This is a genomic window from Mycobacterium neglectum (genome assembly GCF_002591975.1).
Taxonomy (GTDB): Bacteria; Actinomycetota; Actinomycetes; order Mycobacteriales; family Mycobacteriaceae; genus Mycobacterium; species Mycobacterium neglectum.
The window spans coordinates 55,048-167,824 of the sequence record NZ_NVQE01000009.1 but is presented as its reverse complement, the minus strand read 5'-3'; the positions used below and the strand labels follow the sequence as shown (position 1 = coordinate 167,824).

98 protein-coding genes, 1 tRNA gene and 1 pseudogene (1 of these 100 cut by a window edge) are annotated in these 112,777 nt (G+C 65.0%); 42 read left to right on the top strand and 58 right to left on the bottom strand.

Translation table 11 applies throughout. The annotated features are described in order from the left end of the window. Positions 1-1,258: 1,258 nt before the first annotated feature. From CSQ99_RS10305 to CSQ99_RS31305, 5 genes and pseudogenes are all read left to right on the top strand, one after another. Positions 1,259-2,236 carry a sulfotransferase family protein gene (locus CSQ99_RS10305; protein WP_425437804.1) on the top strand — a complete coding sequence of 326 codons (978 nt, stop codon included), beginning with the start codon at positions 1,259-1,261 and terminating at the stop codon, positions 2,234-2,236. A 127-nt stretch (positions 2,237-2,363) separates the two neighbouring features. Next, the gene (locus tag CSQ99_RS10300) at positions 2,364-3,440 is read left to right on the top strand and encodes an NAD-dependent epimerase/dehydratase family protein (protein WP_099038937.1); all 1,077 of its coding nucleotides are present in this window, start codon (positions 2,364-2,366) and stop codon (positions 3,438-3,440) included. 214 nt (positions 3,441-3,654) lie between these two features. Continuing rightward, a complete protein-coding gene (locus tag CSQ99_RS10295) occupies positions 3,655-4,923 on the top strand; it encodes a glycosyltransferase (protein ID WP_099038936.1) in 1,269 nt (422 codons plus the stop codon). A gap of 247 nt (positions 4,924-5,170) precedes the next feature. Further along, a complete protein-coding gene (locus CSQ99_RS10290; protein WP_245908843.1) occupies positions 5,171-7,360 on the top strand; it encodes an acyltransferase family protein in 2,190 nt (729 codons plus the stop codon). Between the two features lie 131 nt (positions 7,361-7,491). Beyond that, positions 7,492-7,703: pseudogene (locus tag CSQ99_RS31305) on the top strand (daunorubicin/doxorubicin resistance ABC transporter ATP-binding protein DrrA); the annotation flags it as partial. A 481-nt stretch (positions 7,704-8,184) separates the two neighbouring features. On the opposite strand, the gene CSQ99_RS10275 reads toward CSQ99_RS31305, so the two are convergent. Genes CSQ99_RS10275 through CSQ99_RS10265 form a run of 3 tightly spaced genes read right to left on the bottom strand, consistent with a single transcriptional unit; the run spans position 8,185 to position 14,433 of the window. After that, entirely contained in the window at positions 8,185-11,130 is a 2,946-nt protein-coding gene (locus CSQ99_RS10275) for an MMPL/RND family transporter (protein ID WP_099038933.1), read from the bottom strand. Between the two features lie 10 nt (positions 11,131-11,140). After that, positions 11,141-14,026 (bottom strand): MMPL/RND family transporter, encoded by a 2,886-nt coding sequence (locus tag CSQ99_RS10270; RefSeq protein ID WP_099038932.1) that lies wholly within the window; start codon positions 14,024-14,026, stop codon positions 11,141-11,143. Next, complete coding sequence (locus CSQ99_RS10265) at positions 14,023-14,433, bottom strand: MmpS family transport accessory protein (protein WP_099038931.1); 411 nt, start codon at positions 14,431-14,433, stop codon at positions 14,023-14,025. The genes CSQ99_RS10270 and CSQ99_RS10265 overlap by 4 nt, the downstream gene beginning before the upstream one ends. Before the next feature lie 661 nt (positions 14,434-15,094). Here CSQ99_RS10265 and CSQ99_RS10260 point away from each other — a divergent pair. Further along, positions 15,095-15,433 (top strand): hemophore-related protein, encoded by a 339-nt coding sequence (locus CSQ99_RS10260; RefSeq protein ID WP_099038930.1) that lies wholly within the window; start codon positions 15,095-15,097, stop codon positions 15,431-15,433. A gap of 115 nt (positions 15,434-15,548) precedes the next feature. Here the strand turns inward: CSQ99_RS10260 and CSQ99_RS10255 are convergent, their stop codons facing one another. Further along, the gene (locus CSQ99_RS10255) at positions 15,549-16,343 is read right to left on the bottom strand and encodes an alpha/beta fold hydrolase (protein ID WP_099038957.1); all 795 of its coding nucleotides are present in this window, start codon (positions 16,341-16,343) and stop codon (positions 15,549-15,551) included. Positions 16,344-16,468: 125 nt separating this feature from the next. On the opposite strand from CSQ99_RS10255, the gene CSQ99_RS10250 reads away from it, so the two are divergent. The 7 genes from CSQ99_RS10250 (at position 16,469) to CSQ99_RS10220 (ending at position 30,422) form a co-directional block, all read left to right on the top strand. Then, on the top strand, positions 16,469-17,515 hold the full coding sequence (locus tag CSQ99_RS10250; RefSeq protein WP_099038929.1) for an acyltransferase family protein: 1,047 nt from the start codon (positions 16,469-16,471) through the stop codon (positions 17,513-17,515). 63 nt (positions 17,516-17,578) lie between these two features. Then, positions 17,579-18,874, top strand: a complete 1,296-nt coding sequence (locus CSQ99_RS10245) for a sensor histidine kinase (protein WP_099038928.1) — start codon at positions 17,579-17,581, stop codon at positions 18,872-18,874. Further along, positions 18,865-19,509, top strand: a complete 645-nt coding sequence (locus CSQ99_RS10240; protein ID WP_099038927.1) for a response regulator transcription factor — start codon at positions 18,865-18,867, stop codon at positions 19,507-19,509. The genes CSQ99_RS10245 and CSQ99_RS10240 overlap by 10 nt, the downstream gene beginning before the upstream one ends. Positions 19,510-19,527: 18 nt before the next feature. Continuing rightward, positions 19,528-19,983 (top strand): DUF6197 family protein, encoded by a 456-nt coding sequence (locus tag CSQ99_RS10235; protein WP_099038956.1) that lies wholly within the window; start codon positions 19,528-19,530, stop codon positions 19,981-19,983. Positions 19,984-20,039: 56 nt separating this feature from the next. Then, positions 20,040-20,321 (top strand): hypothetical protein, encoded by a 282-nt coding sequence (locus CSQ99_RS10230; protein WP_141562657.1) that lies wholly within the window; start codon positions 20,040-20,042, stop codon positions 20,319-20,321. Next, complete coding sequence (locus tag CSQ99_RS10225; protein WP_245908840.1) at positions 20,318-22,567, top strand: carbamoyltransferase C-terminal domain-containing protein; 2,250 nt, start codon at positions 20,318-20,320, stop codon at positions 22,565-22,567. The genes CSQ99_RS10230 and CSQ99_RS10225 overlap by 4 nt, the downstream gene beginning before the upstream one ends. 58 nt (positions 22,568-22,625) lie before the next feature. Next, positions 22,626-30,422 (top strand): type I polyketide synthase, encoded by a 7,797-nt coding sequence (locus CSQ99_RS10220; protein ID WP_099038924.1) that lies wholly within the window; start codon positions 22,626-22,628, stop codon positions 30,420-30,422. Positions 30,423-30,584: 162 nt separating this feature from the next. Here CSQ99_RS10220 and CSQ99_RS10215 read toward each other — a convergent pair. From CSQ99_RS10215 to CSQ99_RS10205, 3 genes are all read right to left on the bottom strand, one after another. Then, positions 30,585-30,658, bottom strand: a tRNA-Met gene (locus CSQ99_RS10215). A 62-nt stretch (positions 30,659-30,720) separates the two neighbouring features. After that, positions 30,721-33,732 carry a UPF0182 family protein gene (locus CSQ99_RS10210; protein WP_099038923.1) on the bottom strand — a complete coding sequence of 1,004 codons (3,012 nt, stop codon included), beginning with the start codon at positions 33,730-33,732 and terminating at the stop codon, positions 30,721-30,723. Positions 33,733-33,813: 81 nt separating this feature from the next. Continuing rightward, positions 33,814-34,836, bottom strand: a complete 1,023-nt coding sequence (locus CSQ99_RS10205; RefSeq protein ID WP_176560958.1) for a YlbL family protein — start codon at positions 34,834-34,836, stop codon at positions 33,814-33,816. Between the two features lie 81 nt (positions 34,837-34,917). On the opposite strand from CSQ99_RS10205, the gene CSQ99_RS10200 reads away from it, so the two are divergent. The 3 genes from CSQ99_RS10200 to CSQ99_RS10190 are packed head-to-tail and all read left to right on the top strand — an operon-like array spanning position 34,918 to position 38,578. Next, on the top strand, positions 34,918-36,309 hold the full coding sequence (locus CSQ99_RS10200) for a zinc-dependent metalloprotease (protein WP_176560957.1): 1,392 nt from the start codon (positions 34,918-34,920) through the stop codon (positions 36,307-36,309). 58 nt (positions 36,310-36,367) lie between these two features. Beyond that, complete coding sequence (locus CSQ99_RS10195; protein ID WP_099038920.1) at positions 36,368-37,195, top strand: cyclodehydratase; 828 nt, start codon at positions 36,368-36,370, stop codon at positions 37,193-37,195. Between the two features lie 42 nt (positions 37,196-37,237). Then, a complete protein-coding gene (locus CSQ99_RS10190; RefSeq protein ID WP_027331710.1) occupies positions 37,238-38,578 on the top strand; it encodes a macrolide-binding ATPase MABP-1 in 1,341 nt (446 codons plus the stop codon). 23 nt (positions 38,579-38,601) lie between these two features. On the opposite strand, the gene CSQ99_RS10185 is transcribed toward CSQ99_RS10190, so the two are convergent. From CSQ99_RS10185 to CSQ99_RS10180, 3 genes are all read right to left on the bottom strand, one after another. Then, entirely contained in the window at positions 38,602-38,916 is a 315-nt protein-coding gene (locus tag CSQ99_RS10185) for a WhiB family transcriptional regulator (protein ID WP_176560956.1), read from the bottom strand. A 157-nt stretch (positions 38,917-39,073) separates the two neighbouring features. Next, a complete protein-coding gene (locus tag CSQ99_RS30685) occupies positions 39,074-39,259 on the bottom strand; it encodes a hypothetical protein (protein WP_141562656.1) in 186 nt (61 codons plus the stop codon). Between the two features lie 127 nt (positions 39,260-39,386). Continuing rightward, positions 39,387-41,528 carry an ATP-dependent DNA helicase UvrD2 gene (locus CSQ99_RS10180; protein WP_176560955.1) on the bottom strand — a complete coding sequence of 714 codons (2,142 nt, stop codon included), beginning with the start codon at positions 41,526-41,528 and terminating at the stop codon, positions 39,387-39,389. An 82-nt stretch (positions 41,529-41,610) separates the two neighbouring features. Here CSQ99_RS10180 and CSQ99_RS10175 point away from each other — a divergent pair, with 82 nt between their 5' ends. After that, positions 41,611-41,853: a mycoredoxin gene (locus CSQ99_RS10175; RefSeq protein WP_027331712.1), complete on the top strand. Its 243-nt coding sequence runs from the start codon at positions 41,611-41,613 to the stop codon at positions 41,851-41,853. On the opposite strand, the gene CSQ99_RS10170 is transcribed toward CSQ99_RS10175, so the two are convergent. The 3 genes from CSQ99_RS10170 to CSQ99_RS10160 all read right to left on the bottom strand — a co-directional run bounded on the left by CSQ99_RS10170 (position 41,850) and on the right by CSQ99_RS10160 (position 46,115). Continuing rightward, positions 41,850-43,892, bottom strand: a complete 2,043-nt coding sequence (locus CSQ99_RS10170; RefSeq protein WP_099038917.1) for an endonuclease/exonuclease/phosphatase family protein — start codon at positions 43,890-43,892, stop codon at positions 41,850-41,852. The genes CSQ99_RS10175 and CSQ99_RS10170 overlap by 4 nt on opposite strands. Positions 43,893-44,062: 170 nt before the next feature. Beyond that, positions 44,063-44,992, bottom strand: coding sequence for an NAD(+) diphosphatase (nudC, locus tag CSQ99_RS10165; protein ID WP_006245890.1), 930 nt, complete (start codon positions 44,990-44,992; stop codon positions 44,063-44,065). A gap of 28 nt (positions 44,993-45,020) precedes the next feature. Further along, on the bottom strand, positions 45,021-46,115 hold the full coding sequence (locus tag CSQ99_RS10160) for a potassium channel family protein (protein WP_006245888.1): 1,095 nt from the start codon (positions 46,113-46,115) through the stop codon (positions 45,021-45,023). 45 nt (positions 46,116-46,160) lie between these two features. Between CSQ99_RS10160 and CSQ99_RS10155 the strand changes: the two genes are divergently transcribed. The 4 genes from CSQ99_RS10155 (at position 46,161) to CSQ99_RS10140 (ending at position 49,510) form a co-directional block, all read left to right on the top strand. Continuing rightward, positions 46,161-46,592 carry a DoxX family protein gene (locus CSQ99_RS10155; protein ID WP_176560954.1) on the top strand — a complete coding sequence of 144 codons (432 nt, stop codon included), beginning with the start codon at positions 46,161-46,163 and terminating at the stop codon, positions 46,590-46,592. 174 nt (positions 46,593-46,766) lie between these two features. Next, positions 46,767-47,930 carry an RNA-guided endonuclease TnpB family protein gene (locus CSQ99_RS10150; RefSeq protein WP_099038916.1) on the top strand — a complete coding sequence of 388 codons (1,164 nt, stop codon included), beginning with the start codon at positions 46,767-46,769 and terminating at the stop codon, positions 47,928-47,930. Between the two features lie 82 nt (positions 47,931-48,012). Continuing rightward, complete coding sequence (locus CSQ99_RS10145) at positions 48,013-49,077, top strand: IS110 family RNA-guided transposase (protein ID WP_006240913.1); 1,065 nt, start codon at positions 48,013-48,015, stop codon at positions 49,075-49,077. A gap of 19 nt (positions 49,078-49,096) precedes the next feature. Next, the gene (locus tag CSQ99_RS10140) at positions 49,097-49,510 is read left to right on the top strand and encodes an RNA-guided endonuclease InsQ/TnpB family protein (protein WP_099038915.1); all 414 of its coding nucleotides are present in this window, start codon (positions 49,097-49,099) and stop codon (positions 49,508-49,510) included. A gap of 49 nt (positions 49,511-49,559) precedes the next feature. Here CSQ99_RS10140 and CSQ99_RS10135 read toward each other — a convergent pair whose 3' ends face one another. Next, positions 49,560-52,817 carry an ATP-dependent helicase gene (locus tag CSQ99_RS10135; RefSeq protein ID WP_099038914.1) on the bottom strand — a complete coding sequence of 1,086 codons (3,258 nt, stop codon included), beginning with the start codon at positions 52,815-52,817 and terminating at the stop codon, positions 49,560-49,562. Beyond that, positions 52,814-55,942 carry an ATP-dependent helicase gene (locus CSQ99_RS10130; protein ID WP_099038913.1) on the bottom strand — a complete coding sequence of 1,043 codons (3,129 nt, stop codon included), beginning with the start codon at positions 55,940-55,942 and terminating at the stop codon, positions 52,814-52,816. Before CSQ99_RS10130 ends, CSQ99_RS10135 begins: the two co-directional genes overlap by 4 nt. 194 nt (positions 55,943-56,136) lie before the next feature. On the opposite strand from CSQ99_RS10130, the gene CSQ99_RS10125 reads away from it, so the two are divergent. Together CSQ99_RS10125 and CSQ99_RS10120 are read left to right on the top strand one after the other, a co-directional pair. Continuing rightward, positions 56,137-56,901 carry an alpha/beta fold hydrolase gene (locus CSQ99_RS10125; protein WP_099038912.1) on the top strand — a complete coding sequence of 255 codons (765 nt, stop codon included), beginning with the start codon at positions 56,137-56,139 and terminating at the stop codon, positions 56,899-56,901. Further along, a complete protein-coding gene (locus CSQ99_RS10120; protein ID WP_006245882.1) occupies positions 56,898-57,194 on the top strand; it encodes an MGMT family protein in 297 nt (98 codons plus the stop codon). Before CSQ99_RS10125 ends, CSQ99_RS10120 begins: the two co-directional genes overlap by 4 nt. 71 nt (positions 57,195-57,265) lie before the next feature. Here CSQ99_RS10120 and CSQ99_RS10115 read toward each other — a convergent pair whose 3' ends face one another. The 3 genes from CSQ99_RS10115 to CSQ99_RS10105 form a co-directional block, all read right to left on the bottom strand. Further along, positions 57,266-58,120 (bottom strand): TIGR02569 family protein, encoded by an 855-nt coding sequence (locus tag CSQ99_RS10115; RefSeq protein WP_006245881.1) that lies wholly within the window; start codon positions 58,118-58,120, stop codon positions 57,266-57,268. A 36-nt stretch (positions 58,121-58,156) separates the two neighbouring features. Next, a complete protein-coding gene (moeZ, locus tag CSQ99_RS10110; RefSeq protein ID WP_099038911.1) occupies positions 58,157-59,335 on the bottom strand; it encodes an adenylyltransferase/sulfurtransferase MoeZ in 1,179 nt (392 codons plus the stop codon). A 99-nt stretch (positions 59,336-59,434) separates the two neighbouring features. Continuing rightward, positions 59,435-60,466 carry a DUF3152 domain-containing protein gene (locus tag CSQ99_RS10105; protein WP_218014585.1) on the bottom strand — a complete coding sequence of 344 codons (1,032 nt, stop codon included), beginning with the start codon at positions 60,464-60,466 and terminating at the stop codon, positions 59,435-59,437. A gap of 163 nt (positions 60,467-60,629) precedes the next feature. On the opposite strand from CSQ99_RS10105, the gene fasR reads away from it, so the two are divergent. Further along, complete coding sequence (gene fasR / locus CSQ99_RS10100; protein ID WP_006245878.1) at positions 60,630-61,292, top strand: HTH-type transcriptional activator FasR; 663 nt, start codon at positions 60,630-60,632, stop codon at positions 61,290-61,292. On the opposite strand, the gene CSQ99_RS10095 is transcribed toward fasR, so the two are convergent. Continuing rightward, positions 61,279-61,530, bottom strand: a complete 252-nt coding sequence (locus CSQ99_RS10095; RefSeq protein WP_006245877.1) for a DUF3107 domain-containing protein — start codon at positions 61,528-61,530, stop codon at positions 61,279-61,281. The genes fasR and CSQ99_RS10095 overlap by 14 nt on opposite strands. 236 nt (positions 61,531-61,766) lie before the next feature. On the opposite strand from CSQ99_RS10095, the gene CSQ99_RS10090 reads away from it, so the two are divergent. Beyond that, positions 61,767-62,519, top strand: coding sequence for a hypothetical protein (locus CSQ99_RS10090; protein WP_099038910.1), 753 nt, complete (start codon positions 61,767-61,769; stop codon positions 62,517-62,519). A gap of 8 nt (positions 62,520-62,527) precedes the next feature. On the opposite strand, the gene CSQ99_RS10085 is transcribed toward CSQ99_RS10090, so the two are convergent. Then, positions 62,528-63,196 (bottom strand): ferritin-like fold-containing protein, encoded by a 669-nt coding sequence (locus CSQ99_RS10085; RefSeq protein WP_099038953.1) that lies wholly within the window; start codon positions 63,194-63,196, stop codon positions 62,528-62,530. 275 nt (positions 63,197-63,471) lie between these two features. Here CSQ99_RS10085 and CSQ99_RS10080 point away from each other — a divergent pair, with 275 nt between their 5' ends. Further along, a complete protein-coding gene (locus tag CSQ99_RS10080; protein WP_099038909.1) occupies positions 63,472-64,923 on the top strand; it encodes a DEAD/DEAH box helicase in 1,452 nt (483 codons plus the stop codon). A 20-nt stretch (positions 64,924-64,943) separates the two neighbouring features. Next, positions 64,944-66,158 carry an Rv3212 family protein gene (locus CSQ99_RS10075; protein WP_006245873.1) on the top strand — a complete coding sequence of 405 codons (1,215 nt, stop codon included), beginning with the start codon at positions 64,944-64,946 and terminating at the stop codon, positions 66,156-66,158. Here CSQ99_RS10075 and CSQ99_RS10070 read toward each other — a convergent pair. Beyond that, on the bottom strand, positions 66,155-66,949 hold the full coding sequence (locus tag CSQ99_RS10070; protein ID WP_099038908.1) for a ParA family protein: 795 nt from the start codon (positions 66,947-66,949) through the stop codon (positions 66,155-66,157). The two genes, CSQ99_RS10075 and CSQ99_RS10070, sit on opposite strands and share 4 nt — an antisense overlap. A gap of 58 nt (positions 66,950-67,007) precedes the next feature. On the opposite strand from CSQ99_RS10070, the gene CSQ99_RS10065 reads away from it, so the two are divergent. From CSQ99_RS10065 to CSQ99_RS10055, 3 genes are read left to right on the top strand one after another with little or no spacing between them, the layout of a single operon-like run. Next, positions 67,008-67,619 (top strand): acid phosphatase, encoded by a 612-nt coding sequence (locus CSQ99_RS10065; RefSeq protein WP_099038907.1) that lies wholly within the window; start codon positions 67,008-67,010, stop codon positions 67,617-67,619. Then, on the top strand, positions 67,616-68,713 hold the full coding sequence (locus CSQ99_RS10060) for an isochorismate synthase (protein WP_099038952.1): 1,098 nt from the start codon (positions 67,616-67,618) through the stop codon (positions 68,711-68,713). Before CSQ99_RS10065 ends, CSQ99_RS10060 begins: the two co-directional genes overlap by 4 nt. Next, positions 68,710-69,189 carry a GNAT family N-acetyltransferase gene (locus tag CSQ99_RS10055; protein WP_099038906.1) on the top strand — a complete coding sequence of 160 codons (480 nt, stop codon included), beginning with the start codon at positions 68,710-68,712 and terminating at the stop codon, positions 69,187-69,189. Before CSQ99_RS10060 ends, CSQ99_RS10055 begins: the two co-directional genes overlap by 4 nt. Here the strand turns inward: CSQ99_RS10055 and CSQ99_RS10050 are convergent. Then, positions 69,144-69,566: a hypothetical protein gene (locus tag CSQ99_RS10050; RefSeq protein WP_099038905.1), complete on the bottom strand. Its 423-nt coding sequence runs from the start codon at positions 69,564-69,566 to the stop codon at positions 69,144-69,146. The genes CSQ99_RS10055 and CSQ99_RS10050 overlap by 46 nt on opposite strands. 50 nt (positions 69,567-69,616) lie before the next feature. Here CSQ99_RS10050 and CSQ99_RS10045 point away from each other — a divergent pair, with 50 nt between their 5' ends. Then, complete coding sequence (locus CSQ99_RS10045) at positions 69,617-70,582, top strand: diacylglycerol/lipid kinase family protein (protein ID WP_006245867.1); 966 nt, start codon at positions 69,617-69,619, stop codon at positions 70,580-70,582. A gap of 247 nt (positions 70,583-70,829) precedes the next feature. Then, complete coding sequence (locus CSQ99_RS10040; protein WP_006245866.1) at positions 70,830-71,084, top strand: WhiB family transcriptional regulator; 255 nt, start codon at positions 70,830-70,832, stop codon at positions 71,082-71,084. 118 nt (positions 71,085-71,202) lie between these two features. Here CSQ99_RS10040 and CSQ99_RS10035 read toward each other — a convergent pair whose 3' ends face one another. Both CSQ99_RS10035 and CSQ99_RS10030 read right to left on the bottom strand, forming a co-directional pair. Next, a complete protein-coding gene (locus CSQ99_RS10035; RefSeq protein WP_006245865.1) occupies positions 71,203-72,708 on the bottom strand; it encodes a sensor histidine kinase in 1,506 nt (501 codons plus the stop codon). Between the two features lie 32 nt (positions 72,709-72,740). Then, complete coding sequence (locus CSQ99_RS10030; RefSeq protein ID WP_006245864.1) at positions 72,741-72,956, bottom strand: biotin/lipoyl-binding carrier protein; 216 nt, start codon at positions 72,954-72,956, stop codon at positions 72,741-72,743. A gap of 168 nt (positions 72,957-73,124) precedes the next feature. Here CSQ99_RS10030 and CSQ99_RS31855 point away from each other — a divergent pair, with 168 nt between their 5' ends. After that, entirely contained in the window at positions 73,125-73,220 is a 96-nt protein-coding gene (locus CSQ99_RS31855) for a 50S ribosomal protein bL37 (RefSeq protein ID WP_006245863.1), read from the top strand. A 16-nt stretch (positions 73,221-73,236) separates the two neighbouring features. Here the strand turns inward: CSQ99_RS31855 and rsrA are convergent, their stop codons facing one another. Both rsrA and CSQ99_RS10015 read right to left on the bottom strand, forming a co-directional pair. Beyond that, positions 73,237-73,542 (bottom strand): mycothiol system anti-sigma-R factor, encoded by a 306-nt coding sequence (gene rsrA, locus CSQ99_RS10020; RefSeq protein ID WP_006245862.1) that lies wholly within the window; start codon positions 73,540-73,542, stop codon positions 73,237-73,239. Further along, positions 73,539-74,201 (bottom strand): sigma-70 family RNA polymerase sigma factor, encoded by a 663-nt coding sequence (locus CSQ99_RS10015; protein WP_176560965.1) that lies wholly within the window; start codon positions 74,199-74,201, stop codon positions 73,539-73,541. Before CSQ99_RS10015 ends, rsrA begins: the two co-directional genes overlap by 4 nt. 209 nt (positions 74,202-74,410) lie before the next feature. On the opposite strand from CSQ99_RS10015, the gene CSQ99_RS10010 reads away from it, so the two are divergent. Beyond that, complete coding sequence (locus CSQ99_RS10010) at positions 74,411-74,929, top strand: aminoacyl-tRNA deacylase (RefSeq protein ID WP_027331716.1); 519 nt, start codon at positions 74,411-74,413, stop codon at positions 74,927-74,929. Between the two features lie 104 nt (positions 74,930-75,033). Next, positions 75,034-75,882: an SDR family oxidoreductase gene (locus CSQ99_RS10005; protein WP_099038904.1), complete on the top strand. Its 849-nt coding sequence runs from the start codon at positions 75,034-75,036 to the stop codon at positions 75,880-75,882. 4 nt (positions 75,883-75,886) lie between these two features. Here the strand turns inward: CSQ99_RS10005 and CSQ99_RS10000 are convergent, their stop codons facing one another. The 8 genes from CSQ99_RS10000 to CSQ99_RS09965 form a co-directional block, all read right to left on the bottom strand. Continuing rightward, on the bottom strand, positions 75,887-77,062 hold the full coding sequence (locus CSQ99_RS10000; protein ID WP_099038903.1) for an NDMA-dependent alcohol dehydrogenase: 1,176 nt from the start codon (positions 77,060-77,062) through the stop codon (positions 75,887-75,889). A gap of 58 nt (positions 77,063-77,120) precedes the next feature. Further along, the gene (locus CSQ99_RS09995; RefSeq protein ID WP_245908839.1) at positions 77,121-77,840 is read right to left on the bottom strand and encodes a YqjF family protein; all 720 of its coding nucleotides are present in this window, start codon (positions 77,838-77,840) and stop codon (positions 77,121-77,123) included. A 53-nt stretch (positions 77,841-77,893) separates the two neighbouring features. Beyond that, positions 77,894-78,736, bottom strand: a complete 843-nt coding sequence (locus CSQ99_RS09990; protein ID WP_099038902.1) for an enoyl-CoA hydratase/isomerase family protein — start codon at positions 78,734-78,736, stop codon at positions 77,894-77,896. Beyond that, the gene (locus CSQ99_RS09985; RefSeq protein ID WP_245908838.1) at positions 78,733-79,332 is read right to left on the bottom strand and encodes a TetR/AcrR family transcriptional regulator; all 600 of its coding nucleotides are present in this window, start codon (positions 79,330-79,332) and stop codon (positions 78,733-78,735) included. The genes CSQ99_RS09990 and CSQ99_RS09985 overlap by 4 nt, the downstream gene beginning before the upstream one ends. 47 nt (positions 79,333-79,379) lie before the next feature. Continuing rightward, positions 79,380-79,622, bottom strand: a complete 243-nt coding sequence (locus CSQ99_RS09980) for a hypothetical protein (RefSeq protein WP_099038900.1) — start codon at positions 79,620-79,622, stop codon at positions 79,380-79,382. Positions 79,623-79,624: 2 nt separating this feature from the next. Continuing rightward, entirely contained in the window at positions 79,625-80,488 is an 864-nt protein-coding gene (locus tag CSQ99_RS09975) for an oxygenase MpaB family protein (protein ID WP_099038899.1), read from the bottom strand. Beyond that, a complete protein-coding gene (locus tag CSQ99_RS09970) occupies positions 80,485-80,748 on the bottom strand; it encodes a hypothetical protein (protein ID WP_099038898.1) in 264 nt (87 codons plus the stop codon). The genes CSQ99_RS09975 and CSQ99_RS09970 overlap by 4 nt, the downstream gene beginning before the upstream one ends. Positions 80,749-80,821: 73 nt before the next feature. Next, positions 80,822-81,604 carry an SOS response-associated peptidase gene (locus tag CSQ99_RS09965; protein ID WP_218014584.1) on the bottom strand — a complete coding sequence of 261 codons (783 nt, stop codon included), beginning with the start codon at positions 81,602-81,604 and terminating at the stop codon, positions 80,822-80,824. Positions 81,605-81,814: 210 nt separating this feature from the next. Here CSQ99_RS09965 and CSQ99_RS31300 point away from each other — a divergent pair, with 210 nt between their 5' ends. Genes CSQ99_RS31300 through rsgA form a run of 4 tightly spaced genes read left to right on the top strand, consistent with a single transcriptional unit; the run spans position 81,815 to position 85,324 of the window. Further along, entirely contained in the window at positions 81,815-82,156 is a 342-nt protein-coding gene (locus tag CSQ99_RS31300; RefSeq protein ID WP_245908842.1) for a helix-turn-helix domain-containing protein, read from the top strand. Continuing rightward, positions 82,074-83,009 carry an RNA-guided endonuclease InsQ/TnpB family protein gene (locus CSQ99_RS09960; RefSeq protein WP_342746689.1) on the top strand — a complete coding sequence of 312 codons (936 nt, stop codon included), beginning with the start codon at positions 82,074-82,076 and terminating at the stop codon, positions 83,007-83,009. The genes CSQ99_RS31300 and CSQ99_RS09960 overlap by 83 nt, the downstream gene beginning before the upstream one ends. A gap of 60 nt (positions 83,010-83,069) precedes the next feature. Then, positions 83,070-84,347 carry a 3-phosphoshikimate 1-carboxyvinyltransferase gene (gene aroA, locus CSQ99_RS09955; RefSeq protein ID WP_425437803.1) on the top strand — a complete coding sequence of 426 codons (1,278 nt, stop codon included), beginning with the start codon at positions 83,070-83,072 and terminating at the stop codon, positions 84,345-84,347. After that, positions 84,344-85,324, top strand: a complete 981-nt coding sequence (gene rsgA, locus CSQ99_RS09950) for a ribosome small subunit-dependent GTPase A (protein ID WP_027331721.1) — start codon at positions 84,344-84,346, stop codon at positions 85,322-85,324. The genes aroA and rsgA overlap by 4 nt, the downstream gene beginning before the upstream one ends. 57 nt (positions 85,325-85,381) lie before the next feature. On the opposite strand, the gene CSQ99_RS09945 is transcribed toward rsgA, so the two are convergent. From CSQ99_RS09945 to CSQ99_RS09925, 5 genes are all read right to left on the bottom strand, one after another. Beyond that, on the bottom strand, positions 85,382-86,632 hold the full coding sequence (locus CSQ99_RS09945; RefSeq protein ID WP_099038896.1) for a fatty acid desaturase family protein: 1,251 nt from the start codon (positions 86,630-86,632) through the stop codon (positions 85,382-85,384). Between the two features lie 69 nt (positions 86,633-86,701). Continuing rightward, positions 86,702-87,865, bottom strand: a complete 1,164-nt coding sequence (locus tag CSQ99_RS09940; protein WP_099038895.1) for a ferredoxin reductase — start codon at positions 87,863-87,865, stop codon at positions 86,702-86,704. Positions 87,866-87,937: 72 nt separating this feature from the next. Beyond that, positions 87,938-88,435, bottom strand: a complete 498-nt coding sequence (locus CSQ99_RS09935) for a DUF6912 family protein (protein WP_099038894.1) — start codon at positions 88,433-88,435, stop codon at positions 87,938-87,940. Between the two features lie 35 nt (positions 88,436-88,470). After that, positions 88,471-90,204 carry a BCCT family transporter gene (locus CSQ99_RS09930; RefSeq protein WP_099038893.1) on the bottom strand — a complete coding sequence of 578 codons (1,734 nt, stop codon included), beginning with the start codon at positions 90,202-90,204 and terminating at the stop codon, positions 88,471-88,473. 58 nt (positions 90,205-90,262) lie between these two features. Next, a complete protein-coding gene (locus CSQ99_RS09925; protein ID WP_099038892.1) occupies positions 90,263-91,672 on the bottom strand; it encodes a WS/DGAT/MGAT family O-acyltransferase in 1,410 nt (469 codons plus the stop codon). Positions 91,673-91,865: 193 nt separating this feature from the next. Here CSQ99_RS09925 and CSQ99_RS09920 point away from each other — a divergent pair, with 193 nt between their 5' ends. Beyond that, positions 91,866-92,405, top strand: coding sequence for an Rv3235 family protein (locus CSQ99_RS09920; protein WP_099038891.1), 540 nt, complete (start codon positions 91,866-91,868; stop codon positions 92,403-92,405). A gap of 75 nt (positions 92,406-92,480) precedes the next feature. Here CSQ99_RS09920 and secA read toward each other — a convergent pair whose 3' ends face one another. From secA to CSQ99_RS09890, 6 genes are all read right to left on the bottom strand, one after another. After that, positions 92,481-95,300 (bottom strand): preprotein translocase subunit SecA, encoded by a 2,820-nt coding sequence (secA, locus tag CSQ99_RS09915; protein ID WP_099038890.1) that lies wholly within the window; start codon positions 95,298-95,300, stop codon positions 92,481-92,483. A gap of 79 nt (positions 95,301-95,379) precedes the next feature. Next, a complete protein-coding gene (hpf, locus tag CSQ99_RS09910; protein ID WP_099038889.1) occupies positions 95,380-96,057 on the bottom strand; it encodes a ribosome hibernation-promoting factor, HPF/YfiA family in 678 nt (225 codons plus the stop codon). Positions 96,058-96,381: 324 nt separating this feature from the next. Continuing rightward, entirely contained in the window at positions 96,382-97,020 is a 639-nt protein-coding gene (locus CSQ99_RS09905) for a ComF family protein (RefSeq protein WP_099038888.1), read from the bottom strand. Positions 97,021-97,213: 193 nt separating this feature from the next. Continuing rightward, complete coding sequence (locus CSQ99_RS09900; RefSeq protein WP_176560953.1) at positions 97,214-98,179, bottom strand: ornithine cyclodeaminase family protein; 966 nt, start codon at positions 98,177-98,179, stop codon at positions 97,214-97,216. Next, positions 98,176-99,057 carry a PhzF family phenazine biosynthesis protein gene (locus CSQ99_RS09895; protein ID WP_245908836.1) on the bottom strand — a complete coding sequence of 294 codons (882 nt, stop codon included), beginning with the start codon at positions 99,055-99,057 and terminating at the stop codon, positions 98,176-98,178. The genes CSQ99_RS09900 and CSQ99_RS09895 overlap by 4 nt, the downstream gene beginning before the upstream one ends. Further along, on the bottom strand, positions 99,054-99,380 hold the full coding sequence (locus tag CSQ99_RS09890) for an ArsR/SmtB family transcription factor (RefSeq protein WP_099038886.1): 327 nt from the start codon (positions 99,378-99,380) through the stop codon (positions 99,054-99,056). The genes CSQ99_RS09895 and CSQ99_RS09890 overlap by 4 nt, the downstream gene beginning before the upstream one ends. A gap of 127 nt (positions 99,381-99,507) precedes the next feature. Between CSQ99_RS09890 and CSQ99_RS09885 the strand changes: the two genes are divergently transcribed. Beyond that, positions 99,508-100,815 (top strand): DUF2252 domain-containing protein, encoded by a 1,308-nt coding sequence (locus tag CSQ99_RS09885; protein ID WP_099038885.1) that lies wholly within the window; start codon positions 99,508-99,510, stop codon positions 100,813-100,815. Positions 100,816-100,829: 14 nt separating this feature from the next. On the opposite strand, the gene CSQ99_RS09880 is transcribed toward CSQ99_RS09885, so the two are convergent. The 7 genes from CSQ99_RS09880 to CSQ99_RS09850 all read right to left on the bottom strand — a co-directional run bounded on the left by CSQ99_RS09880 (position 100,830) and on the right by CSQ99_RS09850 (position 107,565). After that, positions 100,830-101,273 carry a QcrA and Rieske domain-containing protein gene (locus CSQ99_RS09880; RefSeq protein WP_099038884.1) on the bottom strand — a complete coding sequence of 148 codons (444 nt, stop codon included), beginning with the start codon at positions 101,271-101,273 and terminating at the stop codon, positions 100,830-100,832. 14 nt (positions 101,274-101,287) lie between these two features. Then, positions 101,288-101,857 (bottom strand): DUF6529 family protein, encoded by a 570-nt coding sequence (locus CSQ99_RS09875; RefSeq protein ID WP_099038948.1) that lies wholly within the window; start codon positions 101,855-101,857, stop codon positions 101,288-101,290. Beyond that, positions 101,850-102,485, bottom strand: coding sequence for a hypothetical protein (locus tag CSQ99_RS09870; protein WP_099038883.1), 636 nt, complete (start codon positions 102,483-102,485; stop codon positions 101,850-101,852). The genes CSQ99_RS09875 and CSQ99_RS09870 overlap by 8 nt, the downstream gene beginning before the upstream one ends. A 109-nt stretch (positions 102,486-102,594) precedes the next feature. Continuing rightward, positions 102,595-104,340 carry an MtrAB system accessory lipoprotein LpqB gene (gene lpqB, locus CSQ99_RS09865; RefSeq protein ID WP_176560961.1) on the bottom strand — a complete coding sequence of 582 codons (1,746 nt, stop codon included), beginning with the start codon at positions 104,338-104,340 and terminating at the stop codon, positions 102,595-102,597. A 32-nt stretch (positions 104,341-104,372) separates the two neighbouring features. Beyond that, positions 104,373-106,019: an MtrAB system histidine kinase MtrB gene (gene mtrB / locus CSQ99_RS09860; RefSeq protein ID WP_099038882.1), complete on the bottom strand. Its 1,647-nt coding sequence runs from the start codon at positions 106,017-106,019 to the stop codon at positions 104,373-104,375. A gap of 76 nt (positions 106,020-106,095) precedes the next feature. After that, positions 106,096-106,782, bottom strand: coding sequence for a two-component system response regulator MtrA (gene mtrA, locus CSQ99_RS09855; protein WP_099038881.1), 687 nt, complete (start codon positions 106,780-106,782; stop codon positions 106,096-106,098). Positions 106,783-106,929: 147 nt separating this feature from the next. Continuing rightward, the gene (locus CSQ99_RS09850; protein ID WP_099038880.1) at positions 106,930-107,565 is read right to left on the bottom strand and encodes a dTMP kinase; all 636 of its coding nucleotides are present in this window, start codon (positions 107,563-107,565) and stop codon (positions 106,930-106,932) included. Positions 107,566-107,654: 89 nt separating this feature from the next. Between CSQ99_RS09850 and CSQ99_RS09845 the strand changes: the two genes are divergently transcribed. Further along, positions 107,655-108,341: a DUF899 domain-containing protein gene (locus tag CSQ99_RS09845; RefSeq protein WP_099038879.1), complete on the top strand. Its 687-nt coding sequence runs from the start codon at positions 107,655-107,657 to the stop codon at positions 108,339-108,341. A gap of 9 nt (positions 108,342-108,350) precedes the next feature. Here the strand turns inward: CSQ99_RS09845 and CSQ99_RS09840 are convergent, their stop codons facing one another. The 6 genes from CSQ99_RS09840 to CSQ99_RS09815 all read right to left on the bottom strand — a co-directional run. After that, the gene (locus CSQ99_RS09840) at positions 108,351-109,667 is read right to left on the bottom strand and encodes a lipase family protein (RefSeq protein WP_099038878.1); all 1,317 of its coding nucleotides are present in this window, start codon (positions 109,665-109,667) and stop codon (positions 108,351-108,353) included. 93 nt (positions 109,668-109,760) lie between these two features. Further along, the gene (gene ahcY, locus CSQ99_RS09835; protein ID WP_099038877.1) at positions 109,761-111,221 is read right to left on the bottom strand and encodes an adenosylhomocysteinase; all 1,461 of its coding nucleotides are present in this window, start codon (positions 111,219-111,221) and stop codon (positions 109,761-109,763) included. A gap of 126 nt (positions 111,222-111,347) precedes the next feature. Next, positions 111,348-111,995: a TetR family transcriptional regulator AlkX gene (alkX, locus tag CSQ99_RS09830; protein WP_176560952.1), complete on the bottom strand. Its 648-nt coding sequence runs from the start codon at positions 111,993-111,995 to the stop codon at positions 111,348-111,350. Between the two features lie 53 nt (positions 111,996-112,048). Then, complete coding sequence (locus CSQ99_RS09825; protein ID WP_099038876.1) at positions 112,049-112,228, bottom strand: rubredoxin; 180 nt, start codon at positions 112,226-112,228, stop codon at positions 112,049-112,051. 27 nt (positions 112,229-112,255) lie between these two features. Continuing rightward, positions 112,256-112,417, bottom strand: a complete 162-nt coding sequence (locus CSQ99_RS09820; RefSeq protein WP_099038875.1) for a rubredoxin — start codon at positions 112,415-112,417, stop codon at positions 112,256-112,258. Further along, positions 112,414-112,777, bottom strand: partial view of an alkane 1-monooxygenase gene (locus tag CSQ99_RS09815; protein ID WP_099038874.1) — the final stretch only. It continues 860 nt past the right edge of the window; only the last 364 of its 1,224 coding nucleotides appear in the window; the start codon falls outside the window, past its right edge; the stop codon is at positions 112,414-112,416. The genes CSQ99_RS09820 and CSQ99_RS09815 overlap by 4 nt, the downstream gene beginning before the upstream one ends.

Genomic DNA, 112,777 nt, shown 5'->3' with positions numbered 1-112,777 from the left:
CCCTTGGTTCCCTTCGTCAGCCTGAATGCTTCGCAACTTTCAGACTTCGGAAGACCAAGGGCCTCCCCATGCAGCGACACGCCCTACGAGAGCGAAATCACAACTGCCCCATTAAAATCGAAGAGCCGTCATAGGTGGCGCCCTTGATGAATTGCACGTCGCGGTTAGGCCGCTGGTACAGCGTCGTGGATCGGAACGGCGGTGTCACGAATGGGAAACGAATGAGAAGTTGTGCAAAGGGATTCTGACAATGAAGATTTTCCTTGTTTGAAAACCGCGTCCTCGATTTGCCAGTCATCAACGAGGCCTTCGAAAGTATCGAAGCCATATACCTTGCGTTCGCAGGCTTCAGAACCAAACCTGGTCGACCATCCGTTCCAGACACCCCGGCCTAGGACGAGCTCGCCTGGCTTCTCGTCGCGCTGCCGAGGCATGCGCGATGCTACACACAAGGTGTGTGGCCTGGAATTTTGCACCGCCGGAGATCCGAAAGCGTACGGCCAATGAATGCTCGATACTGGTCGTCATAATTTCTGATATCTCTGGACATACATATGAGTGCGGAATGAGGCAGTCCCGATCCCGATAAGCAAAGCGGCCGTAAAGGAGGAAAAGCATAAGTAGAACGACCGCGACAAACGCCTGGAACAGGGTAACATGCCGCAGCCAAGGCCAGCGCTATGCCCATGAGAAATGCTTTCCACAGACGATGGAAGTTCGTCCGCTCTACATCCGCCGCGCGACGCCTACGCTTACATTCCCCGCGTTCTCGGCTACACCAGACGCGATCGCCGACCCCGTATACATCTTCTGGCGTCGCCGGCGACGTTGGTTGAGCGGCGCCCCAAAAGGTCATGGGCCTTTGGTGAATTCACATGCAGCACCAGTAACTCGCCAGCAGGGAAAACGGGAATCCGTTCACCGTATATGCCGGAGCCGATGGGTGAGCCAAGGCCGGCTTTCGGTGGCAGACACATGCGACAACGTGAACCCGCGGACTGAGCGTTGACGCGGGGATCTGAGGGTGCAGCGAGCGCCGGTGAAAGTAGCGCCCAAAGCTCAGGCCATTCGGACTGACAGTCTCAGGGGCCGCAATCTAGTATTCGATTATGAACATGAAAGGGTTAAATGCGGCCCCTCGACCCCTTGAGGTACATCAAGAACTACTGGACGGAGGGCGCATCCTGCGGTCGACGCGTCGCCAGACTATTGCGCTCGTGCGCAGTAAGTACGCTGAGCCTACCGCCGAGTTGCGCGCATGACCGGCGAGGGCGGGCAGTCGTACGCCGCGTCGCGGCCGGTGATTCTTTTCGTGCTTGGGATGGGTCGGTCCGGCACATCGGCGCTAACCCGGGTCCTGTCCCTTTGCGGCGTCACCCTTCCGACAGGGATGATGGGCGCCGACGGGCACAATCCGCGCGGCTATTGGGAGCCGCGCACAGCTGTCTTGCTCAACGAAACAATTTTGCGGCGCCATCGCAGCAACTGGTTCGACCCGACGCTCCGCTTGGAGGAGGAAGGTGCGTGGGACGCCGCCGAGAAGGCCGCTTGCATCGCTGACGTCAGAGCCTATCTAGAAAAGCTGCCGCCCGCGCCGATTCTGTTGGTCAAGGACATGAGGATGACAGTCATGACCGACGTGTGGTTCGAGGCGGCACGGTTGGCCGGATTTGACGTTGGGACACTGATTGCGGTGCGCAACCCGCAGGAGGTTATCCCCTCGTGCGCGAAGTACGTTCGAATCTCGCCGGAGCTGTCAAGCGCCCTGTGGCTCAAATATAATTTGCTAGCGGAGAAGCATACACGCCGTGTGCCACGCGTGTTCGTCGAGTACAGCAACCTCCTCAAGGACTGGCGTCAAGAGGTAAACCGAGTTTCTAAAGCCCTCAACATCGACCTCAGCAACCAGGATGTCAGCGCTATCGATGAGTTCCTAACGCCAGACCTTCAGAACAACAGAGACTGCGGCCCCATAAGGGAACGGTTCGGCACAAAGTGGATGTCTGCAGTCTACGACGAGTTGCACGCGGCCGCGCGGGACGAGCCGTGGGACGCCGCTGAGTTGGACGCCGTTCTCGAAGCCTACCGAGCGATGGAGCATGACTTCCGAACAGCTCAGGAAGAGTTCCGCACCATAACCAACAGCCTGGCGCGGTGGGTGTTGAGGCCTTCTATCAGCAAGCCGATACATGCTGTCGTCGCGTTGGCTCATCGGCGCAAGGGGCCGTGGGCCTAAAGTATATGGAATTCGGACGCCCTTGGGTCCGCCTATATCCTCGATGTGGATCCCATTCGCGGCGAGATGTGCCACCCTTCAGCATTCGCTGTAGACGAACCGGAGGCATTGGCTCTTGTCAACATCCGTGCTCATCACTGGTGGGGCAGGATTTATCGGATCTGCGCTCTCCCGCCGTCTCGTAGAGGCAGGCTATGACGTCGCCGTAATGGACGTCCTGCACCCGCAGGTGCACGCACCGGGCCGGGCGGTCGAGTTGCCGCCATCCGTTCGCTTGTTCACCGGAGACGTCACTCATGCGCCCGACTGCGATGCGGTGCTTCGGTTGGTCCAACCTTCCCAGATCGTTCACTTGGCGGCCGAAACGGGTACGGCACAGTCGCTTTCGCAGGCGACTCGCCATGGCTCGGTCAACGTGGTGGGCACCACTCAGCTTCTTGACGCCCTGGGTCGCTCAGAGATCGTGCCCGACCAGCTTGTCGTGGCGTCGTCGAGGGCGGTCTACGGCGAGGGCGCGTGGCAATGCGGCACCGACATCTTTTATCCGCGGCCCCGCAGCCATGCGCAACTCGCGGCTGGCATCTGGGATCCCCAGGGGCCCACCGATAAGGAAGCGGTGCCGCTCCCAAGCTGCGCAAGCCGGACGGAACCCCGGCCGACAAACGTCTACGCCGCGACCAAGCTGGCCCAGGAGCACATTCTGGCCGCTTGGACGACCGCGCATGACACCAATCTCAGTGTGCTGCGTCTCCAGAATGTCTACGGTCCGGGCCAGTCGCTGACAAATTCGTACACAGGAATAGTCGCTCTCTTCGCCCGCTTAGCGCGCGAACGACAGCCGTTACAAGTCTATGAAGACGGTCGAATCGTCCGCGATTTCGTCTACATCAATGATGTCGTCGGCGCCCTGTTCGCGACAGTACAGCAGCCCGCGACTGGGCTGCGCTGTCTCGACGTCGGGTCAGGGAGCGCCACGACGATTCATGAGCTGGCTACGAGGATCGCCACGATCTGTGACGCCCCCGAACCGGTCGTCGTGCCGAAATTCCGCGACGGTGACGTCCGCGCCGCGAGTTGCCTCATCGAGCCGGCCGAGGACGAGCTTGGCTGGCGGCCGAGACATGCGCTCGATGAGGGTCTGCTTGCACTTCTTGAATGGATTGGCGAGCAGCAGCCCGCGTTGCCTTCGCCGCAAGCCCAATAAACGTGCTCGGCCACGCAGCAGAGCATGCTGGGCGAGGCGAGCACACGACATCGCGGCGGCCGCAGAGATCGCTGAAGTTAAGATACATCGGTGCGCTGGGGCCAAAGAATGACGATCGCTCACCATCCTCCCTCGCATTGCCGTCCCGAACTGGGTGACGGGTGCCACCCAGGCCCCTTATGCGCCACGACATCGTGAGAGGCTGATCTTCGAGATGAAATTCGTGCTGGCCTGCTACGGAACGCGCGGCGACATAGAGCCTTCCGTCGTTGTCGGGCGCGAATTGCTTCGCAGGGGGCACGAGGTGCGGATGGCGGTTCCACCCGACCTGGTTGGCTTCGCCGAGGAGGCCGGCCTGGCGGCGGTCCCTTACGGGCTGGATACGCAGGCGTGGCTCGACGTGTACCGCAATTTCTGGACGACTTTCTTCAGCTCTTTCTGGAGGGTTCAGCATCTGCGCCGTTTGTGGCGTGAGATGTGGGCGAGCAGTGATGAGTGCTGGGTGCAGATGAACACGACGCTGACATCGTTGGCGGAAGGCGCCGACTTGGTGTTCGCCGGACAGAGTTATCAAGAGCCTGCTGCAAACGTCGCGGAGTTCTACGGCATTCCGTTGGCCACGCTGCATCACGTCCCGATGCGGCCCAACGGCCAACTCGTGCCGATCCTCCCGCCGCGGTTGGCCCGCTCCGCCATGACCGCCTTCGACTGGCTGTCCTGGCGTCTAAACAAGAAGGCAGAGGACGTTCAGCGCCGCGAACTAGGACTACCGAAGGCAACTGTTCCATCGCCACGCCGGATCGCCGACCGTGGATCTCTGGAGATCCAGGCGTATGACGAGGCCGCCTTCCCCGGCTTGGCGGCCGAATGGGCGAAATGGAACGGTGAGCGGCCTTTTGTCGGCGCGCTCACAATGGAGTTGACGACGGATGCCGATGACGACGTCATGTCCTGGGCTGCCTCGGGCTCATCGCCGATTTGCTTCGGCTTTGGCAGCATGCCGGTGGAATCACCGGTCGACACCGTCGAAATGATCAGCACGGCCTGCACCGAACTAGGCGAACGCGGATTAGTGTGCGCCGGTTGGAGCGACTTCAGCGACGTGCCATGTCCCGACCACATCAAGGTGGTTGGCGCAGTGAACTACGCATCGGTCTTTTCGGCTTGCCGCGCGGTGGTCCACCACGGCGGATCGGGCACAACGGCGGCAAGCCTGCGTGCCGGAGTTCCGACACTGATTCTCTCGATGGACGTCAATCAGACGATGTGGGGAGCTCAAATCAAACGTCTGAAGGTCGGCACTGCCCGGCGCTTTTCGTCCACCACGCAGAAATCGCTGGTCGCAGACCTGCGCCGGATCCTCACCCCGGACTACGCATGCCGCGCCCGCCAGATCGCCACTCAGATGACCACGCCCGCTGAAAGCGCCGGCAAAGCCGCAGATCTCGCAGAGCAATTTGTCAGCTCGAGGCGTGTTGCCTGATCTACCGGGGCGGCCGGCGGCAAGCCCGGCTCGATCGGCTTGGCACATTTGCCTCGGCGTGTGTTGATTCAGCTGACGAAGCGAACCGCGTCGCTGTCGAGCCGCCGAACGATGTCTTGTTCGCCGACCAGACGGTATTCTCCGAACGCCGCGGCATGCGACGTCGCCCCCAATCGACGGCCTCGCGAAGACGACCAGGCTGCGGGATCACGAAAGAGACGAACCGGAATTGACTGAGCAAACTAAATTGCCGAAGGAAAGCGGCGGCTCCTCCGGCGTGGCTCGCTCAGCGACAAAGGCGGGATTCCGTGAGGATATCGAGGGCCTGCGTGCCGTCGCGGTGTTGGCCGTTGTCCTCTTTCATGCTGGTGTGCCCGGCATTGGTGGCGGGTACGTCGGGGTGGACGTGTTCTTCGTCATCTCAGGCTTCCTCATCACCGGATTGCTCTGGCGCGAGGTGAGTACTTCCGGCACCGTTCGGTTGCGCCGGTTCTACGGGGCGCGGGCCCGGCGGCTGCTGCCGGCGTCGGCCGCGGTAGGTGTGGTTACGGCGATCGCCTCATTTGTGCTATTGCCCCCGTTGCAAGTCAAAAACGTCCTCATTGACGGCATTGCCAACGCGCTGTACGTCGGCAACTACCTTTTCGCTCTACAAGGCGTGGACTATCACCTTGCCTACACGCCGCCGTCGCCGTTCCTGCACTACTGGTCACTAGGCGTCGAGGAGCAGTTTTACCTGGTGTGGCCGGCCATGATCATCGTGACAGCTTGGCTCATCCGGCGGGTCCGTCGGCAGCGCACCGAGGCCAACGCCACGGCGTCGGTGCGCCCGTACCTCGTAGTCCTCGTTCTGGTCGGGGTCGTATCGTTTGCGCTGTCGCTGGCGGCCACTGCCCTGTTGCCTTCGGTGGCGTTTTTTTCGCTGCCCACCCGGGCCTGGGAGTTGGCTGTCGGGGGCCTGGTGGGGCTCACGGCCGCCCATTGGCGCCGACTACCGGCACCGATTGTCGCAATTGCGGCATGGGGAGGTCTGGCCCTGATCCTCGTGGCCTGCACCGTGTTGAGCGCGACCACACCCTTCCCCGGTACCGCCGCACTGCTTCCCGTGCTTGGCACGGTGCTGGTGATAGGCGCGGGTTGTGCTGCACCTGCGGGGGGCGTCGGGCGCATTCTGTCGCTGCCGCCGATGCGCGCGATCGGCCGAGCGTCGTACTCGTGGTATCTCTGGCACTGGCCGGTGCTGGTGCTCGCTGCACCGTTGCTGGGCCACTCCCTTGGTTTGGTGGAAAGGCTGGTGACAGTCGTCATCTCCGGCGTTCTAGCCGTGGTCACGCTGCGCCTGATAGAGAACCCAATCCGGCTCGCTGATTCCCTGCGACGCTCGCCCGCCCGCAGTCTCGCGGTCGGCGGCGCCGCCACCGCTGTCGCGGTCTGTGTGAGCGTGGTGTGCCTGTTGTTGGTGCCCATCCCGTTGGGCCGCGGCCCGGCTGCCCCACCGCTGGCGGTCGCTGCGACGCCTCCACCCACGGGTCCGAACCCTGGCCCGTACGACGCGGCGGTACAGCAAGCGTTTGCGCAGGTGCAGGCCGCGGTTTCAGCTTCTGCCGATCGGACGGCCGTACCGTCGAACCTCAACCCATCCCTTACCGACGCGGACAATGAAAGCCCACTCACTTACTTCAAGGGCTGCCTGCGCAACTTCTTCGACGTCGACCAGCCCGAGTGCGTGACTGGCGACACGGCCTCGCCGACCGAGGTCGCCTTGGTCGGCGACTCGAATGCCGCGATGTGGATCCCGACGTTTCAGCAGCTGACGGAGGATCGGCCCTGGCGGGTCGAGACGCTGACCAAGGGTGGCTGCCCGATGCTCGACCTGGCGATCATCAACCCCTTCCTTCGCCGGGAGTACACCGAGTGCAAGCAGTGGCGTGATCTGATCATCGACCGGTTGCGCGCCGAACGCCCACAGCTCATCGTCCTCGGCCTGTGGCGAAAATACGGCGAGCGCTACGACTTTCCAGCGGGTGTCACGTCATACGACCCGACCTGGAACGACAGCCTGACTGACCTCGTACATGAGCTGCGTGGTCTTGGTTCAGAGGTGCTCGTGCTCGGGCCGGTTCCTGATCCGCACACCGAGGTGCCGGTGTGCCTGTCCGGCCACCTCGATGACACACTGGCATGCTCGCCGACGAGGGCAAAGGCGGTCAACGAAGCCGGCATCGCGGCTGAGGCGGCCGCCGTCACTCGAGGCGGCGGGGAGTACGTCGATGTCACCGACCTGTTCTGCACAGCCGACCGCTGCCCAGCCATAGTGGGCAACACGGTCGTGTTCCAGGACGCCAACCATCTGTCGTTCCAATACGCTCGGCTCCTGGCACCGGTAATCGGTGCGCTGGCCGACCGCGCGTTGGCCCGAAGCTCGCCTGCCAGCTAGTACAGACTGCTCGACAGACAGCCGGAACCAACGCTTAGTCGCTCACCACAGCAAAGAATGACCCGTGGCATCCTCAACAGCGTCATCTACTGCCCTCCCGCCTGCGGGAACCCGCCTGAAAGACCCCCATTGTGAGCCAACTTGCGATCGAGGTTGTGGGCGTCACTAAGACGTTCGGGCGAAACACGCCCGCGCTGTCCGGCGCGAGCTTTTCGGTTCCGGCCGGGATATTATGCGGCCTGCTCGCCACAACGGCGCCAGCAAGACGACCAACATCAACATCCTATCTACGCTGATCAGGCCGAGTTCGGGCAGAGCCACAGCGTCGCCGGCGGAATGCCGGAATATTCACCGACATTGGCAATGAGCTCCTGTTAGAGCTGGCCGGTGAATAGCAAACAGGCACCGTCGGCCAGCACTGGCACGGTCGAGCTCATCTGGCCCCTAATGATTGACGGGCGCCCAGGCTCCGCGCATCAATTTGATCGACTCTCCGATCGTCCAAAAGTTCCGGTACCAATCCGAGTACTTGCCGAGGACGGCGTGGTCCCAGAACTCACGCAGAGGCGGCCCACAGGGCACTGCCGTGATCCCGACCGACTCGGCGAGGTAACCAAGTCGGAGGGATGGCCATGCGCACGTCGTGCCCAAGGGGCCCTGCACCTCGCGGCCGACAGCGAGAACAGGCTCAACGTCGCCGTTCCATAGAATGCCAGCACAAATCTCATCCGGTACCCCTGTACTGGCCATCTGGCTGATAGCTTGCCGGAATTATTCTCGTTGCAATCTAGCTACAACATCGTTCCTGCACCCAGCAGTGCGGCCTACCCGGACTGCTTCGGGATCTCGGTTGTGATCGCGTCGTCGTAGGGTGGTTCGTCCTTTAGCAGCAACGACCGGACCATCGCGCGGGTCCCGTACGGCTCAAGTAGGGCACTGGCGGGGCGCGGCCGCACTCGTTGCGGCCACCAGAACCAACGTCCGAGCAACGCCGCTATCGACGGCGTCATGAAGGCACGCACGACTAAGGTATCGAACATCAGCCCCAGAGCGATGGTCGTGCCAATTTGACCTATAATCAGCAGATCGCTGACCACCATCGAGGCCATTGTGAACGCGAACACCAAACCCGCGGTCGTGACGATCTTGCCGGTGCCCCCCATTGCGCGGATGATGCCGGTGTTGATGCCAGCGCCGACCTCCTCTTTCATCCGTGAAACTAGCAACAAATTGTAATCAGACCCCACCGCCAACAGGATGATCACCGACATCGCGAGGACCATCCAGTGCAGGTGCATGCCGAGGATGTACTGCCAGACCAGCACGGAAACCCCAAACGACGCACCCAGCGAGAGCACCACCGTGCCGACGATAACTAGGGCGGCAATGAAGCTCCGCGTGATGATCAGCATGATGATGAAAACGAGACAGATCGCAGCGACACCCGCGAGCCATAGATCGTTCGTGGAACCGTCTTTCCAGTCCTTGGCGGTCGACGCTGCACCAGCCATATAGACGCTGGAGTGTTCGAGAGGTGTGCCTTTCAATGCCTCCTCGGCCACCGTCCTTATCTGCTCGACCCGGGCAATGCCCTCTGGCGTCGCGGGAGCGCCCCGATGCGAGATGATGAATCGAGCCGCTTTCCCGTCGGGAGACAGAAAAGAGTCCATCGCCTTCTTGAAGTCCTCGTTTTCAAAGACTTCCGGTGGCAGGAAAAAGGAATCGTCGTTGTTGCTTTCGTCATACGCCGATCCCATTACGGAAAGGTACTCATTCGAGAAATCCATCGAATCAAAAAAGCCGGTCATCGTGGAGTGCATGGTGAGGGTCATGGTCCGCTGGATCTTCATGATGGCGATGGTCTTCGGGAGCTCGGCGGCAATCTGCGGCAGGAGCACATCCATTCTATCTAGATGGACAAGAAGTTCATCCATTTTGCCGCTAATTGTATCAATACCGTCGAGCGTGTCGAATATCCCTCTGATCGCCCAGCAAAGAGGAATATTGAAACAGTGCGGTTCCCAGTACAAGTAATTTCGAAGAGGCCGAATGAAATCATCGAAATCGGCCATACTATCCCGCAGCTCATCCAGAACCAACTTCAGCTCATGTGTCTGTACCACCGAATTATGCGTAATTTCGTTCATTCGCACCATCAAAGCATGCTGCACTTCCAATAATGTAATCATCTTCGCCATGTCTTCGGCCTGCGTCAACAGGTCATCCATACGGTCGCTCTGGTACTTCATAACTTGTGACTGGCTAGCATTTTGCAAGCTGAGCATAAACGGTATCGACGTATTACCCATCGGAGTTCCCTCGGGCCGTGTGATGCCCTGAACACGAGAAATCCCGGGAACCCTGAAAACTGCCTTGGCTATTCTGTTGAGTACCAAAAAATCTGCCGGGTTGCGCATATCTCGATCGGACTCAATCAGCAGAATATCTGGCATCAGGCGCGCTTGCGAGAAATGACGTTCAGCGGCGGTAAAACCCTGATTTGCTGGGATATCTCCGGGGATATACTCGCGATCGTTAAAGCTTGTTTTGTAGCCAGGCAGCGTCAGAAGACCGAGCATCGCAAGCGCCAATGAGGCAGCCAGGATGGGCGCAGGCCAACGGACCAACGCCGTGCCAATTCCCCGCCATCTACGAACCGCCAACTTGCGCTTGGGGTCCAATAATCCGAATCGGCTGGCCAGGGCCACGCCGGCCGGAACCACCGTCACTGCAACCGCTACCGCTACCAGCATGCCGATTGCGCATGGAATGCCCATGGTCTGGAAGTAGGGCAAGCGAGTAAAGCTCAGACAGAAGAGCGCCCCCGCGATCGTCAAACCGGATGCCAAAACGACGGGAGTAATACTCCGATACATGGTGTGGTAAGCCGTTTCAGGGTCCTCGCCAACCTGGCGCGCCTCCTGATATCGACCGAAGAAGAAGATCCCGTAATCGGTTCCTGCCGCGATGGCGAGGAAAACCAGCATATTGACGGCGAACGTCGAGAGAACAAAAGCTTCGTTGTGGCCGAGGAATGCAACGACTGCGCGGGCTCCCGCTAATTCCACGAAAACCATGAGCAACAGCAGAATCACTGTGACGATCGAACGATAAACAAAGAGCAACATGGCGAAGATGATCACCACGGTTACCGCAGTGATCTTCAGAATCGAATCATCACCGCTGCGTTGCATATCTGAAGCTAATGGCGCGGCACCGGTAACATAGACATCGACGCCGGGCGGTGGTGACGTCCGATTCACGATCTCGCGGACCGCGGTCACCGACTCTTCCCCCAAAGCTGTCCCTTGGTCGCCGACCAGATTCAATTGAACATATGTGGCCCTGCGATCCGGGCTTTCCACGCTCGAGGCCGTGAGCCGGTCACCCCATAAATCCTGCACATGCTCCACATGCTCCGGATCGTTTCGCAACTCACGAACCAATCCGGCGTAATACCGATGCGCATCATCACCGAGCGGCTGTTCACCCTCCAGCACGACCATCGCGGAACTGTCCGAATTGGATTCTTTGAAGACCTGCCCCATGCGTGTCATACCCTGGACCGACGGCGCATCCTCGGGCATCACGGAAACGGAATGCTCTCGCCCGACCTTCTCCAGCGCTGGGATTGCCGATGCCCAGCTTCCACTAACGGCTGCCAGAGTCAGGGCGAGAATCAGCACCACCCATGCCAGGATGATGAAGAGCGAAAATCTGCGCGTGGTCCGCGCGATGAAAGGCTGCCGCCGAGGGGGTTCGTCGCTCATTAGGCCTTCGCTAGTCCCTCAGCAATAAGGAACGTACCAGAGGGCGCGGCCCCACAGACCGAAGTAATCTGCTGGCGGGGCGCGGACGAACTCGTTGCGGCCACCAGAACCAGCGTCCCAGCAGCGCGGCGACCGAGGGGGTCATGAACGCGCGCACGACCATTGTGTCGAACAATAGACCGAACGCGATAGTAGTGCCCACCTGACCAAGGGTCAGCAGGTCGCTTACGAGCATTGAGGCCATGGTGGCTGCGAATACCAGACCAGCAGCAGTTACGACTCTGCCGGTACCGCCCATTGCCCGAATAATTCCCGTGTTCAGGCCCGCGCCAATTTCCTCTTTCATTCGCGATACCAACATCAAGTTGTAATCAGATCCGACTGCCAGAAGGACAATCACTGACATTGCCACCACAACCCAGTGTATTTGGATGCCGAGAAGATGTTGCCAGACGAGGATGGACAATCCGAACGACGCGCCCAACGAAATCACCACCGTGCCGACGATAACCAGGGCGGCAATGAAACTTCGCGTCATGATCAGCATGATAATAAAGATTAGGCAAAGTGCGGCTATGCCCGCAATCAAGAGATCGTATCTGGATCCGTCCACGAGGTCTTTTACCGTCGCCGCAGTGCCGGCAAGGTAGATATTACTGTTCTCCAGAGGCGTGCCCTTGAGTGCCTCCTCGGCCGCAACCTTTATGGGTTCAACCTTCTCCATACCCTCAGGCGTCGCGGGATCACCCTTCTGCGAAATCAGCATACGCGCAGACTTCCCGTCCGCTGACAGAAAGATATCCATGACACGCTTGAAGTCCGCGTTGTCAAATATCTCCGGTGGCAGGTAAAAGGAGTCGTCGTTATTGGAGGCGTTGAACGCCTTGGCCATGGCCGTGGCGTTCTCTTGCCCTTCCTCAAACGCACCAATGGTGCCGGACATGGTGCTATGCATGGTGTACATCATCGTCTGCATATTTCCCATGATTGCGATCATCTGCGGGAATTGGACAAGAATCTGCGGCAAAAGCAGGTCCAATTGATCCAGATTCTTAACTAACGCATCCATTTTAACGGTAACCTGATCGACGCCGTCGAGCGCAACAAAAATCTGCCGAAATGCCCAGCAGAGGGGAATATTGAAGCAGTGCGGTTCCCAGTGGAAATAATTGCGTATCGGCCGAAAGAAATCGTCGAAATTGGAGATAGAATCCCTTAAGTCCTCCGTGACATCCTGCAGCTCGTGTGTGACCTCGACCATGCTGTGGGTCGTGGCTACCATCTGCTGCATCAATCCATACATACGCTGCATGATGGTGATCGTTTCGCCCATTTGATTGGCCTGCACGAGCATGTCATCCATGCGTTGTCTCTGGAATGGCATGTTTAGCAGCTGGCTAGCGTTGGCAACACTGATCATAAAAGGAAGGGTCGTCCGGTCGATCTGGGTTCCCTCGGGGCGGGTTACGGACTGTACGGTGGCAATGCCTGGAACGGCGAACACCGCCTTGGCCAGCTTGTTCAAGATCAGCATATCGGTAGGATTACGCATGTCATGATCGGCCTGGACGACCAACAGATCGGGCACCGCCAATTTCGATTCCGGGAAATGACGCGCTGCGGCCGAGTAGCCCTCATTGGCGGGAATGTCGCCTGGGATATACTTTTGGTCGTTATAGCTCGGATTGTAGCCGGGCAAGGTCAATAGACCGATAAGTGAAATCGCCAGTGTCGCCGCAAGTATGGGCGCAGGCCACCTGACGGTGGCCGTTCCTACGCGCTGCCAGCCGTGGGATTTAATCCGTCGTCGCTTCGGGTCGAACATACCGAAACGGCTGCCAGCGGCCATAATTGCGGGAACCAGCGTAAGGGCAACTGCGACAGCGACCAATATCCCTATTGCGCCTGGGATGCCCAAAGGCTGAAAGAAAGGCAATCGGGTAAAGCTGAGACATGCGATGGCCCCTGCGATCGTGACGCCGGACGCCAGAACGACCTTGGCGACGCCTCGGTAGGTGGTGTAGTAAGCCTTTTCACGGTCCTCGCCGGCTTGGCGAGCCTCTTGATACCGCCCAATGAAGAATATCCCGTAATCAGTTCCAGCCGCGATACCTACAGACACCAAGAGATTAACGACGAAGGTGGTGAGTCCGACGATTCCGTGAATACCGAGAAACGCCACAATTCCCCGGGCGACCTGCAATTCTATCAGGACGGTCAGCAAAATTACGATCGTGGTGATAAAGGAACGAAAGACTAGCAGCAACATAAAGAAGATCACTGCGAAAGTGACCACCGTGATCAGGATGATTGTTCTGTTCCCACTCGCGGCCATATCCGCAACGATCGCCGCAGGTCCGGTGACAAACGCCGTTACACCGGGGGGAGCGGGTGTGCTGTCGACGATGCTTTGGAGGGCCCGCACCGAAGCGTTCCCCTCAGCCGAGCCTGTGGCGCCGACGAGGGATACTTGCACGTAGACTGCTTTTCCGTCGGTGCTTTGAGCAGCGCCGGCGGTGAGTGGATCGCCCCAAAAATCCTCGACGTGCTTCACATGCGCCGGATCGGCTTCCATCTTGCGAATAAGTTCGGCGTAGTAGTCGTGACTATCATCGCCAAGAGGTTGCTGACCCTCCAAAATGAGCACTGCCAACGTGCCGGTACTTGACTCCGCGAATGCCTCACCCATCCGCGCTGCGGCCTTGGTGGAGGGCGCGTCTGCGGCAATGAGCGGCACCGAATGCTCTCTCTCGACCTGCTCCAGGGAAGGGACGAAGAGAGTCAGAATGACGGTGAGCGCCACCCACAGCACGATGATCGGGAGCGACAATCGATGGATCCACCGCGCGGCAAACGGCTGCCCGGTGCGTTCTTCGACCGTGTGCTTGTTGGTCATGCGGCCGTCAGACGGCAAGAGGTAAAGGCTCTGAACTGCTCTTTGGTCTCCTCAGTTTTAACCTCTTTGTCCACAAGGATGCGACAGCCAATGCTGTCGCTATCGCCTTGCGCCATTACGCTTCCCATGGCCGTCGCGTCAGTGAGGGGAAAGTCCAGCGACCAGGGCAGGGTCGCATTTTCGATGAATGTCGGGACGGAATTGGCGTCGAAATAGCTGATGCTGGCCACGGTCCCTGGCGGTCCGAAGACCTCGTATGTCATGTGCTTGGGGTTGTACGGCGTGGTGTCCTCGAGTTGGGTGTCCGAATACGCAGGACGGTCGTCGGATCCGAACATGCCGTGCAGTCGCGACACAGTAAATGCTCCGGCACCGGCGACCGCCAGGACGACGAGCGGAATCCACATCCGCTTCAGAACCCTGAGAATCACAGATCCCCTCCAGCTAGCTCCACGCCCGGCGCCGTGCCGGCGCCCATACAACTACACATCGGCCGCGTCGCGCCACACGGCCGCCCCCGAAAGCGGTGACGTAGCCAGATAGCCGCGACGTCGCCGCAAACGCGGACACCATGGCGAAGCGTCAACCGATCTCGAAGAGTAAATCATGCCCGCGGCCTCCATATCGGCTCGTTCCCAACGTGATATAGGATCGCAACGCACATCGCGTGCCTAGAGGCACCGCACGGATATTCTGCACGCCCCCGCAAATTTTGTCAGTGCGTTACCACTGAGCAGCGGTGAAGCTTACCTTTCACCGCACGCACAGGTATAGAACACCTTCAGACCTGGTAACGAACAACATTCGCAACCTGGCACCGGCGGTACCGCGGCCGCCAATCCGAAACACGCTCGCCCTGCTCACCGGACAAAATTACAGAATCATGACAAACCGAGGGATGCGGATGTAACACGGCGGAAACTCCGGCCGATACGGATAGTGCGCATCGGCGCAAGGTTTGACCATGCCGAGATGATGGTAGTCGGACCGGTGTTGGAATTTCGGCGCAGTTTTGAGCAGAGCAACTAGAGTTTGTTAGAAATCGGCTTACAGGGAGGACTTCCACACATGATGAGATTGTCGTTAACCAAAGTGGCTGTTGCGGTTGGAGGTCTGGCATTGTCGTTGACCGCCGGAGCGGGGGTTGCGTCCGCCCAGCCGAACACTGATGCGATGGTCAACTCACCGTGCACATACGATCAGGCGATCGCTGCGGTTAACGCGGAGAATCCGACAGCTGCTCGGTATCTCGCCCAATCGCCGCCGAACCAGCAGTTCGTCCGAATGTTCCTGAGTTCCTCGAAGGATGAGCGCGTGTCACTACTCAACCAGATCAAGAACAACCCGGGGATCGACCAGGCCATTCCGGTGTTCACACAGATGATGACCAGCTGCGTCAACTACTGAGCGCAAGCGCCGCACCTAGGCTGTGAGGCGTCACCCTACGTAAATCCGGTTTCACTAGTTTTCCTCAGGTTGCCGGAGAGCGATTGAGTTGTGCGCGTTGGGGTTTCGATCCGGCCTACAGCTCGTACTTGGGCCCATGAGCGAAGAACTCAAGGACCGCCGCGTTCACCGCCTGCGGCCGTTCGAGAAACCCCAGATGGCCGGTGTCGGCGATCTCCAGGTAGCGCCCATTCGGAAGGGCGTCTGCCACCTCGGCTCCCAGGTGCGGGGGCATCACCAGGTCATCGGCGAATCCGATCACCAACACGGGTGTGGTGATCGCCGTATAGGCGGGCAGCCGGTCTTTTACCGGCGCAACGTCATGCTGGGCGCGAATTCCAGCACTAGGCTTCATGGGCCACATCATGAAAGTGTCGATCCAGTCCTGAACCGCACCGTCATCGTTCAAGGTCTTTGGTGAAAACCCTTCAAGCAAGCGCATTTTCGCTTCGTAACTGGGTGGTAGTTGGACGTCGGCATCGGCGAAATCTCGTTCGGCAGCGCGAAAAAACTCGCGCGCGCGGTCGTGGCGTCCACGTGTGGCAATCAATGCGGCCTGGCTCACCAGGTCAGGCCGAGCCAGCATCAATTCTTGTGCGATGTACGACCCCATCGAAGTACCCACGAGTCGGGCGGGAGCAGCGTCGAGCTTCTCGATCAATTCCGCCGTGTCGGCCACCATCGTTGCAGTTGTGAAGCCGTCTGCGTTCGCGGATGCGCCGACTCCCCTGTTGTCGAACGTGATGACGCGGTAACCAGCTGCGCGAAATGCAGGCACCTGGTGGAGATCCCAGGTGCGTCCAACACCGCCCTGGCCCGCAATGAACAGCACCGGCTCTCCGCGGCCACGGTCGACGAAGGCCAAATTCACCACGGTGCGACCGTACTACGGCCAGTAAAACTACGGCCAGCAAACTCGCGCGGCGCGTGCCCGGGGGGTTAACCCCCGCCAACTTTTATGGCAAACCTCGGGGGTCGGGACTACACTCCTGGCGCATGCGGGGTGCGCTCAGTGAGGTCTTCGATCCGCGCCAGAACGCACTGAATGCCTGGCGGCTCGTCCTAGCCGCAGGCGTCATCCTTCAGCATTCCTGGCCGTTGACCGGTCGAGAATTCGCGACGCCCTTCACAGGCCTGCTCACGCAGGTATGGGTAGACGGGTTTTTCGTCGTGTCAGGGTTCCTGATCACGGGGTCATGGATGAACAATCCGCGGTTGCGGGAGTACGCAGCGGCGCGGTTGTTGCGAATCTTTCCGGGCCTGTGGGTGTGCCTGCTCATCGTCGCCTTCGTGCTGGCGCCGATCGGGGCGGCCCTCTCCGGCGGGTCGCTGCGGCTGTCATCGCAGATCACCTACGTGCTCAACAATGCAGTGCTCAACATCTTCTACACGGGCATTGACGGCACGCCGAAGGGAGTGCCGTGGCCGGGGGTGTGGGACGGACCGCTGTGGACGTTGATCTTCGAACTGCTGTGCTACATCGGAGTCGCGGTGCTGGGGGTGATGGGGCTTTTGCGACGGAAGTGGACGATCCCGATCGTGTTCGTCTTGGCTGTCGCGGCATCAGCAGTAGTCGGGTATCCAGTGATGACGGTCGAGACCATTCCCCAGATGGTGTTGCGCTTCATCGTCGTGTTCTCGGCGGGGGCGCTGGTGTACCAGTTCAGGGACCGGATTCCGGCTCGCTGGTGGCTGGTGGCGGTGTGCGCGGGCCTGGTCGTTGCGTTGGGATTGCTGCCCAACTACCGGGTGTTCGCCGCGTTGCCGTTGGCTTACGCAGTGATCGTGTCCGGCGCCCTGTTGAAGCGGCCCCGGCTGCGAAACGACCTGTCGTATGGCATGTACATTTACGCCTGGCCGGTGCAGCAGATCCTCGCGGCGGCCGGGTTGATTTGGCTGGACCCCAGACTGTTCTTCGTGGTGGCCACGGTGTGCACGGTGCCATTGGCTGCTGCCTCGTGGTTTGTGGTCGAGCGCCAGGCAATGAAGTTGAAACGACGGGTGCGGAAGAAGGAGTTCGCGGAGTCCGCGCCCGGGGGTTAACCCCCCTGGACTCGTCCGGTAAACGCAGTGTTGCCTGGCCGCGGCGGTCCGTACCTTCGGGGTATGGTCTCAATCGCGGATCAAACAGCTGAGCCGATCACGGCTGAAACTTCCCCCTCGCCAACGCTCCGGCGCATAGGCTTCGCGCCCAGTGCGTCGATGATCGCCGGCGCGGCGATCGGCGTGGTTTGGCTGTGGGTGCCGTTCATGCTCGTGATCTTCGGAATCTCCGCGCTCCCAACGGTGATCGGGACTGCGACCGCCATCGTCGTGTTCGTATATCTGATGCGCGGGGTGGAGTGGCTCGAGCGTGTGCGTAGCGAGGCCGTTTTCGGCATGGGTCTGGCGGTACCGCCCCGCAAGATATCCGACCACACCGGCTTTGGGCGCTGGCTTCACCAGACATGGCTGGACCTCAACAGCACCCGGTTCTGGAAGGGCTGCACCCATCATTTCGCTCGGCTGGCCTACGACATGGCAGCCGGCGGTCTCGCGTTGGCTCTGCTCGCATTCGCATTCCTGGCACCGGCCGGGGCGATCTCCATCAGCCGCAGCGGCCCCGATGCCGGAGTGACTCTCATTCCGCCCATGCTGGCATGGCCGCTGGCAGTGATCTCGTTCGCCGTCGCCGTCGCGATCGTGGTGTTCGCGCCTGTTCTCGACGCCAAGATCGACGGCTGGCTGCTCCCGCCGTCGCAGACCGCGATGCTGAAACACGAGATGGACGTTCTCGCCGACGCCAGGTTGGGCGCAGTGACTTCGGCGCAAGCCGAGCGGCACCGCATCGAACGCGACCTGCACGACAGCGTGCAGCCGCGGCTCGTATCGCTGGCGATGACGATCGGCCTCGCCCAAACGAAACTCGACAACGACCCGGCCGCCGCCAAGACGCTGATCGCAGAGGCCCATGAAGACGCCAAATCCGCTCTGGTCGAACTGCGCAACGTGGTTCGCGGTATCGCGCCGTCGATCCTGTCCGACCGGGGGTTGGATGCCGCACTCTCATCGGTGGTGCAGCGTGCCGCCGTGCCGACGCTGTTGAACATCGACCTGCCCCGGCGGATCGCTGAGGAGACCGAATCGGTTGCGTATTTCGTCGTGGCCGAGGCACTCACCAACGTCGCCAAGCACGCACAGGCGTCACGGGCTGTCGTCACGGTGCGCCTCGACCAGGCCGAAAACATGCTTCACGTCTCGGTCTGGGACGACGGCCGCGGCGGAGCGGAGATCACCGACGCCGAAAACGCAACCGGCCTGCGTGGTCTCGCCGAGCGAGTGCGCGCCGCCCGCGGCACGTTCACAGTTTCAAGTCTCTTCACCGGGTCCACGACTGTCACCGCGGTTCTGCCATGCGAATAGTGATCGCCGAGGACTCGGCACTGCTGCGGGCGGGCATCGAACGCATCCTGACCGATGCCGGCCACGATGTGGTGGGCAGCGTGCCGGACGCCTCAAACCTGCTGCAGCTGGTCAAGGAGACCCGACCTGACCTCGTCATCGTCGATGTCAGAATGCCGCCGACCTTCACAGATGAGGGAATCCGCTGCGCCGCACTGCTGCGCAGCCAGAATCCAGACTCGCCTGTCCTGGTGCTCTCGCACTACGTCGAAGAGCGCTACGCGTCCGACCTGATCACCTCAGACACCCGCGGCTTCGGCTACCTGCTCAAGGACCGCGTCGCCGATGTGCCGGCGTTCCTGGAGGCAATTGCGGTCGTCGGCGGCGGCGGGACCATGCTCGACCCCGAGGTCGTGTCCCAGATCCTCGCGCGATCGCATCGTCGAAGCTCGCTCGATCAGCTCACCCCCCGCGAAACCGAGGTGCTGCAGCTGATGGCCGAAGGCAGGACCAACTCGGCGATCGCCTCAACCCTGTTCATGTCGACCGGTTCGGCCGAGAAACATATCGCTTCCATCTTCGCGAAATTGGCCCTGGTCCAAGACGACACCGAAAACCGCCGTGTCCTCGCCGTTCTTCGCTACCTCGAGTCCTAGTCGAAAGGAATGCAACTCATGAATATGAAGACTGACCAAGAAATCATCGAGGGCGCCTTGGCGCTCATCGAGCTCGAGAACGGATGGACCCAGGGCACCTACTGCCGCGACGCCGACGGTTACGAGGTCCTGCCCGCCGTCGACGCCCCGGGCGAATGGGTGCGGTTGCGCACCGAGCACGTCGGTGCGGGAGGCTACCGGGCGCACACCGAAGCCGGGGCGAAGCCGTGCAGCTTCTGCCCGCAGGGAGCGCTGCGCGCTGCGGCCGGCTGCTGGCTCTTCGGGCAGCCCAACGCGGCACAAGAGCAGCAGATCGATTTGCTGGAGCATTTGTTGCTGGATCTGGCGAATCGCGCGGCGATGCCGGGCTGGCCGAGCTTGCCCGCCTTCAACGACGACGCGCGTACCACCCAAGCCGACGTGGTGCTGGTGCTCAAACGCGCCGCCGCACACCTCGAATCACAAGAACGTTAATGGCCGGGAGCAGGAACGGCGTTTCTGCAGGTGGTGCCCCGACGCCAGCTCCCGTGATGGCGGCCGGGCTGGGCAGCGTTCGCGTCGTCACCGAGACGCAGGCGCTGCCGGCCAACATGCGATCGCTGGCGATCGCCAAAGAGAACGCCGGTAGCCGAATCACGCTCAGCGACAGCGGTTCTGGATTCCTCTGGTTCAAGCGCACCGGCGAGATCAAGGTCATTCTCCCCCCTTACGTCGCGCGAGACTTGAGCGTGACGGTCAACGATCAGGACCGCTCGCTAGCCAACGCGGCCAGCCTCGATCAGTCGTCGTCGCCAAGACCGACGGCGACGTGAAAGTCGCCGACAGCGAGAGGATCGCTCGGGAAATCCCGCATGCTGCTGGCCTTGGAAACGAATTGACCCGCCCAGACATGCGAATCGGTCCACGCCGTCCAAAACTTGGCGCCGCCAGTTTCCGTTTCGTACGCTGGCTTGCCACCCGAGCCATGGCGCGCACGGGTTTTCACGCTCTCGGCTCGGACTTCGCCACTCAGCGGATCGCATCGATCCAGGAGAAACTGAACCGTGGCGAGACGGTCTATCTCGCGGGCCTCGCCGCGCCCGGAACCCACAACACCGGCGTGGCGCTCATCGAGGTGACGCAGGCGAACGGTCCGCGCATCGTCGTCAACAACGAAGAAGAACGCTTTTCGGGAGACAAACACAGCACCGAATATCCGCGCCAATCCCTCGACGCGATGGTCGCCACGCTGCGCAGCATGGGGCGCGACGTCGGCGACATCGCCGCTTTCGTCACGACCTGGGATTATCCGACGTTTTTCGCCACGCTGACGCGTACGGTCATCGAAGAAGCGCCGGCCAGTTTCAGATTGCTCGGTGTATCCAATTTTGCCGGCATCCACAAGCGCCGCTTGGTCCAGATATGGCGCACACCACGAATTCTCGGCAGACAATTGGGATTGCAAAAGCCGGTGCCGCTGATCTCCATGCCGCACCATGACAATCACGCTTGGTTTTCGTTCGCGGCCTCGCCCTTCGCCGACGACAGGGAGCCGGTCGCGATTGCGGTGCTCGACGGCACCGGCGACCGTGGATCGGTCTCGCTGTACGTCGCTGAGCATGGCTCGATGCGTCAATTGTATTGCAATTCAAGCGTGTCCGACTCGCTCGGCGCCTTCTACGGCGTGATCTCCGCAACCCAGGGCGGCTGGAACATCCTCTCCAGCGAGGGGCGATACATGGGCGCCGCGGCCTGGGGAGATATGGATCGTGCGAGCAACCCGTACTACCGGGGACTGAAAGACGTCCTGCATTTCGGCGACGGCGGCGAGATCAAGCTCAACCGCACGATGGCCAACTGGCATTGCCAAGCCCTTGACGATCCCTACAAGGCCCCGCTCATCAAGATCCTCGGCGAGCCGCTGACGGGCGAACAGATCTGGAACCCCGACGCGATGTTGCGCGTCGAGGACATCAACCATCGGCCCGACACCAAGGACCGCCTCGACAAGGCGGCCGCGACGCAACTGGTGTTCGAGGACGCCTTGATCCATATCGTCGATCATTTGCTGCGCGAGACCGGCGCCAACCGGGTGGTTCTGACCGGCGGCGTGGCGCTCAACGCCGTCGGCAACATGCGGCTGCTCGAACATTTCGACGAGGCGTGGTTCGCGAAGGCGCAGCAGCGCAAAGCCCGCTTGCATCTGTGGGTGCCGCCGACTCCCGGCGACCCCGGCGTCACCATTGGCGCCGCCTGGCTGTTCGCCCATTTCGCCGGTGCGCCGCGCGGCGCGGCGATGACACATGCGTTTTACTGCGGCACCGCCCCGTCATCTGATGACATCGCGGCGGCGCTCAAGGCTGACGATGTTGCCTCGAGCCGGATCGGCGACATCTCGACGCTCCAGGGCCGCGACGCCGTCGCCGACATGATGGCTTTCATGGTGGCGCAGGACGCCGTCATAGCGCTGTATCAGGGGCCGGCCGAGACTGGACCACGCGCGCTCGGCCATCGCTCGATTTTCGCCAACCCTTGCGATCCCGAGACGCGTGAGCGGCTCAACGAACGCGTCAAATTCCGCGAGGCGATCCGCCCGTTGGCGCCGATGGCGACGCTGGAGGCGGCGCATGAATTTTTCGAGCTGCATCCGGGCGCATCCGACGCCGATTACAACGCATACAACTACATGGTTTTGACGGCGCACGCGAAACCGGGTGCCCGCGAGAAGGTTCCGGCGGTGATTCACGCCGACGGCACCGGCCGGATCCAGATTGTGCGCGATGAGGACGATCCCCTCACCTACGCCTACCTGAAGGCGCTCGGTCTTCGCATCGGCGTGGAAATGTCCGTCAACACGTCCTTCAACGTCGCGGGCCCGATCGCTCAGACCCCGGCCCAGGCCATCGACACGCTGCGCCGCTCCAAGGGTCTCGACGTGGTGCTGCTGGTGGCAGACGACGGCGTCGTGCACGCGGCATGGCACGACGGCGAGCGCGACAGCGGCCGGTTTACGGGGTGGCTGTCGGCATGGAAAAACAGCGCGAACGCGTTTGATCGCGCGCCCGTCGATCAACGGTAACGCGCTGCCGATCACGAGCGCACCAATAGTCACAGGCACTGCTCAGGGGGAGAACGTAATGACGCACGCTCCGATCGCTATCACTGGTATCGGCTGTCGTTTCCCGGAGGCCGCCGGGCCGGAAGCGTTCTGGGGTCTGTTGACCAAGGGCGGCGACGCCATCAAGGAGATTCCGGCGAATCGGTTCGACGTTGACGCCTTCTACGACGCGCGCCCTGGTACCCCCGGCAAGATCTACAGCCGATGGGGCGGATTCCTCGATCAGATCGATCAGTTCGATCCGTACTTCTTCGGCATTTCCCCGCGCGAGGCCGCGGGCATGGATCCGCAGCATCGCCTGTTGCTCGAGGTCGCGTGGGAAGCACTCGAGGACGCCGGACAGGTCCCGGAGCAGCTTCTCGGCCAGCAGGTGGGCGTGTTCGCCGGCATGTGCACCAACGATTACCTGAACACCGCCAGCGACCTGTCGCTGATCGATATCTACTTCGCCGCCGGCAACGCGCGAAGCCTCCTGTCCGGTCGGCTGTCGTATGCGCTCGGGTTCGAGGGACCGAGCGTGGTCGTCGACACCGCCTGTTCCACGTCGCTGGTGGCGGTGCACCTGGCTTGTCAGAGCCTGCAGAGCGGCGAATCCGTGCTCGCGCTCGCAGGCGGAGCCAACCTGGTGCTCGACCCCGACCCGAGCATCGGGTTCTCTCAGGCGCAGATGCTGGCACGCGACGGCCGGTGCAAGGCCTTCGACGCGCGGGGCGACGGTTTCGTGCGCAGCGACGGCGTAGGCATCGTCGTGTTGAAGCGCCTCGCCGATGCCTTGGCCGATCATGACCCGATCTATGCCGTGATCCGTGGCAGTGCCGTCAACAACGACGGCCGCAGCGGCGGCCTGCTGATGACGCCGAGCCGCGCCGGGCAGGAAGCCGTGCTGCGCGCGGCCTACAAGAACAGCGGCATCTCTCCGGGACAGGTGCAGTATGTCGAGGCCCACGGCACCGGAACGAGCGTCGGCGATCCGATCGAAGCGATGGCGCTCGGCACCGTGCTCAACACCGATCGGGCGACAGATCAGCCCTGCCGTATCGGCTCGGTGAAGACGAACATCGGTCACGCCGAGGGTGCGGCCGGCATTGCCGGTCTCATCAAGGTGGCGCTGGCGCTCAAGCATCGCGCGATTCCCGCCAGCCTGCACTTCGACCAGCCGAACCCGGCCATCCCCTGGACCGAGCTGCCGCTCACCGTGCAGCGTGAAATGACGCCGTGGCCGGCCGAGGCGACACCGGCAGTGGCCGGCGTGAGCTCGTTCGGTATCTCCGGCACGAACTCGCACATCGTCGTGACCGACTTGTTCGAGTCCACAAACGGTCATCGCCAGAAGGCACCCGCCGCCGACGTCGCGCACATGCTGCCGATCTCCGCGCACAGCGCCGCGGCGCTCGAGGCGATGGCGCGCGCATATCGTGACTTTGCGCGCGACGGCCAGGGCGATCTGGGCGACATCTGCTACACCGCCAGCGTGCGCCGGACGCATCACGATCATCGCCTCTCAGTGCTCGGGCGCTCACTGTCGGAGATCGGTGAGCAGCTGGACGCCCATCTCGCCGGCGAAGCCAGGCGCGGTGTCGCCTCCGGGCGCAAACTGCCGGACACGAAGCGGAAGATCGCGTTCGTATTCCCAGGCCAGGGGTCGCAGTGGCTCGGTATGGCGCGCCGATTGATGGATCAGGAGCCGGTGTTCCGCACGACCATCGAGAGCTGCGCAGAAGCGTTGAGCCGATACGCGGACTGGTCGCTGCTCGATGAGATTCGCGCCGATGCGGCAGCCTCGCGCCTCGAGGAACTCGACGTCGTGCAGCCGGTTCTCTTTGCGGTGCAGGTCGCCCTGGCCGCGCAGTGGCGGGCATGGGGCGTCGAGCCCGACGCGGTCGTGGGACACAGCATGGGCGAGGTCGCGGCTGCTTATGTCGCCGGCATCATCGGCTTAGACGACGCGGCCCGCATCATCTGCCGCCGTAGCCAGATAGTCAGGCGACGTGCGTCCGGGCATGGGCGGATGGCGGCCGTGAGCCTGCCGCTCGAGGCGACCGAGGCGATGCTCACCGGTTATGCCGACCGCGTGGCGGTGGCCGCATGTAATGGGCCGACGACGACCCTGATCTCCGGCGAGGCGGACGCGTTGGTCGAGCTCAGTGCGCTGGCCGAGCGCCGCGACGTTTTCTTTCAGTTCGTCAAGGTCGACTACGCCTCGCACAGTCCTCAGATGGAGCCGCTGCGAGACGAGCTGTTGGAGTCGCTCGGCACTATCGATGCGCGGCCGAGCTCGATCCCGATGATGTCGACGTCGGGCCGGGCCACCTCGATCGACGGACCGGAATGTGACGCTGCCTATTGGGTCGAAAACCTTTGTCGCCCGGTAGCTTTCGCACAGGCGATCGATGGGCTCATCGCCGATGGCTGTGACGTCCTGCTCGAACTGAGCGCGCACCCGACGTTGACAATGTCGATGTCAGAGTGTCTGCGGCAGAGCCAGCGCTCCGGCATCGTGCTGTCATCGATGCGACGCGACGAAGACGACCGCAGCGTATTGCTGGAGGCGTTTGGTGCGTTGTACGCCGCAGGTTTCGGAAACGACTGGGCGCGGCTGTATCCGACGGGCGGACACGTGGTGCCGCTGCCGGCCTACGCCTGGCAGCGCGAACGATTCTGGGTCGAAGACAGCGGTCAAGCGTCGGTGGCACCGCCTGCCCGCAAGGGCGGGCACCCGCTGCTCGCCAGGTACATCAGGTCGGCGGCGGATCAGGGCACACATTTCTGGGAGACCGATCTGAGCGCCCGCGCGTTTCCGTACCTGAGCGATCACCGCGTGCAGGGGGCGACGGTGATGCCGGCCGCGGGCTTCGCTGAAATGGCGTTGGCCGCGGCAACGGAGGTGTTTGGCGCCGGCCGTCACACAGTGCGGCATCTGAAGTTCCAGAGGGCGCTCTTCCTCGCCGACGATCAGCCGAAGACGATTCAGCTCACCCTTTCGCTCGTGACGCCCGGCGAGGCATCGGTGAAGTTCTTCACGGTGCAGCCGGGCGAGGCGCAGGATCCGTCGGCGTCGACGCTGCACGTGACCGGCACGATCGCGATTGCCACGAACGGGAGCATCACCGCACCCGACGGCGACACGGTCGACGAGATTCGCCGGCGCTGTCCGGCGCTCGTCTCGGCGCCGGACTTCTACCGCGAGACCCACGAGCGTGGTCTGGAGTACGGCGCGAGCTTCCAGGGCCTTGCACAGCTCTGGCGGCGCGACGGTGAGGCGATCGGTCAGTTGCGCCTCACGACGGCGGTCGAGAACGAAGCCGGCGCCTACCAGGTCCATCCAGCGTTCCTGGACGCGGCGTTCCAGGCACTGGCCGCCGCGCTGCCGCGAGAGGATGCCGGTCAGTCGGAGGGCAGTGTCTTCCTTCCGGTTGGCCTGGACACCCTGCGCGTGCACGCGCGTCCTGGCACCGATCTATGGAGCCATGCGGTCCTGCGCTCGGGAGTGGACGGGCAGTCGGGCACCATCGAAGGCGACGTCCGCGTGATCGATGCCGAAGGGCATGTGGTCGCCGAGGCGCTCGGGTTCACGCTGCAGCGCGTCGGACACGATGCAGCGGCCATTACGGAGAAGCAACTGGGCGAGTGGATCTACGAGACCCAGTGGCAGCGCAAGGCACGCCGGCCGGCGGTTGACGCGCGGAGCGCGCGGCGATGGCTACTGCTGTCGGATGACGAAGTCGGACCCGCGCTATGCCGGCGTCTCGAGGCCGCAGGCGACGATTGCGTGATCGTTCTCGCCGGCGACTCGTACGAGAGAGTGACGGCGGCACAATACCGAATCAACCCGGCGCGGCCGGAGGACTATCGCCAACTGCTTGCGCAGATTGCCGCCGAGGACGGTGGCGCCTCTTGCGATGGCATCGTCCATCTCTGGGCAGCGGAACGCTGGTCGCCGGAAGACGCGACTCTCGCTATGGTGCAGGGAGCGCGCAGGCGTGGATGTGACTCGGCACTACATCTGGTGCACGCGCTCGCCGACGTGAGTCAGGCGCCGGCGCCGCGGTTGTGGGTCGTCACCGTCGGTACGCAGCCGGTAGGTGATTCACTCGAGCCGCTGTCGATCGCACACGCTCCGCTCTGGGGTCTGGCCGGTGTCATCGGCACCGAGCATCCCGAATTGCGCTGCACGCGCGTGGATCTCGGCGCGCCGGGTGAGGGCGAAGAGATTCAGGCATTGCTGCACGAGATGCTCAGCAGCGATCGGGAAGACCAAGTGGCACTGCGCGGCAGCGAGCGTTGGGTACCGCGTGTCGTGCGCCGGTCGGCGGAGGTCGTGAACGAGAAGCGCCGACTGGTCACCGCCGATGAGCCGTTCCGCCTCGAGATCGCGACGGCGGGCATCCTGGAGAATCTGACGCTGCGCAGCACCACGCGCCTAGCGCCCGACCAGGGGCAGGTCGAGATCCAGGTGCGTGCGGCGGGGCTCAACTTCCGCGACGTCCTCGTCGCGATGGGTGTCATTCCGCCCGTGCTCGGGCAGTCACTCGACCTCGGATGGGAGTGCGCGGGAACCGTGGTCCGAATCGGCCCGGGCGTCGAGCACCTGCGGGTTGGCGACGACGTCGTCGCCCTGGCGCCGTCGTGCCTCGGCTCGTACGTGACCACCGACGCGACGCTGGTCGCGGGCAAGCCGGCGCACATCACCTTCGAAGACGCGGTCACGATCCCGCTGACGTTCATGACCGCGTACTACGCCCTGCATCATCTCGGCAGGTTGTCCAAGGGCGAGCGTGTCTTGATTCACGCCGCGGCCGGCGGCGTTGGCCAGGCGGCGCTGCAGATCGCGCAGCACGTCGGTGCCGAAATCTTCGCCACGGCAGGGACACCGGAGAAGCGGGCGTTCCTGAAACAGCAGGGCGTCGAGCACGTGATGGACTCGCGTTCGCTGGAGTTCGCCGACGAGGTGATGCGAATCACCGGCGGCGAAGGCGTCGACGTGGTCCTCAACTCCCTTGCCGGGGAGTTCATCCCGCGGAGCCTGGCGACGTTGCGGGCCGGTGGACGGTTCCTCGAGATCGGCATGGTCGACATCCTTCAGAACAACCCGCTGGGCCTTCGCGAGTTCCACAAGAGCCTGTCCTTCTCCTCGGTGAACCTGGCCCACATGTTCGTCTCGCGCACGGCGTTCTGCGGCGCGATGCTGACGGAGGTCCTCGACTACTTCCGCGACGGCCGCTTCGCTCCCCTTCCGCGGCAAAGCTTTCCGCTCTCGGAAGCGCAGGATGCCTTCCGATTCATGGCGCAGGCGAAACACATCGGCAAGGTCGTCCTCACACTCGACGAGCCGGAGTTCCTTGTTGCTCCGTCATCGCAGCAGCCGGTGACGTTCCGCGAGGACGGCACGTACCTGCTGACGGGTGGTCTCGGTGGCCTGGGCCTGGTGCTCGCGCAATGGATGGTCGAGCGCGGCGCGCGGAACCTCGTGCTCGTGGGCAGGAGCGGCGCGACGTCGGAGGCGGCGGCCGACGCGCTGGCCGCGATGCAGGCGCGCGGCGCGTCCGTCGTGGTTGCCAAGGCCGACGTCGGCAGCCAAGTCGACGTCGCCCGCGTGATCGGCGACCTCGATCCGGCGATGCCGCCGCTGCGCGGAATCATGCACCTCGCCGCAGTGCTCGATGACGGGATCCTGCTGCAATTGAACGAGGAGCGGTTCCAGACGGTCCTCGGGCCGAAGGCCGACGGCGCGTGGAATCTGCACACCGCGACGCTCGACGCGCCACTCGATTTCTTCGTGATGTTCTCGTCGGTGGCGGCGGTGCTCGCGTCGCCTGGGCAGGGGAACTACGTCGCGGCCAATACGTTCCTCGATGCGCTGGCCCATCACCGACGTGCCCAGGGACGGGCAGGACTCGCGATCAACTGGGGTCTGTGGGCCGAAGTCGGCGTCGCGGCGCAGCCCGAGATCACGAAGCGCTTGATGCAGCAGGGCATTCAGCCGTTCTCGCCATCTCAAGGCATGGACCTGCTCGAGCGAGTGCTGCAGCTCGACTCGCCGCAGGCCATGGCGATTGCGGTCGACTGGAGCCGCCTGCTCGCCGTGATGTCGCCGCCCATCCTCTCGACGCTCGCCAAAGAGGTCACCCACGACTCGGGACCAAAACGGGCGCCACGCTCGAACGACGGTCTCACCGGCGAGAAGCTCGGCGTGGCCTCCGCTGCGCAGCGGCAGCCACTGATCGAGGCGTTCCTGGTCGAGCAGACCGCCCACGTGTTGCGATGCTCGCCGTCGAAAGTCGATGTGCAACAGCCGCTCACCCAGCTGGGGATCGATTCGCTGATGGCGGTTGAGCTGAAGAACCGCGTCGAAGGCGACCTCGGGCTCACCCTGCCGGTGACCGCGCTGCTGCAGGGACCGAGCCTCGCGCACCTCGGTGCCCGGCTGGTGACTCAGCTGCCGGAACCCGTTGCGGCGCCTGCGAGTTCGCCGGCGGACGAGCTCTCCGACGATGCCGTCCAATCGCTCCTCCGCGCCATCGGCATCAACGATGGGGCCGAGGCAAAGCCGTTGCGGCAGAAAGCGAGCAAGGATCTGTTCAACGGCGACCGGCTCGCGGTTAACGTGAGGGCGCTGTCCGATGAAGTCAGGCTCGATCCGACGATCACGCCGGGGGCACAGGCGGCGGAGCTCACCGATCACCCGCGCCAGGTCCTTCTGACGGGCGCCACTGGATTCCTTGGCGCATTCCTCCTGCGCGAGCTCCTGGATCGAACCGCCGCCGACGTGCACTGTCTGGTGCGCGCCGAGAGTGTCGAGGCGGGGCGGGCGCGTCTGCGCCAGACGCTGCAGACCTACTCGCTGTGGCACGACGCACTCGAGGATCGGATCGTGCCGGTGCCGGGCGACCTCGGCGAGCCGGGGCTCGGCCTGTCGGCGGCCACCAGCGCCGATCTTGCGGCGACCATCGACGTCATCTATCACAGTGGCGCGTTCGTGAACTGGATCTTTCCCTACGCGCGGCTCAAGGCGACGAACGTGCTCGGCACCGAAGAGATTCTGCGCCTCGCCACGCGCGTCAGGATCAAGCCGGTGCACTACGTGTCGAGCCTTGGTGTCTTTCCGCTCTTCGATTCGTCCGGCGAGGTAACCGTCATCCGAGAAGACGACACCCTCGACCACGACGGCTCGCTGCACGGTGGCTACCTCCAGAGCAAGTGGGTCGCGGACAAGCTGATGATGGAGGCGCGATCGCGCGGCCTGCCGGTGTGCATCTATCGGCCGGGCCTCATCACCGGGCACAGCGAGACCGGGGCCTGGAATACCGGCGACGTCATGTCACGCATGCTGAAGTCGTGGATCGAGCTGCAGAGCGCGCCACAATTCGCACACGACGAAACTGACATGACACCGGTCGACTACATCAGCAAGGCGATCGTGCATCTCTCGGGCCGCCGCGACGCGATCGGCAAGACATTTCACATCGCCAACCATCGGCGGGTGCGGCTCGGCGCGATAGCCGACTGGATGCACGACTTCGGCTATCAGCTCAGGCAAGTGCCTTATGACTCGTGGGTGTCCGAATTACTCCGCCGCACCACTACGCGCGGAGACGTCGTGTCGTCACTGGTGCCGCTGTTCTCGCTGAGCATGATGGGCGAGGTGTCGAGCAAGCTGAAGTCGTTGCCGCAGTTCGATTGTCGGAACACGCTGGCCGGTCTGGAGGGCACGGCGATCTACTGCTCGCCGATCGACGATCGCGTGCTCGAAAATTACTTCACGCGCTTCATCAGCGATGGCTTCGTGGCGCGGCCTGCGGCGATCGCCACGGTGTGAGCGCCTCTCTGCTTCGTCACCGCAGCGACCAAGCCCCGGGCCTGCCACAACGCGCGCAGCGAGCGACTACCAACCCGCCGGCGCCCCCAAAGGTCCCAAACGGAAAAAGCCGCGGACCAAAGTAGGTCCGCGGCTATTCCGATGCCTTGCGACATCACCTAGTAGCGGGGACAGGATTCGAACCTGCGACCTCTGGGTTATGAGCCCAGCGAGCTACCGAGCTGCTCCACCCCGCGTCGGGTGAACGCAAGGTTACCGACCCGCAGGTCCACCTCCAAATCGCGTGCTCAGCAGGCTGCTAGCGGGTCGACTGATACTTCTTCACCGCGTCGTCGAGGCGTTGTAGGGCCTCACCGAACTCGGCGAAGTCGCCACCTGTCTGAGCCCCTTGCAGCGCGTCCAGCGCGGTGTTGATTTCTTGCAGCGCTGCGGCTTTGGCTCCCGACAACTGCACGGGACCACCCGGGGGCACAGCCGCCGCCGGCACTTGCGCCTCTGATGGGCGCTGCTCGCCCGGCGGTTGCGCGGCCGGTGGCTGCCCATCAGCAGCGGGCGCCGCTTGCGGCTGGCCGTTCACAGGCCCTGTCGGCGCCGGGCCGGTCGCGGTGGCGTCCGCGCCGGCCCCGAACAGCTCGGTGAGCGCGTCGCGCACCGTCGGGCCGTACCCGACCTTGTCGTTGTACATCATCGCCACCCTGATCAAGCGGGGGTACGACGACGCCGCATCGCTGGCACCCGGTGACGCATACACGGGTGCGACGTACAGCAGGCCGCCCTGTGCCACCGGCAGCGTCAGCAGATTGCCCCATCGGATGCGGTTCTGGTTGTCACGACCGATGACACCGAGATCCTGGCTCACCGCGGTGTCGGTACTGATCGCGTTGAACGCCAACTTCGGACCGTTCACCTGGCCGGGAATGGTCAGTACGGTGAGCTTGCCGTAGGTATCGGGGTCCGAACTGGCGCTGATGTAGGCCGCCAGGAAGTCTCGGCGGAACCGGTTCATCGCACTGGTCAGCTGAAAGGACGCCGAATTATCGTTGGCCGCAAGGTTTTTGGCGACGATGTAGTAGGGCGGCTGATAGCTGCTCGCAGTGGGGTTCGGATCCAGCGGCACATCCCAGAAGTCCGACGTCGAGAAGAACGTCACGGGATCGTCGACGTGGTACTTGGCCAGCAGCGCGCGCTGAACCTTGAACAGATCCTCGGGGTAGCGCAGGTGCTGCTGCAGCTCAGGGGTGATCTCGCTCTTGGGCTTCACGGTGTCCGGGAACACCTTCATCCACGCCTGCAGCACCGGGTCGGCCTCGTCCTGTGCATACAGCGTCACCGTGCCGTCGTACGCGTCGACGGTCGCCTTCACCGAGTTGCGGATGTAGGACACCTGCTTGTCGATCTGCAGCCGGTTGACCGCCACCTCGCTGGAGTCCGCTGTGGCGCTCGACAGTGTCGTCAACTGCGAGTACGGGTAGTTGTCGAGCGTGGTGTAGCCGTCCACGATCCACACCATCTTCTTGTTCACGATGGCGGGATACACGGTGGTGTCGGTGGTCAGCCACGGCGCGGCCGCTTCCACGCGCTCGGCCGGGTCGCGGTTGAACAGAATCTTGCTGTTCTCGCCGATCACATTGGAGAACAGGAAGTTCCGTTCGGCGAACTTCGCGGCGAACACCGAGCGAGCCAGCCAGCTGCCGACAGACACCCCACCGGAGCCTCCGTACGTGTAGTTCTTGGTCTCGGTGTTGGTCTCGTAATCGTATTCGCGGTCGGCGTCGGCGTTCTTGCCGACGATCGCGTAGTCCGCCGCTGTGTTGGAGATCACCGGGCCGTAATAGATCCGCGGCTGATCCAGCGGGGCAGGGCCGGGCGAAACGACGCTGCCGTTCGCGCCGACGACGCTGGCCAGGAACTCCGGGTAACCGCCGTTCTGGTTGGGGTCGTTGGCGACTCCGCGGACGGTATTGGCCGGCGAGGCGATGAAGCCGTTGCCGTGTGTGTAGACGGTGTGCCGGTTGATCCAGTCGCGCTGGTTGTCGATCAGACGGTCAGGGTTGAGCTCGCGGGCGGCGACGACGAAGTCACGCAGATTTCCGTCTCGTGCCGTGTACCGGTCCATCGCGAGGTGGTCCGGGAAGTAGTAGAAGTTCTTGCCCTGCTGAAACTGGGTGAACGCCGGGCTGACGATCGTGGGGTCGAGCAACCGGATGTTCGACGTCGTCGCCCGGTCAGACGCCACCTGCTGGGCCGTCGTTTGCGCATCCCCGCTGTAGTCGCGGTACGTGACGGTCTCGTCGGTCAGCCCATAGGCCTGTCTGGTGGCCGCAATACTTCGACTGATGTATTCGCTTTCCTTCTGCGCCGCGTTCGGCTTGACGCTGAACTGCTCGACCACCAACGGCCAGCCGGCACCGATCACCAACGACGACAGCAGCAGCAGGACCACGCCGATGGCGGGGATCCGCAAGTCGCGCAACACGATCGCGGAGAACACGGCCGCCGCGCAGATGACGGCAATGGCCATCAGGATCAGCTTCGCGGGCAGTACCGCATTGATGTCGGTGTAACCAGCGCCGGTGAACGGCTTACCGCCTCGGGTGTGGCTCAACAGCTCGTATCGGTCCAGCCAGTACGCGACCGCCTTGAGCAGCATGAGGACGCCGACCAACGTGATCAGCTGGATACGCGCGGCCCGGCTCAGTGCTCCGCTGCGACCCGACAACCGAATACCGCCGAACAGGTAGTGGCCCAGCAGGTTCGCGATGAACGCAAGGAATGTGGCGACGAACAGGAAACTCAGCACCAGCCGGTAGAACGGCAGATCGAAGGCATAGAAGCCCAGGTCCATGCCGAACTGCGGGTCGTTGATCCCGAAGCTGCCGCCGTGCAGGAACAGCTGGATGCGGGTCCAATAGCTCTGCGCCACGATTCCGGCGAGGACGCCGATGAACAGCGGAACACCGATGCCGACCAGCCGCAGCCGCGTCATCACCGCGGTGCGATAACGCGCGACCGGGTCGTTGGGGCCTGCGGTCGGGACGAACACCGGGCGCGTGCGGTAGGCCAGCGCCAGCCCGGCGAACACGATCGCTCCGATCAGCACCGCGGCGATCAGGAACACCACCAGACGGGTGAAGAGCTGGGTGGTGAACACGGAGCGGTATCCGAGCTCTCCGAACCACAGCCAGTCGACATACGTGTCGATCAGGCGTGGTCCGATCAACAGGACCAAGACGAATATCGCGGCAATCGCGATGAGAATTCGGCTACGTCTTGTCAGCTTCGGCATTCTTGCCGCTGGCCGCATACCCACTCGTCAACTCCAGTTTCTAACCGTTTCCACACGTCGGCACCGACGTGCCCCAACTCTACGCATGTCAACTGCACCGATAGCTCAGCATGCGGGGCGTTCGCCACCGGCTGAGAGCGTCTTGAGGGCCGCCACGGCCCCATCGAGGTTCTCAACCCTGACCAGTTCGAGTCCGTCGTCCTGGGCCGTCTTGGCTTCCTCGCAGTTGTCGGCGGGGACCAGGAAGATGGTGGCACCGGCGTCCCTGGCCGCCAGCATCTTGTGGGTGATGCCGCCGATCGGGCCGACCTTGCCGTCGCCGGTAATCGTTCCGGTACCTGCGACGAACTTGCCGTCGTTCAGATCGCCGGTGGTGAGTTTGTCGACGACCGCGAGGCTGAACATCAACCCGGCTGACGGGCCGCCGATGTTGGCAAGGTTGAAGTCCACGGTGAACGGCGCCCACGGCGCGTCGAGCACGCCGATGCCCAGGAAACCCTGATCGCGGTCGGGGTGCTTACCCATCGTGATGGTGGCGGTGCCGAGGTCCCCGTTCTTGCGGCGGTAGTCCAGCACCACCGTGTCGCCGGGCTTGGTGTCCTTGATCAGGGCCTGGAACTCGTCGAGGGACGAGACCGGCTTTCCGTTGACGTAGTCGATCGCGTCGCCGTCGCGCAGCTTGCCCGCCGACGGGCCGTCGTCGTTGACCGACTCCACCGTCACGGCCATGGGGTATTTGAGGTAGAGCAGCGCGGCGTATTCGGCGCTGTCCTCGGACTGGCGGAAGTCGGTGTTGTTGGCCTCGTCCACCTCATCCTTCGACTTGTCCGGCGGGTAGACCAGATCTCGCGGCACCAGCTGTTCGCGGCCCGACATCCACAACGCCAGCGCCTGCCCGAGCGTCAGTTCGTCCCGCTGCGACACGGTGGTCATATTCAGGTGCCCCGACGTGGGGTGGACCTCGATGCCCTCGATGTCGACGACCTCCTTGCCGTCGACCTCGCCGAGCGTGTCGAACGTCGGCCCCGGCCCCAGCGACACGAACGGAACCGTCACCACCGACAGCACAACTCCGAACGCAATGATCGGGACGAGCGCGACGAGCAACGTCAAAATGCGCCTGTTCACGCCGCCCAATGTAGAGGTTGGCTCCGAAATAGAGAGACTTCGCTCTCGGCGTGACCTGCCCTCTCACACCGCAGGGCATCGGTGAGTACCGTTGGGGGCATGGCTGACCTGCCTTTCGGCTTCTCCCACGGGGATGACCCCGAGCGAGACAAACACAAGAAGGACCCCGATTCGGGGTCCGGCGACTCTGGCGGTCCCACCCCTGACGATCCGTTCGGAATCGGTACGGGCGGGTCCGAGTTCGACATGTCGCAGCTGGGTCAGATCTTCAGCCGCCTCGGGGAGATGTTCAGCGGCGCTGGAAACGTGACGGCCGACGGCTCGAAGTCGGGACCGGTGAACTACGACCTGGCACGTCAGCTGGCATCGAACTCTATCGGTTTCGTCGCGCCCGTTCCAGAGAAGACCAGCGCGGCGATCGCCGATGCCGTCCGGCTGGCCGAGACCTGGCTCGACGGCGTGACGGCACTGCCCGCGGGCACCACCAAATCAGTGGCATGGACACCGACCGACTGGGTCGACAACACGCTCGAGACGTGGAAACGGCTGTGCGATCCAGTGGCCGAGCAGATCTCCACCGTGTGGGCGTCGTCGCTGCCCGAAGAGGCCAAATCCATGGCCGGGCCGCTGCTGTCGATGATGACGCAGATGGGTGGCATGGCCTTCGGCTCGCAGTTGGGTCAGGCGCTGGGCACCCTGTCGAAAGAAGTGCTGACGTCCACCGATATCGGGCTGCCCTTGGGGCCCAAAGGTGTTGCGGCGCTGATGCCTGCGGCCATTGAGTCACTCACCGAAGGACTCGAGCAGCCGCGAAGCGAGATCATCACATTCCTGGCGGCGCGCGAGGCCGCACACCACCGCCTGTTCAGTCACGTGCCGTGGCTGTCCAGCCAACTGCTCAACGCCGTCGAGGCATTCGCCAAGGGCATGAAGATCGATATGAGCGGCCTCGAGGAGCTCGCGCAGGGGTTCAACCCCGCGGCACTGACCGACCCGTCTCAGATGGAACAACTGCTGAACCAGGGCATCTTCGAGCCGAAAGCGACGCCCGAGCAGACGGCCGCGCTCGAGCGGCTCGAGACCATGCTGGCGCTGATCGAGGGATGGGTTCAGACCGTCGTCACCGACGCGCTTGGCGATCGGATCCCCGGCACGTCGGCGTTGGCGGAGACCCTGCGCAGGCGCCGCGCCACCGGCGGACCCGCCGAGCAGACCTTCGCCACCCTGGTGGGTCTGGAGCTGCGGCCACGCAAGATGCGGGAGGCCGCGGCGCTGTGGGAGCGGTTGACCGAGGCCGTCGGCGCCGACGCCCGCGACGGGGTGTGGCAGCATCCTGACCTGCTGCCCAGCGCGGAGGACCTCGATGAACCGGCCGGTTTCATCGACCGCATGATCGGCGGCGACACCAGCGGTATCGACCAGGCGATCGCGGATCTCGAAAAAGACCCCGGGACAGGGGATTCCGAGCGCTGAACCAGCGGCCTGTGGATAACTCGACGGGTTCTGACGGATAACGTGTCAAACTCCTCGCATGGGGCGCTACGTCCTCGATCCGGCGAGACCGGTGTTGTTGCGCCCCGACGGCGTTGTCCAGGTGGGCTGGGACCCGCGACGGGCGGTACTGGTCCGTCCTCCTTCGGGATTGACGCCCAGGGCGCTCGCCGACTTGCTGCGACGCCTTCAATCCGGCGCCACCGTGTCCGAACTCCAGATGCTTGCCGGCGAGATCGCCGCGGACGCCATGGCCGACCTGGTGTCATCGCTGATCGACGCCGGTGTGGTGACGAACACGGCGCGACGGCGTACCCGTGCGGCGTCCATCCGGATCCATGGGCGCGGGCCGCTGTCGGATCTTCTCGCTTCAGCGTTGCGCTGCTCGGGGTCTCACCTCACGCGTAGCAGCCGCACGCATGCCGGCGCGCCGGCCGACCTGGCGGTATTGACAGATTTCCTGGTGTCCGACCCTCGGGTCGTGCGCGACCTGCACGCCGCCGGGGTGCCGCACCTTGCGGTTCGGGTGCGTGACGGTGTGGGCCTCGTCGGACCACTGGTCCTTCCCGGGGTGACCAGCTGTCTCGGGTGCGCCGATCTGCATCGCAGCGACCGGGATGCCGCCTGGCCTGCGGTCGCGGCGCAGCTGCGCGACACCGTCGGCAACGCTGACCGCGCGACGGTGCTGGCCACCGCGGCGCTGGCGCTCAATCAGATCGACCGCGTCATATGCGCCGTCCGCAGAGGCCATGACGTCCTCCACACGTCCGAGCCGCCGCCCACGCTGAACACCACGCTGGAGTTCGACGTCAACGTCGGCTCCATTGCGGCACGACGCTGGTCGAGGCACCCCCGCTGCACCTGCTGACAACGTTTGTAGGCAAGTCGCTGCGGGGTGTTCCGCGATGTCGTGGATGATGGTCGTGTGAGTGAGATCAAGCGGGGTGGGGCGGCACGGAACGCCAAGCTGGCGGGCCTCGGTGCCGGTATGGCGGGCCGGGCTGCGCTTGGCTTCGGCAAACGGCTGACCGGTACGTCGAAAGACGAGGTCAACGCCGAGCTGATGGACAAGGCGGCTCAGCAACTGTTCACCGTTCTCGGTGAGCTCAAGGGTGGCGCCATGAAGGTCGGCCAGGCGCTGTCGGTCATGGAGGCCGCCATCCCCGAGCAGTACGGCAAGCCGTACCGCGAAGCGCTGACCAAGCTGCAGCGAGAGGCCCCGCCGCTGCCCGCCCCCAAGGTGCACCGAGTGCTCGACGGGCAACTGGGCACCAAGTGGCGCGAACGGTTCAGGTCCTTCGACGACATCGCAGTGGCGTCGGCCAGCATCGGCCAGGTGCACAAGGCAGTGTGGTCCGACGGTCGCGACGTTGCGGTCAAGATCCAATACCCCGGCGCCGACGAGGCGCTGCGCGCCGACCTCAAAACCATGCAGCGGATGGTCAGCGTGCTGCGCCAACTGTCCCCCGGCGCGGATGTGCAGGGCGTGGTCGACGAGCTGATCGAACGCACCGAAATGGAACTCGACTACCGGCTCGAGGCCGACAATCAGCGCGCGTTCGCCAAAGCCTATGAGGGACATCCACGCTTCGTCGTCCCGCACATCGTGGCCAGCGCGCCGAAGGTGGTGATTCAGGAATGGATCGAAGGCATCCCGATGTCGGTCATCATCCGCGAGGGCACGCAGGAGCAACGTGACCTGATGGGCACCCGTCTGTTCGAGCTCACGTACGACGCGCCCAAGCGTCTGGAGATGATGCACGGCGACGCGCATCCCGGGAACTTCATGCTGCTGCCAGACGACAAGATGGGCGTCATCGACTTCGGCGCGGTCGCGCCGATGCCCGGTGGTATCCCCATCGACATCGGGCTCGCGACCCGCTACGCGCTGCAAGACGACTACGAGAATCTGCAGGCGGCCATGCGGCGCATCGGGTTCATCCAGAAGGGCGAGCAGGTCTCGAACCGGGAGATGGACGAGATGATGAAGCAGTACGTGGAGCCGCTCGAGGTCGAGGTATTCCACTACACGCGAAAGTGGCTGCAGCGCATCACCGCCGCGAACATGAGACCGGACCGCGCAGCAGGTCAGATCAAGGCGGCGCGACAGATGGACATTCCGGCCAAGCTGGCGATCCCAATGCGGGTGATCGCGTCCAACGTCGCCATCTCCTGCCAGCTCGATGCGCACATTCCGGCCAGAGCGCTTGCCACGGAATTGATTCCGGGCTTCGCCGAACAAGCCGCCTGATCCGCCGGGAAACCCGGCAGCGCTTACGCAGCTGCCGGGCTGCCCTCGGCGTTCTTGCGTGGCCGTCCACGCGGACGCTTGCGTGCGATGACGGTGCCACGGTCAAGAATCTCGCCGCCCCACACGCCCCACGGTTCCCCGCGCTCAAGCGCGGCGGCCAGGCACTCGCGACGGATCGGGCAATCCGCGCACAACGCCTTGGCGCGTTCGAGTTCGACGGGAGTCTCGGCGAACCACATATCGGGGTCCTCCAGGTGACAAGGCACCGCCAGCCTCGTCTTCTCTCGGCATGTCTCCGATAGGGCACTCTTCGCGCGAGCGCTCATCGCGTTTGACATGACTCGTACCTCTTCTTCCTGGTCGAAGGTTGTCGCATCGTTCTTCTCGATGGATCTGTGACCTGGGAATCGGAGGGCTCCCAATGACTCCCAATAAAAATGGCCACGGATCCGGTAACTGCGGGTCCGTGGCCTTTTGGGCGAAATCGTGGCTTACCTAGGTGGTGCCCCGATTCACGGACGTTCCAGTCGCGGTGGCGGTGCGGCGCTTGCGCTGCGGGGAAATAGCAGCTGCAACTCCCGCGGCGGCGTGCGCCTTGGCGGGATGCGCCGCCGCAGCGGCAGCCGGGACATGGGGGGTCCACGAACCGCCGGCAATGCGTACGCCGTCAAACGCATTCATGCTCAACATGTTCTCGGAACCCTCCTTCCGCACGACAAAGCACACGGCTGGTGTGTGCGATCTTGAGGCTAAGCGTAACAGGCGAAATCGACAACTGATTTTCTGACCTGCAGGTTTGGCATGATTTTTACGAGGTTTGGCGGTGTCCGATGTCGCCTGCCGGGCGGCCCCGGCCTTTGACCAACGCGATGATGTCGGCGCCGAATTGCTCGAGCTTGCGTGCGCCGATACCGGGAATCGCGACGAGTGCGGCGTCGTCGCCCGGCAACGTCTCTGCGATTGCGATCAGGGTGTTGTCGGTGAACACCACGTACGCGGGCACGCTCATCTCCTTGCTGGTGCGCAGGCGCCAGTCCTTGAGTTCGGTGAGCAGGTTCTCGTCGATATCGGATGGGCACCCTTCGCAGCGACGCAACACGATCGCCGCAGGGGCGGTCAGCGCGGCGTTGCACACGCGACAGCGCGGCGTGGCGCCCTTGGGGCGGCGGGGCCGGCTGGGGCTGTTGTCGCCGGACGCCTGCGGCGCCACGCCGTTGAGAAACCGCGACGGCTTCCGGCTCTGCCGCCCACCCGGGGCCCGGGCCAGCGCCCAGCTGAGCGCCAGATGCATTCTTGCCCTTGTGATTCCGACGTAAAGCAGGCGGCGTTCCTCTTCGACGGGCTCGCTGTCCGGACCGTGCGTGAGGGCGTGGGAGATCGGCAGCGTGCCGTCGGCGAGACCGACCAGGAACACCGCATCCCATTCCAGTCCCTTGGCGGCATGCAGAGAGGCGAGCGTGACCCCCTGGACGACGGGTGGGTGCCGCGCGTCGGCGCGCTGACGAAGCTCGGCGAGTAGGGCAGGCAGGTCAAGCGACGGGCGCTGCGCCACTTCCTCTTCGACGAGTTCGGCGAGTGCGGTCAGCGCCTCCCACCGTTCGCGCGCCTTGGTACCCGCGGGCGGCTCGGCGGTCAGGCCCAGAGGCTCCAGCACAGCGCGCACGATCTCCGGAAGTGGTCCCTCGATCTCGCGCTCGGCCGCGCGCTGCAACGCCACCAGCGATTGGCGGACCTCCTGGCGGCTGAAGAACCCCTCGCCGCCACGGACCTGGAAGGGGATGCCCGCCTCGGTGAGCGCCTCCTCGTAGACCTCGGACTGTGCATTGATGCGGTACAGCACCGCGATTTCCGAGGCTGCGGTGCCCGCCGCGATCAGCCGCTTGATGTTCTTGGCGACGGCGGCGGCCTCGGCGACCTCGTCACGGTGTTCGGTGAAGGTGGGCGTGGGACCGGGATCACGCTGGCCGACCAGGTGCAACCTGCTGCCTGCCATCCGGCCGCGGGCCGCGGCGATGACGCGGTTGGCCAGCGACACCACCTGCGGGGTGGACCGGTAGTCGCGCTCCAGGCGGACGACTGCGGCATCCGGGAACCGTCGCGAGAAGTCCAGAAGGTACTGCGGCGTCGCGCCGGTGAACGAATAGATGGTCTGGTTGGCGTCGCCGACGACGGTGAGATCGTCGCGGTCACCGAGCCATGCGTCGAGCACGCGCTGCTGCAGCGGTGTGACGTCCTGGTATTCGTCGACCACGAAGCAGCGGTACCGGTCGCGGAACTCCTGGGCGACGGCCGCATCGTTCTCGATGGCGGCAGCGGTGTGCAACAGCAGATCATCGAAGTCCAGCAGTGTCGTCCCGTCACGGCGGGCCTTGAGCGCCTCGTATCCCGTGTAGACGGCCGCGACCTTGGCCGCGTCGAACGGGATGTCACGGCTAGCCGCGGCAACGGCGGCGGGATAGGCCTCCGGACTGATCAAAGATCCCTTGGCCCATTCGATTTCACCCGCGAGGTCACGTACGTCGTCGGTGCTGGCTTGCAGACCGGCTCGGTTGGCGGACTGTGCGACGACCGCGAACTTGGTGTCGAGAAGTTCCCATCCGGTGTTGCCGACGACCCGCGGCCAGAAGTAGGCCAACTGGCGGCGAGCCGCGGCGTGAAACGTCATCGCCTGCACTGTCGCGGTGCCCATCCCCCCAGAAGCAGCGTCGAGGGCGCGCAGCCGGGCGCGCATCTCACCGGCGGCCCGAGAAGTGAACGTCACCGCGAGCACCTGCCCCGGTGCGACGTGCCCGGACGACACGAGGTGCGCGATACGGCGGGTGATGGTGCGCGTCTTACCGGTGCCCGCACCGGCCAGCACGCACACCGGACCGCGCGCGGCGAGGACGGCCTCACGCTGCTCGTCGTCGAGATCATCGATGATGCTCGAGCACGTGACCTCTGTCGGCATGCGGACCATCTTGTCAGTGCGGGCCGACAAAACCGGGGCACGCCGCGGGCATGTTCGGGTCATCAACTACGTTGACTGCCTTATGAGTGCTGAGTTGACCATGTACACCACCTCGTGGTGCGGCTATTGCGCGCGCCTGAAGAAGGTCCTGAAGGCCGAGGGCATCGCGTTCGCCGAGGTCGACATCGAGGCCGATCCCGCCGCGGCGCAGTTCGTGGCCTCGGCCAACGGTGGCAATCAGACGGTGCCGACGCTGAAGTTTCCCGACGGCAGCACGCTGACCAATCCCAGTGGAGCCGACGTCAAGAAAAAGCTCGGCCGCTAGTCCGGGAAGCGGCTGAGCGAGTAGAAGAACGTGTAGAGCCCGTCGGAGAGAGTGTCAGACACCGGTAGCGGCAGGACCCGGTCGACGTCGTCGGGCTCGCCCGCCGCCAGCGGGTCGATGACCTCCGCCAGCCATCCGGACGCGGCGGCGTCCTCCTCGATGTAGGACACCAGGATGCTCGATGCGAACGGGAGGCGTCGCTGGCCCGGCAGCACCGCGGCCAGCCGGCTGCGTAGCTCATTGGGTAGCACCGTCCAGCGCTCGCCGGTGTCAGCTGAACCCCACGCGCCGGTGAACAGCGTTGCGCCGTCGACACCGATGTCGAGCTCGATCTCGTCGTCGCCGATGGAGTCCGGTCCGGACTCGTCGTTGACGAAGAACCCGGTCGCCTTGTCCAGTGCGAGATAGGTCAGCGGCGAATTCCAGAAGCACGTGAAGCCCGCCGCGTCGTAAGAGCCTCGTTTCATAGCGAACAACCGCACTTCATCGCCCGCGGCGTTGGCGACGAGGTCAAAGGACGACTGCGCGCCCTCCACAAAACCCAATTTGGTCAGCGCGGTGTCGGTGAGTGTCACCGACACGGTTTCACCCGTGCCGTTCCTGAACGTGAATGTCTCATCGTGCGGGGTCCCCGCGAAGGTCGTCGGGAACTTCGCCTTGAACCAGCAGACGTCGTCCGTTCCGAGTGGTTGTCCCGGTGGGAAGCTCGACCGCACCTCGACGTGGGGTGTCAACCAGATCGCGCGCTCCGGTGCATCCCCGAGATGCTCGAACACCGCCACCGTCGCGGGTCCCGGGTCAACAGCGTCCAACTGCAGTGCGATGAAGAACGGCCGCCGGGTGGCGAAGGTGCTGCCTTCGGGATCGAGGGGCACTTCGGCCACCCCTTCCTGAGCTCCGGGCGGAGTGTTGGTCACCAACAGCGTGTCCTTCATCGAGATGGGACTGCTCAAGTCGGTTTCCAGGAAAAGCCGCACCCGCACGTTGGGCGGCGCGTAGACGGTGAAGGTGCCGGGTCGGTCGACGTAAATCCATTGAAACGCATCGATGTCGCGGAAGTTGACCTTGATCAGCCGCATCGTCGTCGGCTCACCCGCACCCGACACATACGGGTCGATGGTTTTCATTTCGATCGCCTGGGCCGGGCAGCAGTTCGGTGACCACCGCTCGATGACCGCCTCGAGGGCGAAATGGTCGCTCTGATCGCGCAGCCGCGTGAACATGTGGTGTGGCACCGCGCCCGTCGACGGCACGCCAGCTTGGGTGAAGCAGTGATAGTCCAGCCGTTGCTGCTTACCGTTCGAAATGTCGATGTTGGTGAATCCCGGATCCACCTCGTCGTCGCTCACCGGCGGATGCATGTACGAGCGCCAGCCGTCATAGAACGTCTTCTGGAACGGCGAACCCGAGCTCTTGAACGTCTTCGCCCATTCATTGGTCGTGGCACCCGCATCGCCCCGGACGTTGAGATCTCCGACCAGGATGACGTTGCGCCATTCGTCGTCATCAGATCCCAGCACCTGCGACAGCGCGGAGTGAATCGCGCCGAATTGTTTTGCGCGGATGTCGCGGTACTGACCCTCACTCGTGTACGACGCCTGTAGATGCGTGAACGCAATGGTGGTGGTCTCGTCAGGGCGCGGAACCTGCACAATGCCAACGCCTTTGGCGGCTTTCGCATCAGTATCGGCGCTGTCGCTGTAGAAGTGTTCGTAGAGCTTTCCGCCGGTGGGCAACGTCTGAAACGGCAACTTGCTGACCAGCATCAGCCCGGAGTCCTCATCGAGGATTCCGCCGTCATCCATCTTCACGACCATGTTCCCCCAGGCAGCCAGCATGTTCTGCAGCTTGTCGCGACCGTCCTCGCTGAACACCTCGTTGAAGGCGATGACGTCCGGCTGTTCGGCCGGTGGCAGGTCGAGGATGGCGTTGGCGACCCGTTCGGCGCGTTCCTCCGCGTCGTCGCTCGTACCACCCGTGAGCGCCGCTACCAGCGGGAGCATCTGCACGTTGAACGTCATGAGTCGCAAAGCGGACATGCCCTTCTCCCTTGTTCGAGGAATCGGGATCGTCGTCGCCGCAGACAATCAGCGCGTCGTGCGTAGCGCGTTACGTCATTTCCCCTCGGGCACCCGAATTCTCTATGCACCACCGTATGCGGGTACGCGCGGCAAGATCGTCGCTTCCCGAGATCATTCGGCGTGGGCGGCTAATCCAGCGCGGCCCAGGATTCAATGATTTCGCGGGCGATCGAAATCGATCCGGGCAGCAGAAGCCTCGATGGCGAGTCGCTGCTCCAGTCGCCGTCGGCCAGCGCAGCGCGTACCTCATCTTTGGTGAACCACGCCGCCTCGGCGATCTCGCCGTCGTTGAACGAGAACTCCTGTTCGGGGTCACCGATCGCGTGGAACCCGACCATCAGCGACCGCGGAAACGGCCACGGCTGACTGCCCAGGTATTCGACATCGGTGACGTGCAGCCCGATCTCCTCAGCGATCTCGCGGACGACACACGCTTCGAACGACTCCCCCGCCTCGACGAAACCGGCCAGCAGCGAGAACAGCCGCTGCGGCCACACCGTCTGCCGGGCGAGCACTGCACGGTCATGGCCGTCGTGGACGAGGCAGATCACCGCCGGGTCGATGCGGGGGAACTCCTCGTGACCTGCGGTCGCGTTGACCCTGGCCCAGCCACCCTTGATCGGCTTGGTCGGCGCGCCATCGATCGCACTGAACCGCGCGCTGTCGTGCCAATTCAGCAGCGCCGTGGCGGTCGCGACCAGCTGGGCGCTGACGTCGTCAAAGATCGGGCCGGCGCGGCGCAGGTCGAGCACCTCGGTCTCGGTGTGCGGATCCTCGGGGCCCTCCAGCGCCGCGCGGATTCCCCATACGTGGGTGCCGTCGGCCAGCCGTCCGAGGAACACCGCATTCTCCGGAGGCTTGGCACCTAGGGCGGCGGCTTTTCCGAGCACCACGCTGCCCTCGGAGATCAGCACCTGGTTGCGACGGTCGACGCGCAGCACGCGCGCATCCGCCCAACCAGCCAACGCTGCATCGACATCGGTGCGCAGCGTGTCGGACCGGTCGGCGCCGACGCGGGACAGCAGCGGGACGTTGCGGAGCCGGAATCCTCCACTCATCGCAGTCTGTTCTTCGCGCAAGCGCTCATCACCGCTCGGCGTCCGCGCTGCGGATGTACAGCAGCCGGTCCCCGTTTTCGAGCGCATCGACCTGCTCGTCATCGACGCGCACCAGCTTGCCGGCACGGACGACGCCGAGCACGATGTCGGTGTTGTGCCTCGGCGATCCGCCAACCTCTTTGGGGGTGACTTCCCGTTCGGCGATCGCGAAGCCGGCGTCGGGGGTGAGAAGGTCTTCCATCATCTCGACAACGCTCGGGGTCTGTACCGCTATGCCCAGCAGCCGGCCGGAAGTCTCGGAGGTGACCACGGTCGAATCCGCGCCCGCCTGCTCGAGGAGGTGTTGGTTCTCGGCTTCTCGCACTGCGGCGATGATCTTGGCGTTGGGCGCCAACTCACGGGCGGTAAGGGTGACCAGGACCGCGGCGTCATCACGGTTGGTCGCGACGATGATCGCCTTGGCGTGCTGGGCGCTGGCCAGCCGCAGAATCTCCGAGTCGGTCGCGCTGCCGCGCACGGTGACGAGGCCAGCACTCTTGGCGCGTTCGAGGGCGACCGGGTCCTCGTCGACGACGACGATATCCGCCGGTGCCACTTCGTCGCCGATCATCGCGGCGGCCGCGGTCCTGCCCTTCGTGCCGTAGCCCACGATGACGATGTGGTTGCGCACCTTGTTCCTCCATCGCTGGATTTGGTAGACCTGCCGCGACTGCGTAGTGAGCGTTTCGACCGTCGTCCCGATCAGCACGATCAGAAACGCGATCCGAAGCGGCGTGATGACCAGGACGTTGACCAGCCGGGCGGACGGGGTCACCGGGGTGATGTCGCCGTACCCGGTGGTCGACAGTGACACCGTGGCGTAGTACAGGCAGTCCAGGAACGACAGCGGGTCATTGGCGTTCGGGGTGGCTTCGACGTCGCGATAGCCGTGCCGGTCCAGGTAGACGATCAGAACGGCGGCGAACAGCGCACCAAGGGCGTAGAAGACCCGCCGGATGATGCGCTGTGTCGGGCTGACCTGTTCGGTCGGGATTTGCACCGTGTCAGTCAGCGCGTGGACCGGCTGATCGGCCAAGGTCTGGTCGAATCGGCGGAGCCGACGCCGCAATCTTCCCTTAGCCATCAGGACCAGTCATCGCTGGAAGTCGGCGCACGCCATTATGTAACCATGACCACACCCGTACCCGAACTGCAGCAGATCGCCAATCCCAAGCGTGCACACTTGATGGGCGCCGGCCTGCTCGGCATGGGCGTCCTGCACTTTGTGGCCCCCAAGCCATTCGACACGATCATTCCGGAGGAGCTGCCCGGCAGCGCCCGCTTCTACACCTATGCCTCCGGCGTGGCCGAAATGGGAGTGGGCGGCCTGCTGCTGGCGCCCAAGACGCGCCGCCTCGGTGCGCTGGCGGCCATCGCCCTGTTCGTCGGCGTGTTTCCGGGCAACGTGAACATGGTCCGGTTGTGGAAAGACAAGCCACTCCCGATGCGTATCGGGGCGATCGCCCGCCTGCCACTGCAGATCCCGATGATCACCGAGGCGTTCAAGATCTATCGCTCGACAAGCCGCGTGGAGCATTCGGCTGCGGTTGAGCCTTCTTGAGTAGTAAGACGATTTGGTTGAGGACAGCGTGGCGTCGAGGTATTCGCACCACCGGCGCGGTCGGCACGGCCAGCCGCCGCGCGCACGCTTGCAGGTGCTCCAGTCAGTGGATAGGTCGTCCGCGGCCACACACCCAAACGTAAATGTCGGTGGGCTGTGGGAGGTTGGCAGTTGATGAGCCGTCACACCACATTCTGCTACTGCCTGGACCCCGCCGTCGAGCAGAACGAGGTGCTGTCCCGGCATGCCGGAGCGTCGCGGTTCGCGTTTAACCAGTGCCTACAGATAGTGAAAACCGCGCTCACCGACCGCACGACCGATCCGGGCGTCGAGGTGCCATGGACGGGGTTTGATCTGATCAATGCGTTCAACGCGTGGAAGAAAACGGCCGACGCGGGCCGGGTCTTCACTGTCGACGTCGACGGCGTGGCCGACATAGTGGTGACCGGCTTGTCGTGGCGGCGCGAGGTGTGTCAGCAGGTGTTCGAGGAAGCCGCTGTCGACCTGGGCAGGGGCCTGAAAGCGTGGTCGGATTCACGCTTAGGCAAGCACAAAAGCAAGCGGGTCGGGTTCCCCCGGTTCAAGAAGAAAACCACGGCTATTCCGTCGTTTCGGCTGCGCAACAAACACCCCAAAGGCGCGCGTGCGGCCATCCGCGTCGGCGACAACAACAAGGTCCGGTCGGTCACACTGCCGGGCATCGGAGCGATCGCGGTGCACGATGACACCCGCCGGCTGCGGCGCATGCTCGCCAAGAACCGCGCGAAAATCCTGTTCGCCACTATCACCTGTCACGGCGGCCGCTGGTGGATCGCGTTGAACGTCGAGGCCGCCGATCTGCACCCCGACCACCAGCACCCGACTCGCCCTGGCGATGGTGGCGGTTCGGTGGGTGTGGACCGTGGCCTGTTGTTGTTTCTGGTCGCCGCCACCGCCGACGGTACCGAACTCGCCCGTATCAGCCACGCGCCCAAAGCGCTGGCCACCGGAATGTCCAAGCAACGACGGCTGGCTAAGTCGTTGTCACACAAGAAGAAAGGATCACGCAACCGCAAGGATGCCGCCGCCCGGTTGGGCCGGCATCATCATCGTGTCGCCAATGTGCGCCGCCATTTCCTGCACCAGGTATCAAGTGAGTTGGTCAAGACCCACGACCGGCTCGTCATCGAAAACCTCTATTGGTGCACAGTGTTAGAACCGGACGGTTTCGACGGGAGCCGACCCGGTGAGCTGCTCGGTGACTCGGAAAACACGTGCCGTGAATGGCCTTCCGTTGATTTGTCCACAGCGGCTCGAGGCAAGAGCCCTGACCGGTGTGACCTGATAGAAGCCTGCTGAGCCTTCAACTCGCAATAGGTCTGTCCACCGGGCAGAGCCCCCGCCATCGTCCCGTCACCCGGATGAGCGGAGGGACATTTCGATGGTGACAGTAGGGATCGACCCACACAAGCACGTCCATGTTGCGGTGGCTGTCGATGCTCGCGGTAATCGCATAGGCAAGCCGCTGACCGTGAAAAACGATGGGCTGCTGATTACCGCGGTGCTCACCTGGATTCGCGCGATCACGGACGCCACCCCAGTGACCTGGGCCATCGAAGACGGTCACGGCTTTGCCCGCCGGCTGGCCGATGGACTGCTGCTTGCGGGTCAAGAGGTGGTGTGGGTTCCTAGCCGGCTGACCGCCGCGCATCGTAAGTTGCACGCCGCCACGGGCTCCAAGTCAGATGCCATCGATGCCGTCGCGGCCGCACATGCCGCGATCGCGACACCGGATCTGACCCGCCATCGCATCGACGAGCGGGTCCGCGAACTCCGCGTTCTCACCGACTACCGTGCTGACCTCGTCAAACGCCGCACCATGATGATCAACCAGCTCAAGGCGCAATCGCATCTGTGGCTTGACCACACGCCCGGCGACCTGGCGCGGGCCAAGGTAGTAGCGGCGTTGACCGCGCGGCTCGAAGCCGCAGAGGTGGGCATCCACGTACGACAGGTGATCGTCACGATGATCAGCGAGCTCGCCGAGGCCAACAACCGCATCCACGATCTCGACATCAGGATCAAAGAGCTCGTCACGCCCCTTACGCCGAACCTGTTGGCAATAACCGGGATCAGCCACAACTCCGCAGCGGTGCTGCTCTCCGAAATCGGTGACATCGAACGGTTTTCGAGCTCAGCCAAACTAGCCCGCTACACCGGGTGCGCTCCGATTCCCGTCTATTCATCAGACAACGAACGTCACCGACTTCATCGAGGCGGCAACCGCCGTCTCAACAGCGTCCTTTACACGGCGGCGATCGTGCAGACACGCTTCAACCCGGCGGCTCAAAAACTCATCGCACGCCAAGAACCGACGAAGGGTGCCCGCGGCGCCAGACGCATCCTCAAGCGCCACCTCGTCGATGTGATCTACCGAGCGATGCACACCGACCAAGCCTCCTGGCAGCACCAAATCGCCAGATGCCAACCACTCGCATTGACATAGAAGCCTCAACGTGGCAGGCATGCTGCGCAATCACCGGCTGGCTCGAGCCGTTTCCGATGCGGGCTGGTCAGAGTTCGCCCGGATGCTGCGTTACAAGCAAGCCTGGCGCGGCGGGCTGCTCATCGAAGCCGACCGCTGGTTTCCCTCGACCCGACTATGCCCGCAATGCGGGACGATCAACAGCGAGATGACGCTGGCCAATCGCGTCTTCACCTGTTTTTGCGGATATAGCGCCGACAGAGATACCAACGCCGCGCTGAATCTGGCCCGCTGGGGCGACACCCACCACGACGCCCATCGATACCCGGACCCCCAAGCAGGGGGCCGGGCCACCAATGCTCGCCGACGGGACGGCGCTGACCAACACCCCCGTGTTGGTGAAACCAGCCCGAAAGACGCGGGAACCGACGTTCACACCGCACCCGCGGCCTGAACTGACGACGCCCGAGGAGGGCGGTGCCGAACACTCAGTTCGACACGCTTTAAGCCGCGGTAGTCCCCAGCAGCGCCAGCAGGTCGTCACTGCCGGGTAGATCGTCGGGACTGACGGTCAGCCCGCTGCGCACGTAGTGAAACGACGCGCGAACGGATTCGACTGAGGTTCCCTGCAGCGCCGCCCACGCCAGCCGGTAGACGGCGAGCTGAACGGCCGCGTGCTGCTTGGCTTCCGGCGTGCCGGGTGGGTCGCCTGTCTTCCAGTCGACGACGGTAGCGCCGCCGTCGTCGTCGCCGAAGACCGCGTCGATGCGCCCGCGCACCACTCGGCCGCCGAGCACCATGTCGAAAGGCACCTCGACGTCGATCGGGGTGCGCGCGGCCCATGACGACACCGCGAACGCGGCCTGCAGTTCGGCGAGTTCGTCGGTAACCGTGGCGTCGTGGTCCACGGCACCGGGCAAATCGTCGAGATCGAACAGCCGATCAGCGTGATAGAAGCGCTGTACCCAATCGTGGAAAGCCGTGCCCAGCAGTGCATGTGGGTCAGGTCGGCTTGGCAAGCGGCGTCGCAGTCGTTGCGCTACCGCATCGGGGTCGCGGCCGAGTTCCACCAGTGTGCTGACCGACAGCTGCGCCGGCAGTGGCGGGACCGGCCGGTCGTCGGATCGGTTGCGTTCGGCCAGGAGCGCATCGACGTCGGATGCCCATCCCTCTTCGCCGTCTACGGGTTCACTACCTGACTCACCCGACATTGCGTTGGCGACCAGGGCGGCGCCTCGGCCCACATCGTCACGGCGCGAGCCGGCCGGATCGACGGGCCAGAGCGCTTCGGCTACGCTGTCGCGCAACGGATTGGGCTCACCGTCTGCCGGGGCGGGAGCCCACTGCTCGACGACACCGCAGGGCTCGCCTGCAGCATCCGCGCGCTCGATGATCTCCTTGAGCTCCTCGAGGAAGGTCGACGGGCCGCGCGGCTTGGATTCGGACGCTCCCCAGTGGTGACCGGACAGCAGCAACGTGTCCTCTGCGCGGGTGATCGCCACGTACAACAGCCGTCGTTCCTCGTCGACGCGGCGCAGCGCCAAACTGTCCTTGTGGTCAGCGATCTTGTCCGACAGTGTCTTTCGATCGTTGACATCCGACGTGTCCAGGACCGGTACACCGTGCTCTGACAACGTCGCCCGATCACCCCGCAGCAGCGGAGGCAGGTCGCCGGGGTCGGTAAGCCATGTCCGCGCGGACGCGGTCGATGGAAACACCCGGCCGCTGAGATGGGGCACCGCGACGACCCGCCATTCCAGGCCCTTCGCGGCGTGCACAGTAAGGATTTGAACCCGGTCGTCGGCGACGGACACTTCCGCAGGTGCCAGGCCGTTCTCCACCTGCTCGGCCGCATCGAGGTAGGCGAGCAGGCCGGAAACCGTCGCGGCGGGGCGGCTCGCGAAGTCAGCCACCACATCGGCGAACGCATCGAGATGCTCAGTGCCCGACCAGCCCGCCGACACCCGGCGTGCGGCCCGGACCTCGGTGTCCACTCCGAGTACCCGTCGCACCTCGGCGACCAGTTCAGGCAGCGGGTGCGTGAGATGACCACGAAGCGCGATCAATTCGCGACTCAGGTCCACGATGCGGGCGTACCCCGTCGCGGAGTACGCCGTCGGAGGGCCCGGATCGCCGACGGCATCCGTCAGGCATGCGGCGTCGGCGTCGAGTGCGGCTTGCGCGACGACCCGATCCGCCGCCGCACTGTCGGCCGGCTTGCCGAAGTCGTCGAGTTGGACGGCGCGCCGCCACAACGCTGCGACGTCGCGCGCGCCCAGCCGCCAGCGCGGTCCGGTCAGCACGCGCATGGCGGCGGCGCCTGCGGTGGGGTCGGCCACCATTCGCAGCGTCGCCACCACGTCGGCTACCTCGGGGACACCGAGCAGGCCGGCAAGTCCCACGATTTCGACCGGTACGCCGCGTGCGGTGAGCGCATCGGCAATGGGGCCGGCATCGGCGTTGCGGCGCACGAGCACCGCCGCCGTCGGTGCCGAGACGCCCTCGCCGCGAGCCTGGTGATAAATGCGCGCGAGGTGGTCTGCCACCCAATTGCGTTCGGAGACCACATCTGTCAGCAGGGCGCAGCTGACGGTGCCCTGGGCCGCGTCGGGCTTGGGCCGCAGCTCCCGCACCGCCACGGAGCGGCGCCGCGCCTCGGCGGACACCGCGTTCGCCAGATGCAACGTGCCCGGCGGGTTGCGCCAGCTGGTGCGGAGCTCCAGCGTCGGGGCGGGGCTACCGTCGGCGAGGGGAAAGTCGGTGGTGAACCGCGGCAGGTTGGTTGCCGATGCGCCGCGCCAGCCGTAGATCGACTGGATGGGATCACCGACGGCGGTCAGGGCCAACGCGTCGTCGACCCCGCCGCCGAAGAGTGCCGACAGCGCGACTCGTTGGGCGTGGCCGGTGTCCTGGTACTCGTCAAGAAGTACGACCCGATACCGGTTTCTCAGCTGCTCGCCGACCTGCGGGAAGCCCGATGCCAACCGCGCGGCAGAGGCCATCTGCATGCCGAAGTCCATGGCCTTCTGCTCACGCATGCTGCGGTGCAGCGCATCGATGAGCGGGACGAGCTGCGTGCGTTCCGTCTGCGTGGCCAACATGCGGAGCAGCCACTGACTGGGACCGCGATCCCGTTGGTAGGGGCCCGCGGGCAGGGTATGCACGAGCCGCTCGAGCTCGACATGGGTATCTCGCAACTGCTCGGTGTCGACGAGGTGTTCGGCCAGCTGCCCGGCCAGTCGCAGCACCATCGCGGTCACAGCCGCCGGGGTCTTGTCGGTGTCGAGGTGCTGTGGATGCTCGCATACGACCCGAAAAGCCAACTGCCACAGGTCGGTTTCGCTCAGCAGCCGAGTATCGGGTTCGACCGGGAGCAGCAGACCGTATTCGCGCAACAGGTTGCCGGCGAACGCGTGGTATGTGCTGACGGTGGCGGGATCGTCGGTGAAGTCGGGAACTCCGGGTCCGGCGGGAACCAGGCCCGACCCCGCGAGGCGGGCCAGCCTGGTGCGGACGCGGCGCAGCAGCTGTCCGGCCGCTTTGCGGGTGAACGTCAGGCCGAGCACCTCGCCGGGTGAGGCGTAGCCGTTGGCGACCAACCAGACCACTCGGGCGGCCATCGTCTCCGTCTTGCCCGCCCCGGCCCCGGCGATGACGACCATCGGCCCCGGCGGCGCGGCGATCACGGCCGCCTGCTCGTCGGTGGGGGCGAACAGTCCGAGCGCCGATGCGAGTTCGTCGGGACTGTAGCGCGGGCTCACTGCTGACCTCCTGCACGCAGCTGTGCCGGGCACATCCTGCGCACGGGGCAGTGTGCGCAGCCGTCGTTGATCCGCGCGACGAATTGCGGCCCCTGGGTTGCCGCCGCCGCACGTTGCACCTTCTCCCGCCACGCCGCGTGCAACTCCGGTGTCAGCGCGTCCTGTTCGCGTTCGACGGCGCCGCCACCGCTGGTCTTGCCGAGGTACACCAGCAGACCGCCGCCGGGTTCCTCTCCCTGCGGCATCAGCCCTTCGGCAATGGCCAACTGGTACATGGCGAGCTGGGCATGTCGCTGAGCTTCGTCCTTGGTGACTGGGCTCTTACCGGTCTTGACATCGACAACCACCAACCGTCCTTCGCTGTCGCGTTCCAGCCGGTCCAGGCGACCGCGGACGCGAACCCCAGGGCCGTCGTCGCTGGGGCAGACCTCACCTGCGACCTCGATCTCGGTGCCCACCTCGGTGAGCTCGTTGCGGCTCTGCGCGCGCCACTCCGCGAAAGTCGCCAACATGGTCCGGTGCCGGTCCAGCTCGTTGTCCGAATGCCACTGGGCATCGAACGGGAGTTTCTCCCAGACCTTTTCGAGCTCGTTGAGCATCTGGTTCTCGGTCTTGCCCGGATCGGCGACCAAGGCGTGCAACAGCGAGCCGATCGCCGACCGCACGTCGCGTGCGTCGCTGCCGCCGTGACGTTCGAGCAGCCAGCGCAGCGGGCAATCCGTCAGCATCTGCAGCGTCGACGGTGACAGCGTCACGTTATGGTCGTCACCGCCCCACAGCGGTTCGTCGGTGGACAGCGGCGTCGAGGCATACCACTGTCCGGGGTCCGCACCCGGTACCCCGCCCTGCGCCAAACGCGCCAGTTGCGTTGCCGCGCAGGCACGCACGCTGTCTTCGACGTCGTCGCGCGGGGCGCAGACCACCGCACGCAGACGCCCGACCAGGGCTGTCGGAGCCAGCATCCGCGGCGCGCGCACCGGAGCCGCGGGCTCAGGGTCGGGGTCGGTGGCCAGCGAGGTCAATTCGTAGCAGAACGATGACGGCAACATCGACTCGTCTCCGGAGTCGCTGTCGACCGCGGTCACCAGTAGCCGACTGCGGGCGCGGCCCATCGCCGCGATGAGCAGCCTGCGCTCCTCGGCGAGCAGCGGTGCCCGCGTCGACACTCCCCTGTCGTTTTCAGTGACAACGCCGTCCAGCAGGTCGACCAGCCGCTGAGTACCGAGCACACCTCCACGCGGAATCACGTTGGGCCACAGACCTTCCTGAAGGCCTGCTATCACGACGAACTCCCATTCACCGCCGAGCGCCGCGTGTGCGCTGAGCACCCGCACCGCCTCGGAGGACGGATGGTCATCGCGAGAGACCGAGGGCAGGCCAAGTGCGGCGACGTGATCGAGGAGACCGCGCAGCGACGCTCCTGTGGTGCGGTTGGCATACTGCTCGGCGACATCGAAAAGCGCGGTGACCGCGTCGAGGTCACGGTCAGCCTGCGCACCTGCGCTGCCGCCGCGTTCGGAGGCCGCGAGCCAGCGCCGCTGTAGGCCGGACCGGTGCCACGCTTGCCACAATGTGTATCGCGGATCGCCGCCGTCGGCGGCGGTGCGCCGTGCGGCGGCCAGCACGGCACGGACGCGCTTGAGCGGGCGCGCCTGATCGGGTGAAAGCCCCCGTGGTTCTCGCCTCAGCGCGTCGATCAGCAGGTCGCCGAGCTCGCGGGGCGGTTGGTTGCCGTCGGCGCGTCGCAGCGCCCGCCGCAGTTGTCGCAGCGACACCGGGTCGACCCGGCCGATGGGCCCGGTCAGCAGTGAGAGCGCCTGCGTACCGTCGAGTTCGCCAGCTGTAGCTTCGAGAACCGCCAGCAGGGCCCGCACTGCGGGCCTCTCGGCCAGTGGCGCACTTGGCGTCGGCAGGTCCACGGGCACGCCCGCGGTGGCCAGGGTGTGCGCGAGGGCAGATCCCAGCCGCGGCACCGACCGCACGATCACCGCCATCTGAGACCACGGCACGCCGTCAACCAGATGTGCGCGACGCAACGCATCCGCGATCAACGCGGACTCTGCGTGTGGCGAAGCGGCGATGCGCACCGTGACCGAGCCGCGCTGCACGCCCGCGCCGTCAAGCCGGCGTGCCCCATCAGCACCCGGCAGCCGTGAAGCGACTCCGGTAATGGCGCGGGCAACAGCGGGAGCGCAGCGGCGTGACTCGGTAAGGACAAGCACCGGCTCGTCGCCGCGCAACAGCACCGGATCGGCTCCGCGGTAACCGAATACCGACTGGTTCAGGTCCCCTGCGAGGACCGTGAGCCCTGCACCGGCAGACAACACACGGACAAGGCGGGCGGCTTGTGGATCCAGATGTTGGGCATCGTCGACCAGAAGCAATTTGATTCGTGCGCGTTCGGCCGCGAGCAGGTCGCCGTCTGTTGCCAACGCTTCCAACGCAGCGCCGACCAGTTCGGCGGCGCCCAGCGCAGGCACCGTGGCCTGCGGCGCCGCCATTCCGACCGCGGAACGCAGCAGCATGATCTGTTCGTAGGCCTGGGCGAACCGCCCGGCTGCCAGCCACTCGGGTCGGCCCGCACGCCGTCCGATGCGTTGGAGCTCCACAGGATCAACACCGCGTTCGGCACACCGTGCCAACAGGTCCCGCAGTTCGGTGGCGAACCCCACAGTGCTCAGCGCGGGTCGCAGCGGCGCAGGCCATGCCACGGCGGACCGGTCACCGTCTTCGAGGTCCCCGGCGAGAAGCTCGCGAATGATGCCGTCCTGCTCGGCCCCGGTGATCAACCGCGGCGGCGGATCACCCTTGCGCTGCGCGGCGAGACGCAGCACGGCGAATGCATACGAGTGCACCGTGCGGACCAACGGCTCGCGGACAACCGCGCGGGTGCCCGACTCGAGCAGTGCCGACGTGATGGCGGCCCGCGCCTGCGTACCGAGCCGGGCCGAACCCGTCAGCAGCAGAACCGATTCCGGATCGGTCCCCGCGGCGATGTGCGCGGCAGCGGTTTGGATCAGCAGGGTGCTCTTACCCGTGCCCGCACCCCCGAGGACTCGCACCACGCCACGCATTCCAGGTTCGGTGAGCGCCTTCGGCGTCAGATCGGTGTGCGGTGCGGACATGGGAGAAATGACACCACGGGGGTCCGACAAGTCAGTGCGACCCGCTCCTGCCCACCGCGGCGGCGGGAACATCGTCGACGTCGTCGGCGCCACGATCCTGGCGTGGAACTCGGTGTCGCCACAAGGGCCTCAATTCATTGCCGGCCACCGCCCACCGGCGCAAGGACCCCCACACAGCCCATACCATCGATGTCATGACCGATCTGCACGTCCACCGCTACGGGCCGCCAGGTGCGATACAGGTGCTGGCCATCCACGGGCTCACCGGCCACGGGCAGCGGTGGCAGACCCTGGCCACCCGGCACCTGACCGAATTCGCGGTCGCCGCACCGGACCTGCTCGGCCATGGACGTTCGTCGTGGGCTGCGCCGTGGACGATCGATGCCAATGTCGCGGCGCTGGCGGCGTTGCTCGATGCTCCCACGGTGGTCGTCGGGCATTCGTTCGGCGGCGCAGTGGCTTTGAAACTCGCCGCGGCCCATCCGGACCTGGTGTCCGCACTGGTGTTGCTCGACCCAGCCGTTGGCCTGGACGGCGGATGGATGCGCGACGTCGCCGACGACATGCTGGCCTCGCCGGACTACACCGACCGCGCCGAGGCGCGCGACGAGAAGGCGTATGGCTCATGGGGCGACGTGGACGCCGGCGAACTGGACCGCGAACTCGACGAGCACCTCGTCGATCTACCCAACGGCCGTGCCGGTTGGCGAATCAGCATCCCTGCGATGATGTCCTACTGGAGCGAGCTGGCCCGTCCAATCGCATTACCGCCCAGCACAATCCCCACCACAGTGGTCCGGGCTGCCAGGACCGACCCGCCGTATGTCACCGATGAGCTGCTGGCCGCCGTCGGGACCGCACGCGACTTCGAACTGATGGATTTCGACTCTGACCACATGGTCGCCCAAACGCTGCCAGCCGAGACGGCGGCGGTGATCCGCAAGGCGCTCGGTAGATGACGGCCGTCACCGACGAACAGGTCGAAAGAGTACGTACCCTCGTCGCCTCCATTCCGCCGGGACGCGTCTCGACATACGGCGACATCGCCGATGCCGCCAGCCTTTCCAGCCCCCGCATCGTCGGCTGGATCATGCGCACCGATTCGTCGGATCTACCGTGGCACCGGGTCATTCGCGCGTCGGGCCGTCCGGCGCCGCACCTGACCACGCGACAGCTCGCGTTGTTGCGGGCCGAAGGCGTGCTCGCCGAGGACGGCCGCATCCCCCTGCGCGACGTGCGCCACACATTCTGAGCGCGAGTGCACGTTGGTCGTACACGAACGCCGAGTGAGGGCGTAAACAGGCGTGCGCTGGGCGCCGCGAGCTAGAGAACCAGGCGCACCAGCGCGGCCGTGCGCGCCAGCCCCGGGAAGGCCGCAGCCGTCGACCGTGGATGTAGCGCGTGCACCGCGAGTCGGAATATCAACGCGCGCAACAGCATCTGCGGCCACTCCGGCAATGGGTTCCATCGCTCGATGAGCCCGTCGTCGGCCTCACCCCATGACAACGAATCAACAACGACCACCCCGGCCGCCCACGAGGCAGGCCGCCAGTACGGCGTGATGTCGGTGATACCCGGGGCGGCCGTACCTGCGAACAGCACTGTGCCGTAGAGATCTCCGTGCACCAGCTGGCTCGGGCTCTTGGTCGGCCTACGTAGGGAGGCGAGCTGACCGATCAGCTCAACGGACCGCTGCCCGTCCGCCGAGCCGGGAGACACCCGCGCCCCCTGCGGCAGCGAGTGCAGCGGACGTTCCTCCCACGCCGCCCGGTCGGCCGCGATGAACACGTCGACATCGGACCACGGCGCAACCGGCGGCTGGGTCAAAAACCGCGGACGCTCGAGTTTGGCCGTCGCCTCATGCAGTCGCACGGCGGCCGACACCACCTCGTCATGACGCGGCTCCGGGGTGCCCGCGACGAAGGTGTCGGCCCGCCAGCCCGCCACCACATAGCGGCCGTCGGTCGACCGCACCGGCCGGGCCAACCGCACACCGTCGACGAAAAGCGTCTCGCGCACCTTCGCCGACCACGCCGCGCGCGCATGATCGGCGACCATCGACAGCACGACTTCGCCGCAGCGCCAGCCGCCCTCCCAGCTCAAGCCGAGCGGTTCCGGTTTGACGCCGGTCAATCCGAACCCCGCCAGCACATGATCAGGCGGCAGCTCGACACTCATTACGTCAGCGTAAAGGCAGGTCCGGCAAACGAGCGGTTAGTACATCACCATGTCGGGTTCAAGTTGATTTCCCCAGGCGACGATGCCGCCTTGCACATGTAGCGCGTCGGAGAAACCGGCCTTCTTCACGATGGCCAGTACCTCAGCGGAGCGCACGCCGGTCTTGCAGTAGAACACCGGGGTGCGGTCGACCTGCAGATTGGCCAGCGCCTCCCCTGATTCGAACGCGCCCTTGGGTATCAGCTGCGCACCCTCGATGCGGTTGATGTCCCATTCGACGGGTTCGCGCACGTCGATCAGGGCAACCGGCTTGCCGGCATCTATCAGCTCGCGCAGTTCACGAGGGGTGATCGTCGAGTCGGCGGCCGCCTGGGTGGCCTCGTCCGATAAGACGCCACAGAACTCCTCATAGTCGATGAGCTCGGTGATCTTCGGCGTCGACGGATCCTTGCGGATCTTGATCGTGCGGTACGTCATGTCGAGTGCGTCGTAAACCATCAGCCGGCCCAGCAGGGGCTCACCGATGCCGGTGATCAGCTTGATGGCCTCGGTACCCATCACCGACGCGATGGAGGCGCACAGAATGCCGAGGACGCCGCCCTCGGCGCAGGACGGAACCATGCCCGGCGGCGGCGGCTCGGGATACAGATCCCGGTAGTTCAGGCCCTGACCGTCGGGCGCGTCCTCCCAGAACACCGAAACCTGACCCTCGAAGCGGTAGATCGAGCCCCACACATACGGCTTGCCCGCCAGCACTGCCGCGTCGTTGACCAGGTACCGGGTCGCGAAATTATCGGTGCCATCCAGGATCAGGTCGTACTGCTCGAAGAGCTCGACGGCGTTCTCAGGTTCCAGCCTGAACTCATGCAGCCGCACCTCCACCAGCGGATTGACCTCCAAAACGGAGTCTCGTGCGCTCTCGGCCTTCGGCCGGCCGATGTCGGACTGACCGTGGATGATCTGACGCTGCAGGTTCGATTCGTCGACCACGTCGAACTCGACGATCCCGATGGTTCCCACTCCGGCGGCGGCCAGGTACAGCAGGGTCGGCGAACCCAGCCCGCCCGCGCCGATGACAAGCACCTTGGCGTTCTTGAGCCGCTTCTGCCCGTCTAGACCCAGGTCAGGGATGATGAGGTGACGGCTGTAGCGCTGTACCTCTTCGCGCGTCAGTTCTGCCGCCGGTTCTACCAGCGGCGGCAACGCTGTGGTCACCGAATACTCCTTGTTTGGCTGTGCTGCCCCAACAATAGGCACTTTTCACAACAGTGAACGCATCGTCATGCTTCCCAGGCAGCGCGCGTGGATCGATGCTCAGGCGATCGGGTACGGCCAGGGGTTGAATCGACAGGTCTTGCCGTCCGGATTGATCGTGCCAGGGTCGAAGCGCGCGGCATCGTTGTTGTTGGTGGAGAACGTCTGCTGCATCATGATCGGCGCCAGCTCGCCGTTGGCGCCGCACGCCTCGTGCCGCTGATAGCCGATCGCGTGGCCGACTTCATGGTTGATCACATACTGCCGATATGAACCGATGTCGCCCTGGAAGGGAACCGCTCCGCGCACCCAGCGCGCCTCGTTGATGAACACGCGCGGCTGCCCGTCGGCGTACGCCGGGTTGTAGCACGACGCCTCGAGCGGGATGTCGTAGCCGCACCCCTCGCGCACGGTCATCGGCGAGCTGAGCGAGATCCGGAAATCCGGTTCACCTTGAGCCGTTCCGTCGATGCGGGTGAAGGCGAATTGCGGGTTGTGGGTCCAGCTCTTCGGGTTCGCCAGCGTCTCGCTCACCATCCGGGCGAACCCTTCGTCACCGCCGAATGTTGTGGTGTCGGTACCGTCTTCGACCTCGACGGTGTAGGTGAACACTTTTGCCGTGCCCTCACCAACCTGGGACGATGCGCCCGGAACGATGTGCCATGTCTTGGCGCCGGCCACGGTGAACGGACCGCCGTCAGGCAGGATCCCGGTCGGCAGATTCGCGTCGAACTGGGTCAGTCCCTTTGGCGGGGCGCCGATGATCGCGGTGCTGGCCACGCCGATCGTGGGTGGGCCCTGCACCGGTCCCTCCGGTTCGGCGGTCTCGGTCTCGGTGGTGCCGGCGAACGTCATGTAAAGAGCGACGGCCGTCCAGACGACGAGCATGGGTAGCGCGTAGGCCCGCCACCCGTAGGTAGACACGAAACGGCCCACCTTGGTCTGCTTGCGGGCATTGCGGTGCTCTTCACGATTGGACCTTGGCCGACCGGAGTCATTCGCCAAGGGGTCGCGCTGGGCGCGCAGTGGCTCACGCCACTCGTTGCGCAGCGCAGGCACGCCGCCCCCGCGACGCTCCGAGTCGTAGGTCACCGACACAGGATGACACAGGCCAGAGTGCGCATACTTCCGGCGCGCCACCGCAACGGTGAGTGTGCATCGCGCCCCGCCGACAGCGCCGCGACCGCGACATTGCGCGCCGACTCTGCCAACGGTAGTAATCTCGTTGCGAAACCGGGGCCAGATGAAGGATGTAATGAGCGAACTCGCCAACCCCGCGGCCAGGCGTGGCGCGCAGGGCAGCGGTGAAGGGCCGAGCCGACGCGGCAACCGGCTGCCTCGCGATGAGCGGCGCGGGCAGTTACTCGTTGCTGCGAGCGAGGTTTTCGTCGATCGCGGATATCACGCCGCAGGCATGGACGAGATCGCCGATCGGGCCGGTGTGAGCAAACCCGTTCTCTATCAACACTTCTCGTCGAAGCTGGAGCTGTACCTGGCGGTACTGCAGCGCCACGTCGAGAATCTGGTGTCCGGTGTGCGGCAGGCGCTGCGGACCACCACGGACAACCGGCAGCGGTTGCGCGCCGCGGTCCACGCGTTCTTCGACTTCATCGAGCACGACAGCCAGGGCTATCGGCTGATCTTCGAGAACGACTACGTGACCGAGCCTCAGGTCGCCGCGCAGGTCAAGGTGGCTACCGAAGCATGCACCGACGCGGTGTTCGACCTGATCAGCCGCGATTCCGGCATGGAGGCGCACCACGCCAGGATGATCGCCGTCGGACTGGTGGCGATCAGCGTCGACTCGGCGCGGTACTGGCTCAACAATGATCGGCCGATCACCAAGGACGATGCCGTGGCAAACACGGTGCTGTTCGCCTGGGGCGGCCTGTCACACGTGCCGCTTACGCGTTCTTGACGGCCTCGGCGCCGACCACACCGAAACCGACGCGCCGCACGTCGGCGGCACCGATCTCGACATAGGTGATCTTCGACGTCTGGACCAGGAAGCGCCGGCCCTTCTCGTCGGTCAGGCTCAACACGCCCGAATCCTTGCCCAGCGCGTCGGTGATCAGCTTCTCCACCTCGGTGGGCGTCTGCGCGCTATTGAAGACGAGCTCGCGCGGGCTGTCCGTGACACCGATCTTGACCTCCACGCTGTAAACCCTTTCCGTAACGCCTAAATCGAAGAAACGACCTTGAGGCAAGGCTAGTGGACGCGAACGCGATGACGCCGCGCCGGTGAGTTCGCGGTCAGCGAAGCCCGATTGCAAACGGCGACCGAACCGAGTCCCGACCGTGACCGCACACACCCACCGCTAAACCTCATCTGTCACTTGCGCATCGATAACATCGGCCGGGTACATGAACTAGACAACCTGGGGAACCCCATATGAACAGGCCTTATACCGCTGATTCTCCGTATTCACTGACCCCGACCGAGCGTATTGGCACCTACGCCGGTGAAGACGTTGGCGAATTCGAGTACAACGGGCTGTTGGAGTACCCGGATGACGGCGACGAAACCGACATCCTCGAGTACGACGTCCAGTACGACGAGGAGAGCATCGACCGTCGCTGGATGTGGATCGCCGGGATCGCCGGGGTGATTCTGTTTGTCGCCATCGGCACGACCGGCATCATCCTCGGCGGCGGCGACAGCGGTTCGGTAACGGCCACCGGGACCTCTTCTGACCCGATGTCGGCCCCGGCGGCCACGTCGGCCCCGGTGGCAACGTCAACGCCTGGGGCGGCTCCCTCGTTGCCTGCGGAGACGGTCACAACGGTGAGCCCGACCGCAGAGGCGACCGCAGCTCCCCAGCCGGAGTCTGCGCTGCCCGCCGCACCCCCGGAGGCTGCCGTCCCCGCGCCCTCGCCGCGCACCATCACCTACCGGGTGACCGGCAACCGGCCGCTGCTCGACCTTGTCACCGTCATCTACACCGATCAGCGAGGCGCGCTGCAGACCGACGTCAATGTTGCACTGCCGTGGGCGAAGACGGTCGTACTGGACCCGGGCGTCGAGCTCAAGTCGATCACCGCGACGAGCGTGGGCGGTCAGCTCAACTGCGGCATCTACGACGCGACGGGCACGCTCATCGCCTTTCAGAGCAACAACACGATGATCGCCACCTGCACGCAGTAGCCGGGCAGTCAGGCCAGGCCCAACTCCTGCATGCGCGACATGTGCGTGCGCTGGAGACGGTCGAAGAACTCGGTCATCTGGACCAGACCCTCGCCGCTCGTCATGACCAGGTCGACGAGTTCGTCGTGATCGGCCAGCACGTACTGCGCCTGCGTGATCGCTTCGCCGAGCAGCCGCCGCGACCACAGGGCCAGCCGGTGACGTTGTTTCTCACTCGCCGTCACGGCGGCCTGGACCTCCGCGACGACGAATTGCGAATGACCGGTCTCCGAAAGCACCGCGCGCACGACGTCGGCGACCTCGTCGGGTAACGACGTCGCGATCTCTAGGTAGAAATCGGCGGCCAGCGCATCGCCGACATACGTCTTGACGAGCGCCTCCAGCCACGTGCTCGGGGTGGTAAGCCGGTGGTAGTTCTCCAGCGCCGAGGCGTATCTCGTCATCGCAGGCACCACGTCGACGCCCCTGCGCTCAAGTGAGTCGCGCAACACCTCGTAGTGGCTCATCTCCGCTGCGGCCATGCTCGCCATGTTGATGCGGCCACGCAGGTTGGGCGCCATTCGCGCTTCGTCGGTCAACCGATAGAACGCCGCCACCTCGCCGTATGCCAGCAGCGCGAACAGCTCGTTGACACCGGGATGATCGGCCGACACACCCGAGCTGACCGAGGCGGTCATCTGCTCAGCGGGTTCCGGTGGCGCCGGAAACATGGGGGCAGTCATGGCTCAACTCTAACGTCGACCGGCGCGCGCCTCTTGTGACGAACCCGGCCAGCTATCATGGAGGTAGGCAGCGGCATCTTGATGGTCGAAATGACCAGGCTGTTACCCAAAGAAATGTGCGTGCACGCAGTCGGCCCGCCTACCTCAGTGCAGGGCCCCGGCAAGCTTCGTCGAACTCGTGCGCGCGTGGACGCCATGAGGAATCGACACTTGAAAGGCTAAGCCTGCGTATGACACATCTCAATCCCACCTTTGCTGAGCTCGGAGTCCGCGACGAAATCGTCCGTGCACTTTTGGAGGACGGCAAGGAACACCCGTTTGCTATCCAAGAACTGACCATGCCGATGGCGCTGGCAGGCGATGACCTGATCGGCCAAGCCCGCACCGGCATGGGCAAGACGCTTGCCTTCGGCGTGCCGCTGTTGCAGCGGATCACCACCGACCCGCAGCGCGAGCTTTCCGGCATCCCGCGCGCACTGGTCGTCGTCCCCACCCGCGAGCTCTGCCTGCAGGTGTACAGCGACCTCGAGATCGCGGCCAAATACCTCACCGCCGGCGACCGCAGGCTGACCGTCACGTCGATCTACGGCGGCAGGCCCTACGAGCCGCAGATCGAGGCCCTGCAGAAGGGCGTCGACGTGGTCGTGGGTACGCCGGGCCGGCTTCTCGACCTCGCTCAGCAGGGTCACCTGCAGCTCGGCGGGCTTTCGATGCTGGTGCTCGACGAGGCAGACGAGATGCTCGACCTCGGCTTCCTGCCCGACATCGAGCGCATCCTGCGCCAGATTCCGACCGATCGCCAGGCAATGCTGTTCTCGGCGACCATGCCGGACCCGATCATCACGCTGGCGCGCACGTTCATGAATCAGCCGACCCACATCCGGGCCGAGGCCCCGCATTCGGCGGCGACCCACGACACCACCGAGCAGTTCGCCTACCGGGCCCACGCGCTGGACAAGGTCGAGATGGTTGCCCGCATTCTGCAGGCCGAGGGACGCGGCGCGACGATGGTCTTCACCAGGACCAAGCGCACCGCACAGAAGGTGTCTGACGAACTCGCCGAGCGCGGTTTCAAGGTCGGCGCAGTGCACGGCGATCTCGGCCAGGGCGCGCGCGAGAAGTCGCTCAAGGCGTTCCGCACCGGTGATGTTGACGTGCTCGTTGCCACCGACGTCGCCGCCCGCGGCATCGACATCGACGACATCACCCACGTCATCAACTACCAGATCCCTGAGGACGATCAGGCCTACGTGCACCGCATCGGCCGCACCGGCCGCGCGGGTAAGACCGGTATCGCGGTCACGCTGGTCGACTGGGACGAGTTGCCCCGCTGGACGATGATCGACAAGGCGCTTGGCCTCAACACCCCCGATCCGGCCGAGACGTACTCCAGTTCGCCGCATCTCTACGAAGAGCTGAACATCCCCGCCGACGTCACGGGCACCATCGGCGGACCACAAAAGACGCAGGCCAAGCGCCCGCCGACGGAGAAGTCAGCCGATCGTCCCGCCCGCAACCGCGACCGCACCCGCAGGCGCACCCGCGCCGGCGAGCCGGCCACGGCACACGCGACAGCGGCGCCGACCGATCAGGCCTCACCCGACACCGAGGCGAGCACCGACGGTGCACCCAAGCGCAGGCGGCGTCGCCGTCCGCGCAAGGCCGCGGCCAGCGCGGGCTAACACAGAGGCCAGACCACCCGATGGTCAAACCCGAACGCCGCACACGTGCCGACGTGGTGGCGGCAATTGCGATCGCCGCGGTCATCGCCGTCACGGCCGGTCTCGTCTGGTTGACGAGCGACGCCAGGGCGACGATCAGTCGGCCCGCGGCGACTGCGGTTCCGCCGTTGGCCACCGCCACGGCGGTACCTTCGTCGCTGCGGCAGTTATGGACCGCCCACAGCCCCAAGACCAGCGCACCTCTGGTGGTCGCCGCCAGCGTGGTCACCGGCGACGGCCACACCGTCGAGGGCCGCGACCCGGTCTCCGGCAGCCCGGTGTGGAGCTACGGCCGAACCAACCTGGAGCTGTGCGGTGTCAGCTGGGTCTACCAGTACGCCGTCGCGGTGTACCCCGACAGCCGCGGCTGCGGTCAGGTCAGCACGATCGACGCCAAGACGGGCAAGCGCGGTCCCGCCCGCACCGCCTACGCGGACCCCGAGGTACGGCTGTCATCGGACGGCACTGCGGTTCTTTCAGCCGGGGACAGCCGGCTCGAGCTGTGGCGGTCCGACATGGTCAGGATGCTCAGCTACGGCTCCGTGGACGCCAAGATCAAGCCCGGCACTCCCGCGTCGCCGCTGTGCAGGCTGACCTCGGCCGCCGCCAGTTCTTCCGCCGTCTCGGTGCTGGAGGCCTGCCCGAACGAGGAGGACCTGCGCCTCACCCTCTTACGGCCGTCCGACGAAGAGGACACGCCCGAATTGAAGTACGTGACGCAATCCGGTGTGAGCGTGGATTCCGACGCCCGGGTCGTGGCCGTTTCCGACACCGCGACCGCGGTCTACGTGCCGACACCCAAACCGGCCGTGACCATCGTCGACGAAACCGGCGCGACGATACAGACCACGCCCCTGCCCAAGCCTGCGTCGCCGAACGCGACGATGTCGCGCGCAGGCGACCTGTTCACGTGGTGGACCGGGGACAGCTTAATGGTGTTCTCCGCCAAGGAACTTCAGTACAAATACACGGTGACGCCAGCGGGGGCCAACATCCCGATCGGACCCGCAACGGAGATGGCCGGCCGTCTGCTCGTCCCGGTCACAGGGGGTTACGACGTGTTCGATCCGGACAGCGGCAAGGGCGATCGCCACATCCCGGTGCCGCGACCGCCGAGTGCGGATCCGGTCGTGCCTGCGGTGGCGGGATCGACGGTGGTTGAGCAGCGGGGCGACGAGCTGGTGGCCCTCGGCTAGACGTCGGGCGTGTAGGTCCCCAGCGCCTTGCCGCTCTTCCAATGCTTGAGCAACGCGTCCGCCAGCTCGCGATACGCAATGGCGCCCTTGTTCTTACGACCCGCCAGCACCGACGCTCCCGACGCCGTGGCCTCGGCGAACCGCACCGTGCGAGGGATCGGCGGCGCGAGCACCGGCAGGTCATATCGATCGGCGACGTCGAGAAGCACATCGCGGCTATGGGTGGTGCGTGAGTCGTAAAGCGTCGGCAGAGCGCCGAGGAGCTTCAAGTCACTGTTGGTGATCTGCTGGACGTCGTTGATGGTGCGCAGGAACTGACCGACGCCGCGGTGGGCCAAGGTCTCGCACTGCAAGGGCACGATCACGTCGTCGGCCGCTGTCAGTCCGTTGAGCGTGAGCACGCCCAGCGAGGGCGGGCAGTCGATGATCACGACATCGAACTGATCGGCCACCTTGGCCAGCGCGCGCTTGAGGGCATATTCGCGACCGGCCCGCATCAACAACATCGCCTCGGCCCCGGCCAGGTCGATGTTGGCCGGCAACAGCGTCATCCCCTCCGACGTCTCGACCAGCGCCGCCTCCGTCTCGACGTCTCCGAGCAGCACCTCGTGGATCGACATCGGCAGCTTGTCGGGGTCCTGGCCCAGCGAGAACGTCAAACACCCCTGAGGATCGAGATCGACGAGCAGCACCCGTCGACCCTTCTCCACCATCGCCGCACCCAGCGACGCCACCGTCGTTGTTTTGGCGACCCCACCCTTTTGATTGGCGACCGCAAGTACCCGCGTCACGCTTTCATCCTGGCACGTCCACGAACACCATGACCGAACGTGGGGCAGAATCGCCAGGGTGAGTGTCGAGCAGCACCGGCTGCTACTGCTTCGTCATGGGGAGACGGAATGGTCGCTCTCGGGCCGGCACACCGGCCGCACGGAACTCGAACTGACCGAGGCGGGCCGCGAACAGGCCAAGCTGGCCGCCGATGCACTGGACGTGCTGAGTCTGGACACCCCGCTGGTCGTGTCCAGCCCACGGCAGCGCGCGCTCGTCACCGCCGAGCTCGCCGGATTGACGGTGGACGAGGTATCTCCCCTTCTTGCCGAATGGGATTACGGCGACTACGAGGGCCTGACCACCCAGGAGGTCCGGCATACCGACCCCGACTGGCTGGTGTGGACGCACGGATGCCCGGGTGGTGAATCGTCGCAGCAGGTCAGCGACCGAGCCGACCGCGCCATCGAGTTCGCGCTGGAACAGATGAAGTCACGCGACGTCCTGTTCGTCGGCCACGGCCACTTCTCCCGGGCGGTCCTGACGCGCTGGGTCGAGCTCGAAATCTCCGAAGGCATCCGGTTCGCGATGGTGGCCGCGTCGATCGCGGTGTGCGGACATGAGCACGGCGTGCGACAGATCAGCGCACTGGGACTGACGGGTCACCGCCACCCGTGCCTGCCGGCATGACCCGCGAACCGTCCTTCGTCCTCGCCTCCGGCGGCAGCGCCGTCATCGCCGAGGGCGTGCACACGGCTTTTCCGAGAGTCGCAGAGGCACGGGCTGCACTGGCCTCGCATAGTGCCCCAATCATTTTGGGCGCCTTGCCGTTTGACATGTCCAAGCCGGCGGCGCTCATCCGCCCGCAGGCGGTTCAGTTCCTCGACGCGCTACCCGAATGGCCGTTACGCACGCTTCCGTCGGTGCACGTCGCCGAGACACTTCCCGAGCCCGAGCAGCATCGGTCCCGCATCGCCTCCGCGCTGGAGCGCCTGCGCGACCCGGCGAGCGGCCTGCACAAGGTGGTACTGGCCCGCGCGCTGCGGCTGGTCGCCGACGGCCCACTGGATGCACGCACGCTCCTCAATCGACTGATCGCCCACGACCCTGCGACCAATGCCTTTCTCGCGGACCTGACCGCGGCGGGCGGAGGGTATTCGGGGACCGCTCTCATCGGCGCTAGCCCGGAGCTGTTGGTGGCGCGGCAGGGCGACCGCATGTTCTGCGCGCCGTTCGCCGGGTCGGCACCGCGACTGCCCGACGCCGCGGCCGACGAGGCGAGCGGTGCGGCGTTGGCGGCTTCGGCGAAGAACCTGCACGAACACCAACTCGTCGTCGACGCAGTGCGCGTGGCACTGGAACCGCTGTGCGTCGACCTGGAGATCTCGGCCGAACCCAAGTTGAACAAGACGGCTGCCGTGTGGCACCTGTACACCCCGATCAGCGGGCGCCTGCGTGAAAACTCCACTACCGCACTGGACTTGGCGATCGCGCTGCATCCGACGCCTGCGGTGGGCGGGGTGCCGGCGGAGGCGGCGTCAACACTGATCAACGAATTGGAAGGCGACCGCGGGTTTTACGCGGGCGCAGTGGGCTGGTGCGATCAGCGTGGCGACGGCCGCTGGGTGGTGTCCATCCGCTGCGCACAGCTGTCGGCGGATCGCCGTACCGCATATGCCTATGCCGGCGGTGGGATCGTCGCGGAATCCGAGCCGGACGACGAAGTCGACGAGACCACAACGAAATTCAAGACGATGTTCGCGGCCCTAGGTGTGGCGACGTGACCGAACTCATCCGCCTCGCACGACCGGGCGACGAGGCCGAATTGACCGCAATGGTGTACGAGCTTGCGGAGTTCGAGCATTCCGCCGACCAGTGCACGCTCACCGAAGAGCGGTTGAGGGCCGCGTTGTTCTCCGATGCCCCGACCGCTTGGGCGCATATCGCGGAGGTGGACGGCATCGCCGCCGCGTGCGCGATCTGGTACCGCACCTTCTCCACCTGGGAGGGCGTAGCCGGCATCTATCTCGAAGATCTGTTCGTGCGGCCCGAGTTTCGCAGGCTGGGCCTGGCTCGAAAACTACTGTCCGCGCTCGCGCGCCAATGCCTCGACGCCGACGGCGCCCGGCTGGAGTGGGCCGTGCTGGACTGGAACGTCAACGCGATCGCGCTGTACGACGCCGTTGGCGGCAAACAGAAGAACGACTGGATCACCTATCGGGTGTCCGGCCCGGAGTTGTCGGCGCTCGCCGAATCCTGAGCCGCCGCCCACTGCAGGGCTGACGGGCTGAACAGCAGGGCCAACACCGCCAGCACCACGACCGCAACGACGACACCGGCCAGCCACTGTCCCGATCCGGTCCCGACGTACCAGGCCACCCCCAACAGGATCAGCTGGGCAAACACCGCCAAGCCACGACCCCATTGCCGCCCCGTCCACAGCGCCCATCCCGCGGCCAGAACCGCCGAGCCCATCACCGCGAACCACCCTGCGGTGCCGAACTTGTTCATCCCGGGCTCGGCGGTTCCGAGCACCCCGCTCACCACGTACCAGACCGCCGCGATCACGCCTGCAAGGCCTTCCAAGGACACCGCGATGGCTGCCTGACGCACGGTTGCCGGTGAGGGAACGGTCACGACCTCGAGCGTAGAGGTTCGGCTTGCACCTTTAGATAGGGTCGTCCTCTGTGCGCGCCGTGCTGATCGTGAACCCCAATGCGACGTCGACGACCCCGGCGACGCGGGATCTGCTGGCCCACGCGCTCGAGAGCCGGGTCAAGCTGACCGTCATCCACACCGATCATCGCGGCCATGCCGTGGAGATCGGCCGTGACGCCGCCGCCGATGGCGTCGACGTGCTGATCGTGCACGGTGGCGACGGCACGGTGAACGAGGTTGTCAACGGAATCCTGGAGGTCGGCGGGCCGCGGGTGGGCACGCCTGCGGTCGGCGTCGTTCCCGGCGGCTCGGCCAACGTCTTCGCCCGCGCGCTGGGGATCAGCCCGGACCCCATCGAGGCGACCAACCAGCTCATCGACCTGCTGTCTGCCTACCGGCGGCGCAAGACCTGGCGGCGAATCGGACTGATGGACTGCGGCGAACGGTGGGCGGTGTTCACGGCCGGGATGGGGGTGGACGGCGACGTAGTCGCCGCCGTCGAGGCCCAACGCGCCAAGGGCCGCAAGGTGACGGCATCGCGGTACATCCGCGTGGCGATCCGCGAAATGCTGTCCAGCGCCCGCAGGGACCCCTCGCTGACGTTGCACATGCCCGACCGTGAACCCATCGAAGGCGTGCACTTCGTCTTCGTGTCGAACTCCAGCCCGTGGACCTATGCAAACGCCAGGCCGGTGTGGACCAATCCGACGACGTCGTTCGAGACCGGCCTGGGGGTATTCGCTATCACCAGCATGAATGTTTGGGCCAATCTGAGGCTGGTGCGCAAGATGCTGGCGCGACGGCCCCGCATCGATGCCGACCATCTGGTTCGCGACGATGACCTACCACAGCTGCGAGTGACGAGTGACACACCGGTCGCCTGCCAGATCGACGGCGACTACCTCGGTCTGCGCGACACGATGACGTTTACGGCGTATCCAGATGCTTTGGCGGTAGTCGCACCGCCGGCAGACACAGGCCCTGACCAGCGATAACGGCAGGGAATCGGCCGATTGAGGGCGCAGATCAGACGAGTGTAGTACAACGGAATACGGGGTTAGATAACGGGCCCCACTAGTGAGGTTGCCCACTTGTTAACTCATCAGTATTGACATCTGTTCAGCCTGTGAAAAACTCGGATGCAACAGTGCAGAAACATTTCATGCGCACGCGTTAACAGCCGAAGAAACGTACGTGCGCTGTGCTGCGCACACGTGACATTTTGACAAGGAGATTGATCTTATGGATTGGCGCCACAAGGCGGTCTGTCGCGACGAGGATCCGGAACTGTTCTTCCCGGTGGGAAACAGCGGCCCGGCACTCGCCCAGATTGCTGACGCGAAGCTTGTCTGCAACCGCTGTCCGGTGACCACGGACTGCCTCACCTGGGCATTGGAGTCTGGGCAGGACGCAGGCGTGTGGGGCGGAATGAGCGAAGACGAGCGACGCGCACTGAAGCGACGGAATGCCCGTACCAAGGCCCGTAGCGGGGTCTAGCACTGGCAACCCACAGATAGAACGTTTTACGGCCCCGACGAAAGTCGGGGCCGTATTTTTTTGCAGATCCAGTTCACGAAGTGCGTCAAGCACTCCCTTTCATTAGTTGTCAGATCAGTTACTGGGCCAGCCGGGCTCGCCGCCCGATCGGCACCCGCAGCACCACATCCGTCCCGCCGGTGTCCACCTCGTGCATGCCCAGGGAGCCGTCCAGCTCCGCTGACACCAACGTCCGCACGATCTGTAGGCCGAGCCGATCGGATTTCTCGAGGCTGAAGCCGTCAGGCAGCCCGCGACCGTCGTCGTGGACCACCACATCGAGCCAGCGTGCCGAACGCTCGGCACGAATCGTCACACAGCCCCGCTCGGACCCCTCGAAGGCGTGCTCGATGGCGTTCTGCACCAGTTCGGTGATCACCATGATCAGGGCCGTCGCCCGATCGGCGTCGAGAACACCCAGTTCACCGACGCGGCTGATCCGGATTGGGGAGTCCGAAACATCTGGGGTGGCAACGTCATTCATGATCGGAAGAATCCGGTCGACCACCTCGTCGAGGTTCACCTCTTCGTCCACCGACATCGACAAGGCATCGTGCACCAAGGCGATCGACGAAACCCGGCGCACCGACTCGATCAACGCCTCACGCCCCTCGGCGTTGTTCGTGCGGCGCGCTTGGAGGCGCAGCAGCGCCGCGACTGTCTGCAGGTTGTTTTTCACGCGGTGATGGATCTCGCGGATCGTCGCGTCCTTGGACAGCAAGGCGCGGTCGCGGCGCTTCACCTCGGTCACGTCGCGAATCATCACCCCAGCACCGACAGCGTCGCCGTGCACCACGAGCGGCAGCGTGCGCAGCAGCACCGCGGCCCCGCCGGCATCGACTTCCATGCGCATGCTCGAACCACCCGCCAGCGAGTCGCGAATGTGGTCGGCCAGTTCCTGGGCCTCGAACGGGTCCGAGATCAGCGGGCGGGTAACCGTGACCAGGTTGTGGCCCTCCAACTCGGCCGCAAGGCCCATCCGGTGGTAGGCCGAGATGGCATTCGGGCTGGCGAATGTGACGATGCCGGCGCCATTGAGGCGGATGAACCCGTCTCCCACGCGCGGGCTCGATCGCGACATCGCGACATCGCCGACATTGGGGAAGGTGCCTTCGGACAACATCAGCAAAAGGTCGCCGGCACATTCGAGGTAGGCACTTTCCAGCGGACTCGCGTTGCGTCCCACCAGCGCGGTCTGGTGCGTCAGGACCGCGACCACGTTGTTGTCGTAGCGCACGGGAACAGCCTCCACGTTGAGGCTGGGGGGATCCTCCCGTAAGTCCTTATAGCCAGCCGGGCTTTGCCTGCCGATGGCGCCCGAGTTGAACGCATCGGTCACCACCGGCATCTCGTGGGCCTGGTTCAGGGTGCCAACGGCGTCGGCGAGCAGCACCGTCGGGGCGGTGTTCGGTCGCACCTGGGCCACGCACACCACCGCGCCATCGTCGCGGCGCACCCACATCAGAAAGTCCGCGAAGGACAGGTCGGCCAACAGCTGCCACTCGCCGACCACCGCATGCAGGTGGTCGACGGCATTACCGGGCAGGACGGTGTGCTCGGCGAGCAAATCACCGAGGGTGGACATCGGGCCTCACTGTTGCGGGCGGCGGACTCGGGTCAGCTGATCACGGCGATGAGGTCGCCGGCCTGGATGACGTCGCCGACGGACACGCTCACCTTGCTGACGGTGCCCGCGACTTCGGCGAGCACCGGGATCTCCATCTTCATCGACTCCAGCAGCACCAGGGTGTCGCCCTCACCGATCTGATCGCCCTCGTGAACCACGACCTCGAGCACACTGGCCACGATCTCCGCGCGAACATCCTCGGCCATCTTCACCCCTTCGGCGTCTTAAGTCGTCGGCACCCGGCTCCGCGCGCCTGACGCTCATATCGAACCACACCACCGGCCCGGCAGCCGTGCCGCCGGGCCGTGAGAGAATAGGTGCGAGCGCCTGCTGGATGTGGGCCCCACAATCCCCGTACCGAATGGAGGACGACCATGGCTAAGCGTGGCCGTAAGAAGCGCGACCGTAAGCATTCCAAGGCCAACCACGGCAAGCGGCCCAACGCGGGCTCGAAGTCAGTAGGTCGCTAGCCGGCCTCGTCCGGGCTCAGCCGCGCCGAATGATGGTGGTGCGGCTGATCTCGATGCGCAGCCGCTCACGCAGGCTGTCTGGGGCTTTTTCACCACTGCATTTGTGGGCGATCAGTTTCTTCACCCGTTCCTCGACGCCGTAATGGCGAAGGCAAGTCGGGCACTCTTCGAGGTGATGTCGCAGCTTGTCCTGCGTTTCAGCCGTGCATTCGCCGTCGAGCAGCGTCCACACCTCGGCGATGACCGCAGCGCACTCGGGGTGCTCAGGGTCGACGGGACCGATCGGCGCCTGCCAGCGCTCGTCGTCAGGAGTCGAGCTCATGACGAGACCTCCTCGGGCGCCTCGACCTGCTGGCCTCGCATGAATCCGCGGTCGCGGGCCACATCGGCGAGCAATCCACGAAGCTGCCGCCTGCCTCGGTGCAGCCGGGACATGACGGTGCCAATCGGGGTGTCCATGATCTCGGCGATCTCCTTGTACGGGAAGCCTTCTACGTCGGCGTAGTACACCGCCATCCTGAACTCCTCCGGCAGCGCCTGCAGCGCTTCCTTGATCTCATTGTCCGGAAGGGCCTCCATCGCCTCGACCTCTGCCGAGCGCAATCCGGTGGAGGTGTGCTCGGCGTTGGCGGCGAGCTGCCAGTCGGTGATCTCGTCGGTCGGATATTCGGCGGGCTGGCGCTGTTTTTTGCGGTAGCTGTTGATGTAGGTATTGGTCAGAATGCGGTACAGCCACGCCTTGAGGTTGGTGCCCTCGCGGAACGAGCGGAAGCCTGCGTACGCCTTGACCATGGTTTCCTGCAGCAGATCCTCGGCGTCTGCGGGGTTGCGCGTCATCCGCAACGCGCCGCCGTACAACTGGTCAAGCAGCGGAATCGCATCGCGCTCGAATCGGGCAGTCAGCTCAGCGTCTGACTCGTCCGATCTGGCGGGCACCGGCGCGGGCGCCGAATCAGACCCCGACCCGTCGTTGTCGGTCATCGCGGGAAGCACCGTCCCTTCTGTAGCGGCGCCACCAAATAGGCCCGGCAGGTCGACCGGACGCTCCATGGCAAGTGCTGGCACCTTGACCCCTTCCTTCGATCGTAGAGGTTGAGACCGACTTCTTACCCGGCCGCCGCTGCTGGCAGCCCCACTGCCGTCAATAACAGCGCCACCGGGCGGGCTTGTTCCCGCACTACGCTGAGCCCGTGGCGCGCGCGGCAACTCCTGCAATCGCGGCCCTGCTGGCCGCCGGGGTGCCACACGAGGTGCTGCAGTACCACCACGATCCCCGCAACGAGTCGTTCGGCGACGAGGCCGCAGAGGCGCTGGCCCGCGAACAGGGCGTCGACGCCGAGCAGGTGTTCAAGACGCTGGTGGTCGCACTGCAGCAGGGGCCCCGGAGCGGCTCCGGCCGCGACATCAGACTCGGCGTCGCGGTGCTGCCGGTGCCCAGCAAGCTTTCACTCAAGGCCACAGCCGCCGCGCTGGGCGTGCCCAAAGCCACGATGGCCGAGCGCGCGGCCGCCGAACGTTCGAGCGGCTACGTGATCGGTGGGATCTCGCCGCTCGGTCAACGCAAACCGCTGCCCACGGTCATCGACGAGTCCGCGCTGCGCTGGGACCGCGTGTTGTGCAGTGCGGGAAAACGCGGCTGGGACGTCGCGCTTCATCCGCGGGACCTGATCGCGCTGACCAACGCAACCACCGCCGACATACGCGCCTGAACTTTCGCGCGAACGTGGATTACCGGCACGCCCGCCGCGCCGGAGGCGTGCGGGTAACCCACGTTCGCGCGGGGGCTTGACGCGGGAGTTCTAAGGTTGAGGCCATGTCGCTTTCAGGGAAGACCATGTTCATCTCCGGCGCCAGCCGCGGTATCGGGCTGGCGATCGCCAAGCGCGCGGCCGCCGACGGCGCGAACATCGCGCTGATCGCCAAGACGGCGGAGCCACATCCCAAGCTCGAGGGCACCGTCTATACCGCGGCCAAGGAGATCGAGGAGGCAGGCGGGCAGGCGCTGCCGATCGTCGGCGACATCCGCGACGGCGACTCGGTCATCTCGGCGGTGGCCCAGGCCGTCGCGCAGTTCGGCGGCATCGACATCTGCGTCAACAACGCATCGGCGATCAACCTGGGTTCGGTCACCGAGGTTCCGCTCAAGCGGTTCGACCTGATGAACGGAATCCAGGTGCGCGGCACGTATTCGGTTTCGCAGGCGTGCATCCCGCACATGATGGGCCGGGACAACCCCCACATTCTGACGCTGTCGCCACCGATCCGGCTGGAGTCCAAGTGGCTGAAGCCCACGGCGTACATGATGGCCAAGTACGGAATGTCGTTGTGCGCTCTGGGAATAGCCGAGGAGCTGCGCGATGCGGGCATCGCCTCGAACACCCTGTGGCCCCGCACGATGGTGGCCACCGCCGCGGTGCAGAACCTGCTCGGCGGCGACGAGGCCATGGGCCGCGCCCGCAAGCCCGACGTGTACTCCGACGCCGCCTACGTGATCGTCAACAAGCCGGCCCGCGAATACACCGGCAACAGCCTGCTGTGCGAGGACGTACTGCTGGAGTCCGGCGTCACCGACCTGTCGGTCTACGACTGCATCCCCGGTGCCGAGCTCGGCGTCGACCTGTGGGTCGACACCCCGAACCCGCCGGGATACACCGGCCCCTAGTCCCTCAGTCGAATTCGATGATGCCCCGGATGTTTCGGCCTTCGCGCATGTCGGTGATGGCGTTGTTGATCTGATCGAGGCGGTAACGCTTCGTCACGAGCTCGTCGAGTTTGAGGTTGCCGCTGCGGTACATCGACAGCAGCATCGGCATGCTCGCGCGGGGATTCATCCCGCCGTACAAGAGCCCCTTGAGCTGCTTACAGCCCTGGAGCATGTCGACGAGGATCAGCGGAACCATGTTGATATCGAGTTTCGGCACCGCGGTCATCAGGCAGGTGCCCCCTTTGCGCGTCAGCATCATCGCGGGCGCCAGCAGCTCGGCGTGAAGCACGCTCGGGGTCAGCACAACCCGGTCCGCCATCACGCCGTTGGTGATCTCCTTCACCAAGAGGAAGGCTTCCTCGATCGAGGGGCTGGTATCCGTCGCGCCGAAGAACTTGGCCGTATCACGTTTGAACTCAACGGGATCCACGGCGACCACTGCGTTGGCGCCCGCGGCGCGGGCACCCTGCACAGCGTTGATGCCCACCCCGCCGGTGCCGACGATCACGACGGTGTCGCCTACTTGGGTTCCGACGCCCACGGTCGCCGAGCCCCAGCCCGTCGTCACGCCACACGACACCAGGGAGGCGGCCTCGAAGGGAATCGAGTCGTCGATCTTGATGACGGACTCTTCGGCGACGACCATGTACTCCGAAAACGTGCCGAGCTGTGTCATCGCGGTCAGATCCTCGTCACCGACGTGGCGCCGGCGGGTGCCGTCGGTCGTCATCTCCTTGGCGAACATCAGCGCGCCCGCGTCACACAGGTAGGTCATGCCGGAAACGCACCACCGACAGGAACCGCACGCGGGGATGAAGGAGGTCGCAACGTGATCGCCGGGCCGTACCGATCGCACCCCCGGGCCGACTGCCTCGACGACGCCCGCACCTTCGTGGCCGCCGAGCAGCGGGAAATACTCGGGAGCGGAACCACCGGTGGCCTCCACCATCGCCGTGAGCTCCGGTGACATGATGCCGTCGCCGCTGGCGTAGTGGTCGTCGGAGTGGCAGACCCCTGCCACCACCATCTTCACCAGCACTTCACCATCGCGTGGCGGGTCAAGGGTGATCTCCTCGATCGCCCACTCCTCGCCGACTCCCCGCAGCACCGCCGCCTGGCACTTCACCCCGCTTGTCATGAATGAAGCGTCACACTCACAGAAGCACTTTGGGTGCGTATGGGATTACTCGCCTCGGTCAGTTCAGCGTTGACGGCCGCCCGAACCGCGCGTGCACGCCCGGTGAGAACAACGCGCGCATGCGCTCCCCCGCGATCTCCACTCCGCCCGCGGCGAGCAGATCATCGTCCAATTCGAGGATCTCGGCCGCACGCAGCGGCCACTGACAATGTTCGTTGGGCACCCACCACGTCCGCCCGGCCTTACGGGCGTGGGCGCCCCAACGCGCCGTGAGCCATACCTCCAGGGGCGTGGGCTCCACGTGGTCACCGATCCTGACCCTCAGCGTGCTGCGCAGGCCGCGGCGGGGCCAACGCCGGACGCTGGAATACGAGATCACGTCATCCTGGCGCGTCACGCGCATCTTCGCCCACGTGTACGGCACACCCAGTGCTGTTCTGGTGAACCCCACGACGGCGAGCCGCGTGGTCTCCAGGGATCGGAAGTACACGCCATGACGCCCGGCGTCGTCGATCGAGTACAGACGGATGTTTGTCTCGGCGAAGCTTCCGAAGTACGGCAGCCGCAGCGAGGTGCCCAGGGCGGTGTGGCGCATCAGGAACGGCACCAGCGCGACATAGGTGAGGCCGTCGGAGAACACATCCGGGCGGGTGCCAGGCGGGAACAGGTGCGCGACGCGCTGCGGGTCCACCGGCCAGTGCACGAACGTGAGGTCCGCCCAGAACTGGTCGAACAGCACCGGCCGCGGCAGCGGCGGTGATATCACCTGGAAGCTCACCGCGCCATCGTGGCACGCCCGCAGGGGGCGAGGGCGGGCCCTTGTGATGTCCGCTAACGCCTGCCGTTCAGCATGTCGTGCACGTTGTCCGCGAAGGCCGCGGTGGTGAAGCAGGTCGGTTCGGCGAACTCCTCAAGGGTGAGCGCGTCATTCCAGCTTGCATCGGCGGCGGCGCGCAGCAGCGGCTTCGTCATCGCCATCGTGTGCGGAGGCATTTCGGAGATACGAGAGCACCATTCGTCGGCCGCGTTCAGCAGCTCCTCGTGGGTGACCACCTGCTGTACGAGCCCGAGGCGCAACGCGGCGTCAGCGTCGATGTGCTCGCCGCGCAGATAGAAGGCGAGCGCTCCCTGATAGCCCAGTCGCCGGGTCAGCGCCCAACTGGTTCCCACCTCTGGAATGAGACCCAGTCGGCCGAATGCGGGCACGATCACGGCACGCTCGCTGGCGATGACGAGGTCGCAGGTCATCGCCCATGCCAGACCGACGCCCGCCGCCGCGCCGTTGAGCGCCGCGATGAATAGGGTGTCCGAACCCGCGATGAGTCGGGCGATACCGCCGAATTCGCGCCGGATCCACCGCCATACATCGGCGCCACCCTCCGGGGAATCGCGGTGTTCGACGGCCGTGCGCATCATCTTCAGATCGCCCCCTGCGCTGAATCCAGGACCGGCGCCGGTGATGACGACCGATCGCACATCGGCGTCGGCATCGAGGTCGGTGAGCGCCCGTCGGAGTTGCCTCACCAGCGGAGCAGAGAGCACGTTGAGCCGCTTCGGCTCGTCAAGTGTGACGAGCGCCCGGTCTCCGCGCCGCTCCACCCGTACCCGTTCAGGCGCCGTGGGATCATCGCCTTCGGCGACCATCGTTCGGTAAAGAGAACGCGCTTCGGTCATTGGACTTCCTCCTCAGTCTCGTTGGCGCGCAACACCGCCCACGCGGCATCCGCGAATGTCGCGACAGCCCCGCGGGGCAGTTTGGCAGCCGAACCCGCCACCCAATGGCGAGAGAATTCCTGCGCAGGCCCGAGCCACAGCGCGGCGGTGATCCCGATATTCAGCGGTCCCAGTGCACCGTAAGTCTGATGCGGTCGCCACCAGTCACGGACCGCCGCGAAAAAGGCGATGTTGGACCGGCGCAGCTCCTCGCTGTCCAACCGGGAACCCAGCAGCAGTGTGGCCTCGCCGCGGTGTGCGGTCACCCATCGCAGGTGATAGGCAACCCCGCCACGAATGCCGCCCTCTGCCGTGTCGTGTTCGCGCAGCATCGCAAGAAACCCCGTCTGGTATTCGCTCAGCAGCTGCGCGTAGACGGCGGTGGCCAGCGAGAGTTTGTTGGGAAAGTGGTGATACAGCGCGCCGACACTGACCTCGGCCTCGCGTCGCACTTCGTCCAGGGTCGCCGAGAGCGCGCCGTCGACCGCGAACCGGCGACGGGCCACGTCCAACAACCTGGCCCGCGCATCCACACTCGTCCGACTCGTTGGCGGCACGAGGATTACTCTATCAATACCGAGGATTCCTCGGGCAAGACCAAGCCTCAGGCTGCGCAGATGTCGGCACCGAATATCAGGTGCGGCCACATCACCGCGGTCTGCACGTAGGCCAGAATTTCCGAGCCGGCGGGCAGCCTGGTTTGCAACGCGGTCTCGAACAGCTGCACCTGCTCGGCGTCGAAGAAGGCCCACCCGAAACCGATGAGCAGGTAGGGAATGGCCAGCCACATCGCGAACTCGATCATCGCTTCGACACTCACCCGACGGCTGAGCACCCGGCGCAGCATGCTCAGACCAACGCGCGGTGCCGTCGGACCCGGCGTCGAACATCGGCCAGCAGCACATAGCTGCCGCCCTGGCGGATGAAGACCGGCAGGAATCGGTTCGCGAAAGCGACGAACTGGAAAAGCCTTTCGAACAAATCCTGCCTGAAGCCGCTCCATTGCACGCCCATGGCATCACGGAAGACCGGAGCGAGGAATCCGACGGTGAGGAACTTGAGCAGCGGCCGAAAAGGAAGGCCCAGTATGGGATTGATCATGCGCAGGTCCAGTAGATCGCCTAGATAGTCACGTACACGATCGTCCATCGAAACCTGCCCGCACGCCTCGATCCAATACGTATCGAATTCCGCACGGGTGGGCGGCCATTGATCCTCGCTCACCTGCAGTGTCGTCCCTAACGTCCACGCAGACCGGTAGAACTGCTCGGACTGCTCGGCGGTCATCTCCCCGCGCAGCAGCTGATACGTATCTTCGAGCCCGACGAACAGGCATGCCGCCACCCACATCTGAAGGTCGCGGTCAAAGGCGTTGTAGGGCACCGGACTATCCGGCCCGGACTTGACGTGACGATGCGCAGTGTTGACCGCCTCACGGAACGCCGCGCGGTCCTCCGGCGTTCCCAGAACCGCCACAGCGATGTATTGGAACGTCGTCCTGGCCCGCTTCCACGGATGCTTCAGCAGATTGCCCGAATCCACCTTGCTCTCGGCTACGCCGTGGCCCACCCCGGGTCGCGAAAGCTGCATGATCACGTTGGCCGCTCCGGCCGCGAACGACCAGAAGTCCAACGCGTCCGCAGCGGTGACCGGTTCGGTGTCCCATCGGGCCGTGCGCCTGCGGATGGTGATGCGGAAGTCTGCAGGGGTCATGTCATGCAGACCGTCGAGACCAGCAGTACCGGCCACGACACGATCGACCCCAGCACCGACAGGACCCGGGAATACCCCTGCCCGCCGAGGTGGTCCCCGGCATGGCCCACTGCGTGGTCGCCTGCGTAGCCCCCTCCGATAGCCGTCCACACCATGCCGACCACCAGGTAGGGCACCGCGAGAATGACCGCCGTACCGATCCATTCGGCGACCGTCATCTCGAAGCGCAGAACCTTTTTTGCAGCGGTGAGCACCCCCATATGTTAATGGCCATTCGCATCTGGGGGACCCGTTTCAGCTGGGAAACACGAGTTTCCGACGCGATGCCAGGCCTTACAGCAGGGTAGCCTGCTCCGGCTCCGGTTCGGCGGGCTCGATCAACTCCGGGCCGTTGTTCCGGATGCTGTTGACCAATCGGGACACCTCACGGATCTCGATGCGGTCCAGGTCGCCATGACCTCGCAGCAGTCCCTCGTCGATCGGCGCGTCGGGGTCCAGCCAGCGATCCCAGTCACGTTCGCTGATCGTCAGGGGCATCCGATCGTGGATCTCGGCCAGTGGGCCCGCGGCGTCGGTGGTGATGATCGTGCAGCTCACGAGTGGAGACGAGTCTTTAGGCGCGCCTTTGGGTCGCCACGTGGTCCACAGGCCAGCCATGAACAGCGGTTCGCCGTCGCCGCCGTACATGTAGAACGGCGTCTTCGGCGCTTTCTTGCCCGACGCCAATTCACCGTTGGGCCGCCATTCGTACCAGCCGTCCATCGGCACCAGGCACCGCTTGTTCTTCGCCGAGCTCCGGAAGACGGGCGAGGTGGTGAGCTTCTCGGAACGCGCGTTGATCAGCAGCGGCCCCTTGGTGTCCGGGCCCCCGTCCTCGGCGGTCTTCGCCCACGGCGGGATCAGCCCCCAGCGCATCGACCGCACCCGGCGGGTGGACTCGTCGTCGGGCTCGCTGTGGCGTTTGACCACGCTGCTGATCGTCGACGTGGGCGCGACGTTGTAGTTGGCGCCGGGTGCATCCTTGTCCGCCTTCTGCGCCGAGACGCTCTCGTCAATCGCCTTGATCTTCTCGGCCAGGAGCGCCGGATCGGTGGTCACCGCGAATCGTCCACACATATATCCCATGGTGGCAGAAACGCATGAGTACCCAATGCGCGCATCCATCGGCGTCGGGTCGATGGCGGTCGATTGTGTTCGACGTCCGCGCTGCACCAGCGGTTGAACGGCAGAATTCAACGGTCACGCCCTGTCGATGGCTGCGTTTATGGTTGCGATGTGCAGAGGCGCTACCGCTACCGCTTCGAACCAACATCGAGCCAACAAGCGATGTTGGCGCGAGTATTCGGGTGTTGTCGAGTCGTGTTCAACGATGCAGTGCGGCTTCGCACCGAGGCATATCAGAGCGGGATCAAACTGTCAGACAGCGAGATTCAACGCAGGGTGATCACCTGCGCGAAGAACACCAGTGAGCGGGCATGGCTGAGCGAAGTGCCCAGTGTGGCGTTAGTGCAGTCCGTGAACGATTCGCGCCGTGCTTGGCGGAACTTCTTCGACGCTTGCACCGGAAAACGCCGAGGGCCGACATATGGGTCGGCCTCGAATGAAATCGAAGAAAGACCATCGTCAGTCGTTTCGATTGACCCGAAGCGGATTCAACCTTCGACCTAATGGTCGGGTGTTCCTCACCAAGGTCGGTGAGGTGAGCGTGCGTTGGTCACGAGCTTTGCCCAGCACACCATCCAGCGTCACAGTCATTCGCGAACCCGACGGCCACTATTACCTGTCCTTCGTGGTCGAGGTCGCACCAACCCCGCTACCGGCAGTCGGCCAAGAGGCCGGCGTCGACATGGGAATCACCAGATTGGCAACTGTCGCAACATCGAACGGAGGGCGTACGGAAGTTCCCAACCAGAAGCATCTAGCCCGCAAGCTACGCAAGCTAGCGCGACTGGAGCGAGTGAAAACTCGCCGAGAGAAAGGGTCATCCAACAGAGATAAGGTGCGGCGAGAGATCGCGGTCGTACACAACAAGGTGGCGCGAACCCGTCGGGACTATCAGCATAAGCAGGCTCTGGCGTTGGTTCGCGAGAACCAAGTGATCCACGTCGAATGCCTCAATGTTGCGGGCTTGGTCCGAAATCATCGACTTGCTCGAGCCATCAGCGACGCGGGCTGGAGACAATTCACACAGATCATCACGGAGAAAGCAGATCAGTTCGGGCGTTCTGTTCACAAAGTCTCGCGTTGGCTTGCGTCGAGCAAGACCTGCTCGGACTGCCAATACCAACTCGAAGAGCTCCCTCTTCACGTCCGCCGTTGGACGTGTCCGGCATGCGATGCCGTCCACGACCGCGACCACAACGCCGCAAGAGTCATTCTCGCCGCCGGGCGGGCGGAGAGACTAACAGCCTCCCACGCAAGTGGGCAGGTCCGCAGACGCGAACCTGGTGGAGCGCCAGTAAGACCTCCCACGCGGAGGCAAGGTGTCGATGAAGCAGGAAGCATCCCGCCAGCGGCTTAGCCGCTCAGGGAATCCTTGTCCGTTTAGGTCAGGGTGCACGTCAAAGGGCAGGATGTAGGCGTGAGCAGCAGCTGGCAGGCACCCTCGACGTCACGACCGGTGCACGCCACCGTCACCGTGCCGGGGTCGAAATCGCTGACCAACCGGGCTCTTGTGCTGGCCGCGATGGCGACCGGGAACGGTACGTCCACGATCAGTGGCGCGCTGCGCAGCCGCGACACCGACCTGATGATCGGAGCCGTTGCGGCTCTCGGCGTCACCGTCGAGGGAACAGACACCGAGCTGACGCTCAGCGGCGCGATCGCCCCGCAGGCCGGCACCCGCATCGACTGCGGTCTGGCCGGTACCGTCCTTCGGTTCGTGCCACCGGTCGCGGCGCTGAGCACCACGACCGTCACGTTCGACGGCGACGAACAAGCGCGCTCGCGACCCATCGCACCGCTGCTCGAGGCGCTGCGCGGTCTCGGCGTCGATGTCGAAGGTGACGCGATTCCGTTCGCCGTCCACGGGTCCGGAGCGGTGACAGGCGGGACCGTCGAGATCGACGCATCGTCGTCTTCGCAGTTCGTCTCGGGGCTGCTGCTCTCCGGTGCCGCCTTCACGAACGGGTTGACGATCGTGCACACCGGCGAGTCGGTGCCCTCGGCCCCGCATGTGGCGATGACGGTGGCCATGCTGCGTGACGCCGGCGTGGACGTCGACGACAGCCGCCCCAACCGGTGGCACGTCTCGCCCGGCACGATCGCCGCCAGGCACTGGGATATCGAACCCGATCTCTCCAACGCGGTGCCGTTCCTGGCGGCCGCGGTGGTAACGGGAGGAACGGTACGCATCTGCGGGTGGCCGCCGGCCAGCGTGCAACCCGCCGACACGATTCTGAGGATCCTGAAGAACGTGGGTTCGGTTGTCCGCCAAGGTGATTTCTATCTGGAGGTGCAGGGCCCCCCGTCGCTCGTAAGCATCGATGTCGACCTCCACGAGGTGGGTGAGCTGACACCTGCGGTGGCTGCGCTGGCCGCCCTTGCGCCCACGGGTTCGGTGTCGCAGCTGCGCGGCGTCGCACACCTTCGCGGCCACGAAACCGACCGGCTGGCCGCACTCTCCGCCGAGATCAACGGTCTTGGCGGGCAGTGCGCCGAGACGCCCGACGGTCTGCTGATCACCGCGCGACCGCTGCACGCCGGGCTGTGGCGGTCTTACGCCGATCACCGGATGGCGACCGCCGGTGCCATCGTCGGGTTGCGGGTCGCCGGTGTCGAGGTCGAGGACATCGGCACCACGGCCAAGACGCTGCCCGACTTCCCGCAGATGTGGGCCGACATGCTGGCCGGCGATTGAGCCCTCGCGAGTACGACGAGTCCGACGTTCGGGTCCGACCCGGCAAGGGCTCGCGACCGCGTACCAAGAACAGGCCAGACCACGCCGACGCCAGCGAAGCCATGGTGGTGACCGTCGACCGCGGCCGGTGGGGCTGCGCGCTCGACGCCGACCCCGACCGCCTCGTCACCGCGATGCGCGCCCGCGAACTGGGACGCACACCGATTGTCGTCGGCGACAACGTCGGCATCGTCGGCGATGTCTCAGGCAAGCAGGACACGTTGGCACGCATCGTGCGACGCGATGAGCGACGAACGGTGTTGCGGCGCACCGCCGATGACACCGACCCGACCGAACGTGTCGTCGTCGCCAACGCCGATCAGCTGCTGATCGTCGTCGCTCTCGCCGATCCCCCGCCGCGCACCGGCCTGGTGCAGCGCGCCCTGATCGCCGCGTACGCCGGCGGCCTCCAACCCATCTTGTGTCTGACCAAATCCGACCTCGCACCTGCCGAACCGTTCGCCGCTGAGTTCGCCGAACTCGACCTCACGGTCATCACCGCCGGGCGCGACGACCCGCTCGACGTGGTGGCTCCGCTGCTCACCGGCAAGGTCACCGTGCTGTTGGGACATTCCGGTGTCGGCAAGTCGACTCTGGTGAATCGCCTTGTCCCGGATGCAGATCGGGCCATCGGGCAGGTGACGGGCATCGGAAGAGGCAGGCATACATCGACACAATCGGTGGCGCTGCCGTTGAGTCTGGGCGGCTGGGTGATCGACACCCCGGGAATCCGCTCGTTCGGCTTGGCGCACATCGAACCCGACGATGTGATGCTTGCCTTCTCCGACCTGGCCGAGGCGATCAAGGACTGCCCAAGAGGCTGCGGCCATCTGGGCGCGCCTGCTGATCCCGAATGTGTGCTCGACACCCTGACGGGACCCGCCGCCGGCCGGGTGGCCGCCGCCCGGCGTCTGCTGGCGGCGATGCGGGAGGGCTAGCGAATCGGCGCACGAAAAAGCCCTCCCGGCGCGGGGAGGGCTCTCTCGGTCGTCAGGTCAGGCGGCTAGCAGGCGCTTTCCACGCTTTCCGTGCCTTTCTCGGCCTCGTGCACGCACGGCGGCGATGGCCGACTTCAGTCCACGTCGCTGCTCCGGCGCGAGTTCGTCGAACATCCGCTCGCTGCGGGTCTCCGGCGCATCGTCGCGGGTATCGCGCAGGTACTTGTCAGGCAGCGACAACTTGGCGATCGTGCGCCACGTCTTCCCGTACTGCACCAGGAAGTTGCCCGTCGTGTACGGCAGGTCGTACTTGTCGCACAACTGGCGCACCCGGACCGAGATCTCCTCGTACCGGTTGCTCGGCAGGTCCGGGTACAGGTGATGCTCGATCTGATGGGACAGGTTGCCGCTCATGAACCGCAGCGCAGGACCCGCTTCGAAGTTGGCACTGCCAAGCATCTGGCGCAGGTACCACTGACCCTTGCTCTCGCCGACCATGTCGGTCTTGGTGAATTTCTCTGCGCCGTCAGGGAAGTGGCCGCAGAAGATCACGGCGTTGGCCCACACGTTGCGGATGACGTTGGCGACCGCGTTGGCCTTCAGCGTCGACATGAAGGTCGCACCCGGCGACAGCGACGTCAACGCCGGCCACACCACGTAATCCTTGGCGACCTGATGGCCCGCCTTCACACCGAACTCGCGCACGCGCTTCATCGTTGCGGCACGGTCGTCGCCGCCCTTGGCGATCTTGCCGAGCTCTAGGTGCTGAAGCCCCACGCCCCACTCGAAGCCGAGGGCCAGCAGCGTGTTGAACAGCAGGTTGCCGTAGAGGTTGAACGGCTTCCACTTCGCGTCGCGGGTGACCCGGATGACGCCGTAGCCCACGTCGTCGTCCATGCCCAGGATGTTGGTGTACTTGTGATGCATGAAGTTGTGGGTGAAGCGCCAGTGCTTGGACGACCCGCTCATGTCCCACTCCCACGACGAGGAGTGAATCTCGGGATCGTTCATCCAGTCCCACTGGCCATGCATGACGTTGTGGCCGATCTCCATGTTCTCGATGATCTTGGCCACGCCCAGGGTGGCGGTGCCTGCCCACCACGCCGAGCGACGCGAACTGGCGGCCAGCGTGAGCCGGCCCGCCAACTCGAGCGCGCGCTGGGCGGCAATGGTGCGGCGGATGTAGCGCGAGTCGCGCTCGCCGCGCGAGTCTTCGATGTCCTGGCGGATGGAATCCAGCTCAACGGCCAGACTCTCGATGTCCGCTTCGGACAGATGTGCAAATTCGGGGACGTCAGTGATTGCCATCGTCAACCCTCCTCTCAAGTACCTACGTTATCGTAACCTACGTACCCGTAGGTTACTGGTCAGTAAACCTTAGATGTCCAGCACGCAATCGCCCGAAGCTGCGGAGACACAGGTCTGTATTCGGGTGCCGGGTTCATGTTCGGCCCCCGTCCGCAGGTCGCGGACGTGCCCGTCGAGCAGGCCGACGACACAGGATTGGCAGATGCCCATCCGGCAGCCGAATGGCATCCGCACACCGACGCCCTCGCCGGCGTCCATCAACGGCGTCGCGGCGTCCACCGCCACTGTCTTGCCGCTACGCGCGAACTCCACGGTGCCGCCCTGCCCATGTGCTGCCGCCTTCGACACGGCGAAACGCTCCAGGTGCAGCAGGTCGGTGATGCCGGCGGCCGACCAGGCGTGCTCGGCGGTGTCGAGCATGCCCTCGGGTCCGCACGCCCAGGCCTGGCGCTCACGCCAGTCGGGCACCTCGTCGTCGAGGCGCGACAGGTCTAGGCGGCCCTGGGTCCGGGTGGCGCGCAACCGCAGCTGGTAGCCGTCATGCCCGCGTTCAAGATCCGCCAGCTCCGTCGCGAACAGCACGTCGGATTCCGTTGGCGCCGAATGCAGGTGGACGACATCGGTGATCTGCCCGCGACGAGTCAGCGTCCGCAGCATCGACATCACCGGCGTGATACCTGAGCCGCCGGTGATGAACAACACCTTTGCGGGTGCGGGGTTCGGCATCACGAAGTTGCCCTGCGGCGCGGCCAGTCGCACGATCGTGCCGGGTGCCACCCCGCCGACTAGGTGAGTCGACAGGAACCCCTCGGGCATGGCCTTGACCGTGATGGTGATGGTGCGCCTTGACCCCGGTACCGCCGGGCGAGCGCCGCCGGCCGTGACCGGGCTCGAGGTCAGCGAGTAGGACCGCCACCGCCAGCGTCCGTCGACCAGCACGCCGATGCCGATGTACTGGCCGGGCTGATAGTTGAAGGAGAAACCCCACCCCGGCTTGATCACCAGGGTCGCCGAATCCTCGGTCTCGCGGCGGACCTCCACGACGCGGCCACGCAGTTCCCGCGCCGACCACAACGGGTTCGCGAGCTTCAGATAGTCGTCGGGCAGCAGCGGCGTGGTGATCCGCGCGGCGACGGTGCGCAGCGCGTGCCAGGCCGGATGCTTCTCACCGACGACGCCCGCCCGTGCCGTGTCGGCGACATTGGCCGAGACCTTGATGTTGTTCTTGGCCATGTAACCTACGGTACCGTAACTTACGGCTGCGTATACAGTCGTTCACCGTAGCTTTGGTCACACCCGGCGGGCTCAGAGCAGTTCGAGCAGGAACGGTAGCTCCTGCGACGCATACCAGGCCAGGTCGTGATCCTGCGCATCCCCGACCACAAACTCCGCGTCTTCGTCACCGAGGTCGGCCTCGTCTACCGCCTCGATCGCGGCTAGCACGGCCGTCTCCGCATCGGCGTTGTCGACATATGCGGCGATCACGTCGGCGAGCGCGATCGGGCCGGACAACCGCACCACCGCGTCGTCGAGATCGGGCCGGGGCGTCGGGTCGGCGACATCGGCCACTACCACCGCCCGGCGCGGCGGCAGGGTCGACGAACCTTCCCCGGCGAGGAGCCGCAGCGACGCCAACGCGGCCTCGCGCAGCGCCACTTCGGCCAGTTCGTCGTCATCGCCGTGGGCGTACGCCTCGCGCAGAGTCGGAGTCACCGCGAACGCCGTTCCACTACGGGCGTGTAACAACTGGTCAGCGACCAGCTGCTGCAACATGGCCAGGGTCGCTGGGACGTACACACGCACGCGGGAAGGTTAGCGTTCTTTTGCCGAAATCGAGCTCAGCCGTCGCTGTGCGGGTCCTTCTCCACCGCGATCACGAAGTCGTCACCGTGTTGGGTGACGCCGGAGACGACGGCATTGTTGACCGCTTCCGACGCGTACTGGCGCCGCACCACCTTCGGATCGTTGCGCAGATCCTTCACCAACGACACCGCCAGACCGACCATGACGAGCAGGAAGGGCAGGGCAGCGATGATGGTGATGGTCTGCAGGCCCGTCAACGCATCCTCCCCGCCGACGAGCAGCATCACCGCCGCCACCGCCCCCATCGCGACGCCCCAGAAGATGACGGTGCCCCGGCCCGGCTTGATCGTTCCCCGTTCGGACAGCGAACCCATCACAATCGAGGCCGCGTCCGCGCCGGAGACGAAGAAGATGGCGACCAGCACCATCACCAGGATGCTCGCGATCATCGCGATCGGGTATTGGTCGAGCAGCCCGAACAGCTGCGCCTCGATGCTGCCCTCACCCGCGAGGTCGACACCTTCCTGTTGAATTCTGATCGCCGCTCCGCCGAACACCGCGAACCACACCAGCGACACCACGCTGGGCACCAGTAGCACGCCCGCGACGAACTGGCGGATGGTGCGCCCCCGGGAGATCCGCGCGATGAACATGCCGACGAACGGCGTCCATGACACCCACCACGCCCAGTAGAAGATTGTCCATGACTGCAACCAGGTGTTGACCTCGGCGCCCTCGGCGCCGGTGCGCGCGGACATCATCGCGATGTCGCCCAGGTAGCTGGCCATTGCGGTCGGCATCAAATTGAGGATGAAAACCGTTGGACCGACCACGAATACGAACAGCGCCAGCACCAAGGCCAGCACCATGTTGATGTTCGACAGCCATTGGATACCGCGCGCGATTCCCGAAACCGCGGACAGCACGAATGCGATCGTGAGCACCGTGATGATCACGATCAAGATCGTGTTGCCGGTTTCGCCGATGCCCGCGACGATCTGCAGGCCACTGCGAATCTGCAACGCTCCCAACCCAAGCGATGCGGCGGACCCGAAGAGCGTGGCGAAGATCGCCAGCATGTCGATCACCTTGCCCAACGGACCGTTGACCCGAGAGCCCAGCAGCGGCTCGAACGCCGCGCTGATCAGCTGTAGCCGCCCCTTGCGGTACACGCCGTAGGCGATCGCCAGCCCAACGACCGCGTAGATCGCCCACGGGTGCAGAGTCCAGTGAAACAGCGTGGTCGCCAATGCGTTCTGGACCGCCTCCGGGTTTCCCGCCGCGCCGGTGCCAGGGGGCGGGGTGGCGAAGTGCGTCAGGGGCTCGGCGACGCCGAAGAACATCAGACCGATGCCCATGCCGGCGGAGAACATCATGGCGACCCACGAGACGCCGTTGAACTCGGGCTCTTCGTCGTCGCGACCCAGCGGGATCGTCCCGTATCGGCCGAGCGCGAGCCACAGCACGAAGACGACGAACCCGGAGCCGGTCAGTACGAACAACCAACCCGTGTTGTTCATGACCCAGGTCAGTGCACTGCCTGAGGCGCTGGCCAGCGACGGGGTGCTGACGAAGCCCCACACCAGGAAGCCGAGGGCGATGACGGCGGTGACGCCGAACACGACCCAGTCCACCCCCCGCGAGCGCGTGTAGGCGGCTTCTTCGACGGGTACATCGAGGACTGGATGGGGAATGACCTCGTCAGTGGGCGAGGAGAGGGCCCCGCGGACGGAATTGTGCGTTGTTCGTTTGTCGGCGCCAATAGTCACCGCTAAGCCATTCCCCGCACCGGCGAATCTCAATCAAGATCGGGTGGTCGCGGTTGTCTCACCGCGCCGCTTCCAGCAATTCTTCAAGGGAGTCGCGCAGCAGACCGGGCAGCACGTCGACGTCGCTCATCGCGTCGCGGTCGGCGTTGATGCCGAAGTAGAGCATGCCGTTGTACGAGGTGATGCCGATGGCCAGGACCTGGTTGTGCAACAGCGGTGGCACCGAGTACGTCTCGAGCAGCTTGGTGCCCGCGACGTACATCTGCTTCTGCGCGCCAGGCACGTTGGTGATCAAGAGATTGAACTGCCGCGCCGAGAAGTCCGTTGCGACGCGGATTCCCATGGCGTGCAATGTCGGTGGCGCGAATCCGGACAGCGTGACGATGGTCCTGGCATCTACCAGGCTGGCAGCGGTGGAATGGGATTCGGTAGTGTGCGCTATCTGCGACAGCCGGACCACCGCATTGCCCTCCCCCACCGGCAGATCCACCAGGAACGGGGATACTTCGCTGATCGCCTGCCCCGGACCCGTCGCGTCGAGGTCGGCGTCGGGATACACCGACATCGGAGCCATGGCGCGCATCGTGGTCATCGCAGACACCGGCTCGCCGCGCGACAGCAGCCAGTTGCGCAGTGCGCCCGCCACCACAGCGAGCACGACGTCGTTGACGTCACATTCGTACCGGGCCCGCACCAGACGGAAATCCTCAAGGCTTCCGCAGGCGACGGCGAACCGTCGGTTGCGCGACACCGTCGTGTTCAGCGGGGAGTTGGGCGCTGTGCCGCGGGCGAAAGTGCGGGCCACGTCAACGAACCGGCGCCCGAGTTCGGCCAACTGACCGTCATTGGTGACGACGCCGGTGACCGCCGAGCGCAACTCGCCGAGTTGTTCGGCGGGTCGTGTCACCCACTCACCGACCGCCCCGAGCGCCAGCCGACGGTCGCTGGGCTCGCGCGCGGGAATCCAGATGTCCTCGCCGAACTCCGGCCGCTTCTGCGTGCGGTCCGCGATGACGTGCCCGATCTCCAGCGCTGTCATGCCGTTCACCAGCGCCTGATGGGACTTGGTGTAGAGCGCGATCCGGTTCTTGGCCAGACCCTCGATCAGATACATCTCCCACAGCGGCCTCGTCCTGTCGAGCGGCCGGGAGCCCAGCCGCGCGATCAGGTCGTGCAACTGCTCGTCGCTGCCGGGAGACGGTAGGGCCGAACGCCTGACGTGGTAGGTGATGTCGAAGTCGGGGTCGTCGACCCACACCGGTCGGGCCAGGCCGAGCGTCACCTCGCGAACCTTCTGGCGGTAGCGCGGAATCTGCGGGAGCCGTTGTTCCACGGTCGCGAGCAGCGTCTCGTAGCTCAGTCCGTTGCGCGGCTTGCGCAGGATCGACAGCGAGCCCACGTACATCGGCGTCGATGTGTTCTCCATGTGGAAGAACGCCGCGTCGGAGGCCGACAACCTGGTCACCATCGCCGCGACGCCCCCTCATTGACTACGCGGTTCTCGGCCGCGGTGGTTTCGTATCCAACGTAGCGACAGAATCCCGTCGCTGCTGCGCATCACAGGTGCGTCGAGCCCCCTGCAGACCGTGCGATCATGAACGAATCTGCAACTCTCCGGCAGATGCCGTCCATTTCCCCCGTCGATCGCCGGAGAGCATTTCATGACAACATCCCAGACCCCCGCGCCGGGGCCTCCTTTGGTTACACCGGTGGTCGACTACGAGCCGCCACCGGTCGGCATGTCCGCGTGCCGAGCGACACCGGTGTTGCGCCGCCGGGTAGCGCGAGCGGGGACCCGATGCGAGCCCTCGTCGGCCCGGCGGGGATCGCAGCCGGCCCCCGTTCGCGAAGCGGATCCGCCGCGCACTGCGGTCACCTTTGCCGACGCCGCGTTGCGCAGGGTGCTCGAAGTCATCGACCGGCGCAGGCCCGTCGCGCAGCTGCGGCCGCTGCTGGCGCCGGCGCTGATCGACACGGTGATCGAGCTGAGCCGGTCATCCCGTGGTGGGGCCGGCCGGTCGCAGGGTATGCGCACGGTCGCCAGGCTGTGCCGGATGCGGCTGCGCATGGTCGACGGCGCCGAAGGCTCTCAGGCCGAGGTATTCGGGACCTACACCTGCGGGCCGCGCGTGCGTGCGCTCGCGGCACGTATCGAACTGACCGGAGAGCGCTGGCGCATCGTCGCGCTACAGGTCGGTTGACTCGCCGATGCGAGGCTGTGGTGCGCGCGCAAAGAACAGCATCGGCGTGGAACGCATCGCCGCCGCGCTCGGGCTCTAGCCGCGACGTTTGGTTTCGCGGGCCTGCTGACGTGCGGCCTCCCGCCTTTCCTTCCGCGTGCTGCCGGATGGTGCCGCATGCCTGCTACCGCCGCCAGTGCGCTTGACCTCTGTCGAGCCGTCCTCAGAGGGGCCGCTGTAGGTCATCGGCGGTGGTTCGTTGTCAATTCCCTTGGCGTGCAGACCAGTCGGTGCTGGACGCTCCTTGGTGGCCAGTCCACCCTGGCCGCCCTCTTGGGCCTTGGCCGCGGCGGCCTGCGCGAACTCGGCGAGTCCCTGCGGCGTGGCGACCGGCGCCACCGCCGGTGCGGGCGTGGCTTCAACCGACACGTTGAACAGGAAGCCGACCGACTCCTCCTTCATGCCCTCGAGCATGCCGATGAACATGTCGTAGCCCTCGCGCTGGTACTCCACCAGCGGGTCGCGCTGCGCCATCGCCCGCAGCCCGATGCCCTCCTTGAGGTAGTCCATCTCGTAGAGGTGCTCGCGCCATTTGCGGTCGACCACGTTGAGCAACACGTTGCGTTCCAGCTGGCGCATCGCGCCTTCACCGGCGATCTCCTCGAGCTCCTTCTCGCGGACGCCGTAGGCGCGCTCGGCGTCCTTCACCAATGCGTCGAGCAACTCGTCGCGGGTCAGCTCGCCGGGTTCGCCGACGGCGTCGGAGTCGATGAGATCGTGATGGTCGATGCCGACCGGGTAGAGCTGCCGCAGCGCCGTCCAGAGCTGCTCCAAATCCCAGTCCTCGGAGTAGCCAACGGCGGTGGCTCCGTTCACGTAGGCGGTGACGACATCGACGAGCATCTTGTGGGCCTGGTCGGCGAGGTTCTCACCCTCCAGAATCCGACGACGCTCGTCGTAGATGACCATGCGCTGCTTGTTCATCACTTCGTCGTACTTGAGAACGTTCTTACGGACCTCGAAGTTCTGCTGCTCGACCTGTGTCTGTGCGCTCTTGATCGCGCGGCTGACCATCTTCGCCTCGATCGGCACATCGTCGGGCAGGTTCAGCCGGGTCAGCAGCGACTCCAGCGTGGCGCCGTTGAATCGCCGCATCAGCTCGTCACCGAGCGAGAGATAGAACCGGGACTCGCCGGGGTCACCCTGGCGACCCGAGCGACCACGCAGCTGGTTGTCGATACGTCGGGATTCGTGCCGCTCGGTCCCGAGGACGTACAGACCGCCGACCGCGATCACGTCCTTTGCTTCCTCGGCTGCTTCCGCCTTCACCTGCGGTAGCAGCTTGTGCCACGCCGTCTCGTACTCCTCGGGCGTTTCCACCGGGTCCAGGCCCTGGTCTCGCACCTTCTTGTCAACGAGGAAGTCGACGTTGCCGCCGAGCACGATGTCGGTGCCGCGACCGGCCATGTTGGTGGCCACCGTGATGGCGCGCAGGCGCCCGGCCTCGGCGATGATGTTCGCCTCCTGCTCGTGGTACTTGGCGTTGAGCACGTTGTGGGGGATGCGGCGCTTGGTGAACTGGCGCGACAGATACTCCGAACGCTCGACGCTGGTGGTACCGATCAGCACCGGCTGGCCTGCCTCGTACCGTTCGCTGACGTCGTCGACGACCGCGATGTACTTGGCTTCTTCGGTCTTGTAGATCAGGTCGGACTGGTCGGCTCGGATCATCGACTTGTTGGTCGGGATGCTGACCACGCCGAGCTTGTAGATCTCGTGCAACTCGGACGCCTCGGTCTGGGCGGTTCCCGTCATGCCGGCGAGCTTGTCGTACAGGCGGAAGTAGTTCTGCAAGGTGATGGTGGCCAGCGTCTGGTTCTCGGCCTTGATCTCGACGTGCTCCTTGGCCTCGATGGCCTGGTGCATGCCCTCGTTGTACCGACGTCCAACCAGCACGCGACCGGTGAACTCGTCGACGATGACCACATCACCGTCGCGCACGATGTAGTCCTTGTCGCGCGTGAACAGCTCCTTGGCCTTGATGGAGTTGTTCAGGTAGCTGACCAGCGGCGAGTTGGCGGCCTCGTAGAGATTGTCGATGCCGAGCTGATCCTCGACGAACTCCACGCCAAGCTCGTGCACGCCGATGGTCCGCTTACGGATGTCGACCTCGTAGTGGACGTCCTTCTCCATCAGCGGAGCAAGCCGGGCGAACTCGCTGTACCAGTTCGAAGCGCCGTCGGCCGGGCCCGAAATGATCAGCGGGGTACGGGCCTCGTCGATGAGGATCGAGTCGACCTCGTCGACGATGGCGAAGTAGTGGCCGCGCTGTACCAGGTCCTCCAACGAGTGCGCCATGTTGTCGCGCAGGTAGTCGAAGCCGAACTCGTTGTTGGTGCCATAGGTGATGTCGGCGCCATACGCGACGCGCCGCTCGTCGGGCGTCAGGCCGGAAAGGATCACACCGACGTCCAGGCCCAGGAAGCGGTGTACGCGACCCATCCATTCGGCGTCACGTTTGGCGAGGTAGTCGTTGACCGTGACGACGTGCACGCCGTCACCGGACAGCGCGTTGAGGTAGGCAGGCAGCACACAGGTCAGGGTCTTGCCCTCACCGGTCTTCATCTCCGCGACGTTTCCGAAGTGCAGTGCCGCGCCGCCCATCACCTGGACGTCGAAATGCCGCTGGTCCAGTACCCGCCAGGCGGCCTCGCGGGCGACGGCGAAGGCCTCTGGCAGCAGGTCATCGAGACTGGCGCCGTCAGCGATGCGCTTCTTGAATTCGTCCGTCTTCGCCCGCAGCTCGGCGTCGGAGAGCTTCTCCACGTCGTCGGACAGGGTGTTGACGTACTCAGCCACCCCCTTGAGGCGCTTGACCATGCGGCCTTCACCAAGACGGAGCAACTTATCCAGCACGCTATTCCTCAGGCTTTCCAAATGGGTTGGAATCGATAGAGCTCAACCCATGGTAGCGAGGTGACACTGCCAGACCCTGTCAGGCCAAACGAATGAGCCCGTAGTCGTAGGCGTGACGGCGATACACCACACAGGGCTTGTCGCTCTCCTTGTCATGGAACAGGAAGAAGTCGTGGCCCACCAGCTCCATCTGCGACAACGCATCGTCGACGGTCATCGGCGTATCAGGGTGCTCCTTGGTGCGCACGATGCGTCCGGGTTCGTGGTCGTCGAGCACCGCCCCTTCGAGCTGGGGTGATTCCGAGCCACTGCCGTTGAGCGAATCGGGCAGGGGGCCGATCGCGGTGGCCTCGGCCAGCGAGACCGGGGTCTTATCGCCGTAATGGATCTTGCGACGGTCCTTGCTGCGCCGTAGTCGGTTCTCGAGTTTGCAGACCGCGGACTCCAGGGCGGCGTAGAAGCTGTCGGCGCAGGCCTCGCCGCGGACCACGGGGCCGCGACCGCGCGCGGTGATTTCGACGTGCTGGCAGTTCTTACGCTGGCGCCGATTGCGCTCGTGGTCCAGTTCGACGTCGAAGAGGTAGATGGTGCGGTCGAGTCGTTCAAGGCGAGACAGTTTCTCTGAGACGTAGATGCGGAAGTGCTCAGGAATCTCGACGTTGCGGCCCTTGACGACGATCTCGGCCCTCAGCTCGGCTTCGGGCGTCTCGTCGGTGACCAGCGTCGCTTGGTCCGAGTCAATGGAATGGGTTGACATACTTGGCAACTCGTTTCTCTTTGCGTCCGCACGCGTCAGCGTGCCTGGCTAGCTTTGGAAACGCGCCGAGGGGCCCACATGAATTTATGCCTTTGTCGCGGCCCGCCGGTGCAAGGTGTCGTCTACTCACCTCCTACCGCTTGTGGGCGATGCCGGCGCCGGTTGGTGAGGCGCCGCCGTGAGGCATTCACGGGTGGTTGATGCCGACGGTAGTCCGTGTTCACCCGGTCGTGCCACAAAATGCACCCACTTTTCGCAGCCTGTTTTCAGTTCTTCACATCAGCTTGATGTCGGAGTAATTGCCGCGGCCGTCACAGGGCGTGGTCACGCATTGGCGATAGCCAGCACAGCGACCACGGCCACCCCGGCCGATTGCAGGACATGGACCGATTCGCACGCGGTGGCGCCGGTGGTCACGACGTCATCGATGACCACCGCGTCGCCGGTTTCCCCTCTGATGGGACACACCAGCTTTACCCGCCCTGCGATGTTGCGCTGCCGGTCGGAGCTGGAGAGGCCGACTGAATCGGCGACCAGGGCCCGCGTGCGCAAGGCCTGAACCACGTTGATGCCGCGACATCCGGCCGTGGCGGCGACGGCGACGCGCGCGACCGGATCCCCACCCCGGCGCCTGGCCGCCCACCGGCGCGTCGGCGCGGGCACCACGGTCAGCGGCGAGGCGACGACACCCCAGCCCAGCAGATGAGCCAGCCCCGCGCGCAGCGCGACGGCCAGCGGCCCGACGAGGTCGGCGCGGCCATGCTCCTTGACGGCGACGATGGCTTCGCGGCGCGCACCCGCGTAGCGGCCCAGCGAGAAGACGGGCACGCCGGGATCGACTCGGGGGCTGATCAGGTGCGGCTCGTCGGGTCTGACGGCCAGATCCCTGGCGCAGGTGTCACACCATCGCGTCGAGCGCGCGCCGCAGCCGCCGCACTCCAGTGGGAGGACGAGATCGAGCATGTTCGCAGTGTGGCGGTGGACTGTGACAGCTCGCCGCCCAGCGGCCAACCTCTGGATTCCTTGCTCTGCTCGGTTTCGTGGACCGCATTGCGCCGCTGAAGCGCCCACCCGACCTGGAAGATGCCCAGGACGCTGAGCCAGATCCCGGGGCCGTGTTGACTGTCCACTGAGCCCACCATGGGAAGAGGCGGCGCTACCGGTCGGCGCCCAGCTTCGCCAGCGCCACCTCGGCCGCGACGAGATCCTGCGCGCCGATCCCCACCAGCTTGGCGACGGTGACGTCGTCGTCGGCCGTGCGGCCCGGAACCTGTCCCGATATCACCTCGCCGATCTCGCCGGATATGTCGTCGAGGGTGTAGCGGCCGGCGCGGATAGCCCGGTGTACGTCGCCGTTGGCCTCGGCCGTCGCGCGCGCATCGACGAAGACCTTCGCGCGTCGCAGCGCCGTCGCATCGAGTTCGCACTTGGTGGCGTCGTCGGCACCGACGGCCGTCACGTGCGCACCCGCGCGCAACCACTGTCCCTTCACCAGCGGTTCGCGCGCCTGCGTTGCCGTGATCAGAACCTCGGCGCTGCGGACGGCGGTTTCGATGTCGGTCCCACAATCGATCTCGACCCCGGGCATCGCATCGCTCAGCCGCCTCCTGAGCGCCTCGGCTTTCGGCATGCTGCGCGCCCAGATCGACAGCCGCGAGAAGGGCCGTTCACGGTAGAGCGCCAGCGGTTGCCAGTAGGCCTGCACGCCCGAGCCGAGCACCGTGACCGTGTCGACGGTTGATGGCGCGAGCGCCCGCGCGACGACCGCACCCGCAGCGGCGGTCCGGATATCGGACAGGTAGTGCTCGTCGTTCAGCAGGGCGAGCGTTTTGCCCGTTTCGCTGTCGAAGACGGCGACGAAGCCGCCCTGGGGCTGGCCGCGTTGGAGGTTCGAGCGAAACCATGGCGACACCTTGACGATGTAAACGGCGTGGCCCCGCAGGCGCCCCGTCTTGACGTATACGTCACCGAGTTCGCGGCGTTCGGCGGGGAACATCACGATCAACCCGTTGTCCGCCAGCCCCGCGCTGGTCTCGGCGAAGGCCTGCGCCACGGGCTCCACCAGATCGTCGAAACCGATGCTGCTGCGGAGGGTTTCCGCATCGACCATGCGTGTACTCACGATGGCACGCATTCGATGGTGCCGTGTCCGACGAACGCGACATCACCGCCGACACTGACGGATTCGACACTTTTCGGACTACCCTCCGGACGCACCCGCAGCACACTCGGGCGGCCGGTGAAGCGGCCTTGAGCTATCGTGAAAGTCTCTCCGCCGCAGACCATTCCATGGCGTAGCCGGTAAGCCCCGATGGTTCCCGCTGCGCTGCCGGTGGCCACGTCCTCGATGACCCCGTCATTGTTCCAGTGCCGCACCTCCACCGCGGATTCATCAAGGAGGACCGCGAACTGTGCACCGAAGCCGTGCAGCAGTTCGGTGATGTCGCGGGATATCCTTGCCTTCTCCAGTGCGCCGGGCCGCACCGGCACGATCAGGTAGCGCAGTCCCGTGCCCACCACCTCCATCGGCAGCGCGGGATCGAGGTCCGCCTCCGAGAGGTTGACGGCGCGGGCGACCTGCGTTCGGTCGGTGGCGGTGCCGAAGAACTCTGGGCGGCCCTGGTCCAGCCAGCCCGAGTAGTGGCCCGCCGCCAGCTCCGTTTCGACTTCCACTGTCTTGCTTGCCAGTTCGAAACGCCAGCGCTGCGCGCCGGCGTCCTGTGTCCGGTGGTGCAATACCGCCGCGGCACCGATGATCGGATGTCCGGCGAAGGGCAGCTCGGAGAACATATCGAAGATGCGTGCCTCAACTGTGCCCGACGCATCGGCCGGTTGAAGGAAGACGGCCTCGAAGTGCCGCAACTCCTGGGTGATTCGCAGCATCTGCTCCGCGCTCAGGTCGGCGGCTTCGCAGAAGACCGGCAGGCTGTTGCCCCCGAAGGGAACCGCGCTGAAGACATCGACGTGGCTGTAGGCCAGGCTCACCGGCGCGCTCGTCACAGTTGGGCCTCGACGGCCTCTGCGAACCCGTGAATCGCCGACTCGTCGCGGCGGTAGAAGGTCCAGCCCTTCTTCCGCGTCGCAATCACGAGACCGGCCTCGGTCAGCAGCGTCAGATGGCGAGACGCGGTTGCGGGTGCGATCCCCAGCCTGTCGCGGATGAAGTCGGCGCAGACGCCGTCGCGAACCAGGTCGCCGTCTGTCTGCGGTGGAAAGTTGCCCACCGGGTCCTTCAGCAGGGACAGCACCTCCAGCCGCACGGGACTGGCGACCGCCTTCAGCGTCTGCAGCAGCCGTCCAGCACTTGTTTCGCTATTTCGCATATTTGCAAATTAGCGAACAGGGCTGAGGACGTCAACCCCCGCGCGAGTTCTGCACCAGGGCTGTCGACACTCAATCAGAGCGACCCAGATGCAGATTTCGTCGAGGCGTTTGGGGTACACCCCCGCTATGCAGGACGAACGAGAATCGGTCATCGTCACATGTCTCGTCGAGGCGTTCTCCGATCTGATGGATGCGGACCCCGATGCGTTCCGGACCAAATTCCGCAAGATGGCCGCCGAGCCGTTCGCCTTCTATCGGGGCAGCGCCTGCCTCTTCTATGCAGACGTCGCGGGGCGCAGGGACAGATGGGCGGACGAGCGGACCTCGCGGGTGTGGATTCAGGGTGATCTGCACGCGGAGAATTTCGGTACGTACATGGACGGCGCCGGGATACTCATCTTCGACGTCAACGACTTCGACGAAGCGTTCGTCGGCCACTTCACCTGGGATCTGCAGCGCTTCGCGGCCAGCGTTGCGTTGATGTGTTGGCAGAAGGCGCTGTCCGATGAGGAGATCAGGACACTGATCGAGACGTTCGTCCGGACATACATTGATCAGGTGCGGTGGTTCACCGAGGTGGAGGACGACGCGTCGTTCTCGCTGAATCTGGAGACCGCCCGCGGCGCGGTGCGCACAGCACTGCAGTCGGCGCGGCTATCGACCCGCTCGCAGATGTTGAATCACATGACCACGGTCGACGACAACGACCGGCGTTTCCGCGACCTACCGGGTGTACGCCGACTCGACGAAGCGGAACGCGATAAGGTGACCGAGGCTTTCGCCCGCTATCTCGAGACGATCCCGACCACCAAACGTTTCCGTGGCATCGCCTATGACGTCAAGGACGTCATAGGCAAGAGCGGCATGGGCATCGGCAGTGCCGGGCTACCTGCGTACACCGTGTTGATCGAGGGCTTCAATCAGGCCCTCGACAACGACGCGGTGCTGTCGATGAAGCAGGGCAATGTCGCCGCGCCCAGCCGTGTGGTCGACGACAGTGAGGTGAGCGCGTACTTCTCCCATCACGGACACCGCACGGCGGTGTCGCAGCGCGCGCTGCAGGCCCACGCCGATCCGCTGCTCGGTTACACCGACATCGACGGAGTCGGTTTCGTGGTGAGCGAAATCTCGCCCTACGAAGCCGATTTGGGCTGGGCTGAACTGACCGAACCCGACGAACTCGCGGAGGTGATCGAACAGCTGGGCCGCGCGGTCGCCAAGGTGCACTGTGTGAGCGACAGCGACAGCGACCAAACGCTGGTCGACTTTCAAACCGAAGACGCCATCGTCGCTGTGATCGGCGATCACGCCGACGAATTCGTCGACGACATGGTGTCGTTCGGGCTGGAGTACGCCGCGATCGTGCGCGACGACCACCGGCACTTCGTAGAAGCGTTCCGCGGCGGCCGCATTCCCGGCGTCACCTCCACCTGAGTCCGCGTTGGCGGTCAGGCCAGAACGATCGAATCCCCTTGGACCTCGACGGCCTTTGACTCCAGCGGCTTGGTCGCCGGGCCCTGCGCCACCGAACCGTCCAGGTTGAACTTGCTGCCGTGGCAGGGGCAGTTGATGGTTCCGTCAACCACCTCGTTCAGGGTGCATCCGGCATGCGTGCAGGTCGACGAGAAACCCTTGAAATCACCTGCTGCCGCCTGCGTCACGACGACCTCACCGACAATCACGCCCGATCCGACGGGCACATCCGTGGTCGTGGTGATGACGTTGTCGAGCTCCGCTGCGGTCCCTCCTGTCGTGGCGGTGTCGCCGGACGCCTCCGGCTTCTTGCCATAGGTCGTGCAGGCGGCAAGCACCGACGCGACCAGCCCGAGCCCGGCACCGATCAGGACCTTCTGTCGGGGGACGCCCAGATCGGTCAATAACTTAGAGGACATAGAAAGCCTTTCCACTAGAACGTAATTCCGCTCGTCTGAAAGAACCAGAGGGCCGAGGTCAACCAGACGTAGACAAGGACGAAGAACAGCAACCCGCCCGCGATCGGGATCACCCATCCGCGGAGGCCTTTACGGGTCAGCAGGATCATCTTCGTCACGAAGATGCCGTAGAACAAGCATCCGAACAGCGAGTGGAAGAGCACCCTGCTGTCGGTCTCGGAGAATCCCAATGCGTACAGGCAGTGCACGGCGACGGGAACGCTGGCCAGCACCGCCAGCCGTCCCGACCAGACATGCGCGGCGCCCATCCACGCGGGCGCTCTCCCGCCCGGAATCAGACGGTACATCGCAAAAGCGGACACCAGCTGAAACAGCCCGAGCGCCACCGAAAGGGTCGCCAGCCACGCCTTCACCGCCGTACCGCTGGAGAATCCGGCAACGCTCACCGAAAAGAACTGCGGTTCATGGACTTTGCCGAACACGCCGAGCCCGACGGCGACCAGCGCACCGATCAAAACGGCGGTCAGCACCGCAGCGTCACCGTAAGACGCTTTGATCCGCTGGGTGGCGAGTGACTCAGACATCGCTCGCACCCCGCACCCGCGCCGCGGTGACAGTGCGTCCGCCGATCACGGCGCTGCCGTCGTTCGCCAAATCCGGTGCGGGGGCGGTCGATCCGTCACCGAGTCTCAGCACGCCGGTCGCCTTGCCTGACGAGTCGACGATCCAGCTGCCGCGCACCCCGCCCTGCTCGTACACGTACAGACCTGCCGGTGAGTACGCGGTTTCGGCTCTGAAGTCCCACTGCTTCTGACCGATCGACAGGGTTCCGACAATCGCGGTGCCGTCGAGGCGGCCTTCGAGGCGGCCGGTTCCGTCCTTGCTCGCAAGACTCACGGCGCCGTTGGCGGCGGACCCCCGCATCCATGACTCGATCGAGTTGCCATCGCAGGCATATGCGACGGCCTTGTCGCCCTCGACGGCGATATCCAACGTGATGGAGCCGTTGGCGGTTGCGATCTTGCCGACGTAATCCGCCTTCGCCGGAAATGCCGGCGCAGGGGGTGCGGCAACAGTGGTGGATACCGTGGTCGGCGCGGCGACCGGAGTACCGGGCACCACGGATTCCTCCTGCGAAATGTTGACCGTGAGGATGCCTACGCCCACTGCCGCAACCGCGGCGAGGGTGATCAGTGGACCGCGAACCGTCATCGTCGTCTCCTTGGCTGTAGCCAACGCTTCTAGCGTCGGTTTGTCAGCACAACGGGTGTCGCCGGCGGTTGGTTCAGTGCGATTTCAAAGTATTTCGGGGGTGCTCGGGTCAGCCCGGCAACACCGGTAGCGCACCGGGCACCATCAGCGGACGAACCTCGGACCACACCGGGTCGTTGTCGGCCACCGAACCTGTCAGTTGCAGCACGCCGCGCTCGTCGGCCACATAGACCGTCGACGGGTTCGCCACCACGGTGGTGACCGGCATCAGCAGATTCCGGCTGGGTCCGTCGGAGTTCACGCCGTCGAGATTGACGTATGACACCGGATGCTGCGGATCCGTGCGACTGACGACGATGTCGTCGCCCGTGCGCCACGACAGCGACACAACCGTCTTGCCCAGTCCGAACCCCAGCCGACGCGGATACGTCAGTGCATATCCGCCGCCTGGAGTCTGCTCCACCCCGGCCAGGATCACCCGACCGTCGATGACCATCGCGGCGCGTGTTCCGTCTCTGGACAGTTGCAGTTCGCTGATCGCGCCGGGAAACCTCGACGACACGGGTGTGGAGTCGACCGGTATGCGCGCGGGTTGTCCGGATGCGTCCTGGATGACACGCACCACGTTGTTGCCGTCGACCACGACCCAGACTGCGTCGTCGAGGGCCCAGCTGGGCCGCGTCAGGTTGCGTCCGTCCAGTGCCTGCGATGCGTTGCCGCCGAGTGGACCGACCCATAACGACGACGCCATGTCGGGTGCGCCCGGCCGCAACGTCACGATCGATGCGACGTTCTGGCCGGTCCGCGACACCGCCGCCGCGGTCTGATTCGGTGTCTGCCCGAACGCCCCTGGGACGCGTGGTGCGCGAGGGCCGTCCAGGAATACGAGCGAACCACCCACCAACCCGTGCAAGCCCGCCGCCGCTCCGGGGAACGCTCCCGGATCCGTGGCCGCCACATCGGTGGTCTCCCACCCGTCGGCAAATCGGTCATCGAGCGCGGCGCCGTCGGCGGTGATCACGTAGGGACCGTTGATACCGGCACGCGAAAGCGTCCAAATGATCTGCGCCGCAAGCAGTTGGCGGCTGTGCGGATCTGTGGTCGCCAGGTTGTCAAGGTCGATCCGCGCACCGCCGTACCCGCGGCCGACGCCGGTCTTTCCCCCGTCGGCGCGAGTCACCGGGCCGCGCAGCTTCAGCGGCGGCCCCAGCAGGTTGCGCACGCTGTTGGCCATCTCAGGGCGTGGCCCTGCGACCAGCTTGCTGACCAGTTCGGTGGCCAACTGGTCCGGATCGGATACCGCGACATAACGCGGATCGGGCACCACGGTGGTGCCGGTCGGGTCGGCGAAGTACAGGGTGTTGCGCTTGTAGGTCGCCTGAAACTGTTGCCAGTCAAGGAAAACCCCGTTGGGAAGCTTGTCGATACGCCAGCCGTCAGGCGTCTTGACCAGCTCGATCGGACCAGGGTCCGGCAACGCACCCTCACCCGTCTCGAAGACACCCAGGTCCGAAAGCGACCCGAGAATGTCGGCACGCATGCGCACCGTGACCCGGTCCGGTCCGCGGGTTTCGACGAACACGACATTGTCGATCAGCAGCGCGCTACCGGCGTCATCCCATGCGCTGGAACCTGATTCGGTGAGGAACTGCCGCGCCGCCAGGTGCCGATTGGCGGGATCGGCCGTGGCCTTGAGGAATTCCCGTAACAGCACGTCGGGATCCATCCCCGGCGTGGGCTTGGGCAGACTCGGTGGCGCGGGCCGATCCACGGTGCCGATCGCCTGCGGCGACGACGAACTCGGCACTCCGGCGCAACCAGCGAGCGCGAACGCCAGCAGCAAGACCGCCGCCAGACCGCGCACCCGCCCAATCGAGCCTGCGCGCTTCACACATTCTCCGATTCGCGGGCGGTGGGCCGCGGGGCACGTTCAGGCCCAACGGGTTTCAGCGGAAGTGGACTGGTCGTCACCTTGTGGCCGCGCGTCAGCGGCAGGGTGAGCCGGAAGCAGGCGCCCTTGCCGGGCTCGCCCCAGGCCTCCAGCCGACCCTGGTGCAGTCGGGCGTCCTCGATGCTGATGGCCAGGCCAAGGCCGGTGCCACCGGATTGGCGCACCCGCGAGGGGTCCGAGCGCCAGAACCTACTGAACACCAGCTTCTCCTCGCCGGGCCGCAGCCCGACGCCGTAGTCGCGGACGGTCACGGCGACGGTATCTTCGTCCACACCCATCCGGATGCGCACCGGCTTGTGCTCGGCGTGATCGATGGCGTTCGCGATCAGGTTGCGCAGGATGCGTTCAACCCGGCGCGGGTCGACCTCGGCGATGACGTCGTCCGACGGCATGTCGACGATGAGCTCGATGTCGGCGTCGGCTGCCAGATGGCCGACGTTGTCCAGCGCGCTCTGTACCGTCGCCCGCAGATCCACCGCCTCCACGGACAATTCGGCGACACCGGCGTCGTGGCGCGATATTTCCAGCAGGTCGTTGAGCAGCGTCTCGAAGCGGTCGAGCTCGTTGACCATCAACTCGGTGGATCGCCGTAGTGCCGGGTCGAGTTCGTCGCTGTGGTCGTGGATCAGGTCGGCGGCCATGCGAACCGTGGTAAGCGGGGTGCGCAGTTCGTGGCTGACGTCGGAGGTGAACCGCCGCTGCAGATTGCCGAACTCCTCGAGCTGGGTGATCTGGCGGTGCAGGCTTTCGGCCATGTCGTTGAACGACACGGCCAGCCGGGCCATGTCGTCCTCTCCTCGCACCGGCATGCGTTCGGTCAGGTGTCCTTCGGCGAATCGCTCGGCGATCCGCGAGGCGGACCGCACCGGCAGCACGATCTGCCGGGCCACGACGAGCGCGATGGCGGCCAGCAAGCCCAGCAGGACGACGGCTCCGGTGGCCATCGTGCCGCGCACCAGCGTGATCGTGGACTCCTCGTTGTTCAACGGAAAGATCAGGTAGAGCTCGAGATTCGTCACGGTCGACGTGGAAGATGTCGTCGGACTGCCGATGATCAGCGCCGGGCCGCGGAAACCGTCGGTGTTCACGGTCGCGTACTGGTAGCTGACCTGGCCGGCCTTGACGAACTCGCGAAGGGCGTTGGGGATCTGCTGCACCGGTCCTGCCGCTGTCGCGGCGCGCGGTCCGTCGCCGGGCACCACGAGAACCGCATCGAAGGCGCCTGCCAGACCGGGACCCGCATCGGCGGTGCGGTCGATCAGGGTGTTGCGGGCCAACTGCAGGCTGCTGTCCAGCGAGCGTGTCTCCTCGCCACCGACTATGTCACTGACTGTGTTGCGCGCCCGGTCGATCTCCTCGGTGGCCGCCCGCACCTTCACCTCGAGAATGCGGTCGGTGATCTGACTGGTGAGCACGAAGCCGAGCGCCAAGATGACGGCCAGCGACAATCCGATCGTCAACGTGACGACGCGCAACTGCAGGGACCGCCGCCAGGCGAGACTCAGGGCTCGACCCAGCGCACCCAATCCGCGCAACAGTGGTGCCGAACGCCGATGAATGCGCCGCCTCGAACTCCAGATCACGGCGACCGCCTGGCGGTAAAGGTCACGACTGCGGCGCAGCCGCGCAGAGTCACGACCCCGGCGCAGCCGCGCAGACTCACGGAGGTCCGGCCTTGTATCCCACTCCTCGAACGGTCAACACCACCTGCGGGTTCTCCGGGTCTTTCTCAACCTTTGCCCGCAAACGCTGGACATGCACGTTCACCAAACGGGTGTCGGCGGGGTGTCGGTATCCCCACACCTGTTCGAGCAGCACATCTCGAGTAAACACCTGCCGCGGTTTGCGTGCCAACGCCACCAAGAGGTCGAACTCGAGCGGAGTCAGGGAGATCTGCTCGCCCATCCGCGTGACCTTGTGAGCCGGAACGTCGATTTCCACATCGGCGATCGACAGCATCTCGGCGGGCTCGTCCTCGTTGCGGCGAAGACGCGCTCGCACGCGGGCGACGAGCTCCTTGGGTTTGAACGGCTTCATCACGTAGTCGTCGGCGCCGGACTCCAGCCCCAGGACCACGTCGACGGTGTCGGTCTTGGCGGTCAGCATGACGATCGGCACGCCGGAGTCCGCACGCAGCACGCGGCACACGTCGATGCCGTTCATGCCGGGCAACATCAGGTCCAGCAGCACCAGGTCGGGCCGCAGTTCGCGAACCGCGGTCAGCGCTTGGGTGCCGTCACCGATGACCGCGGTGTCAAAGCCCTCCCCGCGAAGCACGATGGTGAGCATCTCGGCGAGCGAAGGGTCGTCATCGACAACCAGAATCCTTTGCCTCATGGTGTCCATGGTGTCACCAGATCGCGATAAACCCTGGCTACCACACGCGCGTTTTGCGTGTTGAACGGCTCGGATGTGCGTTCAGATCGCGATTGGGCACCGTCGGGACGCCGATTCGCGATCTGTGCGCACACTCGGCGGGACGATTCACGCCAGTTACGAGAACTCCGACAACTCCGCCGCCAGCGTCGCCGCGTCGACATCGGGCGGCACGACCTTCCACGGTCCACACCAATTGCCTGCCGCCAGCGCCGTGTAGGCCTCGCCGGTGCGGCGCTGCAGACCGTCGTCGCGTTCGTAGGCGTCCTTCGCGCGGTCGACCTCCTCGCGGGCGCGGTTGTCGGCACGCGCGGCGGCGAGCTCGATCGGCACCGCGAGCAGTATTTGGGCGTCGGGCTTGGGGAGCTCGAGCCGGTCGTACTCGAGGTCGCGCACCCATTCGACGACCTCGCCGTCGGAGCCCTGGTGCAGCCGGGCCGCGCTGTAGGCCGCGTTGGATGCGACGTAACGGTCGAGGATCACGACGTCGTAGGTGTCGGTGAGGTGACCGATGTCGACCTTTGCGCCGGCACGATCGAGCGCGAACAGCACCGCCATCGCGTAGACGGACTCGGCCAGGTCACCGTGCCCGCCGTGCAGCGCCTCGGCGGCCAGGTCGGCTTCCACCGAATTGCCGTAGCGCGGGAAGGCAAGGGTGGCGACGGATTTGTGCGCACCCTCGAATGCCGTGCGCAGACCGTTGGTCAGTGTGCGCTTGCCTGCGCCGTCGACGCCTTCGATCACGATGAGCACGCGGGCAGCCTAGCGCGGGAGGCCGATGAGTTTTGCCGCCGCCGACGGTCTGCTCCCATGACCCATCCGTACGGCTGGAGGATGACGCAATGACGACGCATACGGTCGGAACGCGCGAAGAGTGGCGCGCCGCCTACGAACGGCAGCTGGCCCACGAAAAAGAACTGACTCGACGCGCCACCGAGCTCGCCGCGGAGCGGCGGCGACTGCCGTGGGTTCCCGTGGAGAAGCAGTACCTGTTCGACACCACGGCAGGAAAGCGGACGCTCACCGAACTCTTCGACGGCCGTTCGCAGCTGATCGTGCGGCACTTCATGCACGGGCCGAACACCCCGCAGGGCTGTCCGGGGTGCACGTTCGAAACGGACAACTTGGTCGGCGCGGTGCCGCACCTGGCGCACCGGGACGTGACGTTCGTGCTGGCGTCGCGATCGCCGCTACCGGTTCTCACGGCCTACAAGCAGCGGATGGGCTGGGACGTGGAGTGGGTGTCATCAGGCGGTAGTGGCTTCGACGCCGATTTCTTCGAATACATGCACGTTCCGACGCCGCGCCGCGACTACGGCGCTGGCAGCGGCAGCATGCTCGACGTGATGGAGCTGATGGCGCTGAGCTGCTTCGCGCTGGAGGACGGCGTCGTCTTCCACACGTATTCGACGTACGATCGCGGCACCGAGGCGCTGAACGCCACGTGGCAGCTGCTCGACCGAGCACCCCATGGGCGCGGTGACGATTTCTCCGACTGGCCGCGCAAGCGCGACGAGTACCGCACGTAGTGCAGCCGCTCAGAACTGTCCGCAGTTCGGTGTTGTCGGCAATCCGTTGAATCGGTCGGCAATCCACTGCATGGCCCGCTCACCGTCCACCAGCATGGGCAGCGCGTGGTTGACCACGAGCTTGTTCAGAAACGGCGGCTGCTCGTTGGTCCAGAACTGCACGTCGGCACCCTGCGCACACCAGTCGAGGCCCAGCTGCCTGGCGGGACCCCACGGCACAAGTGGGTCGTAGCGGTTGCTCAGAATCATCACCGGCGCATTGGGTTTGTACTTGCCGATCCTCTGCATGTCGAAAAGGCTCTTGAACGGTTCCTGGTTGACCAGCGCGAAGATGTCCTCGTTGAAGTACGGCTGTAGGTGCCGGAACATGAACTTTGTGATGGTCTCGGCGATGCACTGATCCTGCACCTTGTACAGCAGGTCTGCTCCGCGTGGCGTCATCTTCGCGCGGATCGTCTGCTCGAATTCCGGGTAGGTGGTGATGACGGAGTTCAACGCGTAGCCGACCACGCCGACGAGCGCACTCCCATCCGCGTACGGGAACAGTTCTTTCAGATCGGCGGGAGGCGCGCCCGCATACGTGCCGACGACATGGAGTTCGGGTGCGTAGGACGGCGCCAGCTCGGCCGCCGATGCCGCTGCCCCGCCGCCTTGCGAGTAACCCCAAAAGGCAAGCGGACCATGCGGATCCAGCGACGTGTCGGGTAGCCGCATCGCCGCACGGCCGGCGTCGAGCATCGCGTTGCCCTGGGCCACCCTGTTCACGTAGGTGTGCAGACCGGGTGTGCCCAGCCCCTGATAGTCAGTCATCACGATCGCGAACCCACGCGCGACCATCGTCGAGACGAACAACTCCTCGTAGTTGAACGCCAGGTCCAGCCACGGCGACCAGTGGATGCCCTGATTGAACTGCCGCGACGGCGCGCACTGGTCGCCCTGCCCTTGAGTGCCGGGGCCGTAGACGATCAGCGGACGAGGCCCTTGGCCCGGCCAGTCGTTGTCGGGCTCGAAGTAGGTGCCGGTCACCGCCATCGGGTTTCCGCGAGCATCGGTGCTGCGGTACATGATTCGCGTTCCCGTGGCCATGATCATGCCCAGCTCACCGGAGGGTTCGAGCACCAATCTCGACGGTTCGGTGCGGATCAGATCACCCGGCTGCCCCTGCGGTAGGGGCTCCGGTGGCGTGTAGAAAGCTTGGTACTCGTCCTCGTTGAAGTACGGGTGATGGTCATCGATAGTCGGGTCGTCGGCGTTTGCCTGCGGGACGAAACACGCTGCGAGAGCGATGAGAACAACGACAACGATTCCCCCGAACCCCCGGCGCACACACGGACCGTAACAGAATCGGTATAACCGACGGCGGGGCCCGTCAGCAAAAGGCCCCTGACACAACGTGTGTCAGGGGCCTTCGCGTCAGAATCAGTACCGGTAGTGCTCCGGCTTGTACGGACCGTCGACGTCGACGTTGATGTACTCGGCCTGCTCCTTGGTCAACCTGGTGAGCGAGCCACCGAGCGCCTCGACGTGAATCTTGGCGACCTTCTCGTCGAGATGCTTGGGCAGCCGGTAGACCTCGTTGTCGTACTCGTCGTTCTTGGTCCACAGCTCGATCTGCGCGATCACCTGATTGGAGAAGCTGTTGCTCATCACGAACGACGGATGCCCGGTCGCGTTGCCCAGGTTCAGCAGCCGGCCCTCGCTCAGCACGATGATCGAGTGCCCGTCGGGGAAGACGAACTCGTCGACCTGCGGCTTGATGTTGATGCGGCGCACGTCGGAGTCACGCTCGAGACGAGCCATCTCGATCTCGTCGTCGAAGTGGCCGATGTTGCCCAGGATCGCCTGGTGCTTCATCGACTTCATGTGCTCGAGGGTGATGATGCCCTGGTTGCCGGTCGCGGTGATCACGATGTCGGCCCAGCCGATGGCTTCTTCGACCGTCTTGACCTCGAAACCGTCCATCAGCGCCTGCAGTGCGTTGATCGGGTCGATCTCGGTGACCGCGACGCGGGCGCCCTGAGCCTTCAATGCCTCCGCGCAGCCCTTGCCGACGTCGCCGTAGCCGCACACCAGTGCGGCCTTGCCGCCGATCAGCACGTCGGTGCCGCGGTTGATGCCGTCGATCAACGAGTGCCGGGTGCCGTACTTGTTGTCGAACTTGGACTTGGTCACCGAGTCGTTGACGTTGATGGCCGGGAACGAAAGCTCGCCCGCCGCGGCGAACTGATACAGCCGCAGCACGCCGGTCGTGGTCTCTTCGGTGACACCCTGGACCGCCTCGGCGATCTTGGTCCACTTGGTCTTGTCGGTCTCGAAGCGCTTACGGATCAGCGCCAGGAACACCTTGTACTCGTCGGAATCGTCGTCCTCGCCGGGAGGAACCACGCCGGCCTTCTCGAACTGCGCGCCGCGCAGCACCAGCATCGTGGCGTCACCACCGTCGTCGAGAATCATGTTGGCCGGCGCGTCGGGCCAGGTCAGCATCTGCTCGGCGGCCCACCAGTACTCCTCGAGCGTCTCGCCCTTCCAGGCGAAGATCGGGACGCCCTTGGGCTCCTCGACAGTGCCGTGCGGACCGACAACAGTCGCCGCCGCCGCATGGTCCTGGGTGGAGAAGATGTTGCACGATGCCCACCGCACCTCGGCGCCGAGCGCAACCAGCGTCTCGATCAGCACGGCGGTCTGGACCGTCATGTGCAGTGAGCCCGAAACCCGCGCACCCTTCAGCGGCAACACATCGGCGTATTCGCGGCGCAACGACATCAGGCCGGGCATCTCGTGCTCGGCCAGCCGGATCTCCTTGCGGCCGAACTCGGCCAACGATAGGTCGGCCACCTTGTAATCGATGCCGTTGCGGACGTCGACCTTCAACTCAGTCATGGAATTTCAGAGCCCTTCTTCATTCGTCTTTGCCTGTGGGCGCACAGGTGCGCACAACGGCGACACCCACGCTCAGAACCCCCCAGCCTGCGGGCTCGCGGGACAGGCGCTCAGGCGCTCTGACAGCTAAGAGGTATCCACAACACCGTAGCGCTCGGCAAACGGCGTCATCAAACGGGCCAGGTCATGGGCGACATCGTGCCCGCGAGCGGGCGATGTTCCGGAGTCCGCTTCGGGGGGCATCGACACATAGCTCATCGCGAGCCGAACGATCGCGCGCGCCAACACTCCCGCGTCCTCCGCGCCGCATTTCACCCAGCTGTCGACGAATGTCGACGTCAGCCGCTGCGAGCAGTGCGTGATGATCGGCCCACTGTCGGTGGTGATCAACTGAAGCAGGTCGGGTTTGAAATCACCGGTCAGCAGTGAGATCACCAGAGGATCGGCGGCCGACTCGGTGAAAAAGTTACGGAACCCCGCGACGAAGGCCGCGTGGACGTCGCCTTCGTTGCCCTGGATCGCACCGTCTATCTGGTCGACGAGCCGGTCGGCCAGGCGCAGCGCGTAGGCCTGGGCCAGACCGTGCCGCGAGCCGAACTCGTTGTAGATGGTCTGACGGCTGATGCCCGCAGCCTTGGCCACGTGCGACAGCGTGATGGCCGACCAGTCTCGGGTGAGGAGTTCTTCTCGCATGCCGTCCAGAATCGAATCGCGCAGCAGCACCCTGGACGCCTCGGCGTATGGGATGCGCTGCGCGCTTCGTGGGCGGCTCATTCTCGCGACCCTATCTTTCCGGGTCGCTTCGCTCGCCCAGGTCACGTTCGCCGTCACGAACGAGCGACCTCCACCATCTCGAAGTCCGCCTTGGCCGCGCCGCAGTCCGGGCAGCTCCAGTCGTCGGGGATGTCGTCCCAGCGCGTGCCCGGGGCGATGCCGTCCTCCGGCCAGCCCTTGGCCTCGTCGTACTCGAATCCACACTGCACGCAGATGAAGAGCTTGTAGTCCATGTCATTACCTTTCTCGTGGTGACGGGGCTATTCGGTTATGAAGTCGACCTTTTCGCGTACTGCACAGTCCGGGCAGCACCAGTCATCGGGGATGTCGCTCCATGCGGTGCCCGCGGGAAACCCTTCCCGCGGTGCACCTTTCGTCTCGTCGTAGACGTAGTCGCAGCCGGGGCAGCGGTGGGCGCTCATGCTGCCGCCCCTTGCTCCTTGTCTGCGGCTCCGTACTTGGCCAGCACCTTGTCGCGGACACGTGGGTGCACGTTGACCTTGGTGATATCGCCGTCGTAGTGATCGAGCACCCGCTGATCCATCACCTTGCGCCACAGCGGCGGGAAGTACGTCAGGCCGATCATCGACGCGTAGCCGCTGGGAAGGTTCGGCGCACCCTCCATGCTGCGCAGCGTCTGGTAGCGCCGCGTCGGGTTGGCGTGGTGGTCACTGTGCCGCTGAAGGTGATACAGAAACAGGTTGGTCACGATGTGGTCGGAGTTCCAGCTGTGCACCGGTGCGCACCGCTCATACCGACCGCTTTCGGTCTTCTGCCGCAGC

Bases quoted from the DNA above. Each gene is read 5' to 3' on its own strand.
- CSQ99_RS10305 (WP_425437804.1), top strand. From the start codon at position 1,259: ATGACCGGCGAGGGCGGGCAGTCGTACGCCGCGTCGCGGCCGGTGATT.
- CSQ99_RS10295 (WP_099038936.1), top strand. From the start codon at position 3,655: ATGAAATTCGTGCTGGCCTGCTACGGAACGCGCGGCGACATAGAGCCT.
- CSQ99_RS10275 (WP_099038933.1), bottom strand. From the start codon at position 11,130: ATGAGCGACGAACCCCCTCGGCGGCAGCCTTTCATCGCGCGGACCACG.
- CSQ99_RS10270 (WP_099038932.1), bottom strand. From the start codon at position 14,026: ATGACCAACAAGCACACGGTCGAAGAACGCACCGGGCAGCCGTTTGCC.
- CSQ99_RS10265 (WP_099038931.1), bottom strand. From the start codon at position 14,433: ATGTGGATTCCGCTCGTCGTCCTGGCGGTCGCCGGTGCCGGAGCATTT.
- CSQ99_RS10260 (WP_099038930.1), top strand. From the start codon at position 15,095: ATGATGAGATTGTCGTTAACCAAAGTGGCTGTTGCGGTTGGAGGTCTG.
- CSQ99_RS10250 (WP_099038929.1), top strand. From the start codon at position 16,469: ATGCGGGGTGCGCTCAGTGAGGTCTTCGATCCGCGCCAGAACGCACTG.
- CSQ99_RS10245 (WP_099038928.1), top strand. From the start codon at position 17,579: ATGGTCTCAATCGCGGATCAAACAGCTGAGCCGATCACGGCTGAAACT.
- CSQ99_RS10240 (WP_099038927.1), top strand. From the start codon at position 18,865: ATGCGAATAGTGATCGCCGAGGACTCGGCACTGCTGCGGGCGGGCATC.
- CSQ99_RS10235 (WP_099038956.1), top strand. From the start codon at position 19,528: ATGAATATGAAGACTGACCAAGAAATCATCGAGGGCGCCTTGGCGCTC.
- CSQ99_RS10230 (WP_141562657.1), top strand. From the start codon at position 20,040: ATGGCGGCCGGGCTGGGCAGCGTTCGCGTCGTCACCGAGACGCAGGCG.
- CSQ99_RS10220 (WP_099038924.1), top strand. From the start codon at position 22,626: ATGACGCACGCTCCGATCGCTATCACTGGTATCGGCTGTCGTTTCCCG.
- CSQ99_RS10195 (WP_099038920.1), top strand. From the start codon at position 36,368: ATGGGGCGCTACGTCCTCGATCCGGCGAGACCGGTGTTGTTGCGCCCC.
- CSQ99_RS10185 (WP_176560956.1), bottom strand. From the start codon at position 38,916: ATGTCAAACGCGATGAGCGCTCGCGCGAAGAGTGCCCTATCGGAGACA.
- CSQ99_RS30685 (WP_141562656.1), bottom strand. From the start codon at position 39,259: ATGAATGCGTTTGACGGCGTACGCATTGCCGGCGGTTCGTGGACCCCC.
- CSQ99_RS10180 (WP_176560955.1), bottom strand. From the start codon at position 41,528: ATGCCGACAGAGGTCACGTGCTCGAGCATCATCGATGATCTCGACGAC.
- CSQ99_RS10175 (WP_027331712.1), top strand. From the start codon at position 41,611: ATGAGTGCTGAGTTGACCATGTACACCACCTCGTGGTGCGGCTATTGC.
- CSQ99_RS10170 (WP_099038917.1), bottom strand. From the start codon at position 43,892: ATGTCCGCTTTGCGACTCATGACGTTCAACGTGCAGATGCTCCCGCTG.
- nudC (WP_006245890.1), bottom strand. From the start codon at position 44,992: ATGAGTGGAGGATTCCGGCTCCGCAACGTCCCGCTGCTGTCCCGCGTC.
- CSQ99_RS10160 (WP_006245888.1), bottom strand. From the start codon at position 46,115: ATGGCTAAGGGAAGATTGCGGCGTCGGCTCCGCCGATTCGACCAGACC.
- CSQ99_RS10155 (WP_176560954.1), top strand. From the start codon at position 46,161: ATGACCACACCCGTACCCGAACTGCAGCAGATCGCCAATCCCAAGCGT.
- CSQ99_RS10150 (WP_099038916.1), top strand. From the start codon at position 46,767: ATGAGCCGTCACACCACATTCTGCTACTGCCTGGACCCCGCCGTCGAG.
- CSQ99_RS10145 (WP_006240913.1), top strand. From the start codon at position 48,013: ATGGTGACAGTAGGGATCGACCCACACAAGCACGTCCATGTTGCGGTG.
- CSQ99_RS10140 (WP_099038915.1), top strand. From the start codon at position 49,097: ATGCTGCGCAATCACCGGCTGGCTCGAGCCGTTTCCGATGCGGGCTGG.
- CSQ99_RS10130 (WP_099038913.1), bottom strand. From the start codon at position 55,942: ATGTCCGCACCGCACACCGATCTGACGCCGAAGGCGCTCACCGAACCT.
- CSQ99_RS10125 (WP_099038912.1), top strand. From the start codon at position 56,137: ATGACCGATCTGCACGTCCACCGCTACGGGCCGCCAGGTGCGATACAG.
- CSQ99_RS10120 (WP_006245882.1), top strand. From the start codon at position 56,898: ATGACGGCCGTCACCGACGAACAGGTCGAAAGAGTACGTACCCTCGTC.
- CSQ99_RS10115 (WP_006245881.1), bottom strand. From the start codon at position 58,120: ATGAGTGTCGAGCTGCCGCCTGATCATGTGCTGGCGGGGTTCGGATTG.
- fasR (WP_006245878.1), top strand. From the start codon at position 60,630: ATGAGCGAACTCGCCAACCCCGCGGCCAGGCGTGGCGCGCAGGGCAGC.
- CSQ99_RS10090 (WP_099038910.1), top strand. From the start codon at position 61,767: ATGAACAGGCCTTATACCGCTGATTCTCCGTATTCACTGACCCCGACC.
- CSQ99_RS10085 (WP_099038953.1), bottom strand. From the start codon at position 63,196: ATGACCGCCTCGGTCAGCTCGGGTGTGTCGGCCGATCATCCCGGTGTC.
- CSQ99_RS10080 (WP_099038909.1), top strand. From the start codon at position 63,472: ATGACACATCTCAATCCCACCTTTGCTGAGCTCGGAGTCCGCGACGAA.
- CSQ99_RS10075 (WP_006245873.1), top strand. From the start codon at position 64,944: ATGGTCAAACCCGAACGCCGCACACGTGCCGACGTGGTGGCGGCAATT.
- CSQ99_RS10060 (WP_099038952.1), top strand. From the start codon at position 67,616: ATGACCCGCGAACCGTCCTTCGTCCTCGCCTCCGGCGGCAGCGCCGTC.
- CSQ99_RS10040 (WP_006245866.1), top strand. From the start codon at position 70,830: ATGGATTGGCGCCACAAGGCGGTCTGTCGCGACGAGGATCCGGAACTG.
- CSQ99_RS10035 (WP_006245865.1), bottom strand. From the start codon at position 72,708: ATGTCCACCCTCGGTGATTTGCTCGCCGAGCACACCGTCCTGCCCGGT.
- CSQ99_RS10030 (WP_006245864.1), bottom strand. From the start codon at position 72,956: ATGGCCGAGGATGTTCGCGCGGAGATCGTGGCCAGTGTGCTCGAGGTC.
- CSQ99_RS31855 (WP_006245863.1), top strand. From the start codon at position 73,125: ATGGCTAAGCGTGGCCGTAAGAAGCGCGACCGTAAGCATTCCAAGGCC.
- rsrA (WP_006245862.1), bottom strand. From the start codon at position 73,542: ATGAGCTCGACTCCTGACGACGAGCGCTGGCAGGCGCCGATCGGTCCC.
- CSQ99_RS10015 (WP_176560965.1), bottom strand. From the start codon at position 74,201: ATGACCGACAACGACGGGTCGGGGTCTGATTCGGCGCCCGCGCCGGTG.
- CSQ99_RS10005 (WP_099038904.1), top strand. From the start codon at position 75,034: ATGTCGCTTTCAGGGAAGACCATGTTCATCTCCGGCGCCAGCCGCGGT.
- CSQ99_RS10000 (WP_099038903.1), bottom strand. From the start codon at position 77,062: ATGACAAGCGGGGTGAAGTGCCAGGCGGCGGTGCTGCGGGGAGTCGGC.
- CSQ99_RS09990 (WP_099038902.1), bottom strand. From the start codon at position 78,736: ATGACCGAAGCGCGTTCTCTTTACCGAACGATGGTCGCCGAAGGCGAT.
- CSQ99_RS09980 (WP_099038900.1), bottom strand. From the start codon at position 79,622: ATGCTGCGCCGGGTGCTCAGCCGTCGGGTGAGTGTCGAAGCGATGATC.
- CSQ99_RS09975 (WP_099038899.1), bottom strand. From the start codon at position 80,488: ATGACCCCTGCAGACTTCCGCATCACCATCCGCAGGCGCACGGCCCGA.
- CSQ99_RS09970 (WP_099038898.1), bottom strand. From the start codon at position 80,748: ATGGGGGTGCTCACCGCTGCAAAAAAGGTTCTGCGCTTCGAGATGACG.
- CSQ99_RS09965 (WP_218014584.1), bottom strand. From the start codon at position 81,604: ATGTGTGGACGATTCGCGGTGACCACCGATCCGGCGCTCCTGGCCGAG.
- CSQ99_RS31300 (WP_245908842.1), top strand. From the start codon at position 81,815: ATGTTGGCGCGAGTATTCGGGTGTTGTCGAGTCGTGTTCAACGATGCA.
- CSQ99_RS09960 (WP_342746689.1), top strand. From the start codon at position 82,074: ATGGGTCGGCCTCGAATGAAATCGAAGAAAGACCATCGTCAGTCGTTT.
- CSQ99_RS09945 (WP_099038896.1), bottom strand. From the start codon at position 86,632: ATGGCAATCACTGACGTCCCCGAATTTGCACATCTGTCCGAAGCGGAC.
- CSQ99_RS09940 (WP_099038895.1), bottom strand. From the start codon at position 87,865: ATGGCCAAGAACAACATCAAGGTCTCGGCCAATGTCGCCGACACGGCA.
- CSQ99_RS09925 (WP_099038892.1), bottom strand. From the start codon at position 91,672: ATGGTGACCAGGTTGTCGGCCTCCGACGCGGCGTTCTTCCACATGGAG.
- CSQ99_RS09920 (WP_099038891.1), top strand. From the start codon at position 91,866: ATGACAACATCCCAGACCCCCGCGCCGGGGCCTCCTTTGGTTACACCG.
- hpf (WP_099038889.1), bottom strand. From the start codon at position 96,057: ATGTCAACCCATTCCATTGACTCGGACCAAGCGACGCTGGTCACCGAC.
- CSQ99_RS09905 (WP_099038888.1), bottom strand. From the start codon at position 97,020: ATGCTCGATCTCGTCCTCCCACTGGAGTGCGGCGGCTGCGGCGCGCGC.
- CSQ99_RS09890 (WP_099038886.1), bottom strand. From the start codon at position 99,380: ATGCGAAATAGCGAAACAAGTGCTGGACGGCTGCTGCAGACGCTGAAG.
- CSQ99_RS09885 (WP_099038885.1), top strand. From the start codon at position 99,508: ATGCAGGACGAACGAGAATCGGTCATCGTCACATGTCTCGTCGAGGCG.
- CSQ99_RS09880 (WP_099038884.1), bottom strand. From the start codon at position 101,273: ATGTCCTCTAAGTTATTGACCGATCTGGGCGTCCCCCGACAGAAGGTC.
- CSQ99_RS09875 (WP_099038948.1), bottom strand. From the start codon at position 101,857: ATGTCTGAGTCACTCGCCACCCAGCGGATCAAAGCGTCTTACGGTGAC.
- CSQ99_RS09870 (WP_099038883.1), bottom strand. From the start codon at position 102,485: ATGACGGTTCGCGGTCCACTGATCACCCTCGCCGCGGTTGCGGCAGTG.
- mtrA (WP_099038881.1), bottom strand. From the start codon at position 106,782: ATGGACACCATGAGGCAAAGGATTCTGGTTGTCGATGACGACCCTTCG.
- CSQ99_RS09845 (WP_099038879.1), top strand. From the start codon at position 107,655: ATGACGACGCATACGGTCGGAACGCGCGAAGAGTGGCGCGCCGCCTAC.
- ahcY (WP_099038877.1), bottom strand. From the start codon at position 111,221: ATGACTGAGTTGAAGGTCGACGTCCGCAACGGCATCGATTACAAGGTG.
- alkX (WP_176560952.1), bottom strand. From the start codon at position 111,995: ATGAGCCGCCCACGAAGCGCGCAGCGCATCCCATACGCCGAGGCGTCC.
- CSQ99_RS09825 (WP_099038876.1), bottom strand. From the start codon at position 112,228: ATGGACTACAAGCTCTTCATCTGCGTGCAGTGTGGATTCGAGTACGAC.
- CSQ99_RS09820 (WP_099038875.1), bottom strand. From the start codon at position 112,417: ATGAGCGCCCACCGCTGCCCCGGCTGCGACTACGTCTACGACGAGACG.